Below are 115,343 nucleotides of genomic sequence, written 5' to 3' on the forward strand. Positions count from 1 at the left end.
GGGCGGGCTAAAAAAAAGACCGCCTCCCGGTACTGACAAACTGCTGGTGTTGCGTGGAGCGGAGCTGCTTGCCGGGGGGTGTTGCTGTTGCCGGGGCGATGCAGCGCTGTCCATGGCTCGAATATTATCTACTACTAGATAGATAAGCAAGGACGAATTTGCGAAGTGGCGCAAAAAGTTTCCAATCGGTCAGATAGCTATCCGCAATGACCGCCTCAAACCCTTGATTTCTCGCGGAAAATATCGCAACGACAAGCGCCAACTCCCTACCTTCCCGTGGCGATCCGTCGTGCTTCGCCCTGTCATTTGTTCGCGCAAGTGCTAGGGTTATCACATCCGCCCCCACCCCGATGACGCGCAATGCCGTCGACTCCTTCACCCGTCACTTCCCGCAGCGGCACCCGCTGGCTGGCCGGCGCCGCCGGGGTGGCCGGACTGGCGCTGGCGGCTGGCTTCGGGCGGATGCTGATCTTCCGCGCGATGGAGCGCGACGCCTTTGTCACCTGCCCGCTCGGCGAACTGACCGCCGAGGCCCTTGGCGTGCCGTCCCGCCAATACACCTTTACGAGCGGCGACCGCAAACTCCAGGCCTGCTTCGTGGCCGCCCCCGATCCCCACGCCCCCGCGCTGGCGGTCTTTCATGGCGACCAGGAATGCCTGTCCGACTGGGCCCCCGTCCAGGCCATGCTCCACGCCGCCGGCATCACATCCTTTGTGTTCGACTACAGCGGCTATGGCGCCAGCACCGGCCGTCCCACCGTGCGCAACCTGCGGCAGGATGCGCACGCGGCCTACACCCAGTTCGTCGCCGCCACGCCGGACGCTTGCCGGCACCACGTGATGGGCTTCTCGCTGGGCAGCGGCATCCTGCTGGATATCGCCGGCCGCCTGCAGCCCCCGCCTGACGGCGCGATCATTGGCGCCGGCTTTCGCTCGGCCCGCGCCGCCGCGGTGGCCACGGGGCGCGTACCGCGCTGGCTTGCATGGATGCTGCCGGACCCCTGGAACAACGCCGCACGCATCCGCAAGCTGAACCTGCCGGTGCTGCTGATTCATAGCCGGGCCGACGCCACCATTCCGTTCAGCCACGGCGAGCATCTCGCCCGCATGGCGCGGGGTCCAAGCCGGCTGGAGATATTCGAGGACCTGCCCCACAACGCCGCGATCGACCCGCCGCACATCCCCGCATTCTGGGCGCCGGTGATCGCCTACCTCCGCACGGATCGCCTGACCTGAGTCCTCGTCGATCGTCCAGGGCCAGCTCGTCCAATCATTTCGAACGTTTCCACCGCGGCCACGGCATGTCTTGCCGGGCCCGCCTCCGTACGCTTGTACGCGTAGTCCCTATCTCACTTTCCGCTCACTTGATTTCCGGATTCGAAGGAACCGACCATGCGTATCACTCTGATCTCCGCGATGGTGGCCACGGCGCTGGCGCTTGGCGGCGCGTCCTGGCAAAGCCAGGCCCACGCCGCGGACACAACCATTCCGGCCGCGCGGATCGCGGAAGCCACCGCGAAAATCCAGGACGGCAAGGCCGACGTCAACGGCGTGCGCTATCACTACCTGCTGGCACGCGGCGGCAGCCAGACCGTCGTCCTGCTGCACGGCTGGGCCTCCACGTCATACATGTGGCGCTTCGTGATGCCGCAGCTGGTGGCGCGCGGCTACACGGTGCTGGCGCCAGATCTGCGCGGGCTGGGCGATACGGCCAAGCCGGCCACGGGCTATGACAAGGCCAGCGTCGCAGAAGACATCCACGCGCTGGTGCAGACGCTGCAACTCGGCCCCGTGGTCAACGTCGTGGGCCACGACCTCGGCGGGATGGTGGCCTACGCCTATGCCGCGCAACATCCGGGCGCGGTGCGTACGCTGTCGATCATGGACGTACCGCTGCCTGGCGTTGCGCCGTGGGACCAGCTGGTGCAGAGCCCGCGCACGTGGCATTTCCGCTTCTATCAGGTGCAGGACGTGCCCGAGATGCTGATCGCAGGGCGGGAATTGCAATACCTGAAGTGGTTCCACAACTCGGAAGCCGTGAATGCGCGGGCGTTCACGCCGGAAGCGGAAGACACGTACGCGCGGGCGTACGCCATGCCTGGCGCATTGCGCGCCGGATTCGAGTACTACCGGGCCTTCCCGCAGGATGCGAAGCAGAACCAGCAGTTTGCCCAGCGCAAGCTGACCATGCCCGTGCTGGGCGTGGGCGGCGCCGGCAGCTTCGGCCCGATCATCGGCGACCACCTGCGCAACGTGGCCACCAACGTGCAGGCCGTCATCATCGACGGTGCCGGTCACTGGGTGGCCGAGGAACAGCCGGCCGCCGTGACCGACGCGCTCGTCAGGTTCTTGCCGGCTGCCCGCTGAACCCCAGGGCCGTGCGCGATGCCGGGCGGGCAGGCTCGTCCGGCTCGAGCTTGAATTCGCCCACCACCTTCTGCAGTTGCTGCGCCTGCTCGGCCAGCGCCGACGACGCCGCGGCCGCTTGCTCCACCAGCGCGGCGTTCTGCTGCGTCACGTCGTCCATCTGCATCACGGCCTCGTTGACCTGCGCGATGCCGCTGCTCTGGTGCTCGGATGCCAGCGCAATCTCGCCCAGGATCTGCGTCACGCGACGCACGGCCTGCACGATCTCTGCCATGGTCTGGCCCGCCTGCCCAACCAGCGTCGACCCGCTATCCACCTGTTTGGCCGAATCGCTGATCAGCACATTGATTTCCTTGGCGGCCGCCGCGCTGCGCTGGGCCAGCGTGCGGACCTCGCCGGCCACCACGGCAAAACCGCGCCCCTGCTCGCCCGCGCGCGCGGCTTCCACCGCAGCGTTCAGGGCCAGGATATTGGTCTGGAAGGCGATGCCCTCGATCACGGCGATGATGTCCGTCACCTTGCGCGAGCTCGCGCTGATCGCCTGCATGGTCTGCACCACATTGCCGACGATCGCGCCGCCACGCTCGGCAATGCCCGACGCGGACTCCGCCAGCCCGTTGGCCGTGCGGGCACGTTCGGTGTTCTGCTTCACCATCGACGTCAACTCGCCCATGCTCGACGCGGTTTCCTCCAGCGTCGCAGCCTGTTCTTCCGTCCGCTGCGACAGGTCGGTGTTACCGGCGGCGATCTGGTGCGAGGCCGACGAGATCGAATCGCTGGCCGACTTGATGCGCGTGACCAGGTCCGTCAGCATGTCTTCCATCTCGCCCAGCCCACCCAGCAGGCGGCCGAAGTCGCCACCGCGCTCGGTCTCGAACTCCTTGCTGAGGTCGCCCGCCGCCACCGTTTCGGCGATGAATTCGGCCTCCTTGAGCGGCTCCTCGATGGCGCGCACCAGCCGGAACCAGCAAACCACGCTGACGATCAGCACCGCGCCACCAAGGCCGAGGACCCAGGTGCGCGTATTGTCGTCGTCCGCCGCAACGGCTTGCGCGGTGACGGCCGGCTTGTCGGCCCCCGCGCCCGCGCGTTTTTCCAGGTCGCCGATCCGCCCCAGCGCAATCGTCATCATGACCGCCACCAACAGCACGACCACGCCAAGTGCGGCACCCAGCCGAGTCCGCATACTCAAGTTATCCCAAGCCATGATGCCTTTCCGCTCCTCGTTGTACCCCGACTCGTCGCTCTATGGGGCTATCGGTGGGCTAACGGCAGGACCCCCACGGGACTTTAGCCCCACCAAAGGATGGCGGGAAAGTGCGGATTGCGGCGACCCGCGAAAAAGTTCTTCGCCGGACAACCAGCGCGTCTACAATGGCCGTCGCCAGAAATGGCATCCGATTGAAGGTGCCCGAATCGGCCACAGGCCGCCAGGGTTAAACGGGAAACAGGTGCGCCGCCCCCAGGCATAACAGGGTGGCAAGGCCTGTGCTGCCCCCGCAACGGTCGGCAGGTTTCAAGGCTCCACGCCGGCATGGCCGGCAGCCACTGCGCCCTGGCGCGGGAAGGCGGATCCCTGGTACGCGGCATGCGCCGCGCACCGCCTGCAAGCCCGGATACCGGCCTCCGATCCCATCACCGATGTCGCGGACGGGCGGCGTGCGGGGACATGACCGCCAACGCGGCCGCTCTTCACCCACGCGTGCGCCCGGGCATCGGCCCCGAGATCGAACCAGGCGCATACATGTTGCTCGACACCCTTCGCTTCCTGCGCAGCGTCTTCAATGACGAGGACGCCGACGTCCGTCGCAAGACCATTGCCCTCTACGGCCTGCTGATCGCCGCCAATATCGGCGCATGGCTCTGGGCGCTGACCGCCTTCCGCGACTACCCGATGCTGCTGGCCTCCGCCGTGCTGGCCTACACGCTGGGCCTGCGCCATGCGGTGGACGCGGACCATATCGCCGCCATCGACAACGTCACGCGCAAGCTGATGCAGGAAGGCAAGCGCCCGGTGGCAGTGGGCTTCTTCTTTTCGCTCGGCCACTCCGCCGTGGTCACGCTGATGTCGATCGGGATCGCGCTGGCGGCCGCCGCCCTGCAATCGCGCTTTGCCGAGATGAAAAGCGTGGGCAGCATGATCAGCACCAGCATGTCCGCCCTCTTCCTGTTCCTGCTGGCGTTCTTCAACCTGCTGATCCTGCTGTCCGTGTGGCGCGCGTTCCGGGCGGTGAAGCGCGGCGAAACCCTGCGCGCGCAGGACCTGGACCTCCTGCTGTCCGAGCACGGCGTAATGGCCCGGCTGTTCCGCCCGCTGTTCCGGCTGGCCAGCCGCAGCTGGCACCTGTTCCCGATGGGCTTCCTGTTCGGGCTCGGCTTCGACACCGCGACGGAGGTGGCGCTGTTCGGCATCTCGGCGGCAGAGGCCGCCCGAGGCGTGCCGTTCTGGACCATCATGGTGTTTCCCGCGCTGTTCACGGCGGGCATGTCGCTGGTGGACACCACCGACGGCGTGCTGATGCTCGGCGCCTACGGCTGGGCGTTCACCAAGCCAATCCGCAAGCTCTACTACAACATGACGATCACGCTGGTCTCGGTGGTCGTCGCCGTGGTCATCGGCGGTATCGAGTCTCTGGGGCTGATCGCGGACAAGCTCGGGCTGGAAGGCGGCCTGTGGGACGTGATCGGCGCGCTCAACGACCACTTCGGCATGCTGGGCTACGTGATCATCGGCGTGTTCGTGGTGAGCTGGCTGGTGTCGCTGGCGGTCTACAGGCTGCGCGGCTACGACAAGATCGAGGTCCGGCTCGGCTAGCTCACCAGGTCGGCGACGTCGCTGGCGTCCCGGTATGCGGCGCCCCATGCCTCCGCGATCCGCCGGCAGCGGCCGAGCGGCATCGCATGCCGCTCCACATCGACGATGACCACGTGATCGGCCCAGGCTGGCCGGGGCGGCAGCTCGCTGCTGCGGCCATCGGTCAGCAGCCACAGCCAGCGTTGCTGCGCCGGGCGCCGCCGCGCACTGCGCGCCAGCAGCTGATCGGCACGCGCCACGCCCAGCGCCAGCGGCGTACCGCCGCCGCCGCTAATGGGACGGATCCAGTCTTCGTTCCACAACCGCGCGCGCGAGGGCGGCAGGCGCACCTCGGCGCGTCCTGCGGCAAAGCAGACCAGCGCGGCGTCCGCACGCGACTGATAGGCGCGTTCCAGCAATCGCAACAGCACGCCCTTGGCCAGCGCCAGCGGTGCGCCATGCGCCATCGAAGCCGAGCAGTCGAGCGCCACGCAATGCAGCACGCCGGCGCGCGCATCTACCCGGCGGTGGCGCACATGTTCGATGGAAAGCGGCGCCTGCCGCTTGGCCGTGAGCGTGCGCGGCCAGTGGATGCGCGTGCCCGTCGCATCGCCGCGTGGAGCGACGGATCGCGGAATTTGTCGCGGCGCCAGCCACCGGTGGCCGCCCCGCCCGATGGGCGCGGCCGCCTGCCGGTGGCTCAGGCTTTTTTTGCGTGAGGTCCCCGGAAGGGCTTCAGCGGCTTCACGTCGGCAATGCCAGCCGATGCCGGCGGCGGCATGGCGCCCCACGGATTGTCGCGATCCGCAGCGGATGACGCCGACGCCGAAGACGCCGAGTCCGAAGACGATGTAGAAGACGAAGCTGAAGACGAAGCCGAAGACGCTGACGACGGCTCCCCGGCATCCTGCCCCGCCGGTCGATCCGCGCCCGGCGTTTGCGGCGCGCCGGCATGGCGGCGATGGTGGAGAACGAATTCCGCCACGTGATCGACGTGGGCCGCCGCGATGGCATCGGCGCCCTCCCACGCGGCCAGCGCACGGGCGGCGCGCAGCATCACCAGGTCGGCACGCACTCCGTCGACGGCGGCCGCCAGGCACAGCGCGCTGACCTGCGCATGCACCGCATCGGAGAACGTCAAGCCGAGCAGCGCCGCACGCGCCCGCACGACACGATCCGCCAGTTCGCGCTGCGACGTGGCCACGGCCGCGCAGAAGCCTTCGGGGTCTGCATCGAACGCCAGCCGTGCGCGCACGATGGCCTGCCGCGTGGCGGGATCGTCGTAGTTGGCCAGCGCCAGCGCCAGGCCAAAGCGATCCAGCAATTGCGGGCGCAACTCGCCTTCCTCCGGATTCATGGTGCCCACCAGCACAAAGCGCGCGGCGTGCTGATGCGAGACCCCATCGCGCTCCACCACGTTCACGCCACTGGCGGCCACGTCGAGCAACTGGTCGACCAGCGGGTCGGGCAGCAGATTGACTTCATCCACATACAACACGCCATCGTGCGCCCGGGCCAGCAGGCCGGGGGCAAATCGCACCTGCCCTTCCTGCAGCACGTGACCCAGGTCCAGCGTGCCGGTCAGCTGTTCCTCGCTGGCGCCCAACGGCAGCGTCACGAAGTGGCCGTGCGGCAGCAGTTCGGCCAGCGCACGGGCGGCCGTGGACTTGGCCGTGCCGCGCGGGCCGGTCACCAGCACGCCGCCGATGCCGGGGTCGACAGCCGCCAGCAGCAGCGCCAGCTGCAACCGGTCCTGTCCGACCAGTGCGCCGAAGGGAAAAACAGGTCGTACCGCGGTGTTCATGATTGGGTTCCTTCCAGCCGCTGCTCGTTGTCGAGCAAATGCGCCTCGATCCGCTCGCGCTGATCGCCCGGCGCCTGCCACAGTCCGCGTGCCATCGCTTCCAGCAGCCGCTCGCAGATGCCCTGCAGCGCGCGCGGATTGTGGCGCGCGAGAAATTCGCGCGTGGCGGCGTCGTTGACGTAGGCATCCGCCACCAGCGCGTACTGGTGGTCGGCTACCACGCGCGCCGTGGCATCGTAACCGAACAGGTAGTCCACGGTGGCGGCCATTTCGAACGCGCCCTTGTAGCCATGGCGTTTCATGCCGTCGATCCACTTGGGATTCACCACCCGCGTGCGAATCACTCGCGCGATTTCCTCGCCCAGCGTGCGCACGCGCGGCACGGCCGGGTTGGCGTGGTCGCCGTGATAGATCGCGGGCTGGCTGCCGCCCAGATGGCGCACTGCGGCAACCATACCGCCCTGGAACTGGTAGTAGTCGTTGGCGTCCAGGATGTCGTGCTCGCGGTTGTCCTGGTTCTGCACTACGGCGTCGAGCGCGGCCAGCCGCGTCGCGAACGTCTCGCGCGCCTCGATGCCGTCCGCGCGCTGGCCATAGGCATAGCCGCCCGCGTGCAGGTAGGCGTGGGCCAGGTCCGCGTCGTCCTGCCAGCGGCGGCCATCGATCAATGCCTGCAGGCCGGTGCCGTAATCGCCGGGCCGCGCGCCGAAGATGCGCCAGCCGGCGCGCTCGCGGGCGGCGTCGGCCGGCACGCCCTCACCTTCCAGCCGGGCACGCTCCGCCAGCATGCGCGCGCGGATCGGGTTGACGTCCTCGGATTCGTCGAGTTCGGCCACCGCGCGCACGGCGGCGTCAAACAGCGCGACGAGGTTCGCAAACGCGTCCCGGAAGAAGCCCGAGACCCGCAACGTGACGTCGACGCGTGGACGGTCGAAGATCGTCATCGGCAGGATCTCGAAGTCCACCACGCGGTGGCTGCCCTGCGCCCATTTGGGCCGCACGCCCAGCAACGCCATGGCCTGGGCGATGTCGTCGCCACCGGTCCGCATCGTGGCCGTGCCCCACACCGACAGCCCCACTGCGCGCGGGTATTCGCCATGCTCCTGCAAATGCCGCTCGATCAGCTGCGACGCGGAACGCAGGCCCAGCGTCCATGCGGTGCGCGTGGGCACCGCGCGCGTATCGACCGAGTAGAAATTGCGCCCTGTCGGCAGCACATCCGGCCGGCCTCGCGACGGGGCGCCACTGGGCCCCGGCGGCACGAAGCGCCCTTCCAGGCCGCGCGCCAGTTGTGTGAGCTCCTGCGGTCCGCAAGCGTCGAGGCTCGGCAGGACGACGTCGCGCAATCGCGCCAGCACCGCCGCCGTGCGGGGCATCTGCAATGGCAACGACGGCGACAACGGCGATGACACGTCGCCCGCCATCTCCTCCAGGCATTGCAGGGCTACCGCTTCCAGCCGCTCGCGCGTATCGCCGTAGTGCCGCCACGGTCCGGCATCGACGGCCGCCAGCAGCGCGGGGCGCGGGCCCGTCCACGGTGCGGCCCAGTCGGCATCGAGCGGATCGAAGCCATCGCCAAGCGCAAGATCCGCGGCCAGCGCGGTGAGCAGCCCCGCGCTCGCGTCCTTGCCATTGCCGACGGGAAAACGCCCGAGCGCGGCCAGCGTGTCGCGCCGTTGCCGGCCCGTCGGCGACTGGCCGAACACGTGCAGGCCATCGCGGATCTGGGACTCCTTGAGCTCGCACAGCCAGGCATCGGTCCGGTTCAGCAACGCATCCTCTTCCTCGCCACCGCTCGGCGCCTCCAGCCCGAGTTCGCGATGCAGCTGCTGGCCGACGATCGACGCCAGGATTTCCTTGCGCAGCAGCCGCGCCCGGCGCGGATCGACGGTCAGGGCCTCGTAGTACTCGTCCACCTGACGTTCCAGGTCCTGCAAGGGCCCGTAATTCTCCGCACGGGTCAGCGGCGGCATCAGGTGATCGATGATCACGGCCTGGGCGCGGCGCTTGGCCTGTGCGCCCTCGCCGGGGTCGTTGACGATAAATGGGTAGAGGTGCGGCTGCGGCCCGAGGATCGCGTCGGGCCAGCAGGCCTCGGACAGCGCCACGCTCTTGCCCGGCAGCCACTCCAGGTTGCCGTGCTTGCCGACGTGCACGACGGCATCGATGCCAAAGACGTGCCGCAGCCAGAAGTAGAACGCCAGATAGCCATGCGGCGGGACCAGCTCGGCGTCGTGGTAGCTCGCGTAGTCATCCACGCCGTACGCGCGCGCCGGCTGGATGCCAACGAACACCTTGCCCGTGCGGATGCCAGCGATCATGAAGCGGCCGTCGCGCACCATCGGGTCCGCCTCCGGCGCCCCCCATCGCGCGGCAATCGCTTCCTGGCTGGCGACGGGCAGTTCGGCAAGCCAGCGACGATAGTCGGCCACCGCCACGCTCTGGAAAGCGGGCCGCAGCGCATGCTGCGCCAGGTCGTTGGTGACCCCGCGCGTCAGGCCCTGCATCAGCGCATCGCCGTCGGCGGGCAGCGGACCCACGGCATACCCCTGCGCCGCCAGCATCGACAGGATCTGCACAACCGATGCCGGCGTGTCGAGCCCCACGCCATTGCCGATGCGCCCTTCACTGGCCGGATAGTTGGCAAGGATCAGCGCCAGCGTCTTGTCCGCATTCGGCAACGTTCGCAACCGGCACCAGCGGCGCGCAAGCTCCGCCACAAAGCGCACGCGCTCCGCATCGGGCTGGTAGCGCACCACATCCACTTCCGTCAGCGCGCAGCGATAAGCCAGACCCTTGAAGCTGACAGCGCGCGTGATGATGCGGCCATCGACCTCGGGCATCGCAATATGCATCGCCACATCGCGTGTGCTGAGCCCCTGGCTGTCCTGCAGCCAGTCCTCGCGATTGCCGCCGCTCAGGATCACTTGCAGCACCGGTGCGTCGTTGGCCAGCGGGGCATCCCGGTCGCCCGCCTCGCCTGCCTTGTCCGCCTGGTCGAGCGATGCCACGGAAAATGCCGTGGTGTTGAGCACCAGCGCCACGCCGTGCGCGTCGCACAGACGCTGCAGCACTTCGCGGCACAACGGCTCCTTCAGCGAGCTGACGGCCAGCAGCAGCGGGCACAGGCCTGCCGCGTAGAGTGCGTCGATCATCGCGTCGAACACCAACGTATTACCGGCCTGCAGATGCGAACGATAGAACAGCAGCGCCACGACCGGGCCACCGGCCACGCCACGCGCGGCCCAGTCGCGCGTCCAGTCTTCCGCCGTGGCCACCCCGTGCGCGGGGTGGTAGATCGCGGCCTGCGGCAAGACTTGCGGCGGCAGCGCGGGCTCTCCCCAGCCAAACGCGTGCTGCCCGAGGCAATGGAAAAACTGCGCGGCGTTGCCGGCGCCACCTTCGCGCAAGTAGCGCCATAGCTGGTGGGACAGTTCGGCCGGCGCATTGCCGCGCCGCGCGAGGTTGTCGTCCTCGGCCAGGTCGCCGGAGAACATCACCAGCAACTGTCCGCGCGCACGCGCCAGTTCGGGCAGGCGTTCCAGTCCGTATGCCCAGTCGCTTTCGCCGCCGAGATGGTCCACCACCACCACGCGGGCATGCTGCAGGACGTCGTCGATGTAGAGATCGAGCGACGCCGGCTGGCGCAGGTACATCTGGTTGGCCAGCCGCACGCTCGGGTAGCCCGCGCCGAGTTTCGGCACGGCCTCGGCCAGCAGCGACAGCGTGGTATCCGCCGCGCTCAGGATGACGATGTCGCCCGGCGTCTGCGTGATGCGCAGGACGACGGCGCTGTCTTCGACAAAGCCACCGGGCCGGGTGGACAGCAGGTGCATGGATCAGCGCGCGGCAGCCAACGCGGTATCGAGCGCGGATTGCAGCGCCGCGCCGTCGAGATCCTGCCCGATCAGCACCACACGCGTACCCTGCGGCTCGCCGGCGCGCCAGGCGCGATCGAAATAGCTGTCGAACCGCTGGCCCACGCCATGCAGCACCAGCCGCATGGCCTTGCCCGGCAGCGCGGCGAAGCCCTTGATGCGATAGATCGTATGGCCGGCGACGAGCTGCTGCAGCGCGCCGAGCAGATGTTCGCGATCGACCGTGCCGGCCTCCACCACCACGGAGTCGAACTCGTCGTGATGATGGTCGGCGTGATCGGGATCGTCCGCGTTGCCGTGGTGATCCACGCGCAGATGGATCGTCTCTTCCGATGCGCGCTTCAGGCCCAGCAGCATCGCCACGTCCAGCTTGCCGGCCTGCGACGGCACGATCTTGACCTCGGCCGGAATCTCCGGGCGCACCAGCGCTTCCACGCCGGCGATCTGCGCGGCGTCCATCAGGTCGGTCTTGTTGAGGATCACGAGGTCGGCGCTGGCAAGCTGGTCTTCGAACAGCTCGTGCAGCGGCGATTCGTGATCGAGGTTGGGATCGGCGCGGCGTTGCGCATCCACCGCCACGGGATTGGCGGCGAATTGCCCGGCCGCGGCGGCGGGGCCATCGACCACCGTGACCACGGCGTCCACGGTGAACGCGTTGCGGATGCTGGGCCAGTGGAAGGCCTGCACCAGCGGCTTGGGCAGCGCCAGTCCGGAGGTTTCGATCAGCACGTGGTCGATCTGGTCGCGCCGCTCCAGCAATTGCTCCATGACCGGGAAGAACTCTTCCTGCACCGTGCAGCACAGGCAGCCGTTGGCCAGTTCATAGAGCTGGCCCGTGGGTTCGCCCGCATCGTCGCAACCGATGCCGCAGCCCTTCAGGATCTCGCCGTCGATGCCCAGTTCACCAAACTCGTTGACGATGACCGCGATGCGGCGGCCGTTGGCGTTGTCGAGGATATGACGCAGCAAGGTGGTCTTGCCGCTGCCGAGGAAACCGGTGACGATGGTGGCCGGGATCTTGGACGTTTGCATGCGAGGGTTCCGGTAGGGTTCTTGACGCGGCAGGGTCTGGCGCCGTGTGACGTGATGAGGTCGCGGAAAACTGGATGGATGCCGACAGCGTCGGACGCCATCAGGGCGGAGCGGAACGCGACGAGGCGCCCAGCATAATGAGATCGGCTGGCGCTGTCCATTGGCGGCGGAAAGCATATCCACGGCGGATCATCGCGACCTCGCCCGCGCGCGCCGCCATTCCACAAACGCCCCGGTGGCGACGGCCAGCAGCGCCAGTGCGAGTGCCGCCATCGCGTGGCTGGCGTGGGTCGCCGCCGGGGCGGCCGCCGCTGATGCGCGTACTTCCAGCCGCTGGCCGGTGACGGGCTGCGCCGCACCGTCGGCGGACCTCTGCGGCATCGGGACGAACATCGCCGATGCCGTCGGCGATGATGGCGTAGCGGGTGCCGGGGTGGGCGCGGATGCCTTGCCGGCGCGCGGTGGCTCGACGTCGGCCGGCTTCGCCAGCGGCCCGGGCGCCACCATGGCATCGGCCAGCTGGCGGCCCAGCGCACGTAGCGCGTCCAGGTTCACCTGCGCATCCCGACCCGCCCGCGCGATATGCGCCATCAGCACCGGATTGCCGCAGGTATTGGCGGTGCACGACAGCCCGTCGCGGCCGACCGAGGCGGCGTAGCGCCGCAGCAGTTCCGCGCGCTCCGCCTCGGAAAACCGGTAGCTGCCCTGCCGGTCCACTTCCAGCAGGCGCGCCAGGATGCCCTGCTGCGCATGCGGATTCGCCTTGCGGAAGAAGTCGTCCATGCCGAGGCCGAGCTTGTCCGCCACGTAGACGTCGTAGGTGCGCTGCCAGAACTCGCCGGACATCTGCTCTGGCACCGTGGCCTGGAAGCCATACAGGTGCTCGATTTCCTTGAACATCTCGCGCGCGCCGGCGTAGCCCGAACGCTGCATCGCGCCGATCCACTTCGGGTTCCACTGGCGCGCGTTCAGTTCCGTGGCCAGCCAGGTGCGGGCATCCACCGTTTCCGCATCCCCGACGCGGCGCAGGTTGTGCAGCCAGAAACGCGGAGCCTGGCCGCTGACGGCGCGCGTGGCCGCCGTCAGCCCGCCCGCGTACTGGTAGGTATCGTCGTTGTCCAGCGCGCCATACAAGGTGCTGGCGCGCGAGAACAGCACTGCCTGATTGGATTGGAGGTGGCTGGCCAGCGCCGCCGGCGCGCTCTCGCCCCAGCCTTCCGCCGAGTAGGCAAAGTTCATGTAGCGCAGATACTGTCGCGCCAGCGCGTCCGGCGCGCCCTGCGCATCGCGGCTCTGTTCGACCATCTGCTGCACGCCGATCGCATAGTTGCCAGGTTTCGCCGCAAACACGCGTGCGCGGGCCAGCCGCCCGGCCTGCGCGGGATCGACACCGCTGTCGGTCAGCGCTGCCGTCACCGCACGGTCGTGGCGGCTGACCGCGTTGTCGCCGGCGGCAGCGGCCAGTCGCGCGGCCTTGTCGAGCAGCGCCACCTTGTCGCCAAAGCCATCGCGATAGATGCCCGAGATCGTCAGCAGCACGTTCACGCGGGGCCGCCCGAGCGCGCTATCGGGAATCAGCCGGACATCCTCCACGCCGCCTCGCGCGTTCCAGACCGGCTCCACGCCCATCAGGTACAGCGCCTCGGCCTCCATCGCTCCCTGATGGCGCTCCGTTTCGCCATACCAGAGCACCATCGACACCGATTCCGGCACACGGCCCGTTTCCTCGCGGAAGCGCGCCAGCGTCTGGTCAGCCATCGCCTTGCCGAGCTGCCATGCCGCCTGCGTGGGGATCTTTGCGCCGTCGAAGGCGTGGAGGTTGCGCCCTGTGGGCAGGCTGTCCGGCGTGCGCACGGGATCGCCCAACGGACCCGACGGCAGATAGCGACCCGACAGCACGGTGACGAGCCCGTCGAGCTCCTGCCGTGGCGACGCGCGCAAGTCGGCCAGCCATTGCCGGCCAGCGGCGATGGCATCGCGCGCGGGGCCGCGCAGCGACTCGGGCAGGTCGTCCGTGGACGGATCGCGTGCGGCCGCCGCTTTGCCCAGCTGATCGTTCACCTGATCGCCCAACTGAGCGCCCACCAGCTCGCCGGCCCATCGGCGCAGGCGCGCGGTGCCCACGGCCTTCGCGGCGTCACCACGCAATTGCGCGGCCAGCATCGTCACCAGCGCGTCCACCTGATCCGATGCCGGCGGCATGTCGCCCAGCGCGTGGATGCCTAGCGGCATCGGCTCCGCCTCCACCTTGTGCAGGAAGGCGTGGATCGTGGGCTCGATCGACGCCCACGGCGCGTCGGCATCGAGCCCCAGTTGCTGATCGAGCTTGAGCGCGCGCACCTGCACGATGGCCTGTGCGCGGTATTGCGCCGCCAGCTCGGGCGATGCATCGCGCGTTGCCTCCTCCTGCTCGATCGCTTCGTCGAGCGCGGCCAGCGCGGGTGGCTGGCCAGCGTTGGCCAGCAATGGCGACAGATGGCTCACCAGCACCGCCGCGCTGCGCCGCTTGGCCTGGATCGCCTCGCCGCCACCATCCTGGATGTAGACGTAGGCGTTGGGCAGGTCGCCCAGCAGCACCTCCGAGCTATCATCGCCAGCCTGGCCAACCTGCTTGCCCGGCAGCCACTCCAGCGTGCCGTGACGGCCAACGTGCACGACGGCGTCCGCGCCAAACGTGTGGCGATACCAGAGATATGCGGCGATATACGAATGCGGAGGTGGCGTGATGGTGTCGTGCGAGGTGTCCATCGCGCGCGCGAATGTCGAGCGCAGTGGTTGCGGACCGACGAACACGTTGCCAAAGCGCAGGCCCGGAATCGCGAACGCCGGCGCGCCGTGTGCATCGCGCACCAGCATCAGCGGGTTGCGCTCGGGCGGCCCCCACGCTTGCGTGACGGCCGCGCGGAACGCGGCGGGCAGCGCGTCGAACCAGCGCCGGTACTGCGCCACCGGCAAGAGCGTGACGTGGCCGCCGCGCACCATGCGGTCCAGTTCGCCGGGAGACCAGGTTTCGATATTGCGGCCGTTGGCCTCGAGCAGCGCGGTCAGTGTGGCTGGATCGGGCAACTGAGCGGGTGACTGAGCGGGTGAATTGTTGCCCGATCGCGAATCGTCGGTGCGATAGCCCGCTTCGTTCAGGCGCTGCAGGATCCGCGTCAGCGAGGGCAGCGTGGCCAGGTAGCTTGCGCCGATATTGCCGCGGCCCGGCGGGTTGTTGTAATAGAGGATGGCCACGTGCTTGTCAGCCGCGGGCTTGTCCTGCAGCTCGATCCAGCGCCGCACGCGCGCCACCACGGCCTCCACGCGCTCGGGCACCGCGATGCTGGCCTTGGCGCCATCGGCATCTTCCTGCGTCGCAAACAGGATGGGCTCGGTCGCGCCGCTGCGCTCCGGCGCCGTCAGCAACAACGGCAGCCGTTCGCCGGCAATGCCGCGCACGTCGGCGCGCCACGCAGACTGGCTGTCGCGGGTGGCAAGCAGGTTGATCGTGTGCAGGCCATGGCGGGCCAGCCAGTCCTTGTCCTCGGCGCGGGGAATGGTCAGGTTCAGCGCCAGCAGCGCGCGCAGCGGCGTATCGGCGTGCAAGCCGCCCGACTCTGTCAGCATGGCATCGAGCCCTGACAGCGGCCAGCCGAACACCGGCACAGCGCCGATGCCCTGATGTTCGAGCGCGGCGATCAGCGCATCGACATGGGCCAGGTCCCGCTGGCGATAGCTGGTGGCATAGAAACTGATGCCGACCAGCGGCGCATCGGCGCGCAAGCCGCCCGCCTGCCGATACCAGCGCAAGTAATCCGCGAGCGATGCGAAAGGCTGCGGCGCGCGAGGATGGTAGATGCCTGCTGCAGGCGCGGGCCGAACCGGCGGCACGGCAATCGGCACAACGCCCTGCGCGCGCTGGCTTGCGGCCACGACAAAGGCCAGGAAACCCGCGAGATTGTCGGCGCCGCCTGCTTCCCAGTAGGGCTGCGCGATGGCGTTCTGCGCCGCGTCGGTCGCGAAGCCCCACGCCGCATCCACGCTCTGTGCGGGCGCGCCGAGTATCAGCGCCCCACGCGCACGGGCCCGACGCACGCCGGGCGCCATCTCGCGCAGCACGGCACTGGGCGCGAACCATGTGTAGATGACGTCCGCGCGCGCCAGGCTGGCGGCATCCGGCGCCTGTGTCGTGAACGCGAGTTCAGCCACGCCATCGCCATGCGCGGCACGAAACGCGGCCTGCGCGGCGGGCAAGAGATGGGGATTCGTGGTGACCACCAGCACGCGTACCGGTGCGGCCAATGCCGCCAGTGGCAACAACATCAGGCATAGCAGCCAGAGCCGGCGCAACAGGCGCGGAGACACGGTGGACGCGGGGGACACGGTGGACACTTCGGAGGACGCTTGGGAGGTTCGCGGATTTGCAGACGCACGATGCCGGCGCAGCCGGCCGTGCATTCTACCCGCGCGCCATCGGCGGTGGTCGTACAACCGCAGTTCATCCCTGCGTCATGAACTGTTGTGGCGCGCCGACGGATGGCGTCAGGCGTGTTGTTTTTTTACGCACCCGAACCATGCGGCGACAACGCGGACCCCCTGGCAAGTTTCACCAGAATTGGCAATGAACGTCGCGGGGTTGTCGGCAAAAAAGAAAAAATGGTCAACGCGCAGCGGCGCCGAGCGCACGTGCGAACCGGCCTGGCGATGCGCCAGGTCCGATGGACGGCCGATGGAAGGCTGACGGGAGGCCGATGGGCGGTCAATCTACTCCCGTCAAGTAGCGGCGGCAATCATTCTTGTGGGGGACCCCACATCAGCCATGGTGACCCATCGTGTACCTTGCGCCGAATCGTCTATATTGGTCGACATGGCGCGCACATCCGACTCACCCAGCCGTAACAGCCCTGGAGGTATCTGCCATGCGTTCGCTTGCAAACTTGTTCAGTCCGCCGACGCCCGAGAAGATCGCCGAAAAGGAACTGCAAGACATGAGGCTGACGCTTTTCCAGGCAGAACGCCGCCTGCTTGAAGCGCAGATGCAAGTCGACTACTACCGCAACATGATCGCGTTCCTGGAGGAAGTGGGCGCGACCGGTGTGGAAGGCGTCGCCGACAAGCGTCGTGCCGCCGCCGCCTCAGTCGACGCACCGACGCCGGCGCTGCCGCAGCCGACGCGCTCGGCCCCCGGCCTGACCACCGTACCGATCGTTCCGTCGGCAGCCTGAGGGCTGCCGAGCGCTCCACCGCATAGGCCAACTAGGCTAACGCACAGGCCGGCACACCGGCCTGTGCGATACTCGCCCGGGTCTACGCCATGCCGCCTCAGCCAGGGGCGGCATGCGCACGTCCCTTTCAGGAAACGGCCCATGAGCGAACTGCTGCCCGCGATCGAAATTGAAACCGCGCCGAACCCGGCATTTTCCGTCATCTGGATGCATGGCCTGGGTGCCGATGGCAGCGACTTCGTGCCCGTGGTACCCGAACTCGGCTTGCCCGATGCACCCGCGGTCCGCTTTATCTTTCCGCACGCGCCCGCGATTCCGGTCACCTGCAACAACGGCTACGTCATGCCGGCGTGGTACGACATCTACTCGCTCGACGAAGCGGGCCGCCGCGCCGATGAAGCCGGCATCCGCGCCTCGCGCGATGCCATCCGCGCGCTGATCGCCCGCGAAAACGCGCGCGGCGTGCCCACGGACCACATCGTGCTGGCGGGATTCTCGCAAGGCGGCGCCATCGCATACACCACGGCGCTGACCCATCCGGAAACGCTGGCCGGCGTGGCGGCGCTCTCCACGTATATGCCATCGACGGACCTGATCGCAGCCGAGGCCACGCAAGCCAACGCCGCAACGCCGGTGTTCGCCGCGCATGGCACCCAGGACGACGTGGTGCCGCTCGCCCTGGGCGCACGCGCCCGCGACTTCCTGATCGCCCGCGAGCAGCCGGTGACATGGCATACCTATCCGATGCCCCATTCCGTCTGCCTGGAAGAGATCGCCGAGATCGGCGCCTGGCTGCACGCGCGTCTTGCCGGCAAAACGCCCGGCTCCGCGCCGCAATAGGCGGATAAGATCGCGCCCTGCGCCCTTCAGCGCGCCCCTGATTCAGTACTTAATCGCATGATTCCCGCCACGCCCCTGCCCCGAATCGACTTCAACACCCGCAAGGCGCTGATGTTTGCGCTGACGGCCGAACGGCTGTCCGCGTTCTATGAGCACCGCACCTGGATGACGGACGCGCAAGGGGCCACGCTGGCCGGCTTGTGGCTATCGCGATCCAAACTTCAACTGGCGTTGTCGGAAAGGCGACTGCTCTCTGAACTGAGCGACCAGTTTGCGCGTCAGCTGGCGGCGTCGCTGTCCCGCGAGGCTGGCCTCTATGCCGCGCACGAGATGATGGAAGCGCTGGACCCGAACTACCAGTCGGCGTTCGCGCACGACATGCTCGACGAATGCGACCGGCTGCTGCGCGAAAGCGGCGTCACCGAGTCGGACTGAACCGGCGCCCGGATAGCACAGGATCGCGTGCCGGCCCGGGCTATCGCGCAGGCGGCGCCTCGGCCGGACGACGTACGGGATTCAGCACGTCGGCGTCGAGCCGCCGGAACACCAGCGCCGACAGCAGCGTGATGACACCCACGCTCAGGAAGGCCAGCCGATAGGCCGGCGCGGCCACTCCCAGCTTGACCGAGAACAGGCTGACCAGCCCGCCGCCGATGGTCACGCCCAGCCCGATCGCCAGCATCTGCACCATCGAAAACAGGCTGTTGCCGCTGCCCGCGTCCTCGCGCGACAGCCCCTTCAGCGTGACGCTGTTCATCGCCGCGAACTGCATCGAATTGGCGGCGCCGAAGACGGCAAGCTGCACGATCGACATCGCCAGCGGCCAGCCCGGCGACATCGCCGCGAACGAGGCAATCGACGCGCCCACGATCAGCGTGTTGATCAGCAGGAAGTTGTCGTACCCATAGCGGTTCACCAGCGGCACGATCCAGCGCTTGGAAATCGTGCCGGCGATGGCCACCGGCAGCAGCATCACGCCCGAATGGAATGGCGAATAGCCGAGCTGGAGCTGGAACAGCAGCGGCAGCAGGAACGGCACCGCGCCCGAGCCGATGCGGCACACCAGGTTGCCGATCAGGCCGACGCTGAAATTGGGCTCGCGGAACAGGGCCAGCCGGAACAGCGGCGTGCGATGCCGGCGCGCGTGGGGAATATAGAGCAGCGCGGCGGCAACGCTCGTGGCCGCCAGTGCGGCGCTCCAGCGGCCATTTTCCGCCCCGTTTTCCAGCGCCAGCGAAAACGCCACCATGCACAGCGAGAGGAGTCCGCAGCCAATCCAGTCGAAGGGCGGCGCCTCGCCGGCCTCGCCGGCAGGAAGGTAGCGGCGCACGGCCAGCAGGCCAACCAGTCCCACCGGCAGGTTGATCAGGAAGATCCAGTGCCACGATGCGCTTTGCACCAGCCAGCCACCCAGCACCGGGCCGAAGATCGGCCCCACCTGCCCCGCGATCGATACAAACGCCAGCGCGGCGATGTACTGCTCGCCCGGAATATTGCGCAGCACGGCCAACCGTCCGATCGGCAGCAGCATCGACCCGCCCACGCCCTGCAGCACGCGCGCGATGACCAGTTGTGTCAGCGTGTGCGCCGTGGCACAGAACATCGACCCCAGCACGAAGATCAGGATTGCGCTGAAGTAGACGCGCCGCGTGCCGAACTTGTCCGCGAGCCACCCCGAGGCCGGCGTCAGCATCGCCATGGTCAGCGTGTACGCCACCACCACGGGCTTGAGGTCGAGCGGTTTCTCACCCAGGCTGTGCGCCATCGACGGCAACGCGGTGTTGACGATGGTGGTGTCCAGGGTCTGCATGAAGAAGCCAGTGAAGACGATCCACAACATGGCCTTCTGGGAAAAGGCCTGGCTGGCGGCGGAGGATGAAGCGGTATGCATTGGGGCTCTTGGGGGCGATATCCCGGAATATCCGGGAATCAGTGCCAATGGTAATTAGCGCGCACCCCATCGGGAACCCCTCTGGTGTTGTTGACTGCAATCGGAAATGCCGATCACAATCCTGCCATGCTCAATCCCACCTGGATCCAGACCTTCGCCACGGTAGCCACGGCGCGCAGCTTCACGGACGCCGGACGGCAGCTCGGCCTGTCGCAGTCCTCGGTCAGCGATCATATTCGCCGGCTGGAGCAAAGCGTCGGCCGGCGGCTGTTCATCCGCGATACGCACTCGCTGTCGCTCACGCCGGACGGCGAGGCCTTGCTGGTCCACGCCCGGCTGATCCTGGAGTCGCTGGCGCGTGCCGAATCCCAGTTCAGCGCACCGCGGCTGCAGGGGCGCGTGCGGCTGGGCACGTCGGAGGACCTGGCCCAGGGCCCGCTACCCAACATGCTGGCGGCATTCCGGGCCACGCACCCCGATGTGGAGCTGGAAATCACGATCGGCATGACGGGCAAGCTCTACGAACTGATCGAGGCCAGCACGCTGGACCTGATGGTCGGCAAGCGCCGCGAGAGCGACCGGCGCGGCGTGCCGCTGTTCCGGGGCCAACTGGCATGGCTGGCGCGGCCCGGGACGGTCATCGATGTGCGCCAGCCGTTGCCCCTGATCCTGGTGAACGAGCCGAGCGTGACGCGCTCCATCGTGCTCGACACGCTGGCCAAGGGCGGTTGGCGCTGGCGCATGGTCTGCACCAGCAGCAGCCATTCCGGCTGCATTGCCGCCGCACGCGGCGGACTGGGCATTACGGTACGTGCGCAGAACCTGTCCGGCGGCGGCCTGGTGCCGCCCGTGAATGTCGACGCGTTGCCGGTGCTGCCCGAGGTGGATTTCATCACGCTGGCGGCGCGGCGACTGTCCAAACCCGCCGAGACGCTGCTGCGGCTGATCCAAAAAAGCGACCTGCGCGCCGCACGGGTCGACTAGGCGCAGCGGCGACTACCTGACCAGCGTAGCCAGCGCCTGGTAGGCCGTCAGCAGGTGATAGGGCGTGGTGGAAGGCATTTCCGCGCGTACGACCTCGCCATCGGGTGCCACGCATTCGTGCCAGCCATCGGCATGGAGAAAGCGGCCCCGGAAGCGCTCGATCCAGGTTTCCAGCTCGGCCAGCAACGCCGAGTCCTGGTCGGCGCGGCCCTTGATGGCCAGCGCGCGCGCAAACTCAGTCTGCGCCCAGATGCGCTGCGTGCCATCCTGCACGGCGCCCTCCCCGTCCAGCGCCGCGCAAACGCCCAGCGTTCCATCCGCCACACCGTGGCGACGCGCGAAGTCGAATGCCTGACCCAGACTTGCAGCGAGCGGCGCGGTGGCGAACAGCGCCGGCGCCATCATGACCAGCGAGTACCACTCGAACTGATGGCCCGGCTCGATCCGATTGCCGGGCGTCCCCTGCGGCAGTTCCGCCACGCAGCCATTGGCGGGGGCGACGAAACCGGCGTACACGGCACCGGCCAGCGCCTGCAGACGGCTGGCGAACCAGGGGTCGCCGGTGGCCTCCAGCGCGGCCAGATAGGCCTCCGTCAGGTGCATGACGGGGTTCTGGAGGACGCCGCTGCCATTGTTGGTGAAGTTGGCCGTTAATGCCGCCTGATACAGGCCATTGCCATCGGCAAAACGCTGCTCGATGACATCCACGGTACGCCGGAGCACTGCGAGCGCATCGGGATTGCCTCCTGCCCGGTGGTAGTGCGCGCAGGCGAACACGACAAAAGCGTGGGTATAAAGGTCGCGCGTGGTGTCTTGCGGCTTGCCGTCCGCATCCACGCTGTAGATCCAGCCGCCCATGCCATCGCCAAAATACTGCTGCAACGACGCAAACAACGTGTCCGCGTGGGCGAGGTGGCCGACCGCCGAAAACACGTAGAGCTGGCGCGCGCACGCCATCGCCCGATAGCGCTTGTCTGGCAAGGGCTGGCCCGTGGCACCGGCCAGCGCCTCATGCGCCAGGCGCATGGCGGGGTTCCAGCCGGCACCGGTCCAGGCCGGCAGAATGGCTGCGTCGAAGTGCGCGATCAGCGAGGAAATGCGTTCGGAGAGGGTCGGCGAAACGTGCATGGTGGGATCAGTTGCGGGCGCCGCACGGGTCGGTCCCCGGCGCCAAGCGACAGAAGATACTGTAAATGTCGGGGCCGCGAAAGGAGCCAAAGGGCGCCGGCGCCGCACCGCAGCACGCAGCCGTATATCGGGGTGGCAATGCCGCGCCGCGGTGTCTATGTTGAAAGTCTATCGGTCGCTGACCCTTGCCGCACGGGAGAGATGCCATGTCCACACATCCGATGACCCTGACTGATCATCGCCGCACGCTCGTGATGCATGTGCTGGAAGACCCTCCCGGGCGTTATACGTGGCGGATCGTCGTGGAAGAAAAATGCGGCGGTGCCGACTGCGACAGCATGATCGAGGCCGCGTCCGACTATCCATCCCATGCCGAAGCGGAAGCGGCGTGCTGGGCAGCCGGGAATGGCATGCTCGACGGCCCCCGTGCCGCAAGCGAATCCACCGGCACACAAATGCCGCATTAGGCACTGGCCACCGCTATCCGACACTTGATCCGTGCCATCCATCGCCTAGGCTGGAAATGTGGTGGCACGCGAGACGGGACCCATTTGGCCCTTTTTTTCCGTTTCCGCACGCGCCTGCCGGGGCCGCTCCCGGCCGCGCGACAGGAATGGCAGCCGCGGCCATCCACCTGACGATTCCGGGTCCCGCCCGCAGGCGCCGGACCAAGGGTGAACAAGAAGCCCGCCGGCCGGACCCAGGGAGAGAAGCGATGGACAAGCCGACCGTAAGCCCCCGCCGCTTTGTCGAACTAATGAATGAGCGGCTCTGTAAACACCCCCTTTATCGGGAAGGGATGCACGTCTATGCCATACCGCCCCATTCGGAACACCCGCGCAGCCTGGTTTGCGTAGGACCGCGCGGCACCGAAGGGATTTGCGCCACGATCGAGAACATCGTTCGCGGCGAATGCGATGTCTTCCCGGATATCCCACAGGAATGGCACCGGCATCCCGGCATGGAATCCCACTCGCAGACGGTGTCACGATCCCACCGCTAACCGGGCGTATCTGACCCCTCTTACCTTCTACTTACCCTCTTGCCGGCGGGCCCGGTCCCGCCGGGCTCTGTTCGGCCCTCACGCCACCGTCAGCCAAACCAGCCAGGCAGACTGGCGGCTGGCGCGCGCACCGGACAGCCGCGGGCACGTGTCGCGCCTGGCATCCTCCATGTGATTCCCGCTGGACGTCCGGCCATCCCCATCGCGCGGTGATTGCCCCGCCGGCCGCCTCACGCGCGGCAGTGCGATATCGTCACGCGCTCGATACAATGGCTCCGCAATCCCCTGCCCAGAGAGCCGATGAAAAAAGAATTCGACATGGATGGCGTCGTGGCTGACCTGCCAGCAGCCAGCGCCGAAGCACGGGCCGCCGCGGTGGCCGCCACGATTGCCCGTGCGGCCGTCGACCAGGCCGATCATGCGATGCGCAACTGGTCGGATCCCACCCCGGGGCCGCTCCGCATCGGGTCGGCCGAACACCTGCGCATGTTCTGCAACATGCTGCTGCAAACCCACAACCCCTATAAGCCCGCGGTCATCGACTGGCCGGCGCTGTCGCCTGACGCGCTGAAGCGTGTGACGTCGCTGCCAATCTGGGACATTGCCGTGCAGACCGAAGGCCGCGCTTCCGTGCGCGTGCGGAGCTACGCCAGCACTGTCCGCGATCCGTTGTTGCGCAGCGCCCTGGAAATGGACGGCGACGAGGAGGCGCGCCACAAGGTCGTGCTGTCGAAGCTGGTGGAAGCCTATGGCATCGCGCTGGCACCGGAGCCCGAATACCTGCCGCCCGCCGACCGGGAATGGGGCTGGCTGGTGACCGGCTACAGCGAATGCATCGACAGTTTCGCCGCGTTCGGGCTGTTTGCCGCGGCCAAGGATTCGGGCTACTTCCCGGCGGAGCTGGTGGAGACATTTGAGCCCGTGATCCAGGAGGAAGGCCGGCATATCCTGTTTTTTGCGAACTGGATCGCCTGGTACCGTGCCAGCCTGCCATGGTGGCGCCGCCCGGCATTCGCCTTCAAGGTCTGCCGGGTCTGGTTCTTCCTGATCCGGGAACGCATTGGCATCGCCCGGGGCATCGACGTGGATGTCGAAGGCGCGGCCCAGGATGCCAACTTCCCGATGAACGCGGCCGAGTCGCTGGGCCAGACGCTGTCCGCCGGCGCCATGGTCGATCTCTGCCTGGCCGAGAACGAACGGCGCATGGCGGGGTATGATGCGCGCCTTGTGCGTCCGACCACCGTGCCCTGGCTGGCCCGGCTGGCCCGACGCTTCATCCACTAATCAGGAACGACGCAGTCATGGCGTTTGGATTGTCTCTGCTGACCCTCGTGGTCTGGTGCGTGCTGGTGTTTGCCCGCGCCGGTTTCTGGCGTGTGCGCAAGCCGGCGCCGTCCCCCCGTCCCGCCGCGTGGCCGGCAGTAGTCACCGTGATCCCGGCGCGCAACGAGGCCGATGTTATCGGCCGCGCCGTCACCGGAGTGCTGGGCCAGCACTATGCGGGCCGCCTGCACCTGGTGGTGGTCGACGATCATAGTACCGACGGGACCGCCGATATCGCGCGCGCCGCCGCCCTGGCAATCGGCAAGGCCGATGCCCTGACCGTGGTGACCGCCCGCGAATTGCCGGCCGGCTGGAGCGGCAAGGTGTGGGCGCAGTCGGAAGGTCTGGCGGAAGCGGATATCCAAGTGCCGGACGCTGCATTCACGTGGCTGACCGACGCCGACATCTGGCACGGCCCGCAGACCCTGACCGAACTGGTGGCCCGCGCCGAGGACGAGCAGCGCGACCTGGTCTCCCTGATGGTGCGCCTGCGCTGCGACTCCGCCTGGGAGCGCATGATCGTGCCGGCTTTTGTGTTCTATTTCGCCAAACTCTATCCATTCTCCCGCGTGGCAGATCCGCGCAGCCGTGTCGCGGCCGCCGCGGGCGGGTGCATGCTGGCGCGCCGCTCCGCGCTGGCACGGATCGGCGGATTCGCCGCCATTCGGGGCGAGCTGATCGACGATTGCAGCCTGGCGGCGCAAATCAAGGCCGGGGGCTCGATCCGGCTGGATCTGGCGGACGACAGCATTTCGCTGCGCCCCTATGACGACTGGCAGAGCCTGTGGAACATGATCGCCCGCAGCGCCTATACCCAGTTGCACTACTCGCCGCTGATGCTGGCGGGGGCCACGCTGGGCATGATCCTCACCTACTTCGCGCCGCCCGTGCTGGCGCTGGCCGGTGGCGCGGCGCTGTGGCCGGCATGGCTGGCCTGGATCCTGATGGCGGCAAGTTACCGGCCGATGCTGCGCGAATACCGCCAGCCGGCGTGGATGGCGCCGCTACTGCCCGTAACGGCGCTGTTCTACCTCGGCGCGACCCTCGATTCCGCCCGCCGCTACTGGCTGCGGCGCGGCGGGCAGTGGAAGGGACGCTCCCAGGCGCCGGTGCGGTCCTGATCCGGACCGCCCGCATTCCCCTGCCCGCGCGGCCGTCGCCTTGGAGGCTCCTTTTTAAGCAACCTCTTATTTGAGATAGCCAGCCTGCCGGAACCAGTCGAGTGCGTCGCGCAGGCCTTGCTGATAGGGCCGGGGGGCGTAGCCGAGTTCGCGCTGGGCCTTGGCCGAGGTGAAGAACATCCGGTATTGCGACATCTTCAGGCCGTCCACGGTCACGAAGGGCTCCTTGCCAGTAAAGCGCGCCACGGTTTCGGCCGCGCGGGCCAGCGGATACAGCGGCCAGCGCGGCAGTTGAATGGTCGGCGCCTTGCGGCCTGTCATTTGCGCAATGTCATGCAGCATCTGCTGGAGCGTCACGTCCTGCCCGCCAAGGATGTAGCGCTCGCCTACCTTGCCGCGGTCCAGCGCCAGGAAGTGGCCGGTTGCCACGTCATCCACGTGCGCCAGGTTCAGTCCCGTATCCACGAAGGCCGGAATCTTGCCGGTGGCTGCCTCGACAATGATCCGGCCGGTCGGCGTGGGCCGCACGTCTCGCGGGCCGATCGGCGTCGACGGATTCACGATCACGGCCGGCAGCCCCTCGGCCACCATGCGCTCGACCTCCCGCTCCGCCAGCACCTTGCTGCGTTTGTAGGCGCCGATGGCCTCGTGGCCGGCCATCGCGGCCGTCTCGTCCACGGGCGCCGTGGCACCGGCCACGCGAAGGGTCGCGACGCTGCTGGTATAGACAATGCGCTCCACCCCGGCCTGGCGTGCCGCCGTCATCACGGTCACCGTGCCGTCGACGTTCGATCGCACGATTTCCTCGGGATCGGGCGCCCAGAGACGGTAATCGGCCGCCACGTGGAACAGGTAGCGCACGCCATCCATCGCGCGGGCCATGGACGCCCCGTCGCGCATATCGCCCTCGACCACCTCCACCGGCAGGCCCGTCAGGTTGGCGCGCGGGCTGGTGGCGCGCACCAGCACCCGGACCTGGAAGCCCCGGTCGAGTGCCTGTCGCATMACAGACGAACCCAGGAAGCCCGACGCACCGGTCACCAAAATGCAATTGTTAATTTCAAATCCCCTGTCTTCTATTAGCGGTTTCTGGCCGTTGATGTTGCCATAACGGCCCATTCGGGCCGAAAAAACGGTGTTGGCCGCGGCCAACGCGCCAGACAAGAAAATCGGCACCGGTATATAGTAACCACCGTGAGCCGAAAAAGTGATGCCGGAATACCAATTTCAGATGTTCAATATTTGTAAAAGGGTCGGGGGGCCGTCTCTATGCAGGTGATTCTTGCCCAGCCTCGGGGCTTCTGTGCAGGCGTGGTCCGCGCGATTGAAATCGTCGACCGCGCCCTCGTGAAGCACCATGCCCCCGTTTACGTGCGACACGAGATCGTACACAACAAGCACGTCGTCGAAGGCCTCAGGCAAAAGGGCGCCCGGTTCGTCGAAGAACTGGAAGAAGTCCCCAGTGGCGCAGTCACCATTTTCAGTGCCCACGGGGTATCGCGCGAAGTGGTGGCGGATGCCCAGCGCCGCGAGCTGCACGCCATCGACGCCACCTGCCCCCTCGTCATCAAGGTCCATACCCAGGGCCGCCAGTACGCCGCCGCCGGCCGCCACGTGATACTGATCGGTCACGCGGGGCACCCGGAAGTGGAAGGCACGATGGGCCAGATTCCTGGCAAGGTCATCCTGGTCCAGAACGAAGCCGACGTGGAAAAACTGGAGCTGCCGACCGATGCGCCGGCAGCCTATATCACGCAAACCACGTTGTCGGTTGACGACACCCGTAATATCATTGCGGCGCTTGGCCGGCGCTTTACCAACCTGGTAGGCCCGAATACGCGCGATATCTGCTACGCCACGCAGAACCGCCAGACCGCGGTGCGCGAATTGTCCGCCCATGTGGACGTCATTCTCGTGATTGGCGCCACGAACAGCTCCAATTCCAACCGGCTGCGTGAAATCGGCACGGAAAGCGGTGTGCCGAGTTACCTGATCGCCGACGGCAGCGAACTCGATCCCGCCTGGGTGCGGGACGCGAACGTCGTCGGTATTACCGCGGGAGCCTCGGCGCCCGAGGAAATGGTGGAAGACGTCATCGCGGCATTGCGCCGCCTCGGTCCGGTCGATGTGTCGACCATGGAAGGCATCGAGGAACATGCCGAATTCCGCCTGCCGGCCGAACTGGCCGACGCTAGCCTGGCCGCGCCGGCCAGAAAGACAACTGAAAAGAGCGATACGCGCCTTGCCGACCAGACGGCGGCAGGCTGAATCGCAACGCTGAACCCTCACAGGAAGCACCCCTTGGCCATTCCGTTTCTGCAGGTTGCCCGCGTAGGCACCTACATCGCACGCAAGCACCTGTCCGGGCAAAAGCGCTACCCGCTCGCCCTGATGCTTGAGCCCCTGTTCCGCTGCAACCTGGCCTGCTCGGGCTGCGGCAAGATCGATTATCCGGACCCCATCCTCAACCAGCGCCTGTCGGTGCAGGAGTGCCTGGAGGCCGTGGACGAATGCGGCGCCCCCGTGGTGTCGATTGCCGGCGGCGAGCCGCTGCTGCACAAGGACATGCCCGAGATCGTGCGCGGCATCATCGCGCGCAAGCGCTTTGTCTACCTGTGCACCAACGCGCTGCTGCTGGAAAAGAAGATCGACCAGTACAAGCCCAGCCCGTACTTCGTCTGGTCCATCCACCTGGATGGCGACCGTGAGATGCACGACCATTCCGTGAACCAGGAAGGCGTCTACGACCGTTGCGTCGAGGCGATCCGTCTGGCCAAGGAACGTGGCTTCCGCGTGAACATCAACTGCACGCTGTTCAACGACGCCAAGCCGGACCGCGTGGCGAAGTTCTTCGACTCCGTGAAGGCGATGGGCGTGGACGGCATCACCGTCTCCCCGGGCTACGCCTACGAGCGCGCCCCGGACCAGCAGCACTTCCTGAACCGCAACAAGACCAAGCAACTCTTCCGCGACATTCTGTCGCGCGGTCGCGCCGGCAAGAACTGGGCGTTCAGCCAGTCCACGATGTTCCTGGACTTCCTGGCCGGCAACCAGACCTACAAATGCACGCCGTGGGGCAACCCGGCCCGCACCGTGTTCGGCTGGCAGCGTCCGTGCTACTTGGTGGGCGAAGGTTATGTGAAGACCTTCAAGGAGCTGATGGAAGAGACCGACTGGGACGCGTACGGCGTCGGCCACTATGAAAAGTGCGCCGATTGCATGGTCCACAGCGGCTTCGAAGCCACGGCCGTGGCCGACACCTTCTCGCATCCGCTGAAGGCGCTCGGCGTGAGCCTGCGCGGCGTGCGGACCGAGGGCCCGATGGCGCCGGACATTTCGCTCGACAAGCAGCGCCCCGCGGACTACGTGTTCTCGCGCCACGTCGAGATCAAGCTGTCCGAGATCGGCAACCTGAAGAAAGCCCAGGGTAGCCGCGCGGAAGCAGCCCAAGCACAAGCCACTCATTAAGAACGGGTAGCGATTGCGGGCCGCACGAGACCACGTGTCTCGTGCGGCCCGTTTCCATTTCCGGGGTGCCCCAGCCCGAATCACGTGCAGCTCTCGGCACAAATAGCATGAAGCCGTCCCGACTACGTTTGTCGTCAGGACGGCTTCATGTTTTTCCGGCCGGCAATCTCAGCAACAGCCGGCGGATGTGCGGAACTTAGGGTCGCGCGTTGTGTTTGGTCAGATACGCCACCAGGCCGTCCACGCCGTCGCGTGCGACGATGTCCGCGAACTGCTTGCGATACACCTCGATCAGCCAGGCGCCCATCATGTTGATGTCGTAGATCTTCCAGCCGTTGGCGCCACGCTGCAGCCGGTAGTCGATCAGCATCTCGTCGCCGTTGTTAAGCACACGGGTGGCGACGACCGCGTCATTGGCATTGCTGCCCGCGGCGGCCGGTTTGTAGGTGAATTTGGGGCTCTGGTCGCGCAGTTGGGACAGCGACACCGCGTAGCTGCGGACCAGGAGTGCAGTGAATTGCTCCTGGAGCTTTTTTTGCTGCTCTGGGGTAGCCTGCTTCCAGGTGTTGCCCAGCGCCAGCCGCGTGGTGCGGCCAAAGTCGGTGTAGGGCAGGAACTCGCGCTGGACCACGGCGGTAATTTTTGCAAGGTCTCCGCTGCGCGTCTCCGGATCTGACTTGATCTTGGTGATCACGCCCTCCACGGCCGATTGCACGAGCTTGTCGGGTGATGCGCTGGTCTGTGCATGGGCGGTGGACACCACCATCACGGCGGCGATGGGAGCGATGACGGCAGCGGTAAGGAATCCGTGTCGGTTCATAACGATCTGATGCTATAGGTGTCGACCAATCGGCCAGTCGGCCCAGTATATAGCGGATCGCAACCGGGCCGACCGCATGACGCACGCGGCACCCTGCCCGCCAACCGCTATACTCCGGGCTGCTGCCCCCTGCGCCCGGCCCTTGCCGGGCGCCGATGACTCAACGCACATGATCAGATCGCTGCTGACCCGTACCGTCAAATTCGCCACCGTCCGCGCCTGGACCGTGATCGGTATTGCCTTGTTGCTGACCGTCGGCAGTGGCATCTACGTGGCCCGCAATTTCGCCATCAACACCGATATCAGCCGCCTGCTGGAATCGGACGCGCCGTGGGCCAGGAACGATGCCGCCATCAGCGAGGCCTTCCCCCAACGGGACAAGATGATCCTGGCCGTCGTGCAGGCGCCCGCCAAGGAACTGGCCGATGCCGCCGCCAATGAGCTGGCCGATGCGCTGCGCCAGCAGACCAAGCGGTTTCGTGCCGTGGGCCAGCCCGGCTCCGGCCCATTCTTCGAACGCAACGGCCTGCTGTTTGCCGACACCGCCACGGTCAACGACATGGCGGAGAAGCTGACGCAGGCTCGCCCGCTCATCAACAGCCTGGCCCATGACCCCACCCTGCGTGGCCTGGCCGACCTGCTAACGACCACGCTGACCCTGCCGCTGCAGCTCGGCCAGGTAAAGCTGGGCGACATGGAAAAGCTGCTCGCGGCCAGCGCCACCACCGTCGACGGCGTGCTGGCGAAGAAGCCCGTGGCGCTGTCCTGGCTCGGCCTGGTCGATGACGGCCTCAAACCCAATGCCGACGGACGCGCCTTCAGCTTTGTCACGCTCTCGCCGGTGCTCGACTTCAGCGACCTGCAGGCCGGCGCCGGCGCCAGCGACACCATCCGCGCCGCCGCCGCCAGCCTCAAGCTCGAGGAGCGCTACGGCGCCGTGGTGCGCCTGACCGGCCCGCAGCCGCTGGCCGACGACGAGTTCGCGTCCGTCAGCGATGGTGCGGTGCTCAACGGCGTGCTGACGCTGGTCGTGGTCATCGGCATCCTGTGGATGGCGCTGCGCTCGGGCCGCCTGATCCTGGCCGTGCTGGCCAGCCTGATTTCCGGCCTGCTGATGACGGCGGCGCTGGGCCTGATGATGGTCGGCGCTCTGAACATGATCTCGGTCGCGTTCGCGGTGCTGTTCGTCGGCCTGGGGGTGGACTTCGGCATCCAGTTTGGCGTGCGCTATCGGGCCGAGCGGCACGAGCACGACGACCTCGTCACCGCGCTCACGCTGACCGCGCGAGACGTGGGCACGCCGCTCACGCTGGCGGCGGCAGCCACGGCGGCGGCATTCTTCTGCTTCCTGCCCACCGACTACCGGGGCGTGGCCGAGCTTGGCAAGATCGCCGGCGTCGGCATGTTCATCGCATTTGGCACCACGTTCACGCTGCTGCCGGCCCTGATTCGCGTTCTCGCCCCGCCGGGCGAGAACGAGGCCCCCGGTTTTGCCTGGCTGGCGTCCGCCGACACGTTCTTCGAGCGCCACCGCAAGGGCGTGCTGGTAGGCGTGCTCGGCACGATCCTGGCGGGTGCCCCACTGCTGCCCCATCTGCGCTTCGACTTTGACCCGCTGCACCTGAAAGACCCGCACTCGGAGTCGATGTCGACGCTGCTCGCGCTGAAGGATGCGCCGCAGGCCGGCACCGATGACGTCAAGGTCCTCGCGCCGTCGCTGGCCGCAGCCGGGCAGATCGATGCCAGACTGCGCACCCTGCCCGAAGTCGAGCGCGTGGTCACGCTGCAAACGTTCACCCCGGACGATCAGCCGGCCAAGCTCGCCGCCATCGCGGGCATGGCCAAGACGTTGATGCCGTCCCTCACGCAGACGCCGTCCGAGCCGGCCGACGACGCGCGGCGTGTCGCCTCGCTGCGCAATGCATCGCGGCAGCTGGCCCTGGCCGCCGAGGACCACCCCGGTCCGGGCGCCGCCGCCGCCGAGCACCTGTCCCGGGGGCTCAAGAAGCTGGCCGACGCCGACGCCGCCACGCGCGACCGCGCGGAACGGGCCATTGCCCTGCCGCTGCGGCTGGCGCTGGCCAAGCTGCAACGCGCACTGCAGCCGGAGCCCATCACGCTGCAGACGCTGCCGCCCGATCTGGTGCGCGACTGGCTGGCCCCCGACGGGCGCGCGCTGGTCAGCGTAAGCCCCAGGCTGCCGCCGCCGGGCGTGAAGAATGACGATGCCCGGCAAACCGCGCTCAACCGCTTCCTGGAGGTGATCGCCCGCGTCCAGCCCGATGCCACCGGCGGCCCCATCGCCATCAAGGGCTCGGCAGACACCATCATGACCGCGTTCGGCCATGCCGGGCTGTGGGCCGTGCTGTCGATCGCGGTACTGCTCTGGATCACGCTGCGCCGCATCAGCGATGTACTGCGCACGCTGATCCCGCTGCTGGTCTCGGCCATCGTCACGCTGGAGCTCTGCGTGGTGTTCGGCATCGCCCTGAATTTCGCCAACGTGATTGCGCTGCCACTGCTGCTGGGGATTGGCGTCGCCTTCAAGATCTACTACGTGATTGCCTGGCGCCACGGCAAGACCAAGCTGCTGCAATCGAGCCTGACGCATGCTGTGCTCTACAGCGCGGCCACCACGGCCACGGCCTTCGGCAGCCTCTGGCTGTCCCACCACCCTGGCACGGCCAGCATGGGCAAGCTGCTGGCGCTGGCGCTGTTCTGCACGCTGGCGGGCGCGGTGTTCTTCCAGCCGATCCTGATGGGGCGTCCACGCAGACTCTCCACCGGGCGGGTCGATCCGCTCGGCCCGTCGCTGCCCCCCTTGACGGTGGCTACGACCATCGGAAATTCCGCCGATAACCATGGTGGACCAGACAACGGAAATACCAGGCGGTAAGTCCCGGCATTCCGGTATCGTTGCCGTCTGAATCTGACGCTTGAAGTCACGGCGGCTGGCCCCATAACAAGTCACCAAAAGTACAACCGTCTCACCATGCTCTCCCGTTTCTCACAGAAGCGCTCCGTGCCAGCGCGCCCCGCCCCGTTTGCCAATGCGCTGGCCGTTGCCGCGCTCGCCGTGATCTCCACCGGCTGCGCCACCGGCCCGCAAGCCAATCCGGACGATCCGCTGGAGCCGATGAACCGCGTGGTATTCACGGTCAACGACAAGGCGGATGAGTACGTGGCCGTGCCGCTCGCCAAGGGCTACAAGGCGGTCACGCCGGAGCCCGTACGCATCGCGGTGACAAACTTCTTCGCGAACCTGTCGGACGTGGGCAACTTCGCCAACAACGTGCTGCAAGGCAAGGGCACGGACGCGGCGGAAAGCCTGATGCGGGTGGCGATCAACTCGGTGCTCGGCATCGGCGGCCTGATCGACATCGCCACGCCGGCCGGCCTGCAACGCCACTCGCAGGATCTGGGGCTGACGCTGGGCACATGGGGTTTCCCGTCCGGTCCGTACCTGGTCCTGCCGCTGTTCGGCCCCAGCTCGATCCGTGATGGCATCGGGCTGGCAGGCCAGTTCTACCTCGACCCGGCACACTACCTCGACCCCGCGTGGCGCAATTCGCTGTTCGGCGTCAACGTGATCAACGTACGGACCAACCTGCTCGGCGCCACGGACCTGCTCTCGCAGGCCGCGCTGGACAAGTACGCCTTCGTGCGCGACGGCTACCTGCAGCGCCGTCGGTACCTGCTGGGCGAGGGCGGAAATCAGTTGCCGTCGTACGAGGAAGATGAAGACACGGGCGCGACTCCGGGCACGCCATCGCCGTCTACACCGTCTACCCCCTCTACGCCCTCCACACCGTCCGCACCCTCCAAGCCCTCAGCACCCGCCACGCCGGATGCACCGGGCAAGCCGGAAGCCTCCGGCACCGCAGCGGAACCGGCCGCACCTGCGCCGGCCGCCACGCCTGCACCGGAGCCGGCCAAGTAACGGAAGCACCGAGGGAAGCGCTGAGGGAAGCGCCGAGTCGCTGACACGGGGGATACAAGGCCGCCCCGCATGGGGGGTCTACCGAAGGGGATCTGCCGAGTGGGGTCTGCCGAGCGCGCCTTTGCCAGGATCGACAGAAAAAGCTGTGTCCGCGCCGTAGACCGACGCGGACACAAAATCGCGGATGCGGTGTCCGCGACCCGCAGATCGTAGGCAATTTTTGCAAAACCAACTGCCAACAATTGTGTCGGCAACCGGGTGTGCGAAACGATCCGCGCTCTAGCTGATACGGCTGCGACGCGGCAACAAAATGGTAAATGTCGCGCCGGCGCCCGCCTCGCTGGCCACGGTGACGCGGCCGCCATGACGCTCCGCCACCGTCTTCACGAACACCAGCCCCAATCCGCTGCCCCCGGGCGCATCAGCACGGGCATGGTGAACGCGGCTGAACGGCCGGAACAGCCGGGACTGCGCCTCGCGCGGAATCCCCGGCCCCTTGTCCTCCACGTCGATGGCCATGTACGGCCCCACGCGCCGCAACCGCACCACCACGGATTGGCCGGGCGGGCCGAACTTGATCGCATTGCTGACCAGGTTGGCGATGGCGCGCACCAGCAGCACTGGCGCCGCGCGCAGCGGCGCACAGTCGGCATCCATGTCCAGTTGCAATTCGATGCCGCGCGCCTTGGCCAGCGCCCAAAGCTCATCGGTAGCATCCATCACCAGCGTGGCCAGGTCCACTTCGGCAAACACCAGATTCTGGGATTCCGCCTGCGCCAGCCGGATGAAGTCGTCCGCCAGCGCCAGCGTGCGGTGCGCGTGCTCGCCGATCCGGCCGAGCAACTGGTCCTGCGGCAGGGCCCGCTCCGGACGCGACTGCAGGTCGATCAGCGCCAGGATGGAAGCCTGCGGCGAACGCATGTCGTGCGAGAGGAAGTGCAAGGTCTGCTCGCGCTGGCGCTCGGCGCGGCGCACCGCGGTGATATCGATCAGGCTGACGATCACGCCGGCCGGGCGGCCCGCCTCGCCGTGCAGCGGCGCACCGTGCAGCAGGTAGCGGCGATCGTCCTCCGTGGCCAGCTCCACGCCGTGTGAATCGGCGGAAGACATGACCGGCGCGTCGGACTCCATCACCGCGCACAGCGCATCCCAGTAGACGAGCCCCGGGCCCGGCACCGGGAACAATGACTCGATGATGTCCGGCAGGCCCGGCCGATCCAGTCCGCCGTAGGCATCGGCATGGGCACCGGGGCCGTCGCCCGCGCCGTCCTGCGGCAGTCCGTTGATACCGCTCAGCACCGCGGGCGCCAGCGCCACCGCGCGCCGGTTGGCCACCAGGATGCCGCCGTCCAGATTGCAGATCACCGTGGCCTCGGGCAGGCTTTCCAGCCCGTCCGACAGGAAGCGGCGCATATCCCGCAGGCGCGCGGTCATGCCATAGACGGCCAGCATGCGGCCATCGAGCGAATGGTCGGGACGCGTCCGCAACGGCAACAGCCCGGGTTCCAGCGCCAGCCGCCCCAGTTCCTCCGACAGGAAACGCAAGGCTGCCTCCTGCCGGCGCCAGCTCCAGAGCGGATAGACCAGCAGGCATCCGAGCACGCCGGCCGCCGGCGCGAACCACAGGTGCGCCTGCGCCACCAGCAACAGGCTGCCGCCCACCAGCGCCATCACCAGCAGGCCGGTCGCGAGCAGCGCATCGCGCGGGGTCAGCAGCAGCGCCGCCCACGCAGCCAGCAGCACGGGCAGCATCGTGCCGGTCCAGAACACGGCGGGCGGCACCGCGACGATGCCATCGCCGTCCACCAGCGCCTGCAGCGTGTTGGCCAGGATTTCCACGCCGCTCATGCCGCGCCCGTCGCGCGACACCGGCGTCGGGAACACGTCGCCCAGCCCCGTGGCCATCGCCCCGACGATCACGGACTTGCCACGGAAGTACCCTGCCCCGACCTGGCCCGTCAGGACGTCCAGTACCGGCACGCGTGTGAATGTTCCCGGCGGCCCGGCAAACGGAATCCGCAGGCGGTCGTGACTGATCCAGCCGGCGGCGTCCACGCGCCGGGCGGGTTCGTGACGCCAGGATTCCAGCGTTGCTGGCGAAGCGTGCCCGAACGCCGCCATGGCCGCGGCAAAGTGCCAGACCGGCCGCGCATCGTCGTCGCCTTCGCGCAGATAGACCTGCCGCGCCAGCCCGTCCGCATCGACCACCAGGTTGATATGCCCCATCCCCGCACCGAATCCGTCCATCGGCCCGCGCATGGCCGGGCCGTCCGGGCCGGATTCCGCCACCACGGGCAGGATCACGTTGCCGGCGCGCGCCAGGCTGCGCGCCAGTGCGGCATCGTCGGTCGGGTAGCGCGTATCGGCTTCGGACAGGATCACGTCCATGCCGATGACTTGCGGCTTGTCCGCGGCGATGCGGTCGATCAGCGCTGCCAGCACCGACCGTCGCCACGGCCAGCGGCCCAGCGCATTGATGCTGGCATCGTCCACGGCGACGATCACGATGTCGTCGCGCGCCGGATGCGCCTGGCTGGCCACGGCCAGGTCCAGTACCGCCAGGTCCGCCCGCGCGAACCACTCGTAGCGCGCGACCACGGCCGTCAACGCCATCACCGCGGCCAGGAGCAGCGCCCATTCGACCAGGGTACGGCGGCGGAATCGCACCGCCCCGGGTCTACTGGACACCGAGGCGAACACCATGGCCCTCGCCACCCATGACGATGGCGCTGCCCCGCGCATCGCGCAGGACCTGAAGGATGTCGATACGCTGCGCCGCCGAAAACGCCTCCGTGGGCGGCACGGGCCGGCCCGCATCGCGCGCCACGCGAACGTAGTAGGTGCCGGGCGCCGGACGCGGCAGCGTCACGTCATTGCTTGCCGTGTGCCGCGTGACGACGTCGGACGCGAAGCCTGCGTCGGCGGACATTTGCACCACGTATCCCGTGGCGCCGGTGCTGGTGGCCGGGCCATCCTGCGCCGCCGCGCCCGCCGCACCAGCGGGCCAGCGGACGCGCAACGTCCGGCCATCGTCCTCCGGAGCCGGCGCCGGGGGCGCGGGCTCCGGAGGACGATGGCCAGCGACTCGCCCCACGGACCCGGCTGGCCCTGCGCGTCGATCGACCGCACGCGCCACCACCACTGGCCGATGGGCAGCGTATGGCGGGCTTCCGCGACGTCCATGCGCGAAATGTCGGCGTGCTGCGTGAATGCCTTGTCTGCCGCCACCGCCAGTTCATAGCCGGCGGCGGTGTCCACCCCGGCCCAGCGGAAGGTCACCGGACCGCCATGCTGCGTGCCGTCCGGTTGCGGCGCCAGCGTGAACGGCGAAGGCGGACTGAGGCGAACCGTGATAGGTCTCACGCCGGGCAGCCCCGTCAGCTGGTCCTGCGCGATGGCGTTGACGACCAGGTACAGCGGGCCTTCCGGCAACCCGGAGAGCATGGCCTCGGGCGCGTCCACCTGGCCCGAGGAGATCCATTCCGTCAGCGCGGCGTCGCGCGTCACGCCCACGCGGTAGGCAACGGCGCCCTTCACCGGCGACCATCGCACCGTCACGCTGGCACCGAGCACCGGCATCGGCACGGGCGCCACCACCGGTGCGGGCAACAGCGCGGCCGGACTGGAAACCCGGCCGGCCGGCGACACGCCCACGCCATACCCAGCCGCCACGGCCACCGTATTGCCCGGCTGGCGGCCTGCGCCCACGCTCACCTTGCCTTCCAGGACCTCGCTGCGGCTACCCTCCGCGTCCGCCGTCACGCGATAGCGCGTGCCGCGCACGCCCGTCACCATCAGCGGGGTACGCATCTCGTAGCGGCCCACGCCACCACCGTTTGGCGCCACGCGCGATTCCGCCGCACCGTGCTCGACGCCGATCACGGTATCCGTGAGCCCGCTGCGCGAGAACTTGCGCAGACGCCGCACCTGCGCGGTGGTCGACGGCGGCAGGACCACGCGGCTGCCATCCGGCAACTCCAGCGTGGCGGTACCGTCGGCGCCGGTCTCGATCCGCGCCGATTCCGCCAGCGTGGCACCGGCCCGCAGCGGCGCACCATCGGCACGCACCTGTCCGCGCACGAACGACACGCGCGCGGTGGCCAGGGTGACGGGAATCTGTGACAGCGGAATGCGGATGCGGGACCCCGGCACCAGCCGGTACGGATCGGGCACGCGATTGACCGATTGCAGCAGGCGCCAGCCATCGGGGCCGGCCATGTAGCGCGCGGCCAGCCCGATCAGGGTGTCGCCGGGCTCCACCTCGTAGATGAAGTCGTCGCCTTGCGCGCCAGCGGGACCGGCGAGCACCCCACCCGGCAGGCTGGCGCCGGCCATCACCCCGCACAGCAGCGCGCGGGCGAACCACCGCCGCGCGCTACGCATTGGCGGCCCGCCCGGTCGCGACGGGCACGGCAGCGACCTCTTCAAAACGGTAGCCGTGCGAATACACCGACATCAGTCGCACGCCGTGGTCCGGCCGCAGCGCCAGCTTGATACGCAGCCGCGAGATATGGGTGTCGAGGGTGCGGGACCCGGCCTCCATGGCGCGGCCCCAGACGGCCTGCTCGATCACATCGCGCGACAGCAGGCGGCCGATATTGCGGAACAGGAACAGCGCGAGGTCGAATTCGCGAGGGGACAGGTCGATATTGAGTCCCGACAGCATGATGACGCGCCGGCGCACGTCGATGACGTAGTCGCCCTGGCGGATCAACTGGTCGTCATGCGCGGCGTCGGGATACGCGCGGCGCAGCAGCGCCCGGACGCGCGCAATGAATTCGCCCGGACGGATGGGCTTGGCCAGGTAGTCGTCGGCGCCGATGGCGAGGCCCGCGACGATATCGGCCTCCTCCATGCGGCTGGTCAGGAACAGGATGGGCGGCAGGCGGCCGGAATGCTGGCGGACCCAGCTGACCACCTCGTAGCCGCTCACATCCGGCAGTTGCCAGTCCATGATCAGCAGGTCGAACGCCTGGTCGCGCAACGCGCGCAGGAACGCGGACCCGGTGGCAAAGCTCGCACAGGTAAAACCGGCCTCATCGAGCAACTGGACAATCTGTTCGGCCTGGCTGACGTCGTCCTCCACGGAGGCAATTCTCATACTTCCCTCTGTTGACTGCGGCCTGGGTCGGGCTCGGCGGCGCCATGTTACCCAAACGCGGCACGCTGCGTCGAGGCTACATTAGAGGGGGTCGCCGCAGGTGTTGCAACCGTGCCGCGATGCCGTGCCCTTGCGGGCGTAAGCGATCCTTGACAGACGAAAAACGTGACGGAGCCGCCCCACCGCCACCCCACCGCCACGGCGCGGCGACCCGGCGATGATCCCCCCTATTGCAGCATGTAGGTTTCGTATTCCAGCCGGTCCAGCTTGCGGTCCAATAGGTACAGGGACAGCGCCACGACGATCAGCAGCGACACCGCGAAACCGTAGCCATACCACGCCGGCCCCAGCGCCAGTGTCAGCCGCGTCAGCACGAAGTTCAGCACGACGAACGTACCGGTCAGCAGCAGCACCTCGCGGCGGCGATCCAGGTAGAAATAGATGTTCAGCACGCCCAGCAGCACCACCTGCAGGCTGGCGCCGATCACGTCCACATAGAGCAGTGGCAGGTAGAGCTCGGAGATCCCCAGCAGGTCCAGGACCCAGCGCCCCACCACGAACAGCAGCAGCGCGGCGATGGCCTGCACCTTCACGATCTCGTACAGCCCCAGGCGGATGGTCTGGACCATCGTGTTGCGCATGTCCTCGATATGCTCCAGCGAGCTGCCGCCACGCACCGCGTTGTAGAACGCGTCGTAGTACTCGACGAAGTCCGTCTCGATCCGCACCAGGAACACGGCCATGCCGGGGATGATCGCCAGGTAGGCCAGGAAGACCGGGATGTCGTAGATGATGGACGCGTGCAGCGGGCCGATCACCTGCTGGCCCGTGGACGGCGCGTACCAGAACATGAACTTGTCCAGCCAGATCCCCAGGTTGTAGAACAGGCCGATCACCACCAGGCTCGGGTATGCATGGCGCTTCTGGAAGACCTCGAACGAGATGAAGCGCTGGCTGGTGTAGTTGCGGTAGATCAGCGTGATCATGCCCACCAGCAGGCAAAGCTGCCCCGCCACGAAGCCGGCCAGCAGCCCTTCCAGGCCGTGGCCGCGCAGCCCCAGCGCGGCCAGCACCGTGATGGTGTAGCCGACGAAGAACGTCCACACGATGGCCTTGTACTGCTTCATCCCGGACAGGAAGATCGCGGCGATCCAGATATTGCTCATGATCACGAAGCCCGCGATCATCAGCAGCCGGTACAGCACGGACTGCTCCGGGAAGGCCCACACCGCGCAGGCCAGGCCGATCGTCCCCGCCAGCGCCGTGGAAAGCAGCGCCACCGCGTGGTAGTTCGACAGCACCAGGTGATCGCGGCGCTCGAACAGGCGGTCCGACGTGAAGCGCGTGAACGAGAGCTGCATCGGCCCAGTCAGGATCAGGCTGCAGGCGATCAGGTAGGTCACGGAAACCTGGAACTGTGTGATCAGCAGGCCGGGCACCACGAACCCGATGGAAAGCAGGCCGATCAGCAGGATGCCGAGGATCGACAGCACCCACGGGCCCGAGCTGATCACGCCGGCGTAGGCATAGGCGCCCAGCATGCCCGACAGGCTGTCCCGCCGGAGCATCTTGCGCAATTCGAAACCGATGCCTGCCATGTCAGCGTCCTCCGTGGACCGGGCACCGTGCCGGATTGCCACCCGCGGCGCCGTCCTGCCGCGCGTGGTCAGGCAATGCCGTCAGGGACTCGTACAGCGTGCGATAGCTGCCCACCATCTGGTCCTGTGTGTAGTAGCGTTCCACGCGCGCGATGCCGCTGGCCTGCGCCGCCTGCCAGCGCGCGGGGGCCGTCAGCAGCGCCAGCGCCGCACCGGCCAGTGCGGCCGGGTCGGCAATGCGCACCACGCCACCCGCCGCGCCCAGGTCCGCATCCTCGCCGGGCAGGCCGAAGATCAGCTCGCGGCAGGACCCCACGTCCGTCGTCACGCACGGCACGCCGGCCGCAAAGCCTTCCAGCACCACCAGCGGCAGCGCCTCGGAAATCGAACTCAGCACCAGCACGCCCACCTTGGGCAGCAGTTCGTCGATCTTCTGGAAGCCCAGGAATTTCACCTTGTCGCCCAGGCCCAGGCTTTCCGCCAGGCTGCGGCATTCGCGCGCGTATTCCGGATCCTCGTCCTCCGGTCCGGCGATCCAGCCCTCAGCATCCGGGCACTCGCGCACCACGGTCAGCATGGCGCGGATAAATGTCTTGATGTCCTTGATGGGCACCACCCGGCCGATCAGGCACAACACCGGCGGCACACCCGGCGCGCGCTTTTCGCGCAGCGCGGCCAGCCGGGGCAGGTTGATGCCGTTCGGGATGTTGCGCGTGCGCCCGACCGGCGCGCCGTCCGCCACCTGGCGGCGGCGGTTGCCTTCGTACAGCGCCACGATCTCGTCGCCGGCGTCGTAGCAGACGCGGCCCAGCGTTTCGAAGAAGCGCACCCAGAGCTCGCGGAAGTAGCTGATCTGGGAGATGTCGCGCTCGAACACGTTGCGGTTGTCGCGGATCCACTGGCTCTGGAACAGGTCGATCTTGCGTTCCTTGGTATAGATGCCGTGCTCCGACACCAGCAGGGGGCGCGCGTTGCGATAGCGCAGCATCGCTCCCAGAAAGCCGGCATAGCCCGTGGACACGGTGTGGTAGACGCGGGCCGGGATCAGCCCTTCCGCAATCCGCACCAGTTGCCAGAGCGGCTTGTGCATGATGCGGACGGTCCAGAAATAGTCCGTGAACGACGGGTCCGTGCAGAACTGGCGGTATTGCTCCGTAATGGTCTGCCAGGCGCGCTTGCTGTAGAGGAAGGCATCCTCGGACAGCGCCCCGCCCTCGCGCAGCAGCGGCATCAGTTCGCGGATCAGCTCGCCGGCGCGCGCTTCGTGGCCCGGCTCGCGCAGGATCTCGTGCAGTTCGTCCGATTTCGCGAAGGCCTTCGCGTCGCCGGCGCTGCCGTGCACCATCGGCGGCGGTGGAAAGTCGTACAGGAAATGGGATTCCAGATGCACCACGTTCTCGGGCAGCGCGTACACCATCTCGCCATAGTCCTGGCGGCGGCTGCCGATGAAGACGATGCCGAAGCGGATCTCCGGGAATGCCCGGATCATCTGGTTGACCCAGCTCGACACGCCGCCGCTCACATAGGGGAACGTGCCCTCCAGCAGCAGCATGACGTCGGCGGACGTGCCCTTGACCAATATCTCGCTCATGATTGCCAGTACCGCAGGAGGGGCCGCACCAGCGGGAGCGGCGAAGGACTGTCGAAGGCCGCCATGAGCTTGCGCACGGCGGCATAGTCGCGTTCCAGGTAGGCGGCTTCCGCCAGCAGCGGCAACACGCGCTCGCGCGCGAAGCCGAGCGACTCGGCGCGCACGAGCCATTCGCGGGCCTCGCCCGGCGCGTTGCGCGCCAGCGCCAGGCGCCCGCGCATGTACCAGAGCGCGGCATTGCCGTCGTCGATCTCCAGTGCCGCGCTGGCGTAGCGTTCCACCTGGCTCGCGGTGTAGCGGTAGACGTCGCCCTGCACCAGGTTCTGATAGATCAGCTCCCAGTACAGGTCCGCCAGCCGCTTGTTAATCTCGCCGCGCGCCTGCGGCGTGTCCGCGGCCTCCAGCCGTGGCAACTCCGCCAGGATCTGCTGCGTCAGCTGCTTCTCGGCGCCGTCGAGCATGCCGTAGGCCAGCAGCCGGATGTCGTCCGTGCTGTCCGCCAGCAGTTCGCGAAGCACCGGGCTGGCCGTGCGCGTGGGCATCGACTGCATGGCCACCAGCGCCGTCATGCGCTCCGGCAGCGGGGCGCGCGTATTGCCGAGCTGGGCGCGCAACCGCGCGCCGCCGCCGTGCGTGACGCGCTGGATCAGGTGCGTCACGAACTCCGGCAGCGCCACCGAGGCGATGCCGGTGGCATCCCGCTTGGCCGGGAACAGCTTGGAGAACAGCAGGCTGCCCAGGCACACCAGCGTGCCACCCAGCGGCACGAAGAAACAGAACGCGGCCAGGTAGAGGTAGCTCCAGAAAAACGGCACGCGGAAGCGCCGTGGCAGCAGGCGCCATAGCGCCAGCCCGAGCAGCGCGGCCGCCGTGGCCTGCAGTCCGAGGAACGACAACAGCAGCGGCAGCCCCGTGCCGCCACTGCGCAGCAGCAGCGTGAGCGCGGCGATCTGGGCGGCGGTGCCACCGATGGTCAGCTTGCCCATGCGTCAGCTTGTCCTGGTCTGGCCGGCAACCGGCGCCGGGCCGGTGCCAGGCGCCGCGTCAGCCGTGGCGGCCGTGCCGTTGCCGCCATCGATCTGGCAGCGCTGCAGCAGCCGCACCAGGGCCTCTTCCGCCCCGGTGGCCGGCACCGCCAGCGTGTACACGCCGATATGCGCGGTGGCGAAATCGGTGCCGAACTGAGCGCGCAGCATGTCCTCGATCCGCACCAGATAGGCCGATACGGCCTGGCTGTCCGACAACGGCATCAGCGTCAGCATGGCACGCTGGCGCTGGCTGCGCGCGGGCCATGCCACATCCAGCGCGCGACGGCTGCGCACCACCTGCTCGAACAGCGCGTCGCGCGCCTCGTCCAGATCGAATACCAGTGCCACCACCGAGCTTTCGATACCGGTCTCGCGACGCAGCCGCGACAGCCGCGCATAGTCCAGCGCAAACGCATACGGAATGGCCGGCGCCAGCGACTGGATGCCATGCGTGGCGTGCGCGTGCTCCACGCCGTCGGCGTAGTAGCCCATCAGCACCATCAGCAGCTGCAGGTTTTCATAGGTCAGCGACAGGAACGGCATGCGCTCCACCACCAGCACCCCGATCAGGCGGTCCGATCCGGCCAGCACCGGCGCCACGGCCACATAGCGGGTCTGCGCATCCTGCTGCAGGCCCGTGGAGCGCAGATGGGCCAGCGTGCGTGTATCCAGGCAATGCCTCACCAGCGGATCGTTCACATCCAGCGAAAAGGATCGTCCGATGCTGGCCACGGCCTCGGTGGACAAGTGGTCGCCATCACACGGATACAACGCGGCCGCCTCGACCTGGCAGGCCTGCGCCACCACCTGGAGCATCGGTTGCGCGCCGGCCAGATGGCCGACTGCCGTGTTGCCTGCGGTCTGGCCGCGCGCCGCATCCTCCAGCGCCACGCCACGCAATTGCGACAGCGTGTCGCGCAGCGTGGTCGGACGGGCCAGCAAATCGTTTTCCAGCCGCGCGTGGGAAATGCGCAGCAGGTAGTGGTTCTTGGTCAGCGCGGCCAGCCGCTCGTCCAAGTAGCGGTTCACGGCGCGCGCGCGCGCCAGGCGCGTGCCCCAGACGTCGCCGAACTGGCCAGCCACCAGCACCAGCAGCAGTCCGCCCAGGAAGAACATGCGCGGGAACGCTCCGCTGTAGGCACCCAGGCTCTCGAAGAAGAACCAGCCACCCAGCAGCATCAGCACAGCGCCCACGCCGATCAGCGTGCCGTAGCGCAGCGCCAGGATGACCGGCAGCAGCCAGGCCCAGGGAAACCCCATGCCCAGCAGCAGCGGATTCTGGGGCAGCACCAGGTACGCGAGCCCCATCGCCACCACCATGGTGACGATCAGCTCCAGCACGGCCGCCGGCCCGCTCACCGCGGGCGCCAGCCAGCGCGCATAGCGCCCGCCAAGGCCGATACCCTGCCCCTGGCGCGTCTTTTCCACGGAATTGGCCACGCGTATCACCCGTCCTTTTGCGCTCAACCTTGCATCAGCGGCGCCAGCAGGCGGCGCAGCAGCTTCTGCGCCGTGCCGGACAGCGATTCACGGCTCCAGCCGCTGTTGCTGCCCGTGGCGGACCACACCACCTGGCCGCTGGCCACGTCGATCAGTTGCAGCGAAATGCCAACCGCCGGCTCGCCATCCACGCCGACCTTGTAACGCCATTCCTGCACGGCGCCGGTTAGCGCATAGCGGGCGCGTTCGCCACGGGCCCATTCCAGCGCGCGGCCCACGGACTCGCGCTCGGCCGGCTCGAACAGCGTTTCCGGGTTCAGGGCCGCCGGATAGCGTTTCAGGTTGGCCACGCCCCCGGTCTTGAGCAGGGATTCGGCGATGGCTTCCGCACGCAGGCCGGCCTGCGGCGTCTCCGTGTAGTTCACGATCGGCAGCACGGCCACCGTGTCGCCCGGCGACATCTGCGGTGCGCGGCCCACGTCCGTCACCGCGCAACCGGCCAGCCACAGCGCCGCGCACATCGCGCCGCACCATGCCACCACCCGTCCCATGCGTGTTGTCTTCCCGTTCATGTCGATCCCCCTCGTTACCTTGAAATCCAGTCGTCAGTACAGCCAGCGATAGCGCAGGCCCAGTTCGGTGAGCGGCGTGCCGCCATTGCGGGCCGCGGTTTCATGTAAGACATACAGCGACAGGTGGTCGTTGCCCAATACCGATCCGGCCACGCCCAGCTGGGCACGGAAGTTGTGGCCCGCCCGCGTGTCGCGCAACGCGCCCACTTCGGCAAACGGGCGCCACTTGCGCGTGTAGTCGTCAATCAGGTCGGTGCCGAAACCGAACAGCACGCCGGCCTGCGTAAAGCCCTGCGGCATGTAGAACCCCGGGGTGGCTTCGTCGTCATCGGCGGGCAGCAGGCGCTGCATGCGCGGCGTCAGCGTGCCGGCATTGGTGCTGTAGTTGGCATGCGTGCCCACGATGCGCACCGTGTAGTCCGGGTACGCCGTGCGAATACGATAGCCCGCCTCTACGTCATACACCATGCCGTGGCCCAGCGCGCTGCGGTCCTGCCCGTAGAAGTGGCTGTACTCCACCCGGCCGCTGACGAACTCGCGCAGGCCGATGCGCCACATCGCGCCCAGGCCCAGCACGTCCTTCATGCCGCCCACGCGCAGCTGCGATGACTCTTCCGCCGGCTGGTTGTAGCCGGCCAGCGTCGTGAACGACACCCGGCCTTCCCGGTTCCACTCGCCCTGCAGGCGCGCGGTGGTGAAGGACTCCAGGCCATCGCGGCGGCCCACGCCGAGCGCCCAGCGCTTCTGCGAATCGCGGTAGCTCAGCGCCAGTTCCGCGCGCCGGTCCGATGCCGGCACATTGTCCAGCTGCGCGCGGTCCGTGGTGCGCTGGTCGCGGAACACGCCGCGCAGATTGAGCGCGTAGCCGTCCCACAGTCGCGCGCCGCCGGCCAGGCTGTATTCGAAGTACTCCAGCGGCTTCTGGTGCTGCATCGTCACGCGCGGCTCGATGGCCTGCGCATCCGTCAGCAGCGCATCCTGCAGCGTCTCCTGCAGGGCGTCGTCGGTGCGGGCCATCTCCTGCGTCTCGAAGGCCTGCGTCTGCGCCGCGGCCAGCCGGTCAAGTTGCCGGTTGGCCTCGATCTGGCTCGTCACGGGCACGCGGCCCGCCTGGCGCTCCATGATGCGGTCCAGTGCCTCAAGATCATTGTTGTCGAGCGCGATCGAGATCTCGGCGTACGCCGGGCGCTGCAGCGTGCGCACATACTGGCGCGCCAGCCAAGCGCGCGCGAGTTCGTTCGATTCCGACGACATCGCCCAGGCCAGCGCGACCTCGCGGCTGGCCGCCGAAATCTGGCGCTGGCGGCGGCGTTCGCGCTCGCTCAGCTCGGCCTGCGGAGGCACCACCAGCGGCGGCAGGCCGGGCACTTCGCCCAGTTGCGAGGCCGCATTCGGGTCGGGCGGCGTCAGACGCCGCGCCGCCACTTCCGCGCGGTCGCGGCGCAGCATCTCGATCACCAGCTGGCGCGACACGTCGCCCGATGCGAACACCTGCCCCAGCGCCACCACCTGTCGGCGCAAGTCGGTGCGCGCAGGAGCGCCCTGCTCGCCTTCCTCGTCGTCAGGCTGGGCATCCTCCTCGTCTTCGCCGGTGTGGCGCGCTTCCGCGCCCCGCAGGCCCGACGTCGACCACGCGTGATGCAGGTCGATCCACGCCTGCTTGCGGATGCGCCACGCCATCGACGTCTCGCCAATCGCCTCATAGGCGTCCGCGATCAGGCCCAGCCACAGGGGGTCCGCGCTCTTGCCTTGCTGCATCTTGCGCAGGTAGTGCAGCGCGGTGCGACCGTCCTGGAAGCGCATGGCGCCCGCCGCGTAGGCGCCCCACAGGCCCGGATCGTCCTCGGCCTCGTTATGCAGGCGCCGCATGACCGCGCGCACTTCGCTGTCGGTGCCCATGTCGATCAGCGCCCACAGCAGCGCGGCATAGGTCTCGCTGTCGGCGTCCGGCAGGCTGGCGGCGTGGCGCAGGTCGGCCAGCGCACGTTCGCGATCGCCCGTCAGGCGCCAGAATTCGGCACGGCGCATCATGAACGCGGCCGACGACTCGGCCTCGCGCTTCTGCTCGGGCGTCAGGCTGGCGAGCAACCGTTCGATGCGCACATAGGCGTGGGCGCGCGTGTAGTAGTACACCGCCAGTTCCAGCTGTTCGCGCTTGCCGCGCTTCCGCCAGCCGGCTTCGGCGATGCGGCCCGCGTCAATTGGCGACCTGTTGTAGTAGTCGATCAGGTTCGAGAAATCGCGGTCTTCCGCATCGCGGAGCTCGGACAGGCAGTCGTTGCGTGCGGCGCCCGGCGGCATCGTCATGCAGTGCTCGTCCTGCGTCTGCGCCACGGCGATCATCATCTGCCGGTAGCCATCCTTGAGCAGGTCGTCGCGCTGCGTCAGGCGAGCCAGTTCCGTGTACGTGCGCCAGTACAGCAAGTCCTTCGGTCCCGCGCTGGCGCGCGCCGGAAGCATCGCGTCCATCGCGTCCGTCAGGCGACCGTCGACGTAGAGCATGTTGGCCCGCTTAAGCGCGTACTGCGGGCGCGGCCCATAGCGCTGCTGCAGCTGGCCATAGAGTTCGAAGGCGCGGGCGTCGCGGCCGGCGCGCTCGGCCAGTGCGGCGTTGCGCTCCATGATCTCGCGGCCATGCGGCCCGTGGGCGATGCCGTCGAGGAAGGCCATGCCAGCCTCTGGCTCACCCAGCCGCTCGTAGGCGGCCACCACTTCATCGACGGTTTTCAGGTCGCCGCCGGCGGCGCGATGGCGCAGCGCGGCCAGGTAGGCGCGCTCATCGTTCAGCCCGGGGGCCAGGCGCATGACGTTGTTCCACGCGCGCTCGTCGTTGGTCGCCTGCGCGTACTCCAGCCAGCTTTGCAGCGCGACCATCGGCTGGCGATTCCACTCGGAGACCTGCGCCAGGCGCTCGCGCCAGACGTGCTCGTTCGGCAGCTTCTGCACGGCCGTCTGGGCCACGCGCTGCGCCTGATCGAGCTTGCCCGCGGCCAGGAACACGCGATACGCCAGATCATAGTCGTCGGCGTTGAACGGGCGGCCCTCGGCGGCGGCCTGCGCAACCTCCGTTTTGGCGGCCGCCTGCGCCTCGGACTGCGTGACATTCCTGCTGTCGGCCTTCGAGGCGGCGGGCGCCCTGGCGGTGGCAGTGGCGACGGGTGATGTTGCGGGTGCGGGTGCGGGTGCGGGTGCGGGTGCGGATGCGGTAGTGGCTGCGACGTGGCGCACGCCGAACTCGCCGGCATCGGCCAGCTTCTGGCGCATGGCGACGCCACGCGGGCCATCGAGGAAGACATGGCCACGCGCCAGCCACGGCTCGGTATCGGAAACCCGCCGCAGTTGCGCCTGCGCCAGCCGCGTCGCGTCCATCGGCTTGATGGCCGACAGCTTCAGCAGCCGCTCGACGTACTTCGCCGCCACGTCCGGCTTGTTGGCGGCCAGCGCCAGCCTGGTGAGAAAACGCAGGACGTCGGGATCGTCCAGCAACTTGCCGCCACGCCGCTCCGCTTCCATGAGCGCCTCGTCGAGCAGGTTGCCGGCTTGCAGCGTCTGCAGCGCCTGCAGGAACAGCGTGCGCTGCTCATACAGGTTCTTGGAGCGCGCCTGCGCCTCGAACAACGCGCGGGCGGCATCGCGATAGTTGCCCCCGGACAGCGCGATCCCAGCCAGTTGCTGGTTGTAGAAATCGGCATGCGCCGGGTCCCGCACGGCCAGCTCGCGGTAGAGCTTGCCGGCGGCACTGGCGTCGCCGATCTGGCGCGACTGCGTGGCCAGCGCCTGCAAGTCGCCGAGCGACCACTTGCGCAGGGCGGCCGGTGCTGAGGCCTCCTTCAGCAGCGCCGACATCAGCGCCAGGCGCTGCGCCCGCTCGGGCGTGTCCGGCAACGCGGCGTAGGCGCGCTGCTGCGTGATCTCGATGCGCGTGCGCAGGATCGGGCCGGTCAGGTCCGCGCCCTGCACTGCCTGCATGCGGGCGAGCATCGCCTCGGCGTCGTCCAGCCGGCCGCTACGCGCGTATTGCTCCGCCAGCACGCCCATGAAGCTCGTGTCGTCGGGGGCCACCCGCGACCACGCCTCCAGGTACGCCACCGTCAGGCCGTCGACGGTGCGGCCCTGGCCAAGCAGGCGTTCGCGCAGGGTCTCGCGCGGGAACATCAGCGCCAGTCCGACTCCCACCATCGCGGTAAAGGTCAGTACCAGCGCCGGCGGCAACAGCCGCTCGCGCTCAGCCGGCGCAGCGGACTTCGACTTGTTGCTGGACATGGATCGGATCATTCACCGCGGGGGTATCGATGCGCAGCGTATTACGCTCGCGCACGCCGGCCACGGGCTTGCCGTCAACCGTCACGCTGCACTGGCCGGCGTTGGCCAGGCGGAAGAAGGGCTTGTAGTAGCCACTGAAGGCGAAACGCGTGGTATTGCCGTCGCGGCGCCAGTCGCGGACCAGGCCGTTGGCCTCGGGCAGTTCCGGCACGGCGCGGGAAGCGGCCGGCACGACCGAGAACCGCGCGTCACCGCCGTCCAGGTGCACGTACACGCCGCCGCCCGGCGCCGGGGAGGAACCCGTCACGCCGCGCGCGGTGGCCACATCAGGCACGCCGGCGCCGGTCCAGCGCAGGTTGCGCAGGTTACCGTCCCCGCGCACCACCCACGGACCGCTGGCCGGCGCGTCACTGATGCCATCGGCACCCACGGCACCACCGGCCGCCGGGGCGCCATCGCCCAGGTCGCGCGCCACGGCCATGCCTTGCCAGTCGAGGACCTTGAGCACGTAGTCCGTCGAATGCATCGGCAGCAGCGGCTGCGACACCACGTAGTCGTAGACCTTGCGCAGCGCCTTCAGCGAGGCCACCTTGGTGCCCGAATAGCTGTGGTAGTAGATGTTGACGGCCTTGAAACGGTACGGCTTTTCCGTCAGCTCGTAGGTCTCGATCACGCGCTCGAAGCCGTAGTACGGCCCGTGCCAGAGGTTGGTGTAGACGTTCTCGTTCTGGTTGGTCGCGAACACCTGGAAGGTGTTGTCGGCCTTGTGGATGCCCAGCGGCGCAATCGCCGTCCAGGTGGGATTGCTGCGCGTGATCAGCGTGTCCCCGCCGTTCATGTTCAGCACGCCGGCACGATCGGTCAGCTTGAGCGCTTCCGGCGGGGCCTGGCAGTCACCGGGCCACAGCAGCATTTTCACCGGCTTGTCCGCGGGCGCCAGCACCTTGTTGATGTAGTCGATGGAGCCGCCGATCTCGCGGTTCAGGTCCATCTTGTAGCCGGGAATCGCCAGGTGGAAGTCCTCGTCGCCCTCCTGGATCCTGGCGTCATGCTCGTGCCCGGGCACCGTGCGCGCCCATTGGAACGGATGCGAGTACGTGTGGCTGGCAACCTCCACATAGGGTTGCGCAAAGATCTTGCGGGCGATGGGCTCCAACTCCGGCGTGAGCTTCGGATACATGCCGGACTTGCCGACTTCGCCCTCGATCACCGACATGGTCATCGGCAGGCGGTATTTGTCGAAGATCTCGCGAAGCAGGACGTCACCCGAGTAGCCGCCACCGGGAATCTCGGCCCTGGACGCAAAGCCGTCGCCATCGATATGGATCGTCAGCAGGCGCCGGCCGCTTTCCGTGGTGGTGTCCGGCACGGGCATTTGCGGCAGGCGCAGCGCCTCGCGCAGGAAAGCCAGCGGCTGCACCACCCAGCGGTCCTGGGCGTTGGCGGTGTTCTGGCGCACCGCGTAGGGGCCCGTCACATAGCCGCCCCACGGGGTGATGGCGGCGGCATCGAACGTCAGCGTGCCCGATCTCATGCGCATCAGCGACCGCGTATCGGCGGCGCCGTCCTGCACCTGCACCGGCACGGCGTCGCTGCGATCCGGCGCCACGGGCATCTCGAAGCCCATCATCGGGTCCTTCGACAGGATCTGCACCGGCCCGGACGTCCGGCCCTTGACGGTCTTCAGGCCCAGCGTACGCGCAAGCGCGCCACTCACCGGCGCGCCAAACCCGTTCATGAAGACCACCGGCACGCCCTGCCCGATCAGCTTTTCGATCCATGCATAGAGGCGCCCCGGCTGCTGCGTGAAACTGCCGTTGGACCACACCACCACGCCGGCGTAGCGGTCGGGGCCGATGTCGGGCAGCGGGTCGCGGGTCTCGGCAAAATCGACGCGATAGCCCAGGTAGTTGATCGGCATCGACACGAATCGCACGCCTTCGGTGTTGTCGATGACCACGCCCGGCTCGGTCTCCTGCACGATCAGCACGCGGCGCGGCAGCACTTCGAGCGGCCCCACGCCCACGGTCTGCAGGCCGGAGTCGGTCACATAGGGCGTGATGCCCAGGGCCCGGATGCGTCGCGCGGTCTCGCGCGCGCAACGACGGTCCCTGGGCGGACAGTAGTCGATCGAGATCACCGGCAGCCGGTATTGGTCGCGAATGATCCGGGCCTGGTTCAGCAGCCAGTCGCGGTCTTGCTGGCTGACTTCCGTGTAGCGGCTCTGGCTCTGGTTCCAGCCACGAAACAGCGACTCGAACACCACGCCATGGGCCAGCGCATGGACCTGCGGAAGAATCTCGAAGCCACGGTTGAACAGCAGCTTCGCGTCCGGGTAGCGGCCCTTGATCGCCCGGATCACGCGAACCATGCCCGCTTCCTGGCGCGCACGGTCGGCATCGGTCTTGGCCACCAGCTGGTAGGAATCGAGCGTATCAAGGAAGAAGCCGCGATAGCCGCGCTCCCACAGCGGCGTGATGACCTTGTCCACATAGAATGCGGGCCAGCCGTCGGCGGCCTGGTCCACCACGCGGGCGTTCCAGGCGTCATTGCTGCCAGTGAGCCAGGCCTTGGGGATGTCCTTGAAGTAGGCGCGCGCGGGCAGCACCTCGCCCACGCTGACGTAGGCGAACCATGCGGTATGGGGGGTATTGGCGCGGCGCGGGTCGAAGCCGCTGTCGGGCTCCACCACGGCGATGTCGAAGGCCTGGAGCATGTCCACCGGCGGCGTGCTGCCATAGTGGAAGGCTACGCTGGGCGATGCGGGCGCGGTCACCTGGGCCACGACGGCGGTCGATGGTGTCAGCGTGGCCAGCACCACGCCGGCGATCGACGCGAACACGGCGGCAATGGTTGCCGCCCATCGGCATGCACGCGCCACAGATAATGACGGCACATGGCCGGCATCAAGGAAACGTCCCCGGATTGATCGTTGCACTTGCTTCACTGGCCTGTTTTCCGCTGCTCTTGTTATGCCACGGCGCGCAACCGCTTCGCGACTCGTCGCATCCGCCATGTGCCCGCTGCCCCGCATTATGCCGCCCTTGCCGCCGGTTATAGGATTTTTCCCAATTGGCAAGCAGGCAGGATGCTAGGCCATTCGTTTGAAACAGATTGTCAATAATTGTGCCGGCCGCGGCTTGACATATACCCGTCACCGCCATGCGCCACAATGCCGACGCCTGGAATGCACAGGCGCGCGTTCAGGCGGGTCGGGACGGGTCGGGAGAGGACGCGGGAATGGGAGTGCGGGTCGATTGTCCAGACAATGGAGAGAAACCCTTGGAGGCAGAAACGCTTGACGGAATGTCGCACTGGAATGTCGAGCCGGAATGTCGCGCGCCGGGTTCGCGCATCGCCGTCAGGCCTCCCGCGGCTGGCCGGCGCTCTCCCGGCATCGTCCGCCGAAAGCCATAGTCCATATGGAGTACAGGAGGATGAGTCGACCGGCTGCGCGCGGATTGGTATGCACGCGGCGCGTCGATTCATTTTTGTACCGGCTATCGATACTTTCGTTGCCATGCCTCGCCTCTTAACAGCCTGTAACCCGTTCTGATGTCAGACAAATCCGGATTCGATGTAGATTTCTCTAATATCTGCTGTTTGCATGCCGAAACACCGTTAGGGCATAGGCGGATTGACACACGAAAAAAAACCGGCAGAATGGGTCCTCGCATGTGCACCGGCCTGAAGCGTTTTTGCTCCGGTTCGTTGTGGGCAGCATGCTAGGTCGGGCAATTACGCCCATTTGATATTCAAGGTTGGAAAGAGATATGGAAACCGGTACCGTTAAGTGGTTCAACGACGCCAAGGGCTTCGGCTTCATCACCCCGGACGCAGGCGGCAATGACCTGTTCGCGCATTTCTCGGCGATTGAAGGCAATGGCTTCAAGTCGCTGAAGGAAGGCCAGAAGGTCCGCTACGTCAAGGCAATGGGCCAGAAGGGCGAACAAGCCACGAAGATCCAGGCAGTCTGATCGCCGCCTGAATCGCCCGGCAATATCTTGCCTGGGAAGCCCCGCTCCGGCGGGGCTTTCTGCTTTGTGCGAGGCCAATAATGTATGGCGTTGCTGACGTTTCACGGACCTGCCCGACTGCGCGCCGGGAGATTTTCCGGCCGGCTTGTCGGATGACTCGTCGGATGACTTCGCGGTTCCTGGCACCGGTCCTGTTTGCCGCCATGACGGGCGCGACGAATATCGTCCTGGCCCAGACCCTGCGCAACTTCGGCGACGATCCGTTCTTGCAGGTCTCGCAGGCCGTTCCCGATTGCCCGGAGCCGGCAGGCCCGCGCATTTCGGAAGATGAATGGAAGCGCGACGCCCATCACCGCATCGAGGAAGGCAACCATTGCTACGTGGAAGGCCGCTGTCGCCTGGCCAACGCGTATCGCTATGACAAGGATATTGCAGAGGCGGTACAGCGCCGGCTGGACACCTTGCGCCGGACGCTCCCGGGGTGGCAGAACAGTTCCTTGTGGATCATGGTGCGGGGGCGCTGGTTGACGGTCCAGGGATGCGTGGCACCCGGTTTTGACCGCGCGCCGTTCCTGGCCGCCTTGAAGGAAGTGGCCGACGTGGAACGCGTGATCGACCAGACCACGGCGACGCCCGCGCGTGGCGTTCCGTACACGCGGTATGCATTCCCCGCCACAAATGCCCCGTCGCGTTGAAGTTGTTATAATCGCCCGACTCTGAAAACCCCCAATCCACGCCGTTCTTGCGGCACTGTCCGCCCGGCCCGCCAAGCCATCCGGCGGGCGGCGTCCAGGACGACGAGACCCCAGCGTGCCGAGGAAACCCGTGGCCGGAACTGAAATCGCAACGCCAGGCAGCCCGCTTGCCGGACCTGCCGTGTCATCTGGAAGTTCGTTCCATGCGGCAATGCGGATCCTGCCTGCCTCACAACGGCAGGCCATGTTCGAGATCTACGCGTTCTGCCGCGCCGTGGACGACATCGCCGATGGCGACACCCAGCACGCCGACCGTCTGGCCGCGCTGGAGCAATGGCGCGCGGACATCGCAGCCTGCTATGCCGGCATGGCGCCGGCCGCGTTGCGATCGCTTGACGAACAGATCAAGGCGTTCGATCTCCGTCAGCAGGATTTTTCCGACGTCATCGACGGCATGATCATGGACGTCGTGGCGACCATCGTCGCGCCGGACGCGGCCACGCTGGATGTTTACTGCGACCGCGTGGCCAGCGCCGTCGGCCGGCTGGCCGTGCGCGTGTTTGGCCTGGAAGAGGCGCCCGGCATCGCGCTGGCCCACCATCTGGGCCGCGCGCTGCAGCTCACCAATATCGTGCGCGATATCGACGAGGACGCCGGCATCGGCCGGCTCTACCTGCCCGCGGAGGCCCTGGCCGCCGCCGGCATCCCGGTCGGTTCGCCGGACGAAGTCATTCGCCACCCCGCCATTGGCGAGGTGTGCAAAGCGCTGGCGCGCGAGGCCCAGGCGCACTACGACGCCTCGGCTGCCATCATGGCGCGTTGCCCGGCACGCGTCGTGCGCTCGCCGCGCATCATGTCGGATGTCTATCACGGCATCCTGACCCGTCTGCTGGCCCGTGGCTGGCAGGCCCCGCGCGCACGCGTGCGCGTGCCCAAGGCAAAGCTGGTGTGGATCCTGCTCCGGCACTCCATTGCCTGATATGTCATCGCCGATGCGAGGGGTCCCGGCCGCTCGCATCGCCAGAAAGAGAAGTGCCCCCGAATTGATGAACCAGGCCGCAACAATTACCCGCACTCAAGACGACGCGCTGGCTGCCAGCGTGAACCGCATCGCCCAGCCCGCCCTGCCCGATCCGCTCGACGCCGGCATCGCGCATGCCGTGGACGCCCTGCTGTCCCAACAGCAAGCCGATGGCCACTGGGTCTACGAGCTAGAAGCCGACGCCACCATCCCGGCCGAATACATCCTGATGGTGCACTACCTCGGTGAAACACCCGACCTGGTGCTCGAGGGCAAGATCGCCAATTACCTGCGCCGCATCCAGAACGCCGATGGCGGCTGGCCGCTGTTCCATGCGGGCGCATCCGATATCAGCGCCAGCGTGAAGGGCTACTTCGCGCTCAAGATGGCCGGGGACGATCCCGAGGCCGAACATATGCGCCGCGCCCGCACCGCCATTCATGCGATGGGCGGCGCCGAAGCCAGCAATGTCTTCACGCGCACGCTGCTGGCGCTGTACGGCGTGATGCCGTGGCAGGCCGTGCCGATGATGCCCGTGGAAATCATGCTGCTGCCGCAGTGGTTTCCGTTCCATCTGTCGAAGGTTTCGTACTGGGCACGCACGGTGATCGTGCCCCTGCTGGTGCTCAACAGCCTGCGTCCGCAGGCGCGCAATCCGCGCAAGATCGGCATCGACGAACTGTTCGTGCGTCCCTGCCAGGCCACGCGCCTGCCGCGCCGGGCACCGCACCAGAGCCCGCTGTGGGTCGGCGTGTTCCGCGCACTGGACGCCGTGGTCCGCGTGGCCGAGCCGCTGTTTCCGCGCGGCCTGCGCCGCCGCGCCATCGAGCGCGCGCGCGAATTCACCGTGGAGCGCCTGAATGGCGAAGACGGCCTGGGCGCGATCTTCCCAGCCATGGTCAATTCGGTGCTGATGTTCGATGTGCTCGGCGTGCCGGAATCGGACCCGGCGCGCGCCATCGCCCGCCGCTCGATCGACAAGCTCCTGGTCGTCCGGGACGACGAGGCCTATTGCCAGCCGTGCCTGTCGCCCGTGTGGGACACCTCGCTGGCCAGCCACGCACTGCTGGAAGTGGGCGAGCCGCGCGCCATTGCCGCCGCCGCCCGCGGCCTGGACTGGCTGGTGCCGCTGCAGGAACTGAACGTCCGCGGCGACTGGATCGTGCGCCGTCCCAATGTGCGTCCCGGCGGCTGGGCGTTCCAGTATGCCAACCCGCACTACCCTGACGTGGACGACACCGCCGTGGTGGTGGCGGCCATGGACCGCGCCGATCGCGGCGACCGCTCCCACCGCTACGACGAAGCCGTATCGCGCGCCTGCGAATGGGTCGTCGGCATGCAGAGCGGCAATGGCGGCTGGGGCGCGTTCGAGCCCGAGAACACCCACCTCTACCTGAACAATATTCCGTTTGCCGATCACGGCGCGCTGCTGGACCCGCCCACGTCGGATGTCTCCGCACGCTGCCTGGCGATGCTCTGCCAGATCGGCCAGATGCCCGCCAACAGCGAACCGGCCGCGCGCGCGCTGCGTTACCTGCTGGACGAGCAGGAAGCCGACGGCAGCTGGTTTGGCCGCTGGGGCACCAACTATATCTATGGGACGTGGAGCGCGCTCTGCGGCCTGAACGCCGCCGACATCGGCGCCGATGCGCCCGAGATGAAGCGTGCGGCCGCGTGGCTGCTTTCCATCCAGAACAAGGACGGCGGCTGGGGCGAATCGGGCGACAGCTACAAGCTGGAATACCGCGGCTACGAGCGCGCGCCGAGTACGGCGTCGCAAACCGCGTGGGCGATGCTGGGCCTGATGGCGGCCGGCGTGGGCGACCATCCGGCCGTGGCGCGCGGCGTCGAGTACCTGCTGCGCACCCAGGCCAGCCATGGCTTCTGGGACGAGCCCTATTTCACCGCCGTGGGCTTCCCGCGCGTGTTCTACCTGCGCTACCACGGTTATTCGCGCTTCTTCCCGCTGTGGGCGCTGGCGCGTTTCCGCAACCTGCGGCGTGACGGCAACCATGCCGTGACCTGGGCCCTGTGAGCCCCGGGAGTCCTGCGATGCGTACGGTATTGGCGGTCAGCGGCATGTCGTTCGAATCCCGCATTGCCGCCGGACCGGGGGTGGAGACACTGCACGGCTATCGCGACGCCGCGCTGGCCCGAGCGCTGGAAGCCCGCCTGGCGCAGGACTATGCGGGCGTGATCAGCTTCGGCGTGGCCGGCGGACTCGATCCGACGCTGCCGCCGGGCACCGTCATCGTGGCAACCGGCGTGCGTGCCGGCGCCGAATCGTTTTCCACCGATCCGTTCTGGACGGCCGCACTACGCCGCGCGATGCCCAATGCGATCTGCGGGCTGCTGGCAGGGTCCGATACCGCCGTCACCGCCGTGGCCGACAAGGCCGCGCTGCACGAAGCGCATGGCGCGTTGGCGGTGGACATGGAATCGCATATCGCCGCCCGCGTGGCGCGTGCGCACGGCGTGCCGTTCGTGGCACTGCGCGTGGTCGTGGACCCCGCGGACCGGCCCGTGCCGCCGCCAGCCGTGGCGGGCATGGCTGCCGACGGCAGCACCGATATCGGCGCGATCCTGATCGGCCTGGCGAAGGCGCCTCACCATCTGGGCGGCCTGCTGCGCCTGGGCCGCGACGCGTCGGCGGCAAAAGCCGCACTCGTATCCGCGCGCAAGGCGCTGGGCGAAGGACTCGCGCAGCCGGCGACCGCCCTCGCCTGAGCCCCCGGGCTCAATCTCATCTTCCCGGCCCGCGCTCATCTTCCCGGGCCGCGCTCATCTCCGCATCACTTCAGCCTGCCTGGTCTGACCTCTTACGTCTGACCTCTGGCGGCCGATTCCCTGCGCACTGACCCCGTCCCCGGGGCCGTGCCGGCTCAGCCGAACTTGCGCGCCGCGTCGCGCGCGAGTCCGGACCCGATCCCGCCGAACAGATCGCCTTCCACACGTCGCGCCGACGGCAGCAGCTCCGACAGCCGCTGACGCAGCATCGGCACGCTGCTCGATCCGCCCGTGAACAAGATGGTGTCGACCTTGTCAGCCGCCACGCCTGCGGTGGACAGCATGTGCCGCACCGTGTTTTCTGTCTTCGTCACCAGCTTGGCGATGGCCCCGTCGAAGTCATCGCGCGTAATCAGCAGCTGGGTGTCCGGCGCAATGCGATGCAGGTCCACCCACGTCTTGTCGTCGTCGGACAGCGCGATCTTGGCCCCTTCCACCTGAATCGCCAGCCAGTGGCCCGCGCGGTCCTTGATCAGGCGAATCAGCCGATCCAGCTTTTCGGTCTCGGCCGCATCGCGGTAGTTGTCCATCACTAGCGACCATGCCTTGCGCGTGTACAGCAGGTTGATCGTGTGCCAGCTGGCCAGGTCGAAGTACTGGCTCGACGGCATCTCCTTGCCATTGCGCAACTGGCTGCCCAGGCCGAGCAGCGGCATCGCGCTGGCCAGGCTCAGCGCGCGGTCGAAATCAGTCCCGCCGATATGCACGCCGCCATTGGCGAGGATGTCCGCCTTGCGGTCGAGGCGCTTCGCGCGCTCGGGCGACAGCCGCACCAGCGAAAAGTCCGACGTGCCGCCGCCGATATCGGCCACCATCACCAGCTCTTCGCCCGAGATTCCCGCCTCGTAGTCGAATGCGGCGGCAATCGGCTCGTACTGGAAGTCGATGTGCTCGAAGCCCGCGGCGCGCGCGATCTCGCCGAGCGTGTCTTCGGCCAGCTGGTCCGCCTTCGGGTCTTCGTCGATGAAGAACACCGGCCGTCCCAGCACGGCTTTCGTGAACGGGATGCCCGCCGCCTGTTCTCCCCGGCGCTTGAGCTCGCCGATGAAGTGCGCAAGCAACTGGCGGAACGGCATGGCCTGGCCCATGACTTCCGTGCTGTCGTCCATCATCGACGTGCCGAGCAGGCTCTTGAGCGACCGCATCAGACGGCCTTCGTAGCCGGCCAGGTAGTCGCCCAGCGCCGCGCGGCCGTAGCTGACCAGCGGGTCTTCCGCGTGGAAGAAGATGACCGAAGGCAGGGTCACCTTGTCGTCTTCCAGCGGCAACAGGACGGGATGGCCGGGGCGCAGCCAGCCCATGGTGGAGTTGGAGGTTCCGAAGTCGAGGCCGCACGCCTGGGACATGTTCTTGATCACTTTTCTGTCTGGGGGAACGGCCCTTGCGGCCATCCGGGGCCGCCATTGTAGTGGAGCCGCACGGCAGACCGATGCAACCGCCGTGCCCGCCGGCCGCCATGTTGTCGCCACGTCGCTCCCCTCCCATCGACTTGACATCCCCCGGCATCCGCTCCTATTCTTCTCGTGTTCTTTCTTTAAGACCGTTGTTCTTTCTTACGGAACATACCAAGAACGATCGGCAATCCCCTGGAGATCCCATGACCCGCCTGCTGTCCTCGCCCATCCGTCGCGCCGGCCTCAACGCCGCAAGCCCTGTCAATGCCGTCAGCGCCCGGAGCGTCCTGATCGCGCTGGCCGCCGTCCCGGCCCTGCTGGGCGCCGCGCCGGTGCTGGCCGCCGACGCCTACCCGAGCCAGCCCGTGCGGCTGGTGGTGCCGTTCCCGCCGGCGGGTGGCACGGACGTGCTGTCGCGGCTGGTCTTCAACAAGGTGGGCGCGGCCACGCACTGGACCATCGTCGTGGAAAACCGCGCCGGTGCCGGCGGCAACATCGGGCTGGACAGCGTGGCCAAGGCGCGTGCAGATGGCTACACGATCGGCATGGGCCAGACCGCCAACCTGGCGATCAACCCGTCGCTCTATCCCAAGATGCCCTATGACGCCGTGAAGGACTTCACGCCGGTCGTGCTGGTGTCCGCCCAGCCCGTGGTGGTGATCGTGCGCCAGGATTCGCCGTTCAAGACGCTGGCCGAGCTGGTGGCTGCCGGCAAGGCCAAGCAACTGTCGATGGCATCGGCCGGCACCGGCACCGTGGGCCACCTGACCGGCGAGATGTTCCAGCGCCGCGCAGGCATCAAGGCGCTCCACGTGCCTTACAAGGGCGCATCGCCCGCGCTCACCGACCTGATGGGCGGCCAGACCGACTTCTACTTCGCCACGCCGCCCATCGCCATGCCGATGCTCAAGGCCGGCAAGCTGCGCGCGCTGGCGGTGACGTCGGCCAAGCGCCTGGCGCTGCTGCCCAACGTGCCCACCGTGGCGGAACAGGGCTATGCTGGCTTCCAGGCCGAGGACTGGAAGGCGCTGGTGGCGCCGGCCGGCACCCCGGCTGATGTGATCAAGCGCCTCAACGCCGAGGTCAACAAGGCGCTGGCACAACCGGACACCGTGACCAAGCTGCGCGAGGAAGGCAGCGAGGCGCGCGGCGGCTCGCCGACGGACCTGGCGGCGTTCATCAAGAGCGAGAACACGCGCTGGGGTGCCATCGTGCGCGAATCCGGCGCCAAGGCCGAGTAATTGGCAGCGCAGCGCGAGACCGGCGCCACACCAGGTGCCGGGTCAGCCCCACATCCGCATCAAGGCAGGACCCTCATGCAAAAGCCGCTACGCAATATCCGCGTGCTCGACCTCACCAACGTGCTGGCCGGCCCCTTCTGCTGCCACCAGCTGGCGCATATGGGCGCCGAGGTCATCAAGGTGGAAACCCCCGGCACCGGCGATCTGGCCCGTCAGCTTGGCGCCGATGCCGACCTGAACCGGCGCCTGATGGGGGTCTCGTTCCTGGCCCAGAACCCGGGCAAGCGGTCGATCACGATCAACTTCAAGCACGCGCGCGGCAAGGAAGTCTTCCGCAAGCTCGTGCAGAGCGCCGACGTGGTGGTGGAAAACTTCCGCCCTGGCGTGATGACGCGACTCGGGCTGGGCTACGAAGAACTGAAGCAGGTCAATCCACGCCTGATCTACTGCGCGATCTCGGGTTTCGGGCAGGACGGCCCGCTCTCCGACCTGCCGGCGTATGACCAGATCATCCAGGGCATGTCCGGCGTGATGAGCATCACCGGCGACGCGGAAACCGCGCCGTATCGCGTGGGCTATCCGGTATCGGACACGATCGGCGGCATCACGGCGGCGTTCGCGATTGCCGCGTCGCTGGCCGACACCGAACGCACCGAAGGCTATTTCCTCGACGTCTCGATGCTGGAGGCCACGCTGGCCACGATGGGATGGGTAGTCTCCAACCACCTGATCGCGGGCAAGGCGCCGAGCCCCATGGGCAACGAGAACATGACCGCGAGCCCCTCCGGCACGTTCCGCACGGGCGATGGCCCGCTGAACATCGCGGCCAACAAGCAGGAGCAGTTCGAGGCCGTGTGCCGCGTGGTGGGCCGTCCAGAGCTGTCCACGGACCCGCGCTTCGCGGATCGCCAGGCACGACTGGCCAACCGGGCCGCGCTGACGGCGGCGCTGGAAGCCGAGTTGGCCGCGAAGTCCGCCACCGAATGGTGGCAGCTGCTGAACGAGGCCGGCGTGCCTGCGGGTCCGGTCCTGAACGTGCCGGATACGCTCGCGCATCCGCAGGTGCGCGACCGCGGCATGATCGGCCACTTCGCCAACGTGCCCGGCGTGGGCCGCGACATCCGGCTGGTGCGCACGGGCTTCAAGGTCAACCATGAGGCGCCATCGGTCGATACGCCGCCGCCCGAACTGGGCCAGCATACCAACGAGATCCTTGCCGAACTGGGTTACGGCGAGGCCGACATCGCGACCATGAAACAGGAGCGCGCACTATGAGCGAAGCCATTGACGCCGGCCAGCAGGCCTCCCAGGACTGGTGGCGCACCGAGATCATCGACATGAAGCCGGGCGAGATCCGGTATCGCGGCTATCCGATCGAGCAACTGATCGGCAACGTGTCCTTTGCGCAGATGATCTGGCTGATGCTGCGCGGCGAGCTGCCCGCGAAGCGCGAAGGCGAGCTGCTGGATGCGGCGCTGATGGCCGCGGTGGACCACGGCCCGCAAGCGCCGAGCATCGCCATCGCCCGCATGGCGGCGACGTGCGGTGTGGGCTTGAACAATGCGATGGCGTCTGCCGTCAACGTGCTGGGCGACGTGCACGGTGGCGCTGGCGAGCAGGCGGTGGAGCTGTATCAGGACATCGCACGCCGCATCGATGCGGGCGCAACGCAGGCCGATGCCGTGGACGCCGCGCTGCGCGACTATCGCGACCTGCACGGCAAGTTCGTCTCGGGCTTCGGGCATCGCTTCCATCCGCTCGATCCGCGTGCGCCGCGCCTGCTGGCGCTGGTAGACGAGGCGGCTGCCGATGGTGTGGTGTCGGGGCGCTACGCGACCATCGCCCGCGCCGTGGAGCAGGCGCTGGGCGCAGGCCGCGCCAAGCCGATTCCGATGAATATCGACGGCGCCACGGCCGTCATATATGCCGAGCTGGGTTTCCCGGCGCCGCTGGCGCGCGGCCTGTTCTGCCTGTCGCGCTCGGTCGGCATCCTGTCCCATGCCTGGGAGCAAACGCAGCAAGGCGGCCGCAACAAGGGGCCGATCCCGCGCCAGTACATCTGGACGTACGACGGCCAGCCGCAACGGGACGTGCCGCAGCAGGACTGATCAGCGGATTGCCGGATAGTGCCCTGCCCCCGCAGCCGCGGGCGGCAGGGTGTCATAGGCGCGCACATCCGGCACCGCAAAGCGGCTGACCAGCACGGCATCCAGCCACGGCGCGTAGCGCGGGTCCTCATGCAAGGCGCACAGCTTGTCGCGCAGCCGCGCAAGATCCGCCTCCGGCAAGCCATCCGATGCCACCAGCAACGGAATCGGTGTCCATGGCGTGGTAGCGATCGTCTCCAGCCCCGCCAGCATCACCGGCTCATGGCGCCGCACCAGATCGAGGAAATAGCTGTCGAGCGCCGTGACATCGATCTGCCGCTCCTGCAGCGCCGTCAGCACGCGCATCGGCGTATCGAGCGGCCCCACGGACGCCGAGAACAACGCCCGCCCATCCTTTGCATGATCGGCCAGCAGCAGCCGGGCGGATTGATAGCCCGATTGCGAATGCGGCACCATCCAGCCAAAGCGATGGCCGAAGGTCTCTTCCAGAGTGCGCCATCCGCATTCGCCGCGCACCAGCAGTTCGCTGCGATAGCGTGCGAGGCCCTCATACACCGCCGGCGCGGGCACCGGCGCGGCCAGCGGCACCACAGGCGCCACTCCCTGCGCGAACGGCAGTCCGCACATGAAGCCGCAGACCAGGTCGCGCCGCTGCCAGAGCACCGTCAGCGACGCCGGCCACGCGTGCGGCACCACCTGCACCGGCCAGTCCAGGTCGGCAAAGACCTGGACGAACAGCCGTCGCCACGCGGCGGCCGCCGCCGGCGTGGCGTTGTACATGCGGAACGAGGCGATGCCGGCGACCATGCGCAACCCCGCTCAGGCGAAGCGCAAGGTCTGGCCCAGGCCCATCGCGCGCGCCTTGGTCAGCATGGCATGGCCCAGGGCGATGTCGGTGGTCGACAAGCCGCGGTGCCAGAACAGGATCGTCTCGTCATCACGCTCGCGCCCCGGCTTGCTGCCCGCCACGATCTGGCCCAGTTCCGCATGCAGGTTCTCTTCGTTCAGCCGCCCGCTATCCACGTGCTGGCGCAGCGCGCCAAACGGCAGGCCCTTGCGGCACTGGCCCCAGTCATCCACTACCATCTTGCTCATGATGTCCGTGAGCGACAGTTCCACGGCGCTCATCGTCCCGTAGGGAATCACCAGCGCGCCCGGCTTGATCCACTCGGTCAGCAGCATCGGCGTGGGCTTGGGCAGGCGAGACGCCTCCACGACGATATCCGCGCCCCGTACGCACGATTCCCAGTCGTCGGTGACGATCACCGGCTTGCCCAGGTCACGTGTCAGCCGCGCGGCAAAGGCGTCGCGGCTCTCGGGCCGGCGCGAATGCACGCGGATCTCGTCGAAATCGAACAGCGAATCCAGCAGCCGCACATTCCAGTACGAGGTGCCGCGTGCGCCCACGTGCCCGAGGATCTTGCTGCCCTTGCGCGCCAGATGCTTCGCGCCGAGCGCGGTGACCGCGCCCGTGCGCATGTCGGTGATCGCGGTGGCGTCGATCACGGCCAGCGGCACGCCGTTGTCGGGATCGAACAGGTTCAGCAGCGCCATCTCGGAAGGCAGGCCCTGCTTGTAGTTGTCGACGTAATCGGAGACCACCTTCACGCCGGCCACGTGCAGCGGCTTGATGAACCCGCGCAGCACGTTGAAATGGCCCTTGTCCGACGATTCCGGCACCAGGTGCACGCGCGGCTCGATCACGGTCTCGCCGCGGCCCTGCGCGGCCAGCGCCTGCTCCACGGCCGCGAGAATCTCGGCATCGGTCAGCGCCAGCGCCGCGACATCGGGGCCATTCAGGTAGGTCAGGTACAACTCTTTCACGGGGGTCTCCTTTGGGGCTGCTTCAAAATGAAGCGAAGCGGTCCTGGCTAGGCGTGCGGCCGCAGGCAGTACAAGTGGTACAACCAGGCCGCGCAACGACGCCAGGATCTCTTTTAAGCGGTCCCTCTTACTGCAGCGGGGGGATGTTGGCGCGGTGCACGATGGCGCGCCATTTGGTGGTTTCGCTGGCGATCGTCGCGCCGAAGGCCTGCGCGCTGTTGCCCACGGGCTCGAGGCCCAGGCCGTCGAGCTTTTCGCGCACGTCCGGCTGCCGCAGCACCGTGGCCACGTCGGCCTGCCACTTCTGCACGATGGCGTCCGGCGTGCCCTTTGGCGCCACCAGCCCGTACCACGACGTCACGTCAAAGCCGGGATAGCCGGATTCCGCCACCGTCGGCACGTTGGGCAACTGCGGCAGCCGGCGCGGGCCCGCCACGGCCAGCGGCACCAGCTTGCCGGTGCGGATGTGCTGCAGCACCGTGGAAATGCCGCCGAACATCATCTGCACCTGTCCGGCCAGCACATCGTTCAACGCCGTGGCCATGCCGTTGTAAGGCACGTGCACGGTCTTGATGCCGGCCTCCAGATTCAGGAGCTCGCCCGCCAGATGGGCGCCGCTGCCATTGCCGGGCGACGCGAAATTCAGCTCGCCGGGATGCCCCTTGGCGTAGGCCACCAGTTCCTTCAGGGAATGCGCACGCACCGCAGGATTCACCACCAGCACATTCGGCGATGCGGCCAGCATCGTCACAGGCACGAAATCGCGCGTGTCGTAGTTGAGTTTGGGAAACAGGATCGGGTTGACGGTCAGGTTGCCGGCCGGCGCCAGGCCCAGCGTGTAGCCGTCCGGGGCCGAGCGGGCGACGGCCTCCATGCCGATGTTGCCGGCCGCGCCGGGCTTGTTGTCGACCACGACCGACCTGCCCCACTTCTCCGACAGCTTCTGGCCCACGAGTCGCGGCAACGCATCGGCCACGCCGCCGGCGGCAAACGGCACGATGATCCGCACCGGCTTGTTGGGATAGGCGTCCGACTGCGCGGCAACGCGCGCGGACCATGACAGGGCGGCTAGCGGCAACAGCAACGCCGACGCCAGCTTGCAGACGAGACGACTCACTTCGGGCTCCCCGGTTTGATACCTGGATCTGGATGCCAGCCACGCGACCGGCATTGCGCACTTGTCTTCACGGCTGGCTTGTATAGACTGATCTTAGCGACGCCGCCTGTTACTGTATAGACAACTTTTCGCAGATGGAAAAGCGATTTCCGCATAAGATGCGGAGCCGCACGCGGATGGTGCCGCGCAGCACCACACGGGTGCCCTGCCGTGCGAGGCGTGGATCGCATTGCACCGATGCGGCCCGCGTACGCCCTTCGCATTTTTCCCATCGACACTGACGATCCGCCTGCCAGGAGCCTGCATGCCCTCAGCCCAACCGTCGCCCGGTCCGACGCCTGCGTTCCAGCGCATCAAGAACTATGTGCAGGGACAGATCGAGGCCGGCACCTGGCAGGAAGGCGATGCGATTCCGCCGGAGCTCAGGCTGGCGGCCGAGTTCGGCGTGTCGCGCATGACAGTGAATCGCGCCCTGAATGAGCTGGAGGCCGAGCAGGTGCTCGTGCGGCGCAAGGGCGCGGGGACGTTCGTGGCGCAGCAACGCTACCAGGCCACGGTGGTGGAAATCCGCAGCATCGCGGAAGAGATTCGCGCGCGCGGCCATCGGCATCGCAGCGCGTTGTTCCGGCTGGAACGCCAGCGCGCCACGCGGCTGCTGGCCACGCAGTTCGACGTGACCGAGCGCAGCACCCTGTTCCATTCGCTGATCCTGCACTACGAGAACGACACGCCGATCCAGGTGGAAGACCGCTGGGTCAACCCGGCCCTGGCGCCGGGCTATATGGACCTGGATTTCGGCGCGGTCACGCCGAATGAACACCTGATGCGCGTGGCGCCGCTGCAGCGCGTCGAGTACCAGATCGAGGCACAACTGCCGACGGCCGAGGTGGCCGAGATGCTTGGCATCGGCGAGGAAGAGCCCGCGCTGGTGCTGCGCCGGCGCACGTTTTCCCGCGACGCGGTGGCTTCCCTCGTGGTGCTATGGCATCCGGGCAAGCGCTACAGGTTCGGGGGAGCCCTGGGTTAGGCGCGCGCGCCGCTTGGAGCCGGGCGTGTAGACATCGCCGCTATCAAGCCGGCGTCGCGCAGTCCAGGTCCGCCTGCGCCGGCGCCTCCGATGCGGCGTCCTCCGCCACCACCGGCAACATGCTAGATCCCAGCACGTATTGATCCCGGCCGCGCTGCTTGGCGGTGTAGAGCGCGCGATCGGCATCGGCAAACAGATTGCGCCACAGGCCTTCACGACTGGTGGGCGCGCCGCGTAGTTGCGCCACGCCGATGCTCACGCTGGCGTAGCCGCCGTTGCCCGGCAGTTCGATGGCGCGCACCTTGCGCAGGATCCGGTTGGCCAGCGCCGTGGCCTGATGCTCGTCCGTGTGGGGACACAGGATGCAGAATTCCTCGCCGCCGTAGCGTGCGGCGATATCCGAGGCACGGCGCGAATTGTCGAGCGCGGTGGCGATCTCCCGCAACACGTTGTCCCCCGCATGATGGCCGTGGGTATCGTTGACGAGCTTGAAGTGATCGACGTCGATGACCAGGCAGGACAGCGCTTCGCCGTCGCGTTGCCAGCGTGCGACCATGCCGACGGCGGTCATGTCCAGCGCCCCGCGGTTGAGCAGGCCGGTCAGCGCGTCCAGGCGCGCCCCGCTCTCGTTGCGGGCGATGATCTGCTCCATCGCCATCAGGCTGAAACCGAACAAACCCAGCAGCACGGCAATCAGCGGCGCCAGCGGCCAGACCGAGCCACTGGCCTGAACGAACACCGGCACGCCGGATATCCCTTTCGGCGTTGCCACATAGGTCAGCGTCACCACCTGCGAGGCCAGCAGCACGAGGTGCGAGGCCAGCACCAGCGGACCGCCGATGCTGGTACGCCCGCGCACGCCGCGCAGCATGGTGACGATGGTGCTGAGCGACGCCACGGCCAGCACGCCGTACGCCACGGCGGGAATGAGCTGACGACCATTGGACAGGCCGGTCATGAGCAAGAGCAGCGCCAGCACCAGCAGGCCGATGCCGCGCAGTGTCGCGGCGTACTCCGGCAAGCCGTAGTAGACCCGCACGCCACGGTAGATGACCAGGCGGCCGATGACATAGGCGCCGGCGCCCAGCGCGATCAGTGGCAGGGAGTCGGCACCCGCGCTGGCCGCCACCACCAGCCCCGCGCCGGAGGCGATGACGTGCCCCGATGCCCACAGCCGCCCGGCCTCGCTCTTGCGAAGCGCGAGCACAAGCCCCGCCGCCATGACCAGCGTGCTGGAGAACACCACCATCATGACGACCAGAATGGTCTGCGGGGCCAGGTGCAAGGGAATCAAAATCCTCTCAAGTGACCGGGGGCGGCTACCGTTATTGCGGTTAACCCTTAACGGGTCTGGATGCCGGGAATATGCGGCAAGAAAGCCGCATGATAGCCCGCGCCTTCTACGCCGGGGCACCCCCGACAAGCCGGGTTAGCGTGGGCGCAACGCTTTGAATTTGCGGCGGAAACTGGCTGGCCCGAATCGGGAGAACCGGGCCGGTTCAGTCCTCCTCAGGCTCCGCCATCTCACTGCCCGGGGACGACGTGCCCGCCGGCACCACGTCCGGGAATGTGCCGCCCAGCGCGCGCGTCAGCGCCCTAGCCGCATCGAGCACCTGATCGCGGAAGGCTTCCGAGAACCGCGGCGTGGGGCACGTCAGCGTCAAGGCGCCCTTCAATTCCCCGGCCGGGCCAAACACCGGCGAAGAGACCCCCGCGATATCGGGGCTGCGATCGCCGACCAGCGCGATCACGCCCTCGTCGCGAATGCGCTGGTAGATCTCGCCGCGCGCCCCCGAGAATGCCCGCAGCACGCGCCCGCCCGATCCGCGGTGACGCGGCAGCAGATCGCCCGCGCGGATGTGGTCGCGCACGGGCTGCGGAGAATCCACGCGATATAGGCAGAGCCGATGCTCGCCCTGCTCGACGTGGAACGCCGCGGATTCCCGCGTGACGCGCACCAGCTCGCGCAGTGCCGGCATCACCACCTGCTCCAGCGAGAACGACGCGGCATAGACCGCATTCAGGCGTGCCACCTCGGACCCCAGCCCGTAACGGCCATCGGCCAGCCGCTGCACCAGCCGCGCATGCTCGAGCGATGCCAGCAAACGCAGCAAGGTGCTCTTGTAGAGCCCGCTGCGTTGCGCCAGCTCGGCCAGGCTCAGCGTGGCGTCGCCCTCGCGGAACACCGACAGCACATACAGCGCCCGATCCACGGCCACGGCGCCGCCCTCGGCGGAATGCTTGTCGGCTTCGGAAAGTTGGGCGGCTTTGCGTGGCATAGGAAGAGGGGTGGCGTCCGCCCTGTGGCGGGCTGGTCGGAACGGGCGTCCACCGTATAGAACGCCACATGGCTTGTCAATCGGCCAAAAGCGGTCTCGCGGGCGCGTCCGGCGCATCGGCGGCGGGATCTCCGTAATCAGCGGCAGGCCGCACGCAATCCCGGTATCATCCTTGCTTCCGGGTTTTCCCTAGGTCACTGGCAACCGCGACCGTGCACCAGACCCGGGCCGACGCCCCAATCCCGAACCACCGCCCCGCATGACCGCCCCGACTTCCGCCCTGGATATGCCGCCGCATGGCGATTCCGCCCCCGGCACGCTGAACCGCCGCATCCTTTCCGTCGTCTTCTTCAACTTCATCGCCTATCTGGCCGTGGGCTTGCCGATCGCCGTCGTCCCGGGCTTCGTCCACGGCGACCTGGGCTACAGCGCCGTCGTCGCCGGGCTGGCGGTCAGCATCCAGTACCTGGCCACGCTGATGAGCCGCCCGTGGGCGGGCACGCTCTGCGACACGCAGGGGCCCAAGCGGTCCGTGCTGACCGGGCTGGCGCTGTGCACGGGTAGCGGCGTGCTGACGCTGGTGGCCGCGCTGTTCGCGGGCACCGACTGGCTGGGGCTGGGCTGGCTGCTGGCGGCGCGCCTGATGCTGGGCGCCGGCGAGAGCCTGGTCACCACCGGCACCATCGCGTGGGGCATCGGCAGCGCGGGTGCGCGCCACACGGCCAAGGTGATTTCGTGGAACGGCATCACCACCTATGGCGCGCTGGCGCTCGGCGCGCCGGTGGGCGTGGTGCTGGCCCGGCACGGCGGGCTGGCGTCGATCGGCGTGGTGACGATGGTGATGGCCTGCGTCGCGCTGCTGCTGGCGCGTCGCAAGGCGCCCGTGCCGATCCTCAAGGGCGAACGCCTGCCCTTCCGCCGCGTATTCCGCGCGGTAATGCCATTCGGACTGTGCCTGGCGCTGGGCTCGGTCGGCTTCGGCGTCATCACGGCATTCATCACGCTCTACTACGGGAGCCATGGCTGGGACCATGCGGCGCTGGCGCTGACGGCGCTCGGCACCTGCTTTGTGCTGGCGCGGCTGGTCATGGCCGACAGCATCGGCCGCTTTGGCGGCTATCCGGTGGCCCTGGTGTCATTCGCGGTGGAAGCGGCCGGCCTGGCCATCCTGTGGTTGGCGCAGGCACCGTGGCAGGCGCTGGTAGGCGCGGGCGTGGTGGGCTTTGGCTTCGCGCTGGTGTTCCCGGCGCTCGGCATGGAGGCCGTCAAGCGCGTGCCGCTGACCAATCGCGGTTCCGCACTCGGCGCCTACGCGCTGTTCCTCGACGTGGCGCTCGGCCTGACCGGTCCGCTGGCCGGCCTGGTGGCCAAGCAGGCCGGCTATGCCTCGGTATTCCTGTGCGCCGCCGTGGCGGCGCTGCTCGCGCTCGGCTTCAGCCAGTGGCTGGCCGCGCGCTACCGGCAGCAACTGGTACCGGCCGGCTAGGCTCCAGTCGCTCCATTCGCGTCGTTTGCGTCAGGCGCGCCGTTCGCAGCAGTACGCTTCGGTGCTGTACGGGAACGCCACCTCATCCCGCCCCTGCAGCGCCGGATCGGTGGCGATCACCTCGCGCAACTGCGCGCGCACGGCGTCCTGCTTCGCCGCCGGCAACGACGCGATAAAGCTCACCGACATCACGCGGTCCACCACCACCTGCTCCGGCGGGCCGCTGTGCGTGTAGGGCATGCGCGTCAGGCCAAGCGGACCAAAGCCTTCCGCGGGAAACACCCTCTTCCAGTCACCCCGGTAGAAACGCGGGGCATCGCCCTCGAACGGGGTCATGATCTGCGTGAGCTTCGCCACCCAGCCGACCGACTCGTCGCGGACATTCCACACCAGCCCGAGCTTGCCGCCGGGGCGCAGCACTCGACGGATCTCGCGCATCGCGGCAGTGTTGGCAAACCAGTGAAAGGCCTGTGCACACACCACGGCGTCGACGCTGCCATCGGGCAGCGGCATCGACTCCGCGCTGCCTTCCAGCGCCGTCACCGTGGGCAGTTTCGACGTAAGCTGCGCACGCATCTGCGCGACGGGCTCGACGGCGATGACGGTCGCGCCCGAAGGCAGCAGGAGCGGGGTGAACTTGCCCGTGCCGGCGCCCAGGTCGACAACGGTCTTGCCGGGCGCGAGCCCCAGCGTGTCGCGGAGCCAGTCGGCAAGTCCGGCGGGATAGTCGGGACGCCCGCGGGCGTAGGCATCGGCCTGGGCGGAGAAGCCCTGGGCGGCGGCGTGGTGGATGGCGGTCATGGGCGCGAGTCGGGAATGGTTGGGGACGCAAACGAAATGGCGGCAAGGCAGGCCGTGCCGTGTTTGTCCAGACGTTTCCCGGCCGTGCGCTGCGATGCCGGAGACGTACCTTACTCCGCCCCCCGTGCTCGGGCAAGGCGTGCCCAACAACCTGGTCGCAAGGGACAAGGTGCGGCAGGCAAGTCCCGATCTTAGTGCTGCATGCCCCAGCGCCGCACCGTCAAACGCTCCAGCGTGGAAAACACCAGCCCCTCCACCGCCAGCCCGATCAGGATGACGGTGGCCAGCCCGGCAAAGACGCGGTCGGTGTAGAGCTCATTGCGATTCTGGAAGATGTACCAGCCGAGCCCACCCTTGCCCGACGATGCGCCGAACACCAGCTCGGCCGCGATCAGCGTGCGCCACGCAAAGGCCCAGCCGATCTTGAGCCCGGACAGGATCGCGGGCAGCGCGGCGGGCACCAGGATCAGCACGACAAAACGCAGCCCACGTAGCCCGTAGTTGCGGCCCGCCATGCGCAGGGTCTCCGGCACGCCCCGGAAGCCGGCATAGGCGTTGAGGGCCAGCGGCCACAGCACCGAATGGATCAGCACGAAGATCAGGCTCTTGCTGCCCAGGCCGAACCACAGCAGCGCCAGCGGCAACAGCGCGATGGCTGGCAGCGGGTTGAACATGGCGGTGAGCGTATCCAGCACATCGCGCCCGATGCGCGTGGACACGGCCAGCGTGGTCAGCGCGAATGCCAGCGCAATGCCGGCCAGATAGCCCTGCAGCAGGATCGACAGCGACACCGCGGCCTTGCCCGGCAGCTCGCCACTGGCGACGCCCTCCGCGAATGCCCGCGCGGTGGCCAGAAACGTCGGCAGCAGCAGGTCGTTATCCTGGATGCGCGCAACGACTTCCCAGATCACCGCCAGCGCCAGCAGGATCACGGTCTTGCGCAACCAGCCCTGCTGCCATAGCCGGCGATGCCACGGCAGCGACCGGGACAACGGGACGGCGGTGAATGGTTCGAGCGCCAGCTCGTATTCGGGGCGGATGGGGGTGTCCAGCGTGGTCATGAATGGTCTCTGGTTGGCGCGCTAGGCATGGACCATCTTGCCGTGCGCCGCGGCTTGCGCCTCGGGTTCGTCGAACAGCATCTGGTGGATCCGCTGCGCGGCGGCCTGGAAATCGGCACTGCCCTGGCTCGCTAGGCTGAACTGATGGCTGTTGAGCTCCGCGCGCACGCGGCCCGGATGCGGCGACAACAGCAGGATGCGGCTGCCCACCACCAAAGCCTCTTCAATCGAATGCGTGACAAACAGCAGCGTGAACGCCGCGTCGTCCCACAGCGCCAGCAATTCCTCCTGCATGCGCCGGCGCGTCAGCGCATCCAGCGCGGCAAACGGTTCGTCCATCAGCAGTACCTTGGGCCGCATTGCCAGCGCGCGCGCAATCGCCACGCGCTGCTTCATGCCGCCCGACAGCGTATGCGGATACGCGTCTGCGAACGCCGACAGTCCCACTTTGGCGAGGCTATCCATCGCCGCATCGGACGCTTCCGCGCGCGACATGCCGCGCGATCGTTGCAGCGGGAACATGACGTTCTGCCTGACCGTCTTCCACGGCGGCAACTGGTCGAACTCCTGGAACACGACGATGCGGTCCGGCCCCGGTGCCTGCACGCGCTGGCCATCGAGCCGGATCTCCCCCTCGGCCGGCGGCACGAAGCCGGCCACCGCCTTGAGCAGCGTGGACTTGCCGCAACCGGAAGGTCCCAGCAGCACGAAACGGTCCCCCGCGTGCACGTCGAAACTCACGCGATGCGTGGCGCGCACCACGCGTGCGGGCGTGCGGTACTCCAGCGAGACGCCGTCCACCTGCAGCAGCGGCCCACGGCTGGCACCGCGATCGGATACGACGCGCAGGTGCGCGCTGTTGTGGAGGGCGTCGGCCATGTCAGCTCCCCTGCGCGGTGGCGGGGTCCTGGAAGAAGTAGTCCTGCCAGGACTTCGGCTGATTCTTGATGGCACCCACGCGATGCATGAACGTCGCCAGCGGGTAGGTGTTCTGCGGCGTCACCTTGAACTGCACCTGCGGATTTTTCAGCACCTTGACCAGCAGCGCGCGGTCGATCCGGGCCTTGTTCACGCGGATGTAGAGGTCCGCCGCCGCCTCCGGATTCGCCGTGGCGAACGCCGCGGCCTCCGCCAGCGCATCGACGAAGGCGCGATACGTCTTGGGGTTCTCGTTCCGGAATTTCTCGGTGGCGTAAAGCACCGTGGCGGAGCTGGGTCCGCCCAGCACGTCGTACGAATTCAGCACGACGCGCGCGTTGGCGTTGCCGGCCAGTTCCTGCTCCTGGAACGGCGGATTGCCGAAGTGGCCCGTGATTTCGGTGCCGCCGGCGATGATGGCGGCGGCAGCGTCCGGGTGCGGCACCGCCACGGTCCACTTGTCCAGGCGATTGAATTCCTTGTCGCCCCATTGCTTCGCGGCAGCCAGTTGCAGCACGCGCGACTGCACGGAAACGCCGACGGCAGGCAGCGCGATGCGATCCTTGTCGGTGAAGTCCGCAATGGTCTTCACATTGGGATTGTTGCTGACCAGGTAGTACGGGAAGTTGCCGAGCGACGCCACGCCCTTCACGTTCTGGCGGCCGTGGGTGCGATCCCACAGCGTCAGCAGCGGGCCCACGCCGGCACCGGCGATATCGATCGATCCCGACAGCAACGCATCGTTGACGGCGGAGCCGCCGGACAATTGCGTCCATTCCACCTTGATGTCGACGCCCTGCTGCTTGCCGTGTTTTTCGATCAACTGCTGGTCACGCGCCACGTTCAGCAGCAGATAGACCACGCCGAATTGCTCGGCGATGCGCAGCCGGCCTTCTGCGTGGGCCGTGCCGGTCAGTGCAAGGCCAGCGGTCAGCAGCGCCACGGCAGCGCGACGAGCGAAGGTCGATGAGGACGAAAACAAGGACATGCGGTGGCTCCGGAATTGGGGTGTCAGGTACGGCGATGCGGCTCAGAATGGCGCGTCGCCTTCGATAGTCGTGCGATACATCACGCGGCGCAGGTGGTCGGGCGTGCCGCCCGCCAGGTGCAACAGCGAGCGGTTATCCCAGAACACGAGGTCGTGCGGCTGCCACTGGTGACGGTAGACGTGCGCCGGCTTGACGCTGTGTGCAAAGAGTTCCGCCAGCAGGTCGCGGCTTTCGTCCTCGGGAATGCCGACGATGCGCGTCGTGAAATGCTCGCTCACGAACAGCGCCTTGCGGCCCGTCTCCGGGTGCGTGCGCACGACCGGTTGCAACACCGGCCGCACCTGCGCGATCTGCTCGGCCGTCAGATTGGGACGCCACGGGCTGCGGCGTTGCAGCTCGGCATACCTGGCCAGGTAGGTGTGCTCGGCCTGGAGGCCCTCCACCCGGTGTTGCAAGCCGGCAGGCAATGTGTCCCACGCGGTGTGCATGTTGGCGAACAGCGTGTCGCCACCTTCGGCCGGCAACTCGCGCGCATGGAGCAGCGAGCCGAGGCTCGGCTTCTCCTTGTACGAGAGGTCCGAATGCCAGAAATGGCCGGCGTCGCCAAGGCCAATCGGCTTGCCGTCCTCCAGCACGTTGGAGACGATCAGGATCTCGGGATGACCGGCCAGCTGGAACTGGTGCAGCACGTGGATCTGCAGCGGGCCAAAGCGGCGGCTGAATGCGACCTGCTGGTCTGGCGTGATGCGCTGGTCGCGGAATACCACCACGTGATAGTCGAGGTGCGCGCGATGGATGCGCTGGAAATCGTCGGCTGACAGCGGCTTGCCGAGGTCCAGGCCGATGACCTCCGCACCCAGCGCGGCATCAAGCGGACGGATATCGAAAGTCTGCGCGTCGGAAGGGTTGGAAGGGAATGCGGCGAGCGGAGGCGCGCTGGCGGCGCTGGCCGCCCGGGTGGCAATCGTCATGGCAAGGTCTCGGCTTGTGGGGGAGTCCCGCGGCGGCAAGGCAGTGCTCGCCGCGAGCACAAGCCTTGCACTGTAGAGAGGCCGCCCTGGCGCGACAACGAATGAAATCGTCGTCCGTTATACGTTCAGCGCATATCCGGCACCCGTGCGCATGGAACATGGCCGTGGACGTGGCACGGGCACCCGGAATTCCCGCCGGAATTCCGCATAAGCAAACGCGACTTCCTTCGTTCCCCCCGGCGGCGGCCTTCGCCTACGCTGGCGGACTGCTCCGAACGAAGGAAACGCCCATGTCGTCCCTGACTGATCCCAGCCGGCGCCGCGCCGTGGTGGCCGGCCTTGCCGGGCTCGCCAGCCTCGGTGCTGGCGCCTTGCCCACCCTCGCCCGCGCCGCCCAGGCTTCCGATACGCCCGAGACGCTGCGGATCGGCTATCAGAAGTCGTCGACGCTGATGATCTGGCTGAAGTCGCGCCAGACGCTGGAAAAGGCGCTGGCACCGCTCGCGGTCAACGTGCAATGGCACGAGTTCACCTCCGGGCTGCCGCTACTCGAATCGCTCAACGTGGGCAACCTCGACCTGACCGCCGATGTGGCTGACGCCGTGCCACCGTTCGCGCTGGCCGCCGGCGCCAACCTGACGTACTACGCCATCGAGACCCCCTCGCCGACCGCGCAGGCCATCGTGGTCCGGCAGGATTCATCGATCCGCAGCGTGGCCCAGCTCAAGGGGCAGCGCGTGGCGTTTGCCAAGGGCGCTGGCGCGCACTACCTGCTGCTGGAAGCGCTGGCCGAGGCCGGATTGTCGATGCGCGATATCGAGCCGGCCTACCTGACGCCGGCGGATGCGCGCGCCGCATTCGAGCGCGGCAGCGTGGCGGCATGGGTGATCTGGGACCCGTTCCTCGCGGCCGTGCAGCGCCAGGCCAATGCGCGCATCCTGCGCGATGGCACGAAGCTGGCCAGTTACCGGCGCTTCTATCTGGCCGCCACGCCGTATGCGAAGCGCCGGCCCGATGTGCTGGCGCTGGTCTACGAGGAACTGCGCCGCGCGGGTGACTGGATCAAGCAGAACCCGGGGCCGGCCGCGGCGTGGCATGCGCCGCTGATCGGGCTCGATGCGGCAACCGTCGAAGCCGCCAATACGCGCCGTACGTACCAGGTGCAGGCGGTGGATGCGGCGTCCATCGGCGAGCAGCAGCGCATTGCCGATGCATTCACCGGCCAGGGCATCTTGCCGAAAAAGGTGACGGTGGCGTCGTCACCGGTCTGGAAGCCAGCCTGAACACCCCCGGCCCTCCCCGCGAGCGGGAGGGCCACCCGTGCGCCAGCGCACGCCCATTCCCCTGATCCGTGCCCTACACTCGAACACAGCAGCGTCCACAAGATGCTGCGCCGCACAGGACACAGCGAACCACAAGGGGACATCCACATGGGCACTGTTGCGCGCTTTGAAATCGGCTTTACGCAATATCTCTCTCCGCAGGGTACGCCTGCCGGCCCCGACCTCCCCGCCTTTGCCCGCGACCCGGCCGCCCTGCTGCCCCTGTATCGCGCCATGGTGCTGACCCGTCAGTTCGATCTCAAGGCCATCGCGATGCAGCGCACGGGCCAGATCGGCACGTTCGCGTCCGCGCTCGGGCAGGAAGCGATCGGCGTGGGCGTGGCGAGTGCGATGCACGTCGATGACGTGCTCGTCCCCTCCTACCGGGACCACGCCGCGCAGTTTGTGCGCGGCGTCACGATGACGGAAAGCCTGCTGTACTGGGGCGGCGACGAACGCGGCAGCGGATTTGCCGCGGTGCCGCAAGACTTCGGCAATTGCGTGCCGATCGGCACCCAGGTGGGCCATGCGGCCGGCGTGGCCTACGCGTTCAAGCTGCGCGGGCAGCCTCGCGTGGCCGTCAGCATCCTGGGCGACGGCGGCACTTCCACGGGCGATTTCTACGAAGGCATGAACATGGCCGGCGCGTGGCACGTGCCGCTGGTCATCGTCATCAACAACAACCAGTGGGCCATCTCCATGCCGCGCGGCAAGCAGACCGCGGCGCAGACGCTGGCGCAAAAGGCCATTGCCGCCGGCATTCCCGGCGAGCAGGTCGACGGCAACGACATTGTGGCGGTGCGGCATCGCGTCGGCGAGGCCATCGAGCGCGCCCGCGCGGGCGAGGGCCCCGCGCTGATTGAAGCGGTGACCTATCGCCTGGGCGATCACACCACGGCCGACGATGCGTCGCGCTACCGCGACGAGGCCATCGTCAAGGAAGCGTGGCGGCATGAACCCATCGCGCGCCTGCGCGACTACCTGGCCAGCCTCGGCGCATGGGACGCGGCACACGAGGAAGCGCTGATCAAGGAATGCCATCAAGCCGTGTCGGCCGCCGTGGAAGCCTATCTTGCATTGCCGCCGCCAGATCCGTCCGCCATGTTCGACTGCCTGTTCGAGACCCTGCCCGCCGCGATGGCGGACCAGCTCGACACCGCGCGGCGCTACAACACGCCGAATGCCTGACATCGTCCCCACCTGAATCGCGGAGCGCATCATGGCTGAACTCCATCTGGTCGAAGCCGTCAACCAGGCGCTGGCCCACGCACTGGCCAACGATCCCGACGTGGTCCTGCTGGGCGAGGACATCGGCGTCAACGGCGGCGTGTTCCGCGCCACCGTCGGGCTGCAGGCGCGCTTTGGCGAGGCGCGCGTCATCGATACGCCGCTGGCCGAGGGCGGCATCGTCGGCGCGGCCATCGGCATGGCGGCGATGGGCCTGAAGCCCGTCGCGGAAATCCAGTTCGCCGGCTTTATCCATCCCGCCATCGACAACATCCTCAACCATGCCGGGCATATGCGGCATCGCACGCGCGGGCGGCTGGCCTGCCCGATGGTGGTGCGCGCGCCCAGCGGCGCCGGCATTCACGCGCCAGAGCATCATTCCGAGAGCCCGGAAGCGATGCTCGCGCACATCCCCGGCATCCGCGTGGTGATGCCGTCCTCCCCCGCGCGCGCCTACGGACTGCTGCTGGCCGCGATCCGCGATCCGGACCCGGTGATCTTCCTGGAGCCGACGCGGCTATACCGGCTGTTCCGGCAGGAGGTGCCCGACGACGGCGAGGCCCTGCCGCTCGATGCGTGCTTCATGCTGCGCGACGGCGCCGATATCACGCTGGTCAGCTGGGGCGCGATGCTGCAGGAAACGCTGGCCGCCGCCGACCAACTGGCGGAGGAAGGCGTGGCGGCCGCGGTGATCGACGTGGCCACGCTCAAGCCGCTGGACATGGAGACCATCATCGAATCCGTGGCGCAGACGGGCCGCTGCGTGATCGTGCATGAGGCGCCACGCACCGCCGGGCTGGGTGCGGAAATCGCTGCCAACCTGGCCGACGCGGGGCTCTATTCGCTCAGCGCCCCCGTGCAGCGCGTGACCGGCTTCGACACGGTGGTGCCGCTGGCACGGCTGGAGCACTGCTACCTGCCATCGGTGGCGCGCATCGTCGATGCCGCGCGGCGTGCGCTGGCCACGTAGCCGCACAACTCTCCGACACCCGCCGATACCACGAGGAGACGACGATGAGGATCTTCAAGCTGCCCGACCTGGGCGAAGGCCTGCAGGAAGCCGAAATCGTGACCTGGCACGTCAAGGCCGGAGACACCGTAGCGGCGGATCAGCCGCTGCTGTCGGTGGAAACCGCGAAGGCGATCGTCGAGATCCCCTCGCCGTTCGGCGGCCAGGTGGCAAAGCTGTTTGCCCAGCCGGGCGACATCGTCCACCTGGGGGCGCCGCTCGTCGGCTTCGAAGGCGCCGGCAGCACGTCCGACGATGCGGGCACCGTGGTCGGCGCGGTCAAGGTCGGCACGCAGGTGGTAGCGGAAGCCGCGGCACCGGTGGGTCCCGGCGGCGCCCACGGCATCAAGGCCACGCCGGCGGTACGGGCCCTTGCGCGCAAGCTGTCCGTCGACCTGGCGATGGTGACACCATCCGGCACGGATGGCCTCATCACCGCCACGGATGTGCAGCGCGTGGCCACCACGCTGGCCGAGATCGGGCCTGCCGAGGTGGTGCGCGGCGTACGGCGGGCGATGGCCCAGAACATGGCCCGCGCGCAGAGCGAAGTGGCCGCCGCCACGGTGATGGATGACGCGGACCTGCATGCGTGGCAATCGACGGGCGAATCCGGCATCGCCACGGACATCACGATCCGGCTTGTGCGCGCGCTGGTCGCTGGCGTTCATGCGGAACCGGGGCTCAACGCGTGGTACGAAGGACAGACCGGGCGGCGGCACGTACTGGAGCGGATCGATGTGGGCATTGCGGCGGACCTGCCCGAAGGGCTGTTCGTGCCGGTGCTGCGCAACGTGGGCAAGCGCGTCGCGGCCGATCTGCGCGCGGGCCTGGACCGCATGCGCGCCGACATCATTGCGCGCACCATCGCGCCGGAGGAAATGCGCGGCAACACGATCACGCTGTCCAACTTCGGCATGATCGCGGGCCGCTACGCCGCCCCCATCGTGGTGCCGCCCACGGTGGCGATCCTGGGCGCCGGACGCATCCGCGACGAAGTGGTGGCTGCGGGCGGCGTGCCGGCGGTGCATCGCGTCATGCCGCTGTCACTGACATTCGATCACCGGGTGGTGACGGGTGGCGAGGCCGCGCGATTCCTGCGCGCCGTCATCGCGGACCTGGAGCGCCCGGCCTGATGAGTGTCGAGTGACGCGCGCGACACTGGCGCGCCGTCGCAACGCGTGCGAGCGTACAGACGGGCGGCAAGGGAGACGGCAAAAATGGGAGGCTGGGGTGGCGCCTGGCGGTGGCGGCTGGGTGGCAATTGGGGTGGCAACTGAAAGGGGGGCGGCTTTTTTGTTCGCCGCTTCCTATACTGATCTCGCCCGGGCACGCCGGCAGTCAAACCACTCAGCCGTCGAAATCCATCCACGCGACGACCCGGAAATCCACTGACCACCACCACGAGAAAGGAGCCCGACCATGGCAATTCGACTCGGCGAAGAAGCACCGGACTTCACCGCTGATACCACCGAAGGGAAGATCCAGTTTCACGAATGGATCGGCAACAGCTGGGCGATTCTGTTCTCTCACCCGAAGGACTTCACGCCGGTCTGCACGACCGAACTTGGCTACATGGCCAAGCTGAAGCCCGAGTTCGACAAACGAAACACCAAGATCATCGGCCTGTCGATCGACCCCGTCGACGATCACAAGCGTTGGGCCAAGGACATCGAGGAAACCCAGGGCACCGCGGTCAACTATCCGATGATCGGCGACGCCGACCTGAAGGTGGCCAAGCTTTACGACATGATCCACCCCGAAGCCAGCGGCGGTCCGCGCACGGCGGTCGACAACGCCACGATCCGTTCCGTGTTCATGATCGGCCCAGACAAGAAGGTCAAGGCGATGCTGGTCTATCCGATGAGCGCCGGCCGGAATTTCGACGAGGTGCTGCGCCTGCTGGATTCCCTGCAGCTCAACGCGAAGCACACCGTGGCCACGCCCGTTAACTGGAAACCCGGCGACGACGTGATCATCCCGACGTCGGTGTCGGACGACGACGCGAAGAAAAAATATCCGCAAGGATTCAACACGCTGAAGCCCTACCTGCGCACGGTGGCGCAGCCGAAGTAGCACGCTCGTTTGCATTGGCCGACGTCGGCCGGGGTCCGCCACAGTCGGACCATCTTCACGAGGAATGAACCGGGGCCAATACGCGCCAGCCACACACCGGAAGCGAAGCGCGGGCAGACATCTCGATGCATGCCCGCGCTGCCGCATGAACTATCCACAGACTCAGTGGATAATCCCCCTCTTGACAACCCGCCATCCCGCGCCGGTATTGGCAGGAGCTGGACTGCCCGAATTTTGGGCAACCTGCGCGGACGGGGCTTTTCTTGCGTCGGTGAGCGATCTGTGCGTGCGGCGGGACCGCATCGGGCTACTGCATTTGAGGTAGCGGCGACACGCTGCCGCGCGCATCACGGTACAGCGGCGGCGCAGCGACGACACCCCGGCCGTCGGCCAGGGTAGTAGACACGCTTGCGTGAGGAGGATGCCGTCGCGAGCGCCTCGTGACGGCAGATGACGGCGGCTTGCGGCTGTTTACGGATGTCGCGCCAGCACGCCGCGGATCGTCTCCGCCAGGTCCTTGGCGAGGAACTTCGACACATACGCGTCGGCGCCGACCTTGCGCACGTGCTCCTCGCTCGCCTCGCCCGACAGCGACGAGTGAATGACCACGGGCAGCGACTTCAGCCGCGCATCCGCCTTGATCTTGCGCGTCAGCGTGAAGCCATCCATCTCGGGCATTTCCAGGTCGGTCAGCACCAGCGCGATTTCGTCGCGCACGGTCTTGCCGTGGCTGGCTGCCTGGTCGGCGATGCTGCCGAGCATTTCCCAGGCCTCCTGCCCGGTCTTGGTCATAACCACCTGCACGCCCATCGCCTTCAGGCCGTTTTCGATCAGGCCACGCGCCAGCGCGGAATCGTCGGCGGCCAGCACCTTGGTGCCGGGGCGCAGGTTCAGCGCCGGACCCACGGTAGCCGGGTCCACATCCGGCTGGCGCGTGGGCAGCACGTCGCGCAGGATCTGCTCCACGTCCAGCACCTGCACCAGGCGCGGATTGTCGCCGCCGACGTCAAGCTTGGCGATGCTGGTCACCAGCCCGCCCTTGACGCTGGTCTCGGCGGAAATCACCTGGCTCCAGTCCAGGCGCACGATCTCTTCCACCGCTTCCACCGCGAAGCCCTGCGTGGACCGCGCATACTCCGTGACCAGCATGATGTTCAGCCCGGACGTGGGCTTGCATTCCAGCAGGCGTGGCAGGTCGATGACGGGAATCACCTGGCCGCGAATATCGGCCATGCCCAGGATGGACGGGCCCGCGCCCACCACCGTCGTCACCGACGGCATGACCAGGATTTCCCGGACCTTGAATACGTTGATGCCGAACAGCTCGGACTGTCCGCTGTTTGCCGCGTCGCCAAGTCGGAACAACAACAGCTCGAACTGGTTGTTGTTGGTAAGGTTGGTGCGCTCGTCGATATCCCTCATCGCGCTGGTCATGCTGTGCTCCGCTGGCTGGCTGTGGTTGATGTGTACAGGTGTTGCCAAAGGTCTATCGGCGCCCCAGCCGCGACCTTTAGCCTGCCGGGCCCGGAGTGACCGATACCCGCCTTCGTACCCGATGCCATGCGACGCATCCGCCGCCCGCAGCGCCACCGAGGGAAATCCCTGAGCCTTGCGGCGCACCGCAAACCCGTGGTTATTCGGGCAACGGCATGTTCCGCATGCGGACGCCATGATGAAGTGCGTGCGCGAGTCCCCTACCTTTGAGCCTCGCCGGATCCCACCCGCCAGAGGTGGCCGACCGGCCCCGGCCACCGAGCCGGACACCGAGGAACGAGACACCCGCTGCCCAGACCCGATGCCCCCGGGACCTCTGCCCTCGCACCCAGAACCAAAGAGAGACAAGCTGACGCCCGATCCGTACGCGGACGTGCGCGGCGCCCCTGCATGGAGGCAGACCATCATGATCGAACAGCCGTATCCGTCCGTGACGGACGTCGAGACCGCAAGCGCCGGCAGCGACGGCAAAATCGACCAGTACTTTCAGATCAGCGCGCGCGGCAGCACGCAGCGTCGCGAAGTATTGGCCGGCATCACCACCTTCATGGCGATGGTCTACGCCGTGTTCGTCGTTCCGGGCATGCTCGGCAAGGCGGGCTTTGACACCAGCGCCGTCTTCGTGGCCGTCTGCCTGACCACGGCCTTCGGGTCGCTGCTCATGGGCCTGTGGGCCAAGCTGCCGATCGCCATCGGCTGCGCGATCTCGCTGACCGCGTTCATGGCCTTCGGCCTCGTGCTCGGCCAGCACCTGACCCCCGCGGTGGCACTTGGCGCCGTGTTCCTGATGGGCATTGTGTTTACGGCCATCTCGGTCACCGGCGTGCGCTCCTGGATCCTGCGCAACCTGCCGGCCGGCGTGGCGCACGGCGCCGGTATCGGTATCGGCCTGTTCCTGTTGCTCATCGCATCGAACGAAGTCGGCCTGGTGGTCAAGAACCCCGGCGCCGGACTGCCCGTTGCGCTGGGCAAGATCACCGCATTCCCGGTGCTGATGTCGATCCTGGGCCTGGCCGCGATCTTCGGCCTGGAGCGGCGCCGCGTGCCGGGCGGCATCCTGCTGGTGATCATCGCCATCTCCGCGCTGGGCCTGGCCTTCGACCCCGCCGTGAAATTCACTGGCGTGTTCGCGCTGCCGTCGCTGTCCGCACCGGGGCACGCCTCGCTGATCGGCGCCATGGATATCCGCGGCGCGCTCTCCGCCGCCGTGCTGCCCAGCGTGCTGGCGCTGGTGATGACCGCGGTGTTCGACGCCACCGGCACCATCCGCGCTGTCGCCGGGCAGGCCAACCAGCTCGACGCCACCGGCCGCATCCATAACGGCGGCCGTGCGCTGACGGCGGACTCGGTCAGTTCGATCTTCTCCGCCGTGTTCGGCGGTGCCCCGGCTGCGGCCTATATCGAATCGACGGTGGGCGTGGCCGCCGGCGCGCGTACCGGCCTCGCTGCCGTCACCGTTGGCCTGCTGTTCCTCGCCGTGATGTTCTTCTCGCCGCTGGCGGGCCTGGTGCCGTCGTACGCCACCGCCCCCGCGCTGATGTACGTGGGCCTGCTGATGTTGTCCAGCGTGAGCCGCCTGCACATGGACGACCTCGTCGATGCAATGGCCGGCCTGGTCTGCGCGGTGTTCATCGTGCTGACCTGCAATATCGTCACCGGGATCATGCTGGGCTTCTGCACGCTGGTCATCGGCCGCATCGTCTCCGGCGAATGGCGCAAGCTCAATGTCGGCACCGTGGCCATCGCCGTGTCACTGGCCGCCTTCTATGCAGGTGGCTGGGCCATCTGACGACGCTGTCTCCTCCACCTGGGACACCGGTGGATTTCTCAGCCCCCGGGGACTTTCCCCCCGGGGGCTTTTTTTATTTTCCGCCGGACGCCAGTCATGGCCGCGCAGCTAACCGCTGCATCCGTGGATGCGCTCCCGACAGGGCAATAAGGTCTTGAAATCCTTGCCCCGATATCGCGGCGAGTCCGGGGCCGTCTTATCGATATTGCCGCCGCCTGCCAGCGATTCGCGCGCCAGCTTATCCCCCAATTCCCGCGCCCGAATCCCCGCCCTCCGAATTCCCGCACCGCGAATCCCGGAATCCCCAATCCATGTATTGGCGGTTTTTCACTGCGGCTACACGCCGGTAAATTCTGCCCATTACCGATTTCACGCCGGTAAAGACCCCGGCTCCGGACCCGGACCCGGTCGGCAACATGACAAAAATATCATCGCTGACAAAATCTGCGCGCCGCATTCGCATTCGTGAATAGGCGGACGCAGGCGACTGCCAGCCGCGCGGAGATGCCATCGAGAAAATTCCAGGAATCCACCGATTGCGCGCTGGCGGATTTACAAAAAACTGAGTGGCTATATTGCCTCCTTTTGGATAGGATTCGGATCAGCGGTATCCCGATGGCCACCCGGGCAAAAGCGATCGCGTTTAGAACAAGGCTGTGTGCAACCCGATAGCCATCGAACGGAATGCATGCCGGTTCGCGTTTAAATCGTGCATTTCCGGTGATTTTTTGTAATATTTTTCTTATGCAGACGCGTTGCGTGGTCTTGTAACATGCTGCAAACAAACACTGAACGGGGATTCAAAATGCCGACTTACAAGCAACTGCTGGCTGAAAAAGAAGCACTGGAAGCCAAGCTCAGCGAAGTCCGCGCCAATGAAGTGGCCGGCGTGATCGATCAAATTCGCCAGTTGATGGCTGACTACGATCTAACTGTCGACGATATCGCACCGAAACGCCGTCGGGGCCGCCCCGCCGGCAGCAGCGTCGCCGCGGCGCGCAAGACTTCGTCGCTGCCCCCGAAATACATGGATCCGAAGTCCGGCAAGACGTGGTCTGGCCGTGGCCGCGCACCGGCCTGGCTCGGCAAGCGCCCCGAGCGCTTCCTGATCCAGCCCGAGTAATTCCCGCCGACCTGCCTGCCCGGGCCAGTCGTCCTGACTGGCCCAACACCTTCCGCCCCGATGCGCTGAACCCGCCGTTCAGAGCGCCTCGCAGACATATTCCTTGCGCAATGCCCGAAAGCCCTGCTGGCTGGGTTCCTGCACGACAGCGGCCCCGCCGTCCGGCTGCGGTTGCAGCCGCAGCACGCGCGCCGAGCACTGGCTGGCCGACTCATTGCGCGTATAGCGGATCTCGTACTGTCCGCCCGCCTGCGGGATGAACGACACGCCCGCCGCGCAACGCAACTCCTCCGCCGGGGGCGCGGCCGTCGAGGTCACCGCGACATAAAGCCGCTTGCCGATGGCGACCTTGCGCTCGCGCGTCCGCGATGCTGGCTCCGGCGAGCTGCCGGCCATGGCCAGTTGGGTGTCCCGTCCCATCGCCGCCAGGTGCTTGCCCATCCCGGCCAGGACGAGGGACCGCGGAGGCGTCGGGCACGCGGCGGGATCCACGACGCTGAACGTCGTGTTGTCGTCCGTCGTGGTCATCAGCCGCACGCTGGCATAGGGCGCGTCGCTGGGGACGCGGTACCGCGCCACGCAACCGGACAGGCCCGCGACACACATCAGGAAAAGCGGTACCGCGACAAGCCGGATCTTGCGCATAGGAAGCACGAAGCAGACCGTTGGACGAGGTTGATGACACAGCATACCGGTGCCGGTCACCTTCCGGGGTGGGGTGGACCACGTTGAGGATATCCACAGGTTCTGTGGATATCCTGCCGTGTCGAACCGCCAGGTCCCAGTCTGTGCGGTAACGCACCGGACTGCACAAAAATTAAGCAACCGGTCAGATCATTCCGACGGACCTTCGCCCGCCTGCCGCATGGAATAGCTACTGTAGGTCAGGATCGTGTGGCACCCAAGTCCGCATCCGGCCACGTGGCCCACGGCGGATCTTCGCCCCAGCGCTCCGCCAGGAAATCGACGAATGCGCGCACGCGCGGCGGCACCAGCCGCCGCTGTGGCATGACGGCGTAGATGCCGCTGTCGGCAATCGGATAGTCGGGCAACACCCGCACCAGCCGACCCGCGCGCAGATCCTCGCCAACGTGCCAGACCGAATGCATGGCAATGCCGAAGCCGGCGATGGCCGCATCCGTCAGCAGCTCGCCCGTGTTGGCCTCCACGCGCCCACGCACGCGCACGGCGATCTCCCCGCCCGCGCCATCGCCGAGGCGCCAGACATCGGCCCGCCCCTGGCTGCCGACCAGCACCAGGCATTCGTGGCGAGCCAGGTCGTGCGGGGTCTCCGGCCAGCCATGCTGCCGCAGGTATTCGGGCGAGGCGCACAACAATCGACGGTTGTCCGCGAGCTTGCGCGCGACCAGCGTGGAATCCGCCAGCGAGCCAATGCGGATGGCCAGGTCGAAGCCGCTGCTGACCAGGTCGAGGACATGGTCGTTCAGGTTGATGCTCAGATTGACCCCGGGGTGCGCACGCAGAAAGTCCGGCAGCAGCGGCGAGACATACTGCCGCCCGAACGACGCTGACGTCGTCACCCGCAGCGTCCCGGTGATGCCGGTGCCGGCCTGACGCAACGATCCCGACAAGGCTTCGAGATCCTCCACCAATACGCGGCCCTGCTCGGCCAGCACGGCCCCTTCGGGCGTGGCATGCAGGCGGCGCGTGGTCCGGTGCAGCAGCCGCACGCCCAGGTCGCGCTCCAGCCGTTGCAGGCGCTGGCTGGCCACCGCCACCGACAAGTCGAGGCTACGCGCGGCCGCGCTGATCGACCCCATGTCCAGCACCCGCAGGAACAGGCCGATATCGCCGATTCGATCCATGATTTTCAAGATCTTGTTGAAACTGATTCTGGATCTTGCCAGTTTTTGAAAAAGCCGGATAGGGCCAGACTGCGGACCTTCATTGCCATCCATTCATGGAGAGACGCCTCATGGCCGCGCCCCTGGCTCCCCCTTCCCCCGCTTCCACCGGCCCGCGCCAGCGGCTTCCAGTGGCGCTTTATGCACTCACAGCCGGCTCGTTCGGCATCGGCTGTGCGGAATTCGTCATCATGGGCCTGCTGCTGCAGGTCTCCGCCGACCTCGGCGTGACCATCGCGGCCGCCGGCATGCTGGTGTCGGGCTACGCGCTGGGTGTCTTTGCCGGCGCGCCGTTGCTGACCCTGGCGACGCGCCACATGCCGCGCAAGGCGGTGCTGATGGCGCTGATGGTGATCTACACCATCGGCAATGCCGCCTGCGCGCTGGCGCCCGACTACACCACGCTGATGATCGCCCGCGTGATCACGTCGCTCACGCACGGCACGTTCTTCGGTGTCGGCGCCGTGGTGGCGACCGGCCTGGTGCCCGCCAACCGTCGCGCATCGGCCATTTCGGTCATGTTCTCGGGCCTGACCCTGGCCACGCTGCTGGGCATGCCCGCCGGCGCCTGGCTGGGCCTGCACTTCGGCTGGCGCGCCACGTTCTGGGCGATGACCCTGATCGGACTAGTCTCGCTGGCGGTCATCGCGCTGCTGGTGCAGAAGAGCCGTGACGACAGCGCCCCGGCGCGGCTGGTCGACGAACTGAAGACCATCGTGCGCCCGCAAGTGCTGCTGGGCCTGCTGATGACGGTCTTGCAGTCCATCGGCATCTTCGCGGTGATCACCTATGTGCAGCCGCTGTTGACGAAGGTCACGGGCTACGGCGAAGCCGCGGTCTCCCCGATCCTGCTGCTGTTCGGCGGCGGCATGATCATCGGCAACATCCTCGGTGGCCGCATGGCGGACCGCAAGCCCACCGGCGCGCTGCTGGGCGCGCTCAGTGCATTGACGGTGGTGCTGGCCGCGATGACGTTCTCGCTCCACCACCACGTGGCGGTGGTGGTGTTCGTCGGCGTGCTGGGCGTTGCAGCGTTTTCCACCGTGTCGCCGCTGCAGTTGCGCGTGCTGCGCCACGCCAGGGGCGCGGGCCAGAACCTCGCCTCCAGCTTCAATATCGCCGCGTTCAATCTGGGCAACGGCATCGGTGCCTGGCTCGGCGGCGTGGTCGTCGATCACGGCCCGGGCCTGACCGCGTTGCCGTGGGTGGCGGCCCTGGCGCCGCTGGTGGCGCTGGTCGTCGCCCTGCTGGCCGTGCGTATGGAGCAGGCCCGAGACGCCGTCGGCCTGGCACCGGAGGCGTCGTGACCTGCCAACCGGACTAGCTCCATCGACGGGGGCCGCGCGCGCCCTCGCTGTGCGCACGGCGAATAGGCAGACCATGTGCGCGTGCCTACGCTGGGAAGCAATTCTTATTGTCGACCCAGGAGCATGGTCATGGCCTCACCCTCCGCACCCGGCACGATCGCCGCGGCTCCGGCGCACGCGGTCCCGCGTGGCGCCTACAGTGTTCTCACTTCCAGTACGTTCGCGTTCACCATCTGCTTTGCCGTATGGATGGTGTTCGCGGTGCTGGGCATTCCCCTCAAGAAGCAGCTGGGCCTGAACGACACCGAATTCGGCCTGCTGGCCGCCATGCCGGTGCTCAGCGGATCGCTGATCCGCGTGCCGCTCGGCATCTGGACCGACCGCTACGGCGGCCGCATCGTCTTCTTCCTGCTGATGCTGGCCACGGTCATTCCGATCTGGCTGATCGCATATGCCACGACGCTGTGGCAACTGCTGGCGCTGGGCCTGCTGCTGGGCCTGGCGGGCGGCTCGTTCTCGGTGGGCACGCCCTACGTGGCGCGCTGGTTCCCCCCCAGCCGCAAGGGCCTAGCGATGGGCATCTTCGGCGCCGGCAATTCGGGCGCCGCGCTGACCAAGTTCGTCGCGCCTGCGCTGATCGCCGCGGCCGGCACGTGGACCATCGTGCCGAAGGTCTATTCGGTCGCCATGCTGATCACGGCCGCCGTGTTCTGGCTGTTCTCGGCCAGCAACCCGGCGCACCGCGTGGCATCCACCGATGGCGGCTGGCGCGCCCAGCTCGCCATGCTGCGCGACCCGCGCGTATGGCGCTATTCGCAGTACTACTCCGTGGTGTTCGGCGGCTATGTGGGCCTGTCGCTGTGGATGACCAAGTACTACATCGGCGAATACGGCTTCGACATCAAGATCGCCGCGTTCCTGGCCGCCTGCTTCTCGCTGCCGGGCGGCGTGCTGCGCGCCATCGGGGGCTGGATCTCCGACAAGTACGGCGCGCATCGCACCACGTGGTGGGTGATGTGGATCAGCTGGGTCGGCTTCTTCCTGCTGAGCTACCCGCAGACCGACCTCACCATCCAGACCACCAGCGGCCCGCTGTCGCTGCACATCGGCCTGTCGCCGACGCTGTTCACGGTGCTGCTGTTCATCGTGGGCATCGCCTTCGCGATCGGCAAGGCCTCGGTGTTCAAGTTCATCGCCAATGACTTCTCGCACAACATCGGCGCCGTCTCCGGCGTGGTGGGCCTGGCCGGCGGCCTGGGCGGCTTCCTGCTGCCGATCCTGTTCGGCGCGCTGGCGGACCTGACCGGCGTGCGCAGCAGCTGCTTCATGCTGATGTACGCCACGGTCTGCGTGAGCCTGGTGTGGATGCACTACAGCCACCGCGACGATTCCCGCCACCTCGTCGCGCAGCCCGCCTGATCCCCTTTCCGCTGCCGCGTGCCCGCCGGGCCCGCGGGCGGCCCATTGCATCTCCATCGGGAGTTCCCGTCATGAGCACATCCGTACTGACCCGCTGGGAGCCTGAAGACAAGGCCTTCTGGCAATCCAAGGGCGAGCGCATCGCCTATCGCAATCTCTGGATCTCCATCCCCGCGCTGATGCTGGCGTTCGTGGTGTGGATGCTCTGGAGCGTGGTGGCCGTCAACCTCGACCGCGCCGGCTTCCAGTTCACCAAGAACCAACTGTTCTGGCTGACCGCGCTGCCCGCGCTGTCCGGCGCCACGCTGCGTATCTTCTATTCGTTCCTGGTGCCGATCTTCGGCGGCCGGCGTTTTACCGCCATCTCCACCGCGCTGCTGCTGATCCCGGCGCTGGGCATGGGCTTTGCGCTGCGCGACCCGTCCACCGGCTATCCGACGCTGCTGGTGCTGGCGCTGCTGTGCGGGCTGGGCGGGGCCAACTTCAGCTCGTCGATGGCCAACATCAGCTTCTTCTTTCCCAAGGCCAAGAAGGGCCTGGCCACAGGGCTGAACGCCGGCATCGGCAACCTTGGCGTGTCCGTGGTGCAGTTCGTCACGCCGCTGGTGGTGTCGCTGGCCGTGTTCGGCACGCTGGGCGGCGATCCGCAGAGCTACCAGGCTGCCAACGGCGCGACGCTGAACCTGTGGCTGCAGAACGCCGGCTTTCTCTGGGTGCCGTTCATCGCGGTGTCGGCGCTGGCCGCCTGGTTTGGCATGCACGACATTGCCGACGCGCGCGCATCGTTCGCCGAGCAGGCCGTGATCTTCCGGCGCGCCCACAACTGGCTGATGTGTTGGCTCTATGTGGGCACCTTCGGTTCCTTCATCGGCTTCTCGGCGGGCCTTGCGCTGCTGACCAAGTCGCAGTTCCCGGACGTGAACCCCACCGCGTACGCCTTCCTGGGCCCGCTGGTCGGCGCGCTGACGCGTCCGGTTGGCGGCTGGATGTCGGACAAGCTTGGCGGCGCACGCGTGACGCTGTGGACGTTCGTGGGCATGATCGCGGCCGTCTGGGCGGTGCTGATGGCGCTGCCCCACGGCGGCACCGGTGGCAACTTCACGGGCTTCCTGGCTGCGTTCATCGCGCTGTTCGCGCTGACGGGCATCGGCAACGGCTCCACCTTCCGCATGATTCCCGTGATCTTCCTGACCGAGCGCCAGCGCGCCGCCGCCGGCCAGGACGCCGCCGCGCAACGCCAGGCGTTGCAGGACGCCGGCAAGGAATCGGCCGCCGTGCTGGGCTTTTCCGGCGCCATCGGTGCCTATGGCGGCTTCTTCATCCCCAAGAGCTTCGGCACCGCGCTGGAGCTGACCGGATCGCCTGACGCCGCGCTCTACGCCTTCATCTTGTTCTATGTCAGCTGCGTGCTGGTGACGTGGTGGTTCTACGCGCGCCGCAACGCCGCCATGCCCTGCTGACCCCGCCTGTCAAGCTCCTCCGGCGGCATAGTTCCAACGAACTATGCCGCCGGCGCGTTTCTAGCCCGATCGCATCGCCGCGCCTCTTCCACTAGCGAATGGCCGCCGCGGCACTCGCTCCGTAAAGTGAAAGCGTCCCTGCAGCGGCCACCCGGCCGTCCCAGCAGACAGCATTCTGCGGAGCATAACAATGAGTCATTTTCTGGATCGACTGAAGTTCATGTCGCGCGTGAAGTCCACCTATGCGGACGGCCACGGCGCTGTCGTGGACGAGGACCGCCGGTGGGAAGACGGCTATCGCAGCCGCTGGCAGCACGACAAGATCGTGCGCTCCACCCACGGCGTCAACTGCACGGGTTCGTGCTCATGGAAGGTCTACGTCAAGAACGGCCTGATCACCTGGGAAACGCAGCAGACCGACTACCCGCGCACCCGGCCCGACCTGCCCAACCATGAGCCGCGCGGCTGCCCGCGCGGCGCGTCCTACAGCTGGTACGTGTATTCGGCGCAGCGGGTCAAGTATCCGATGATCCGTGGCCGCCTGATGGAGATGTGGCGCGAGGCCCGCAAGACCATGGACCCCATTGCCGCCTGGGCATCCATCAGCCAGGACCCCGAGAAAGCAAAGCGCTACAAGTCGGTACGCGGCCAGGGCGGCTTCGTGCGCGCGGACTGGGACACCACCACCGAGATCATCGCCGCGGCCAACGCCTACACGGTCAAGCAGTTCGGCCCGGACCGCGTGGTCGGCTTCTCGCCGATTCCCGCGATGTCGATGGTGTCCTACGCGGCCGGTGCGCGCTACCTGAGCCTGCTGGGCGGCGCCTGCCTGTCGTTCTACGACTGGTACTGCGACCTGCCACCGGCCAGCCCGCAAGTCTGGGGCGAACAGACCGACGTGCCGGAATCGGCCGACTGGTACAACTCCACCTACCTGATGGTGTGGGGCTCCAACGTGCCGCAGACGCGCACGCCGGACGCCCACTTCTACACCGAGGTCCGCTACAAGGGCACCAAGACCGTGGCGGTGTCGTCCGACTTCGGCGAAATGGTCAAGTTCGGCGACATCTGGCTGGCACCGAAGCAAGGCACCGACGCCGCGCTGGCAATGGCCATGGGCCACGTGGTGCTCAAGGAATTCCACGCCAACGCCAGGTCCGCCTACTTCCGCGACTACATCAAGCGCTACACCGACATGCCGATGCTGGTGATGCTGCGCGAACAGGACGGCACGCTGGTGCCCGATCACTTCCTGCGCGCCTCGCACCTGGCCGGCAATCACGGCGAAGCCAACCACCCGGACTGGAAGACCCTGCTGATCGACAGCAAGACCGGCGAGCTGGTGGTGCCCAATGGCACCATCGGCTTCCGCTGGGGCGAGGCCGCGCACGACGACGGCGCCAAGGTCGGCCGCTGGAACCTGGAAGCACGCGACGGCAACTCCGGCCGCGAGATCGACCCCGCGCTGTCGATGCTGGACCGCGAACACGAAGTCGTCGAAGTGGGCTTCAACTACTTCGGCGGCGAGCACGACGCGCTGCTCCGCCGCCGTGTACCGGCCCGCCGCATCACGCTGGCGGACGGCACCTCGGCGCTGGTCGCCACCGTGTACGACCTGCAGATGGCCAACTACGGCGTCGACCAGGGCCTGGGCGGCCCCAATGTGGCCGCGAGCTACGACGACGACGTGCCCTACACGCCCGCCTGGCAGGAAAAGCACACCACGGTGCCACGTCACCTGGTGATCCAGGTGGCACGCGAATTCGCCGAGAACGCCGACCGCACCGAAGGCAAGAGCATGGTGATCGTGGGTGCCGCGCTGAACCACTGGTACCACAACGACATGATCTACCGGGGCATCATCAACCTGCTGATGATGTGCGGCTGCGTGGGCAAGAGTGGTGGCGGCTGGGCGCACTATGTCGGCCAGGAAAAGCTGCGTCCGCAGTTCGGCTGGGCCCCGCTGGCCTTCGCGCTGGACTGGGCGCGCCCGCCGCGCCAGATGAACGGCACCTCGTTCTTCTACAGCCACACCAGCCAGTGGCGCCACGAAAAGCTGGCCGTGGACGAAATCCTGGCGCCAACCGCCGACCGCGCGCGCTATGACGGCCTCTCGCTGCTCGACCTGAATGCCCGCGCCGAACGCATGGGCTGGCTGCCGTCCGCGCCGCAACTGAACACCAACCCGCTCGACGTGGTGGATGCCGCCGAGCGTGCCGGCCAGGACCCGGTGGCCTACACGGTCGACCAGCTCAAGTCCGGCGCGCTGGAGTTTGCGTGCGACGATCCCGACAATCCCGCCAACTTCCCGCGCAACATGTTCGTGTGGCGGTCCAACATCCTGGGCAGCTCGGGCAAGGGCCACGAGTACTTCCTCAAGTACCTGCTGGGCACGCAGAACGCCGTGTTCGGCGATGAAGCCGACGCGATCACCCCCGGTGAAGTGAATGTGCGCCCGGCCGCGGAAGGCAAGCTGGACCTGCTGACCGTGCTGGATTTCCGCATGAGCACGACCTGCCTGTACTGCGACATCGTGCTGCCGACGGCCACGTGGTACGAGAAGGACGATCTCAACACGTCCGACATGCACCCGTTCATCCACCCGCTGTCGGAGGCCGTCCAGCCGCTGTGGGAAAGCAAGACCGACTGGGAAATCTACAAGGCCATCGCGAAGAAGTTCAGCGAGATTGGCGGCGCCTACCTTGGCACCCGCCGCGACCTGGTCTGCACGCCGCTGATGCATGACACCCCGGGGGAACTCGGCCAGCCCTTCGACCCGAAGGACTGGAAGCATGGCGAATGCGACCTGATCCCCGGCAAGACCGCGCCATCCATGACCGTCGTGGAACGCAACTACGCCGACATCTACAAGAAGTTCACGTCGATCGGCCCGTTGCTGGACAAGCTGGGCAATGGCGGCAAGGGCATCAACTGGAACACGCAGCATGAAGTCGCGGAAATCGGCCGGCTGAGCAACACCGTCACCGAACCCGGCGTCAGCCAGGGCCGCCCTCGCCTGGAATCGGCGATCGATGCCGCGGAGATGATCCTGACCTTCGCGCCCGAGACCAATGGCCACGTCGCCGTCAAGGCATGGGAAGCGCTGTCGAAGATCACCGGCCGCGAACATGCGCACCTGGCCGTTGGCCGCGAGCACGACAAGATCCGCTTCCGCGACGTACAGGTGCAGCCGCGCAAGATCATCTCGGCACCGACGTGGTCTGGCCTGGAATCGGAGGAAGTCAGCTACAACGCCGGCTACACCAACGTCCACGAGCTGATTCCATGGCGCACGCTGACCGGCCGCCAGCAGTTCTACCAGGATCACCGCTGGATGCTCGATTTCGGCGAAGGCGCATGCGTCTACAAGCCGGCCATCGACACCAAGACCGTGGCGCCGATGCTCAACCGCAAGCCGAACGGCAATCCGGAGCTGGTGCTGAACTGGATCACGCCGCACCAGAAGTGGGGCATCCACTCCACCTACTCGGACAACCTGCGCATGCTCACGCTGTCGCGTGGCGGGCCGCACGTATGGATCTCGGAGACCGAGGCCCAGGCCAACGGCATCCGCGACAACGACTGGGTCGAGGTGTTCAACGTCAACGGCACCCTCACCGCCCGCGTGGTGGTATCCCAGCGCGTTCCGAAGGGCATGTGCCTGATGTACCACGCCCAGGAGAAGATCGTGAACGTGCCCGGCGCGGAAACCAGCGGCATGCGCGGCGGCATCCATAACTCCGTGACACGCGCGGTGACCAAGCCCACGCACATGATCGGCGGCTATGCACAACTGGCCTACGGGTTCAACTACTACGGCACCGTGGGCAGCAACCGGGATGAATTCATCATCCTGCGCAAGATGAACAAGGTCGACTGGCTTGAAGGCCCGCTGGTCGAACAAACGGCAAAGGAAGGAGCCACGCAATGAAGATCCGTGCCCAGGTAGCCATGGTGCTGAACCTCGACAAATGCATCGGCTGCCATACCTGCTCCGTGACCTGCAAGAACGTATGGACCAGCCGCGACGGCGTGGAATACGCGTGGTTCAACAACGTCGAAACCAAGCCCGGCATTGGCTATCCCAAGGAATGGGAGAACCAGGAGAAGTGGCAAGGCGGCTGGCAGCGTCATCCGGACGGCACCCTGACGCCGCGCCAGGGCGGCCGGCTGCGCATCCTCGCCAACCTGTTCGCCAACCCCAACCTGCCGCAGATCGACGACTACTACGAGCCGTTCACCTACGACTACGAGCACCTGCAGAAGGCCCCGCTGGTGCAGACCCCGCCGACGGCACGTCCTGTTTCCGTGCTGACGGGCAAGAAGATGGAAAAGATCGAATGGGGCCCGAACTGGGAGGACGACCTGGGCGGCGAGTTTGCTTCCCGCAGCCGCGACAAGCTGTTTGACGACGTGCAGAAGGAGATGTACTCCACGTTCGAGAACACCTTCATGATGTACCTGCCCCGGCTGTGCGAGCACTGCCTGAACCCGGCGTGCGTGGCATCCTGCCCCAGCGGCTCGATCTACAAGCGCGAGGACGACGGCATCGTGCTGGTGGACCAGGACAAGTGCCGTGGCTGGCGGATGTGCATCTCCGGCTGCCCGTACAAGAAGATCTACTTCAACTGGCAGAGCGGCAAGGCCGAGAAGTGCCTGTTCTGCTATCCGCGTATCGAGGCCGGCCAGCCGACCGTCTGCGCCGAAACCTGCGTTGGCCGCATCCGCTATCTCGGCGTGATGTTGTATGACGCGGACCGCATTGAATCGGCGGCAGCCGTGGAAGACACGCGCGACCTGTACCAGTCGCAGCTCGACATCTTCCTGGACCCGAATGACCCGGCCGTGCAGGCCGAGGCGCTGCGCCAGGGCATTCCGCAAAGCTGGGTCGACGCCGCAAGCAAGTCGCCCGTCTACAAGATGGCCTGCGAGTGGAAGATCGCCTTCCCGTTGCATCCGGAATACCGCACGCTGCCGATGGTCTGGTATGTCCCGCCGCTCTCCCCGATCCAGACCGCGGCGCAGGCCGGCCACATGGGCATGAATGGCGTGATCCCGGACGTGAAGAGCCTGCGCATCCCGGTGAAGTACCTGGCCAACCTGCTGACCGCCGGCGATGTCATTCCCGTGCTGTCCGCGCTGGACCGCATGCTGGCCATGCGCGCGTTCAAGCGATCCGAGGTCGTCGACGGCATACAGGACCTGGGCGTGCTGGAACAGGTGGGCCTCACGCCCGCGCAGGTGGAAGACATGTACCAGACCATGGCCATCGCCAACTACGAGGATCGCTTCGTGATTCCGTCCTCGCACAAGGAAATGGTCGAGGACAGCTTCAACGACAAGGCGAGCTGCGGCTTCAGCTTTGGCAACGGCTGCTCGGGCGGCACCACGTCCGGATCGCTGTTCGGCAAGAAGCCGCAGGGCAGCGTGGTCTTCGCGGACATGCCCAAGTCCCGCAAGCAGAAGCCCGAGACCACCGTCTGAGCCGCGTCACCCAAGGATTCATCATGACCCTCTACCCCGTGCTCAGCGCCCTGCTGGGCTACCCCGAATCGGCGCTCGTCGATGCCATGCCGGAAATCGAGCGCGAACTGGCCGTCTGGCCGCAGGCGCGCGAGATACTGGCGCCGCTGACAGCGTTGCTACGCGACACGCCGCTTATCGCGCTGCAGGAGAACTACGTCGCCACGTTCGACCGCAACCCCGCGCATTCGCTTCACCTGTTCGAGCATGTCCACGGAGAGTCCCGCGACCGGGGCCAGGCCATGGTCGACCTGATCGACGAATACCGGCGCGAAGGCTTCGAGCCGATCGGCTCGGAGCTGCCCGACTACGTGCCCCTGTTCCTGGAATTCCTGGGGGCACTGGCCGCCGAGGGCAAGGACGCGCACGCCGAGCAATTGCTGGGCGACGCGATCCACGTCCTGGCCGCCATCGGCGACCGCCTGGCCCGGCACGACAGCCCGTATGCCGGCGTGTTCCGGGTACTGCAAACGCTGACCGACGTCCAGCCCGAGGCGCGCCAGGACCCGCCCGTCCGCGACATGGACGAAGCGATGGAAGTGTTCGGCCCCGGCGCCGATGGCGTCGAACCGCTGCTGGCGATCCGGCCGGCCGCCGAACAGGTGGTCCGCTTCCACACGCGCCAGCCCCAACCCGCTCACTGACCGCGGAGCCATCATGGATCTACTGAACCAATTCCTCTACGGCATCTATCCGTACATCGCCGCCGCGCTGTTCCTGTTCGGCAGCCTGGCACGCTTTGAACGCGAACAGTACAGCTGGAAGACCGACAGCTCCCAGTTGCTCTATCGCGGCAATCTGCGGCTGGGCAATATCCTGTTCCACGTCGGCATCCTCGGGCTGTTCTTCGGCCACCTGGCCGGGCTACTGACGCCCGTGGCCGTCTGGGATGCGCTTGGCGTCTCGCACGGTTTCAAGCAGGGCGTGGCCATGGCGGCCGGCGGCGTGATGGGCACGATGTGCCTGGCCGGCCTGCTGATCCTGCTGCACCGCCGCCTAACCAACCCGCGCGTATCCGCTGTGACGCGCACCGGCGACAAGGTCTTGCTCGTCTGGCTGCTGGTGACGCTGCTCCTTGGCCTGTCCACGATCGGCGTATCCGCCGGCCACATGGACGGCCACATGATGGTGCAGCTGATGACGTGGGCCCAGCATATCGTCACGCTGCGCGGCGACGCCGCCGGCTACGTTGCCGATGCGCCGATCCTGTTCCGCGCGCACCTGTTCATGGGCATCACGCTGTTTGCCATCTTCCCGTTCACGCGGCTGGTGCATGTGTGGAGCGGCTTCGGATCGGTCACCTATCTGGGCCGCGCCTGGCAGCTCGTACGCGGCCGCTGACCGCATCGGAGACCAACATGCCTGTCATTGTCAACGGCGCCGAACTGCAGGATGCCGACATCGAACGCGAGCTGCCGCTGTATGAGGGCACACGCAACCCAGCACGCGAGGCCACCGTGGCGGCCATCCTGCGCCGTCTGGTACGGGAGGAAGCCGCACGTCTGGGGCTGGCCGCGCCGGACGGCCACGCCGACCCCGACGAAGCGCTGACCACCGCGCTGCTGGACCATGAAGCCACGGTACCCACGCCCGACGAGGCCAGCTGCCGGCGCCACTACGAAGGCCACCCCGAGCATTTCCACGTGGGAGCCTGGGTGGAGGCCGAACATATCCTGTTCCAGGTCACGCCCTATGCACGGCTCGACGCATTGCGCGCGCTGGCGGAGCGGACCCTGGACGAGGTACGTGCCCGGCCGTCGCGCTTCGCCGAGCTGGCCCGCACCCGCTCCAACTGCCCGAGCGGTGGCGGAGGCGGACGCCTTGGGCGGCTGTTTCGCGGCGAAACCACGCCGGAGTTCGAACGCGCGCTGTTCGAGATGCGCGGCACCGGCGTCCTGCCCGCTATCGTCGAAAGCCGCCACGGCCTGCACGTGGTCAAGGTCCTGGACCGCCATGCGGGCGAGCGGCTGCCCTTCGAGACCGTGCACGCCGATATCGCCCGGGCGCTTGCCGCCGCCGCACGCGATCGCGCGTGGAAGCAGTACGCCACGGTACTGATCGGCAAGTCGCGCATCGAGGGCATCGAACTCGACGGCGCCGACAGCCCGCTAGTCCAGTAGCCGAATTTGTGAGTCAGCCATGCACGAGATCGAACGGCTGCTGAAGGGATTCGAACGCTTCCAGCAACGCTACTTCGAAGCCGAGCCGGCCTTGTTCGACACCCTGCGGCGAGGCCAGCATCCGCCCACGCTGCTGATCGGCTGCAGCGACTCGCGCGTGGACCCCGGCATGCTGCTCGGCTGCGATCCTGGCGATCTCTTTACCGTACGCAATATCGCCAACCTGGTCCCGCCCTGCCGTCACGACGCGGAGGACACCCTCCACGGCGTGTCCGCGGCCATCCAGTTCGCCGTCACGCAGTTGCAAGTCGCCCGCATCATCGTCATGGGACACGCCGGCTGCGGTGGCATCCGCGCACTGATGGCAATGGACCCCGACGAGCCTCCCGCGCCCGGCGATTTCATCGCCCCATGGGTGCGCATCGCGGCATCGGCGCGCCATCAGGTCGACGAAGCGCTGCGGCATGCCAGCGCCGCACAACGCCAGCATGCATGCGAACAAGCGGCGATCCTCGTCTCCCTGCGCAACCTGGAAACCTTTCCGGCCGTGCGGGAAGCCATGTCGCAGGGTCGGTTGTCGCTGCACGGCTGGTATTTCGACCTCCAGGCCGGCGCGCTGCTTGCGTACTCCGAGCGCGCCGACGGTTTTCTCCCCCTCGTATGTCCGCTGGAAACCACGCTCTGAAATTTTTCCCCATGTCCGCCCTTGTCCTCGGCATCACCGGCACCTCCGGTAGCGGCAAGACCACGCTGATTGCCGCGCTGCTGCGGTGGTATCGACAACGCGAGTACACCGTCAACGTCGTCAAGCATTCGCACAAGGCCATCACGCTGGAACCCGATAACAAGGACAGCGCGCGCTTCCGCCGGGCGGAAGCCGGCGAGGTGCTGGTCGCTTCCCCGTATCGCTACGCCATCATGCGCGAGATCGGCAACGCGCCGGAGCCCTGCCTGCACGATCATCTAGCGCGCCTGTCGCCGGCACACCTGACGCTGGTCGAAGGCTTTCGCCAGGAGCACCTGCCACGCATCGAGGTCTACCGGCCGTCGCGCGGCGAGCTGCCGTACTTCCCCGCTGACGACTCCGTGGTCGCCGTGGCCACGGACGAACCGCTCGACATCGCACTGCCCTGCCTGCCGCTGAACCAGCCGGACCAGATTGCGCGATTCATTCTCAACCTGCTGCGGATCGATTCCCCAACCGGAGCCTTCTCATGAACGATGTGTCCCGCGCCGCCTCCCATCTGCCCCTTGTCTACGCCTGCTCAGGGTGTTCGAGCGTCGCGCAGCTGGCCAACAGCTTCGCCGTGCGGCTGGACCGCGCCGGCCGCGCGGAGATGTCCTGCATCAGCGGCGTCGGTGGGGGCGTGCCGGCGCTGACGCGCGTGGCACGCTCGGGCCGGCCGATCCTCGCGCTCGATGGGTGCCCCCTCGCGTGCGTAAAAGCGTGCCTGGAAAACACCGGCGTGCAGCCTTCGCGCCATCTCGTGCTGAACCGCCTGGGCGCCACCAAGCGCCAGCACGGCGAATGCACGACCGCCGAAGCCACTGTCGCGTGGGCCGCTGTATCGGCGGCACTCGACGAGCTCTCGGAGCCCTCGGAGGGAAGATGATTTTCGCAGCCGCGCGACATCGGCATGCGATGTCGTGCGCGCTTGATGGCAGTCAACGATATGCGAGGGGAACTTCTCGATGATGCTTGCATGACACATGCGCGACCACAGGTTCATCGCACTTCCGTCGGGCATCCAACAAAGGCTTTTTCCCCACCTCGCTGAAAGAGAGCCATGAAAGCGAAACGTCGGTTGTCTCCCGTGCTGGCGGCCCTGCCGCTCCTGTCCATACTGATCCACGCCGGCCCGTCCGCGGCTGCAACACAGGACGGCACAGCACCTCCCGCGCAGGCAGCCCCGGCGCCCACCCTCACCTCGGCCGAATTCGACCGCGCCCGCGAGATCTACTTCCAGCGCTGCGCCGGCTGCCACGGCGTACTGCGCAAAGGCGCGACGGGCAAGCCGCTGACACCTGACATCACGCGCAGCCGCGGCACCGAATACCTGAAGACCTTCATCACATACGGCAGCCCGGCCGGCATGCCGAACTTCGGCACATCCAACGAACTGCCCGCCGACGACATCGACCTGATGGCGCGATACGTCCAGCTGGACCCTCCCACGCCGCCTGAGTTCTCGCTGGCCGACATCGAGGCCACGCGCAAGGACATCGTGCCGGTGGCCCAGCGCCCCACGCGCAAGATGAATGCGTACAACCTCGACAACCTGTTCTCGGTCACGTTGCGGGATGCGGGCGAAGTCGCGCTGATCGACGGCGACAGCAAGAAGATCATCAACATCGTCAAGACCGGCTACGCGGTGCATATTTCGCGCATGTCCGCGTCCGGCCGCTACCTGTATGTGATCGGACGTGACGCGCGCCTGGACCTGATCGACCTCTGGCTACCCACGCCGGCCATCGTCGCGGAAGTCCGCATCGGGCTGGAAGCACGCTCGGTGGAAACCTCCAAGTACAAGGGCTACGAGGACAAGTACGCCGTTGCCGGGTCCTACTGGCCGCCACAGTACGTGGTCATGGAAGGCGACACGCTCAAGCCGCTGAAGGTGGTCTCCACGCGCGGCATGACCGTTGACAACGCCTATCACCCCGAGCCGCGCGTCGCATCGATCGTGGCCAGCCACTTCCATCCCGAGTTCGTCATCACGGCCAAGGAGACGGGCAAGGTTCTGATGGTCAACTACGCGGACCTGAACAACCTCAAGACCACCACGATCGACACCGCCAAGTTCCTGCATGACGGCGGCTTCGACGCGACGGGCCGCTACTTCATGGTCGCTGCCAACGCGTCCGACAAGATCGCCGTGGTGGACACCAAGGAAGACAAGCTCGCCGCGCTGGTCAACGTGGGCAAGACCCCGCACCCGGGGCGCGGCGCCAACCTCGTCCATCCGAAATTCGGTCCGGTCTGGGCGACCAGTCACCTTGGCGACGAGACCATCAGCCTCATCGGCACCGATCCGGTCGGCCACAAGGCCCAGGCCTGGAAGGTGGTGCAGACCGTCAAGGGCCAGGGCGGCGGGTCGCTGTTCATCAAGACCCATCCGAAATCGAGCAACCTGTGGGTCGATACGCCGCTGAACCCGGACCCGAAGCTCAATCAGTCCGTGGCGGTGTTCGACACCCGCAATCTCGGCGCCGGCTTCAAGGTACTGCCGATCGCCGACTGGGCGGAGCTGAAAGGCACCGGTGCCAAGCGCGTGGTGCAGGCGGAATACAACAAAGCGGGCGACGAGGTGTGGTTCTCCGTCTGGGGCACGAAGGATGGCGAGTCCGCCATCGTCGTCGTCGATGACAAGACCCGCGCGCTCAAGACCGTGATTCGCGACCCCCGGCTGGTCACGCCCACCGGCAAGTTCAACGCCTACAACACCCAGCACGACGTCTACTAAGGAGCATCGAGATGAGTATCCGACACAAGCTGTGGATGGCTGGCATCACGCTGGCCGCCATCGGTGCACTGACGCTGGCTGGCCGTCCCGCCCACGCCAGCCCCGCGCTGGCGCAGTCGAAGAACTGCCTGGCCTGCCATAGCACGGACAAGAAGGTTCTCGGACCGGCCTTCAAGGATGTCGCCGCGAAATACAAGGCTGACAAGAAGGCGGCAGTTGCAATTGCCACATCGATCCAGAAAGGCAGCAGCGGCAAATGGGGCGCCATTCCGATGCCGCCCAACGCGGTATCGGATGCGGAGGCGAACCAGCTGGCGACGTGGATCCTGAGCCTCTGAGTGTCGCGCCGGGCGCCCGTGTGAGGGGCGAAGCGTGGCGCCGCCGGCCCCGGCCGGCGGCTGTCTGGGCTGCGATGGCGTGGCTGCTGGTGTTTGTAGCCGCGCCCGGTGCCGCTGCGCCGGACACGACCCAACCTGGCACCTCGGCGCCCCACCCCGCCCGGCAGGCGCAACTGGCGCACTGGCTGCGCGACGACTGCGGTGCCTGCCACGGCATGACGCTGCGTGGCGGGCTGGGATCGCCGCTCACCGCTGACGCACTGGCCGGCAAGCCACGCGACAGTCTGGTGGCCACCGTGCTCCACGGCCGCCCGGGTACGGCCATGCCGCCCTGGCAGCCCTTCATGACGCAGGACGAAGCCCAATGGCTGATCGAACAACTGCAACGCGGGACGCCTCCCACCGTGACATCGGCAGGCGGCGTTCCCTGATCCTCGCTCCCCGGACATTCGCGCTCCCGAAGACCATGGCCGGCGCACGCGCCCTGAAGCGTGCGGCCGCCTGGCTGTGTGCGGCGGCGCTGCTTGGCTGCGCGACACCGAACGAGCATGCACTGCGGGGCACCGGTGATCTTGGTGTCGTCGTCGAGCGTGCGGCCGGCAGGATCCAGATCGTGGAAACCACCGGCATGACGCGGCTGGCCACCGTCTCCGGCCTGGGGGACCTCTCCCATGCCAGTGTGGTGTTCTCCCGCGACGGCCGCTACGCCTTCGTGTTCGGTCGCGATGGGGCACTCTCGCGGGTCGACCTGCTCACCGCGCAAATCACGCACAGGACCATGCAGGCCGGCAACAGCATCGGCGGCGCCATCCTGCAGGACGGCAGTGTGGTCGCCGCGCAGAACTACGCACCGGGCGGCATCCGGTTGTTCGACGCCAGGACGCTGGCGCCACTCGCCGATATTCCGGCGATAGGTGCCGACGGGCGGCGCAGCAAGGTCGTTGGCCTGGCGGACCTGCCCGGACGGCGCCTGGCCGCCAGCCTGTTCGAGGCCGGCGAAGTCTGGATCCTCGATGTCGCCGACCCGCGTCAGCCGGTCATCACCAAGCTCAAGGCGGGCCGCGAACCCTATGACGGGCTGGTCACGCCTGATGGCCGCTGGTATATCGCCGGGCTGTTCGGCGAGGACGGACTGGCACTGGTCGACCTCTGGCAAACACCGGTCGTGACACGCAAGGTGCTGGACGGTTACGGCCGCGGCGAAACACGGTTGCCCGTCTACAAGATGCCGCACCTGCGCGGCTGGGCGATGGCACAAGGCAAGGCCTGGCTGCCGGCCGTCGGCCGGCACGAGGTGCTTGTGGCCGATCCCGCGGCGGACTGGCACGAGGCCGGTCGCGTCGCCATGGCGGGGCAGCCCGTGTTCGTCATGGCCCGGCCAGACGGCCGCCAGGTCTGGGTCAACTTCGCCTTTCCCGACAACGGCATCGTGCAGGTGATCGACACCGCCACGCGGCAGGTAGTGCACACGCTTCGCCCATGCCGGGGCGTGCTACACATGGAGTTTGCGCCCAAGGGGGAATCGGTCTGGCTGTCCTGCCGCGACGACAACCGCGTAGAGGTCTATGACACCCAGACCTTTGCCCGGCTGGCCACGCTGCCGGTCGATCAGCCCAGCGGCATTTTCTTCACCGCACGGGCCCATCGCTTCGGAATGTAGCCACATGTTCGACGAACTCCAGTTCTACAACCACATCCAGCGAGACTTCCCGCTGGAGCTACGACCTTACTTCTGTGCGGCCGAAGCGTTGGGTATGTCGGAGCGGATGGTGCTGAGTTTGCTGGCCCGCGACCTTGGCGCCGGCCGGATCAGCCGCATCGGCGCCGTCTTTGCGCCCAACACCATTGGTGTCAGCACGCTGGCCGCGCTGGCCGTGCCGTCCGCGCGGATGGACCGCGTGGCGGGACGGGTCAGCGCCGATCCCGCCGTCAGCCACAACTACGCGCGCGATGGCCATCACTACAACCTCTGGTTTGTCGCGGGGGCCCGGGATCGCCCGCAACTCGACGCCGTCCTGGAAGACATCGCTTACGACGTCGGGCAGGCTCCGCTGGATCTTCCGCTGGAGCGCGAATACCACATCGACCTGGGCTTTCCCCTGTCCAGGGGAAAGCATGGTGCAACGGAGACGCGGGGGCCGCGCGAGACCTGTACGCAGCCTGCCCAGGCACTGAGCCACGCGGACTGGCGGCTGATTGCAGCGCTGGAAGCCGGGCTGCCCCTGACGCCGTTTCCCTACCACGCCCTGGGGCGCCGTTGCGGCGTCTCGCCGACGGAGATTCTTTGTCGCCTGGCGCAGTGGCACAACACAGGCATCATCCGACGCTTCGGCGCGATCCTGCATCACCGCAAGTTTGGCTATGCCCACAATGCGATGTGTGTCTGGAACGTACCGGACGCACGGGTGGACGCCATCGGCATGCGGCTGGCGCACGTGCCACATGTCACGCTGTGCTACCGGCGGCCCCGTCGCCTGCCGGACTGGCCGTACAACCTGTTCGCGATGGTGCACGCGCGCAGCCAGACCGAACTGCAGGCGACGCTCGCGCGCTTCAATGCGGTCGGCAGCCTGGCCGCCATGCCGCGCGCCGTCCTGCCGGCCAGCCGCTGCTTCAAGCAGCGCGGCACGCGTTACGGCTGCACACCGGCCGCCGCATGAACGCGCCCGCTTGCCATCGCCCCGCGGTCGTCGGCGCCGACGTCACCACCACCGCCGCCTTGACTGACATCGACCGGCGGATCGTCAACGCGCTACAGCACGGCTTTCCGCTGACGCCCCGGCCGTACGCCGATGCCGCCGCTGCGCTTGGCCTCGATGAAGCCACGTTGCTGGCCCGTCTGCGCTCGCTGCTCCATCAGGGCGTGCTGACGCGTTTCGGCCCGCTGTTCGAGGCGGAGCGCGCCGGTGGTCGTTTCGTCCTTTGCGCCTGCCATGCACCGGAGGCACGGCTGGAGGAGATCATCGCAGCCATCAACGCCCGGCCGGAGGTCGCCCATCACTACGCGCGGACCCACCATCTGAACCTCTGGTTCGTGCTCGCAGTATCTGACCCAGGCGCCGTGACGCCCACCCTTGCGGCGATCGAGGCGGCCGCCGGCGTCAATGTGCTCGCCTTCCCCAAGGAACGAGAGTACTTCGTCCGCCTTTACCTGCCCGCATGATCATGCCCGCCCCTTTCCCTCTCGACCTCACGGACCGTGCGCTGATGCTTGCCACGCAATCCGGCCTGCCGCTTGTGCCGGCACCCTATGCAACCCTGGGCGCCACGCTGGGAATCGGCGAGCAGGAAGTCATCGACCGGCTGCAGGCCCTGCAGGAGCGTGGCGTCATCCGCCGCATCGGCGCGGTGCCGAATCACTACGCATTGGGATGGCGTGCCAACGGGATGACGGTCTGGGACGTCGACGACGACGTCGTCGATGCGCTTGGTCTGCAGATCGGAGCGCTGCCGTTCGTCAGCCACTGTTATCGCCGGCCGCGTCACCTGCCGTCGTGGCGATACAACCTGTTCGCCATGGTCCATGCACGCACGCGTGAAGACGCCCGGCCATTGATCGATACGATCCGTGCGCAGCTGGGCGACGCCTGCCGTGGCCACGACGTGCTCTGGTCCACGCGGATCCTAAAGAAGACCGGGCTGCGTTGGCCCGGCACGACGCTTTCCGACAAGACCCCCTGAGCCATGTTTCGTCTCTCCCGCTTTCTCGAAGCCTTGCGTGACGGCGGCCCGGTGCCTTCCGCGCGCAAGCCCGCCGGCCCGGTCGTCATCTGGAACCTGGTGCGCCGCTGCAACCTGAACTGCCGCCACTGCTACGCCACGTCGGCGGACGTCGACTTTCGAGGCGAGCTGGAAACCGACGAGGCACTTGCCGTGCTCGATCAGCTCAAGGCGGCGGGCGTACCGGCGCTGATCCTGTCCGGCGGCGAGCCGCTGATGCGGCAGGACCTCTACGTGATCGCCGCCCGGGCGCGGGAACTTGGCTTTCACCTTTCACTATCGTCCAACGGCACACTGCTGGATGCGGGCCACGCCGCTCGGCTGGCTGCGACCGGCTTCGACTACGTCGGCGTGAGTCTGGACGGGCTGGCGCCAACCCACGACCGCTTCCGGCGTAGCGAGGGCGCGTTCGACCGGGCCCTCGCCGGCCTGCGGACGGCACGTGCCGCCGGCCTTCGCGTCGGGGTCCGGATGACGCTGACCGAGGCCAACGCGACACAGCTGGCGGATGTGGTGGCCCTGACCGAGGCCGAGGGTATCGACAAGTTCTACCTGTCCCATTTCAACTACGCGGGGCGCGGCAAGGGCTATCGCGCCGACGATGCCCGGCATGCAAGGACCCGCGCGGCGCTGGACTGGCTGATCGACCACGTCTGGTCCCGCGCGCAGGCAGGACCCGCCGGCGATTTCGTTACCGGCAATAACGACGCCGATGGCGTTTACCTGCTCCAGTGGATTGCGCAGCGCTATCCGGATCGCGTGCCCGATATACGCGCCCGCCTGACGGCCTGGGGCGGCAACGCCACCGGCGTCGGCGTGGCCAACATCGACAATCTCGGCAACGTGCATCCGGACACAATGTGGTGGCACGTGACGATCGGCAACGTACGCGAGCGCCCGTTCGGCGAGATCTGGGCCGACCGCACGGATCCGCTCATGGCAGGACTGAAGGCAAGTCCGCGTCCGCTGGAGGGCCGCTGCGCGGCCTGCCTGCATCGTGACATCTGCAACGGCAATACCCGCGTACGCGCCTGGGCGGTCAGCGGCAATCCGTGGGCCGAGGATCCGGGCTGCTATTTGACGGACACCGAGCTCAGGGCGCCGGGCGGCATCGGCCAAACGGAGACCTTCGCATGCGTGCAATAACCGCGACACTGCGCATGGCGCGCATCGCCATGGTGGGCCTCGGCGTGCTGGCTGTCTGCCTGTCCGCGCGGGCGCAGCCTGACAGCACGGCGCTGGCGCCGGGCGCCCTGTACCAGCAGCACTGCGCGGTCTGTCATGGCACTGACCGCCTGGGCGGCATGGGGCCGGCCTTGCTGCCGCAAAGCCTGGAAAGACTCAAGGCAAAGGAACTGGACGAGGTCCTGCGTCAGGGCCGCGAGGCGACGCAGATGCCTGGATTCGCCACGCAGATCCCCGCTGTGGCGCTCGAGCAGTTGGCCCGCTGGCTGCGGACCGAGCCCACGGAGTCGCCCCACTGGACCGCCGACGAGATCCGCGCCTCCCGCGTGGTTCTCCACGCCGATGGCACGCTGCCGGCGAAGCCGGTTTTCCGCGCCGATCCCGCCAACCTGTTCCTGGTGGTGGAGGCCGGCAGCCACCACCTGAGCGTGCTGGACGGCGATCGACTGGAGCCGATTCATCGCTTTGCCACGCGCTTTGCGCTGCACGGCGGCCCCAAGTTCAGCCGCGACGGCCGCTATGTGTTCGTTGCCAGCCGGGACGGGTGGATCAGCAAGTTCGACCTCTGGAACCTCAGCCTCGTCGCCGAGATCCGGGTCGGACTGAACACGCGCAATGTGGCCGTCAGCGACGACGGCAAGTGGGTGCTGGCCGGAAACACGCTGCCGGCCAACATGGTGTTACTCGATGCGCGGGACCTGGCGCTCGCGCGCGTCTATCCCGTACAGGATGCGGACGGCATGCCTTCGCGTGTCTCGGCCGTCTACGATGCGGCGCCTCGCGGCAGTTTCATCGCGGCGCTGCGGGACATTCCGGAAGTCTGGGAGATCCCCTATGGCAATGTGCCGGACGCGCTCGTGCCAAGAAAGATCCGGCTCGATGCGGTGCTCGACGACTTCTTCTTCGACCCGCCCTATCGCCATATTCTTGGCGCCTCGCGCACGGGCGGCGGGCAGGTCATCGACCTCGATGCCGGCCACAAGGTGGCCACACTGGCGCTGCAGGGCATGCCGCACCTGGGTAGCGGCATCACCTGGGAACGCAATGGCCAGTCGGTCATGGTCTCACCGAACCTGAAACAGGCGGCCATCAGCGTGATCGACATGGGCGACTGGCACACAGTGGCCACGATTCCGACTGCCGGACCCGGCTTCTTCCTGCGCAGTCATGAGCAAACCCCTTACGCCTGGACCGACGCGATGATGAGCCCGCACCGGGACACGCTGCAGGTCATCGACAAGCAAAGCCTGCGTGTGGTGGGCAGCGTCACCCCGGCCCCGGGGCATACGGCCGCTCATGTGGAGTTCACGCGCGACGGGCGCTATGCACTGGTGAGCCTGATGGAGCGCGATGGCGCGATCGTCGTCTATGACGCCACCACACTGCGCGAAGTCAAGCGCATCCCAATGGACAAACCCATCGGCAAATACAACGTGTTCAACAAGACGACTCGTTCGTCCGGCACCAGCCATTGACCAACAGGATCACAACATGAACCGGCATCCCAAGGCAGGCAAGGTCTGGCTGGTGGGCGCGGGCCCCGGCGACCCCGAACTGCTGACCGTCAAGGCAGCCCGCATACTCGGCGCGACGGACGTCTGGCTCGTGGACGACCTTGTCTCTCCGGACATCGCGCAGTACGCCAGTACCGGCACGCACATCGCTTCAGTGGGCAAGCGGGGTGGCCGCTGCTCGGTCAGCCAGGCGCAGATCGATGCACTGACACTGGCCCATGCGCTGGCGGGGCGTAGCGTTGCCCGCGTCAAGGGCGGCGATCCGTTGCTGTTCGGACGTGGCGGCGAAGAGGCGGCGTTCCTGCGCGCGCATGGCGTCGAGGTGGAGGTGATCAACGGCATCAGCAGCGCAGCAGCGGCCGCGCAGGCGCTGGGCATCGCCCTGACGCATCGCGCTCATTGTCATGGCGTGACCTTCGTGACCGCGCATACACGCGGCGATGGCGGACCCGACTGGCGGGCGCTGGCATCGAGCGAGACAACGCTGGCCATCTACATGGGAATGGGCAGGATCGGCGAGATCCAGGCCGCACTGCTGGCCGCAGGCATGGCACCCGACATGCCCGCGGGAGTGGTCATGCACGCAAGTGGTCCCGCGCAACGCTGCTGGACCGGCACACTGCAGACACTGGACGCGGCGCTGGCAGCCGGACTGGCCAGCCCAGCGGTCATTCTGATCGGCCACGTGGTCTCGGAGATCACGAGCGACGTCTGCGAGCGGTAGTCTCGCCAGCGCATGCGCGCCCTGCAAGGGTGAGGCCGCAGGCAGTACAAGTCGTACGGCAAGCAAGTGTGGCAAACCCGGCCACGACGCCAGGATCTTTTTGAAGCAACCTCTAAAACGCCAACGGCCCCTTGCGGGGCCGTCTTCATTCAATCACCTGTCACGAACGCGATCGGCTGGCTTGCAACTCCCTTTCGGGTGCGGGTTGCACCGGTCGACCGCTTAGCAGGCCAATCACCACCTGTAACGCAAAGGTCAGTGCGGCTACGAGGAACACCACGTCGCCGAACGTCCGTACCCACCGCAGTGTCTGCAGCAGCGGCTGCTGCAGGAAGGCTTCGCTGCGTGCATACCACAATCCTTCGCTCGCGCTGGCAAGGAACTGGATGATGCCGATCGGCAACAGGCTGGTGGCGATCATGAGGACCAGGCCGCCATTCAGCCCCCAGAAGGCGATCTTCATCAGCGACGGGCTCAATTCGAAGTGCGGGCGGATGTAGCGCAGCACCAGCAGCGTGAAGCCCAGCGCCAGGAAGCCATAGACCCCGAACAATGCCGCGTGGGCGTGCACCGGCGTGGTATTCAGCCCCTGCGAGTAGTACAGCGAAATCGGCGGGTTGATCATGAAGCCGAACACACCTGCGCCGAGCATGTTCCAGAATGCCACGGCCACAAAGCACATCAGCGGCCACTTCACATGTGCCATCCACGGCGCCCGGTCCTTCAGGCTCCAGTTCTCCCAGGCCTCGTGACCCAGCACGATCAGCGGCACCACTTCCAGCGCGCTGAAACTGGCCCCCATGGCCATCACCGGCGTGGTGGTGCCGGCAAAGTACAGGTGGTGGAAAGTGCCAGGCAAGCCGCCAAGCATGAACAGCGACGCCGACGCCAGGCTGGCCGTGGTGGCCATGCGGCGCGACACGAGCCCCAGCGTCGAGAAGATGAACGCCAGTGCCGTGGTGGCGAAAACTTCGAAGAAGCCTTCCACCCAAAGGTGCACGACCCACCAGCGCCAGTACTCCATGATGGTCAGGCTGGTGCGCTCGCCGTAGAACAGGCCGGCGCCATAGAACAGGCCAATGGCTACCACCGACGCGGTCAGCAGTGCCAGCAGGTTCTTGTCGGTGTTGCGCGCGCGGAGCGCGGGCACCATCCCGCGCAGCATCAGGACCAGCCAGAGCAGGATGCCGACAAACTTGCCGATCTGCCAGAGACGGCCCAGGTCCACGTACTCGTAGCCCTGATGGCCGAGCCAGAAATTCAATTCGGCCGGCATGATCTGGGCGATCGCCAGGTAGTTGCCCGTGAAAGACCCCACCACCACTGCCACCAGCGCCCAGAACAGGATGTCAACGCCAAGCTTCTGATACTTCGGGTCCTTGCCGCCATGGATCAGCGGCGCCAGGAACAAACCCGCCGCCAGGAAACCGGTGGCAATCCAGAACAGTGCACTCTGGATATGCCAGGTTCGCGTGAGCGAGTACGGGAACCACTGCGACACGTCGAACCCGTAGAACTTCTGCCCTTCCACGGTGTAGTGCGCCGTAAAGCCGCCCAGCAACACCTGGAACGCCAACAGCGCCACGACCAGGAACAGGTACTTGCCCAAGGCGCGCTGCGACGGCGTAAGCGCGAAGGTCGTCAGCGGATCGCGCGGCGCCGGGGCCGGCGGCGACTCCTCTTGACCGCGCAGGAACGACCAGGCCCAGATCAGGAAGCCGACACCCGCCAGCAGGAACACCACGCTGGCGATCGACCAGGCGATGTTCTCGCTGGTGGGCTTGTTGCCGATCAGCGGCTCGTGCGGCCAGTTGTTGGTATAGGTCGCCACCTTGCCGGGCCGCTCGGTGGCGGCAGCCCAGGCGGTCCAGAAGAAGAAGTGCGTCAACTGCGCACGACGTTCCGCGCTGGGTAGCGTGTTTTCCTTCATCGCGAAAGACTCGCGCGATTTTTGCAGCGCGGGTGCGTCCGAAAACAGCTTGGCGTAGTAGGCGGCCGTCTGCGCCACGGCTTGCGCCCGGCGCTGGGTCACGGTCAGCACGCCAGTGGCGGGATCGGTGCGGTTGCCACGGTATTCCAGGCGCAGCGCCTCACGCAGCGCCGCCTGCCGGGGTCCGTCGAGATCCGCGTAGGCAAGCCGGTACTCGTCATGCGCGGCGATATCGAGCCACGCCGTCAGTTCCCGGTGCAGCCAGTCGGCCGTCCAGTCCGGCGCCTGGTACGCGCCGTGGCCCCAGATGGAGCCGAGCTGCATGCCGCCAACGGATTGCCAGGCGGTCTGGCCGTCGAGGATGTCGTCACCCGTGAAAAGCTTGTGGCCATCGGTCGTGACCACCTGCGTTGGCATCGGTGGCGCCTGGCGGTAAACCTCCGCGCCGTAGTATCCGAGCAGCGAGAATGTGACCGCCAGTACGGCGATCAACAGAAACCATAGTTTGCGATATTGGCCCATGATGGGTTCGGATTTTGTTTTACGAGGGGATTGGCGACGCGCTCAGGCACGCGCCGGGTGATCGAACAACACGTTGTTCTCAAGTTCGATGTGATCGCGCAGGTCGTCGCGGAATTCGCGCAACGCGGCGTAGAGCGTGCGCCACGTATTGCAGGCCGACGCCGGCGGCGTCTGATCGTGCGTCAGCGCGTCGAGTTGGCGAAGCGCCTCATCGTGCGTGGCGTGCTCCATGCGCATGACGGAAATCGGCCCGCCTGCCATGGCTGCCATGCCGCGCGACAGCATCGGAAACAGGATTTGCTCCTCCTTCTGCATGTGGCTGACCAGTTCCTGCTCCATGGCCAGCAGATGGGCCGCCAGCCCGTGCGGGCAGTCGCCGCTGGTGGCATGAACCTCCTCCACCCGCCGCGCCATCCGGATCAGTTCCGGCAATTGCTCCCGGTGGCGGGCGTGGTACCGCACCAGGATGTGGTCGATAAGCGCCCCCGGCGATTGTTCGCGCCAGTCCTGCGTTGCTGTTGTCTGCATGCTCATGGATTGCTCCTTCTCAAATTGCACCGATAAGACTTGTGCGAATCTCATGCCTGCCTCAAGACTTCAGAAAATCAAGGGGTTACGATGCATCCCGGTAAATGCGACCCTAAAATGTGCGGTACATCCAACCCAGTCGGGTGGAAAACACCATGATGGAAAATCTGCTGCTGGCGGACCTGACCGCCGATCTCACCCAACCGATACGCATGCAACGGCTGGTCGGCGCACTGAGGGCGCACTTTCGATGCGGCGCGGTGGCCTTGCTACAACTGGAAGGCGATCATCTGCGGCCCGTGGCGGTGGACGGGGTGGTCCCGGACGCGTTGGGCCGCAGCTTTGCCGTGGCCTTGCATCCGCGCCTGGCGGCGATCCTGGCCCATTCCGGGCCGATTGTTTTTCCCCATGACAGCACGCTGCCTGACCCGTATGACGGCCTGATCGACTCCCATGTGGGGGAACCGCTGCCCGTGCACGACTGCATGGGAACGCGGCTGGAGGTGGAAGGCCGCACATGGGGCGTGCTGACTCTCGACGCACTTGCGGTCGGCACGTTTGATGCCGCCGCGCAGCTGGAGCTGCAGCGGCTGAAGTCAGCAGTGGAAGCCACTGTGCGCGTGACTCGCCTGGAAGCGGCCTTGCGCGCGCTGCGCCGTATCCGCAGCGATATGCCCGGCAGCGAGTCCTTGCCCGTGTCGGGCGCAGGAGACATTCTTGGCGAAAGCGAGCCCATCACACGGTTGCTGCATGAACTGGCCGTCGTGGCGGATTCGGAACTGCCGGTGCTGTTGCTTGGGGAAACGGGCGTCGGCAAGGAGCTGTTCGCCCACCGGCTGCACCAGCAATCGCGCCGCAGCCAGAAGCCACTTGTCCACGTCAACTGTGCCGCACTGCCCGACTCCCTCGCGGAAAGCGAACTGTTCGGCCACGCACGGGGCGCCTTTTCCGGTGCAACGGGCGAGCGACCGGGGCGGTTTGAAGCCGCGGACGGCGGCACCGTATTCCTGGACGAAGTGGGGGAATTGCCACTATCGACCCAGGCCAAGCTCCTCCGGACATTGCAAAACGGCGAGATCCAGCGGCTCGGATCGGACCGCCCCCGGCGTGTGGACGTGCGCGTGATCGCCGCGACCAACCGCAACCTGCAGCAACTTGTACGCGACGGCACGTTCCGGGCCGACCTGTACCACCGCCTGTCGGTCTATCCCATCCCGATCCCTCCGTTGCGCGAACGCGGGGATGACGTGCTGGTGCTGGCCGGCAATTTCCTGGAACTCAATCGTGCACGGCTAGGCCTTCGCAGCCTGCGGCTGTCGCCGGGCGCACAGGACGCGCTGCGGCGCTACCGATGGCCGGGTAATGTGCGGGAACTAGAACATGTGATCAGCCGTGCAGCGCTCCGCGCAGTCAGCCACGGCGTCGGCCGACACGAGATCGTTACACTTGATACGGCATGGCTGGATCTCGATGGCATCGAGCCCGCCGCGGATTGCAAGGGTACCGCCACGGCAGGTCGCACCGAGCAAGGGCCGGCCACGATGTTCAACGGCACGCTGCGCGACGCCATGGATGCCTGCCAGCGGCAGTGCATCGAACAAGCGCTTGCCATGCAGGACGGCAACTGGGCGCGCGCCGCACGCCAGCTTGGCGTGGACAGCAGCAATCTCCACAAACTGGCCAGGCGGCTCGGCATCAAGCCAACGCGTGCCCGCTAGCCAACCTCACCCCTCGCCCCTCCGCTCTTCTGTCTTTCGGTCTTGGGGATCCCCGTCAAGCCGTGCGTGGTGACGGCGGGAATAGGACCGACAGCCTCGCCACCATGGGCTCTACCCAACCGGGGCGCGGTGCGGCGTCGAGCCAATATTTGACCTCCAACCCCAGTGCCGTATCGCCACTTATCGACAGCCGCCGCTGAAAAAACAACGTGTCGGTATCGGCCTCGCCGCCCAACAGCTGCAGGTAATCCGCAGCGCGGGCGCGCAGCGTCAGCGCAGGTGCCTGACCATCGAACGGGCCGCCAAGGAAGCGCCCACCCGCGCAGCGAAAACGGATATCAAGCCCAAGATCCTCGACGGTCAGCAGGAACGCATGCCCGTTGAGCGCTGCGGGCGGCTGCAGCCAGCCCGCACGGCGCGCGCCTTCCAGTGCCAGCACCAACGGCAGCGCCCGGGCGCGCGCCGGCATGCGGCGATGCACGCCAGCCATCAGTTGTGTCAGCGCCATCATGCCGTCACTCCCGCATCGTCTTCGACCTGCTGCCAGCGAATTCCGGCCTGCCCCGTCCAGTAGCCGTTACTTGGCAGCGCACCGGCGGGCATGATGCCGCGTCGCATCGCATTCCTATCGCCTTTGCGCCACGCGTCAAGCATGGCCACCACCTCCAGCGTGCCACTGGCGTGAGGGCTGACACGAACCGAATCGACGCCCATTTCCGCCATGGCTGGCACTTCCGCACACAGGTCAAGGCAGGTGGCCGACTGCACCTGGATGCCGTTCAGCGTGAAGAACGCCTGGCCCTCGCCAGTGTCCGCGACCAGGCCGTCCGGGTAGTCGAGGCAACGGAACTCGCAGGCGTCCTTGCGCAACCGGTGGTGGCGGGCGGTAAAGCAACGCGCCGAAAACGCCAGTGGCATGCGGCCCCACACCATTACCTCGATCGACGTACCGCCGGGCCGGGCCGCCGCCAGGGCGGCCAGCGTCGTCCGGTCCATTTCCACCGGCATCGCGCAACCGCGCGCGCCCAGTTCGACCAGCCAGGCGAACATCTCGGCGTGATAGACGTTCAGGTGGGGGCCACC

The 115,343-nt window shown here is 67.3% G+C and carries 92 protein-coding genes, 1 pseudogene and 1 riboswitch (1 of these 94 running past the window's edge); of the genes and pseudogenes, 54 read left to right on the forward strand and 39 right to left on the reverse strand.

From position 1 onward, the window contains the following. The first annotated feature begins 360 nt into the window (after nt 1-360). Both AC1DOX_RS07790 and AC1DOX_RS07795 read left to right on the forward strand, forming a co-directional pair. On the forward strand, nt 361-1,236 hold the full coding sequence (locus AC1DOX_RS07790) for an alpha/beta hydrolase (RefSeq protein ID WP_441616875.1): 876 nt from the start codon (nt 361-363) through the stop codon (nt 1,234-1,236). A 156-nt stretch (nt 1,237-1,392) separates the two neighbouring features. Further along, the gene (locus AC1DOX_RS07795; RefSeq protein WP_441616873.1) at nt 1,393-2,367 is read left to right on the forward strand and encodes an alpha/beta fold hydrolase; all 975 of its coding nucleotides are present in this window, start codon (nt 1,393-1,395) and stop codon (nt 2,365-2,367) included. Here the strand turns inward: AC1DOX_RS07795 and AC1DOX_RS07800 are convergent. Then, a complete protein-coding gene (locus AC1DOX_RS07800) occupies nt 2,342-3,553 on the reverse strand; it encodes a methyl-accepting chemotaxis protein (protein ID WP_441616922.1) in 1,212 nt (403 codons plus the stop codon). The genes AC1DOX_RS07795 and AC1DOX_RS07800 overlap by 26 nt on opposite strands. Before the next feature lie 202 nt (nt 3,554-3,755). Then, nucleotides 3,756-4,009: riboswitch (cobalamin riboswitch) on the forward strand. A gap of 102 nt (nt 4,010-4,111) precedes the next feature. Here AC1DOX_RS07800 and AC1DOX_RS07805 point away from each other — a divergent pair. Next, nucleotides 4,112-5,182: a HoxN/HupN/NixA family nickel/cobalt transporter gene (locus AC1DOX_RS07805; protein ID WP_092137345.1), complete on the forward strand. Its 1,071-nt coding sequence runs from the start codon at nt 4,112-4,114 to the stop codon at nt 5,180-5,182. Here AC1DOX_RS07805 and AC1DOX_RS07810 read toward each other — a convergent pair. From AC1DOX_RS07810 to AC1DOX_RS07830, 5 genes are all read right to left on the reverse strand, one after another. Further along, the gene (locus tag AC1DOX_RS07810; protein WP_441616871.1) at nt 5,179-5,697 is read right to left on the reverse strand and encodes a vWA domain-containing protein; all 519 of its coding nucleotides are present in this window, start codon (nt 5,695-5,697) and stop codon (nt 5,179-5,181) included. The genes AC1DOX_RS07805 and AC1DOX_RS07810 overlap by 4 nt on opposite strands. 164 nt (nt 5,698-5,861) lie before the next feature. Further along, on the reverse strand, nt 5,862-6,965 hold the full coding sequence (locus AC1DOX_RS07815) for a magnesium chelatase ATPase subunit I (protein ID WP_441616869.1): 1,104 nt from the start codon (nt 6,963-6,965) through the stop codon (nt 5,862-5,864). After that, entirely contained in the window at nt 6,962-10,801 is a 3,840-nt protein-coding gene (cobN, locus tag AC1DOX_RS07820) for a cobaltochelatase subunit CobN (protein WP_477112336.1), read from the reverse strand. Before cobN ends, AC1DOX_RS07815 begins: the two co-directional genes overlap by 4 nt. A gap of 3 nt (nt 10,802-10,804) precedes the next feature. Continuing rightward, nucleotides 10,805-11,875, reverse strand: a complete 1,071-nt coding sequence (cobW, locus tag AC1DOX_RS07825) for a cobalamin biosynthesis protein CobW (RefSeq protein ID WP_441616865.1) — start codon at nt 11,873-11,875, stop codon at nt 10,805-10,807. A gap of 189 nt (nt 11,876-12,064) precedes the next feature. Continuing rightward, nucleotides 12,065-16,237, reverse strand: coding sequence for a cobaltochelatase subunit CobN (locus tag AC1DOX_RS07830; RefSeq protein WP_477114001.1), 4,173 nt, complete (start codon nt 16,235-16,237; stop codon nt 12,065-12,067). A gap of 536 nt (nt 16,238-16,773) precedes the next feature. Here AC1DOX_RS07830 and AC1DOX_RS07835 point away from each other — a divergent pair. From AC1DOX_RS07835 to AC1DOX_RS07845, 3 genes are all read left to right on the forward strand, one after another. Then, nucleotides 16,774-17,079 carry a hypothetical protein gene (locus tag AC1DOX_RS07835; RefSeq protein WP_441616861.1) on the forward strand — a complete coding sequence of 102 codons (306 nt, stop codon included), beginning with the start codon at nt 16,774-16,776 and terminating at the stop codon, nt 17,077-17,079. A gap of 141 nt (nt 17,080-17,220) precedes the next feature. Then, nucleotides 17,221-17,919 carry an alpha/beta hydrolase gene (locus tag AC1DOX_RS07840; protein ID WP_441616859.1) on the forward strand — a complete coding sequence of 233 codons (699 nt, stop codon included), beginning with the start codon at nt 17,221-17,223 and terminating at the stop codon, nt 17,917-17,919. Nucleotides 17,920-17,976: 57 nt separating this feature from the next. Continuing rightward, the gene (locus AC1DOX_RS07845; protein ID WP_441616857.1) at nt 17,977-18,354 is read left to right on the forward strand and encodes a hypothetical protein; all 378 of its coding nucleotides are present in this window, start codon (nt 17,977-17,979) and stop codon (nt 18,352-18,354) included. Between the two features lie 40 nt (nt 18,355-18,394). On the opposite strand, the gene mdtD is transcribed toward AC1DOX_RS07845, so the two are convergent. Then, nucleotides 18,395-19,810 carry a multidrug transporter subunit MdtD gene (gene mdtD, locus AC1DOX_RS07850; protein WP_441616855.1) on the reverse strand — a complete coding sequence of 472 codons (1,416 nt, stop codon included), beginning with the start codon at nt 19,808-19,810 and terminating at the stop codon, nt 18,395-18,397. 126 nt (nt 19,811-19,936) lie between these two features. On the opposite strand from mdtD, the gene AC1DOX_RS07855 reads away from it, so the two are divergent. Beyond that, nucleotides 19,937-20,794 (forward strand): LysR family transcriptional regulator, encoded by an 858-nt coding sequence (locus AC1DOX_RS07855; RefSeq protein WP_441616853.1) that lies wholly within the window; start codon nt 19,937-19,939, stop codon nt 20,792-20,794. Nucleotides 20,795-20,806: 12 nt separating this feature from the next. Here the strand turns inward: AC1DOX_RS07855 and AC1DOX_RS07860 are convergent, their stop codons facing one another. Next, nucleotides 20,807-21,922, reverse strand: a complete 1,116-nt coding sequence (locus tag AC1DOX_RS07860; protein ID WP_441616851.1) for an AGE family epimerase/isomerase — start codon at nt 21,920-21,922, stop codon at nt 20,807-20,809. A 206-nt stretch (nt 21,923-22,128) separates the two neighbouring features. Here AC1DOX_RS07860 and AC1DOX_RS07865 point away from each other — a divergent pair, with 206 nt between their 5' ends. The 4 genes from AC1DOX_RS07865 (at nt 22,129) to AC1DOX_RS07880 (ending at nt 25,369) form a co-directional block, all read left to right on the forward strand. Next, a complete protein-coding gene (locus AC1DOX_RS07865; RefSeq protein ID WP_441616849.1) occupies nt 22,129-22,389 on the forward strand; it encodes a hypothetical protein in 261 nt (86 codons plus the stop codon). A gap of 248 nt (nt 22,390-22,637) precedes the next feature. Further along, nucleotides 22,638-22,925: a hypothetical protein gene (locus tag AC1DOX_RS07870; RefSeq protein ID WP_441616847.1), complete on the forward strand. Its 288-nt coding sequence runs from the start codon at nt 22,638-22,640 to the stop codon at nt 22,923-22,925. Between the two features lie 423 nt (nt 22,926-23,348). Next, entirely contained in the window at nt 23,349-24,209 is an 861-nt protein-coding gene (locus AC1DOX_RS07875) for a ferritin-like domain-containing protein (protein ID WP_441616920.1), read from the forward strand. A 17-nt stretch (nt 24,210-24,226) separates the two neighbouring features. Continuing rightward, the gene (locus tag AC1DOX_RS07880) at nt 24,227-25,369 is read left to right on the forward strand and encodes a glycosyltransferase (protein ID WP_441616845.1); all 1,143 of its coding nucleotides are present in this window, start codon (nt 24,227-24,229) and stop codon (nt 25,367-25,369) included. 66 nt (nt 25,370-25,435) lie between these two features. On the opposite strand, the gene hpnA is transcribed toward AC1DOX_RS07880, so the two are convergent. Then, a complete protein-coding gene (gene hpnA, locus AC1DOX_RS07885) occupies nt 25,436-26,488 on the reverse strand; it encodes a hopanoid-associated sugar epimerase (RefSeq protein ID WP_441616918.1) in 1,053 nt (350 codons plus the stop codon). Nucleotides 26,489-26,638: 150 nt separating this feature from the next. On the opposite strand from hpnA, the gene ispH reads away from it, so the two are divergent. Continuing rightward, nucleotides 26,639-27,637, forward strand: coding sequence for a 4-hydroxy-3-methylbut-2-enyl diphosphate reductase (gene ispH / locus AC1DOX_RS07890; RefSeq protein WP_441616843.1), 999 nt, complete (start codon nt 26,639-26,641; stop codon nt 27,635-27,637). 33 nt (nt 27,638-27,670) lie between these two features. Beyond that, entirely contained in the window at nt 27,671-28,837 is a 1,167-nt protein-coding gene (gene hpnH / locus AC1DOX_RS07895) for an adenosyl-hopene transferase HpnH (protein WP_092137270.1), read from the forward strand. A 196-nt stretch (nt 28,838-29,033) separates the two neighbouring features. Here the strand turns inward: hpnH and AC1DOX_RS07900 are convergent, their stop codons facing one another. Then, the gene (locus AC1DOX_RS07900; RefSeq protein WP_092137269.1) at nt 29,034-29,657 is read right to left on the reverse strand and encodes an MlaC/ttg2D family ABC transporter substrate-binding protein; all 624 of its coding nucleotides are present in this window, start codon (nt 29,655-29,657) and stop codon (nt 29,034-29,036) included. A 169-nt stretch (nt 29,658-29,826) separates the two neighbouring features. On the opposite strand from AC1DOX_RS07900, the gene hpnN reads away from it, so the two are divergent. Together hpnN and AC1DOX_RS07910 are read left to right on the forward strand one after the other, a co-directional pair. Next, entirely contained in the window at nt 29,827-32,553 is a 2,727-nt protein-coding gene (hpnN, locus tag AC1DOX_RS07905) for a hopanoid transporter HpnN (protein WP_477101268.1), read from the forward strand. 96 nt (nt 32,554-32,649) lie between these two features. Continuing rightward, the gene (locus tag AC1DOX_RS07910; RefSeq protein ID WP_441616838.1) at nt 32,650-33,597 is read left to right on the forward strand and encodes an MlaA family lipoprotein; all 948 of its coding nucleotides are present in this window, start codon (nt 32,650-32,652) and stop codon (nt 33,595-33,597) included. Nucleotides 33,598-33,876: 279 nt separating this feature from the next. Here AC1DOX_RS07910 and AC1DOX_RS07915 read toward each other — a convergent pair whose 3' ends face one another. The 11 genes from AC1DOX_RS07915 to AC1DOX_RS07965 form a co-directional block, all read right to left on the reverse strand. Then, nucleotides 33,877-36,300, reverse strand: coding sequence for a CHASE2 domain-containing protein (locus AC1DOX_RS07915; protein ID WP_441616836.1), 2,424 nt, complete (start codon nt 36,298-36,300; stop codon nt 33,877-33,879). Then, a complete protein-coding gene (locus AC1DOX_RS07920) occupies nt 36,275-36,526 on the reverse strand; it encodes a hypothetical protein (RefSeq protein WP_441616835.1) in 252 nt (83 codons plus the stop codon). The genes AC1DOX_RS07915 and AC1DOX_RS07920 overlap by 26 nt, the downstream gene beginning before the upstream one ends. Beyond that, nucleotides 36,463-37,980 carry a FecR domain-containing protein gene (locus tag AC1DOX_RS07925; RefSeq protein WP_441616833.1) on the reverse strand — a complete coding sequence of 506 codons (1,518 nt, stop codon included), beginning with the start codon at nt 37,978-37,980 and terminating at the stop codon, nt 36,463-36,465. The genes AC1DOX_RS07920 and AC1DOX_RS07925 overlap by 64 nt, the downstream gene beginning before the upstream one ends. Next, a complete protein-coding gene (locus AC1DOX_RS07930) occupies nt 37,973-38,698 on the reverse strand; it encodes a response regulator transcription factor (protein ID WP_441616831.1) in 726 nt (241 codons plus the stop codon). Before AC1DOX_RS07930 ends, AC1DOX_RS07925 begins: the two co-directional genes overlap by 8 nt. A gap of 227 nt (nt 38,699-38,925) precedes the next feature. After that, the gene (gene pelG / locus AC1DOX_RS07935; protein WP_441616829.1) at nt 38,926-40,296 is read right to left on the reverse strand and encodes an exopolysaccharide Pel transporter PelG; all 1,371 of its coding nucleotides are present in this window, start codon (nt 40,294-40,296) and stop codon (nt 38,926-38,928) included. Between the two features lies 1 nt (nt 40,297). Next, nucleotides 40,298-41,887 carry a GT4 family glycosyltransferase PelF gene (gene pelF, locus AC1DOX_RS07940; protein ID WP_441616827.1) on the reverse strand — a complete coding sequence of 530 codons (1,590 nt, stop codon included), beginning with the start codon at nt 41,885-41,887 and terminating at the stop codon, nt 40,298-40,300. Beyond that, nucleotides 41,884-42,873 (reverse strand): tetratricopeptide repeat protein, encoded by a 990-nt coding sequence (locus AC1DOX_RS07945; RefSeq protein WP_441616825.1) that lies wholly within the window; start codon nt 42,871-42,873, stop codon nt 41,884-41,886. Before AC1DOX_RS07945 ends, pelF begins: the two co-directional genes overlap by 4 nt. A 3-nt stretch (nt 42,874-42,876) precedes the next feature. Further along, the gene (locus tag AC1DOX_RS07950) at nt 42,877-44,355 is read right to left on the reverse strand and encodes a PelD GGDEF domain-containing protein (protein ID WP_441616823.1); all 1,479 of its coding nucleotides are present in this window, start codon (nt 44,353-44,355) and stop codon (nt 42,877-42,879) included. Nucleotides 44,356-44,378: 23 nt separating this feature from the next. Continuing rightward, nucleotides 44,379-44,927: a penicillin-binding protein activator LpoB gene (locus tag AC1DOX_RS07955; protein ID WP_441616821.1), complete on the reverse strand. Its 549-nt coding sequence runs from the start codon at nt 44,925-44,927 to the stop codon at nt 44,379-44,381. 33 nt (nt 44,928-44,960) lie between these two features. Further along, nucleotides 44,961-49,190: a tetratricopeptide repeat protein gene (locus AC1DOX_RS07960; RefSeq protein ID WP_441616819.1), complete on the reverse strand. Its 4,230-nt coding sequence runs from the start codon at nt 49,188-49,190 to the stop codon at nt 44,961-44,963. Continuing rightward, a complete protein-coding gene (locus tag AC1DOX_RS07965) occupies nt 49,153-52,008 on the reverse strand; it encodes a bifunctional glycoside hydrolase/polysaccharide deacetylase family protein (protein ID WP_441616916.1) in 2,856 nt (951 codons plus the stop codon). The genes AC1DOX_RS07960 and AC1DOX_RS07965 overlap by 38 nt, the downstream gene beginning before the upstream one ends. 955 nt (nt 52,009-52,963) lie before the next feature. On the opposite strand from AC1DOX_RS07965, the gene AC1DOX_RS07970 reads away from it, so the two are divergent. The 5 genes from AC1DOX_RS07970 (at nt 52,964) to AC1DOX_RS07990 (ending at nt 57,610) form a co-directional block, all read left to right on the forward strand. Further along, entirely contained in the window at nt 52,964-53,167 is a 204-nt protein-coding gene (locus AC1DOX_RS07970) for a cold-shock protein (protein WP_039009350.1), read from the forward strand. 164 nt (nt 53,168-53,331) lie between these two features. After that, nucleotides 53,332-53,862 (forward strand): BON domain-containing protein, encoded by a 531-nt coding sequence (locus tag AC1DOX_RS07975; protein ID WP_441616817.1) that lies wholly within the window; start codon nt 53,332-53,334, stop codon nt 53,860-53,862. 130 nt (nt 53,863-53,992) lie between these two features. Beyond that, nucleotides 53,993-54,841, forward strand: coding sequence for a presqualene diphosphate synthase HpnD (gene hpnD, locus AC1DOX_RS07980; RefSeq protein ID WP_441616815.1), 849 nt, complete (start codon nt 53,993-53,995; stop codon nt 54,839-54,841). Between the two features lie 67 nt (nt 54,842-54,908). Beyond that, on the forward strand, nt 54,909-56,918 hold the full coding sequence (gene shc / locus AC1DOX_RS07985) for a squalene--hopene cyclase (RefSeq protein WP_441616813.1): 2,010 nt from the start codon (nt 54,909-54,911) through the stop codon (nt 56,916-56,918). Nucleotides 56,919-56,935: 17 nt separating this feature from the next. Continuing rightward, a complete protein-coding gene (locus AC1DOX_RS07990; RefSeq protein WP_441616811.1) occupies nt 56,936-57,610 on the forward strand; it encodes a phosphorylase in 675 nt (224 codons plus the stop codon). Nucleotides 57,611-57,765: 155 nt separating this feature from the next. Here the strand turns inward: AC1DOX_RS07990 and AC1DOX_RS07995 are convergent, their stop codons facing one another. Further along, nucleotides 57,766-59,016 carry an Hsp70 family protein gene (locus AC1DOX_RS07995; RefSeq protein WP_092137339.1) on the reverse strand — a complete coding sequence of 417 codons (1,251 nt, stop codon included), beginning with the start codon at nt 59,014-59,016 and terminating at the stop codon, nt 57,766-57,768. Nucleotides 59,017-59,267: 251 nt separating this feature from the next. Between AC1DOX_RS07995 and AC1DOX_RS08000 the strand changes: the two genes are divergently transcribed. The 3 genes from AC1DOX_RS08000 (at nt 59,268) to AC1DOX_RS08010 (ending at nt 62,413) form a co-directional block, all read left to right on the forward strand. Continuing rightward, complete coding sequence (locus tag AC1DOX_RS08000; protein WP_441616808.1) at nt 59,268-60,305, forward strand: Bug family tripartite tricarboxylate transporter substrate binding protein; 1,038 nt, start codon at nt 59,268-59,270, stop codon at nt 60,303-60,305. 75 nt (nt 60,306-60,380) lie between these two features. Next, nucleotides 60,381-61,580 carry a CaiB/BaiF CoA transferase family protein gene (locus tag AC1DOX_RS08005; RefSeq protein WP_441616806.1) on the forward strand — a complete coding sequence of 400 codons (1,200 nt, stop codon included), beginning with the start codon at nt 60,381-60,383 and terminating at the stop codon, nt 61,578-61,580. After that, nucleotides 61,577-62,413, forward strand: a complete 837-nt coding sequence (locus AC1DOX_RS08010; RefSeq protein WP_441616804.1) for a citryl-CoA lyase — start codon at nt 61,577-61,579, stop codon at nt 62,411-62,413. Before AC1DOX_RS08005 ends, AC1DOX_RS08010 begins: the two co-directional genes overlap by 4 nt. Here the strand turns inward: AC1DOX_RS08010 and AC1DOX_RS08015 are convergent, their stop codons facing one another. From AC1DOX_RS08015 to AC1DOX_RS08025, 3 genes are all read right to left on the reverse strand, one after another. Continuing rightward, entirely contained in the window at nt 62,414-63,220 is an 807-nt protein-coding gene (locus AC1DOX_RS08015) for a phosphate/phosphite/phosphonate ABC transporter substrate-binding protein (protein ID WP_441616802.1), read from the reverse strand. Between the two features lie 12 nt (nt 63,221-63,232). Next, complete coding sequence (locus tag AC1DOX_RS08020) at nt 63,233-64,237, reverse strand: ornithine cyclodeaminase family protein (RefSeq protein ID WP_441616800.1); 1,005 nt, start codon at nt 64,235-64,237, stop codon at nt 63,233-63,235. Nucleotides 64,238-64,364: 127 nt separating this feature from the next. Continuing rightward, nucleotides 64,365-65,354, reverse strand: a complete 990-nt coding sequence (locus tag AC1DOX_RS08025) for a Bug family tripartite tricarboxylate transporter substrate binding protein (RefSeq protein ID WP_255371206.1) — start codon at nt 65,352-65,354, stop codon at nt 64,365-64,367. Between the two features lie 304 nt (nt 65,355-65,658). Here AC1DOX_RS08025 and hutC point away from each other — a divergent pair, with 304 nt between their 5' ends. Continuing rightward, nucleotides 65,659-66,381, forward strand: coding sequence for a histidine utilization repressor (gene hutC / locus AC1DOX_RS08030; RefSeq protein ID WP_441616798.1), 723 nt, complete (start codon nt 65,659-65,661; stop codon nt 66,379-66,381). Between the two features lie 43 nt (nt 66,382-66,424). Here the strand turns inward: hutC and AC1DOX_RS08035 are convergent, their stop codons facing one another. Both AC1DOX_RS08035 and AC1DOX_RS08040 read right to left on the reverse strand, forming a co-directional pair. Beyond that, nucleotides 66,425-67,666, reverse strand: coding sequence for a GGDEF domain-containing protein (locus tag AC1DOX_RS08035; protein ID WP_441616796.1), 1,242 nt, complete (start codon nt 67,664-67,666; stop codon nt 66,425-66,427). A gap of 214 nt (nt 67,667-67,880) precedes the next feature. Further along, nucleotides 67,881-68,660, reverse strand: a complete 780-nt coding sequence (locus tag AC1DOX_RS08040) for an IclR family transcriptional regulator (protein ID WP_477101267.1) — start codon at nt 68,658-68,660, stop codon at nt 67,881-67,883. A 259-nt stretch (nt 68,661-68,919) separates the two neighbouring features. Here AC1DOX_RS08040 and AC1DOX_RS08045 point away from each other — a divergent pair, with 259 nt between their 5' ends. Next, complete coding sequence (locus AC1DOX_RS08045) at nt 68,920-70,146, forward strand: MFS transporter (RefSeq protein ID WP_441616792.1); 1,227 nt, start codon at nt 68,920-68,922, stop codon at nt 70,144-70,146. 30 nt (nt 70,147-70,176) lie between these two features. Here the strand turns inward: AC1DOX_RS08045 and AC1DOX_RS08050 are convergent, their stop codons facing one another. From AC1DOX_RS08050 to AC1DOX_RS08070, 5 genes are all read right to left on the reverse strand, one after another. Continuing rightward, entirely contained in the window at nt 70,177-70,947 is a 771-nt protein-coding gene (locus AC1DOX_RS08050; protein ID WP_441616790.1) for a class I SAM-dependent methyltransferase, read from the reverse strand. Nucleotides 70,948-71,138: 191 nt separating this feature from the next. Further along, nucleotides 71,139-72,008, reverse strand: a complete 870-nt coding sequence (locus AC1DOX_RS08055; protein ID WP_441616788.1) for an ABC transporter permease — start codon at nt 72,006-72,008, stop codon at nt 71,139-71,141. Nucleotides 72,009-72,029: 21 nt separating this feature from the next. Continuing rightward, complete coding sequence (locus AC1DOX_RS08060; RefSeq protein ID WP_441616786.1) at nt 72,030-72,887, reverse strand: ABC transporter ATP-binding protein; 858 nt, start codon at nt 72,885-72,887, stop codon at nt 72,030-72,032. Nucleotide 72,888: 1 nt separating this feature from the next. Next, nucleotides 72,889-73,914 carry an ABC transporter substrate-binding protein gene (locus AC1DOX_RS08065; protein ID WP_441616784.1) on the reverse strand — a complete coding sequence of 342 codons (1,026 nt, stop codon included), beginning with the start codon at nt 73,912-73,914 and terminating at the stop codon, nt 72,889-72,891. A 42-nt stretch (nt 73,915-73,956) separates the two neighbouring features. Next, nucleotides 73,957-74,886, reverse strand: coding sequence for a TauD/TfdA dioxygenase family protein (locus AC1DOX_RS08070; protein WP_441616782.1), 930 nt, complete (start codon nt 74,884-74,886; stop codon nt 73,957-73,959). A gap of 290 nt (nt 74,887-75,176) precedes the next feature. Here AC1DOX_RS08070 and AC1DOX_RS08075 point away from each other — a divergent pair, with 290 nt between their 5' ends. The 5 genes from AC1DOX_RS08075 to AC1DOX_RS08095 all read left to right on the forward strand — a co-directional run bounded on the left by AC1DOX_RS08075 (nt 75,177) and on the right by AC1DOX_RS08095 (nt 80,517). Then, nucleotides 75,177-76,169, forward strand: a complete 993-nt coding sequence (locus AC1DOX_RS08075) for an aliphatic sulfonate ABC transporter substrate-binding protein (RefSeq protein WP_441616780.1) — start codon at nt 75,177-75,179, stop codon at nt 76,167-76,169. A gap of 147 nt (nt 76,170-76,316) precedes the next feature. After that, on the forward strand, nt 76,317-77,396 hold the full coding sequence (gene pdhA, locus AC1DOX_RS08080) for a pyruvate dehydrogenase (acetyl-transferring) E1 component subunit alpha (RefSeq protein WP_441616778.1): 1,080 nt from the start codon (nt 76,317-76,319) through the stop codon (nt 77,394-77,396). A 31-nt stretch (nt 77,397-77,427) separates the two neighbouring features. Beyond that, nucleotides 77,428-78,405: an alpha-ketoacid dehydrogenase subunit beta gene (locus AC1DOX_RS08085; protein ID WP_441616776.1), complete on the forward strand. Its 978-nt coding sequence runs from the start codon at nt 77,428-77,430 to the stop codon at nt 78,403-78,405. Nucleotides 78,406-78,449: 44 nt separating this feature from the next. Beyond that, complete coding sequence (locus AC1DOX_RS08090; RefSeq protein ID WP_092137236.1) at nt 78,450-79,577, forward strand: dihydrolipoamide acetyltransferase family protein; 1,128 nt, start codon at nt 78,450-78,452, stop codon at nt 79,575-79,577. Nucleotides 79,578-79,863: 286 nt separating this feature from the next. Beyond that, nucleotides 79,864-80,517, forward strand: coding sequence for a peroxiredoxin (locus AC1DOX_RS08095; RefSeq protein WP_092137235.1), 654 nt, complete (start codon nt 79,864-79,866; stop codon nt 80,515-80,517). A 471-nt stretch (nt 80,518-80,988) separates the two neighbouring features. Here the strand turns inward: AC1DOX_RS08095 and AC1DOX_RS08100 are convergent, their stop codons facing one another. Continuing rightward, nucleotides 80,989-81,951: a chemotaxis protein gene (locus AC1DOX_RS08100; protein ID WP_441616773.1), complete on the reverse strand. Its 963-nt coding sequence runs from the start codon at nt 81,949-81,951 to the stop codon at nt 80,989-80,991. A 466-nt stretch (nt 81,952-82,417) separates the two neighbouring features. Between AC1DOX_RS08100 and AC1DOX_RS08105 the strand changes: the two genes are divergently transcribed. Then, nucleotides 82,418-83,800, forward strand: a complete 1,383-nt coding sequence (locus tag AC1DOX_RS08105) for an NCS2 family permease (RefSeq protein ID WP_441616771.1) — start codon at nt 82,418-82,420, stop codon at nt 83,798-83,800. A gap of 805 nt (nt 83,801-84,605) precedes the next feature. Next, nucleotides 84,606-84,923: an H-NS histone family protein gene (locus AC1DOX_RS08110; RefSeq protein WP_092137232.1), complete on the forward strand. Its 318-nt coding sequence runs from the start codon at nt 84,606-84,608 to the stop codon at nt 84,921-84,923. Between the two features lie 78 nt (nt 84,924-85,001). Here the strand turns inward: AC1DOX_RS08110 and AC1DOX_RS08115 are convergent, their stop codons facing one another. Then, entirely contained in the window at nt 85,002-85,568 is a 567-nt protein-coding gene (locus tag AC1DOX_RS08115; protein WP_441616769.1) for a hypothetical protein, read from the reverse strand. Nucleotides 85,569-85,807: 239 nt separating this feature from the next. Further along, a complete protein-coding gene (locus tag AC1DOX_RS08120) occupies nt 85,808-86,749 on the reverse strand; it encodes a LysR family transcriptional regulator (RefSeq protein WP_441616767.1) in 942 nt (313 codons plus the stop codon). Between the two features lie 110 nt (nt 86,750-86,859). On the opposite strand from AC1DOX_RS08120, the gene AC1DOX_RS08125 reads away from it, so the two are divergent. From AC1DOX_RS08125 to cobA, 21 genes are all read left to right on the forward strand, one after another. Further along, nucleotides 86,860-88,095 carry an MFS transporter gene (locus AC1DOX_RS08125; protein WP_441616765.1) on the forward strand — a complete coding sequence of 412 codons (1,236 nt, stop codon included), beginning with the start codon at nt 86,860-86,862 and terminating at the stop codon, nt 88,093-88,095. Between the two features lie 129 nt (nt 88,096-88,224). Beyond that, nucleotides 88,225-89,514: an MFS transporter gene (locus AC1DOX_RS08130; protein WP_441616763.1), complete on the forward strand. Its 1,290-nt coding sequence runs from the start codon at nt 88,225-88,227 to the stop codon at nt 89,512-89,514. 71 nt (nt 89,515-89,585) lie between these two features. After that, entirely contained in the window at nt 89,586-90,974 is a 1,389-nt protein-coding gene (locus AC1DOX_RS08135) for a NarK family nitrate/nitrite MFS transporter (RefSeq protein ID WP_441616761.1), read from the forward strand. Nucleotides 90,975-91,164: 190 nt separating this feature from the next. Next, nucleotides 91,165-94,905, forward strand: coding sequence for a nitrate reductase subunit alpha (locus AC1DOX_RS08140; protein ID WP_441616759.1), 3,741 nt, complete (start codon nt 91,165-91,167; stop codon nt 94,903-94,905). Continuing rightward, nucleotides 94,902-96,458, forward strand: coding sequence for a nitrate reductase subunit beta (narH, locus tag AC1DOX_RS08145; RefSeq protein WP_441616757.1), 1,557 nt, complete (start codon nt 94,902-94,904; stop codon nt 96,456-96,458). The genes AC1DOX_RS08140 and narH overlap by 4 nt, the downstream gene beginning before the upstream one ends. Before the next feature lie 23 nt (nt 96,459-96,481). After that, complete coding sequence (gene narJ / locus AC1DOX_RS08150) at nt 96,482-97,141, forward strand: nitrate reductase molybdenum cofactor assembly chaperone (RefSeq protein ID WP_441616755.1); 660 nt, start codon at nt 96,482-96,484, stop codon at nt 97,139-97,141. Between the two features lie 13 nt (nt 97,142-97,154). Further along, nucleotides 97,155-97,838 (forward strand): respiratory nitrate reductase subunit gamma, encoded by a 684-nt coding sequence (gene narI / locus AC1DOX_RS08155; protein ID WP_441616753.1) that lies wholly within the window; start codon nt 97,155-97,157, stop codon nt 97,836-97,838. A gap of 17 nt (nt 97,839-97,855) precedes the next feature. Then, complete coding sequence (locus AC1DOX_RS08160) at nt 97,856-98,617, forward strand: peptidylprolyl isomerase (RefSeq protein WP_441616751.1); 762 nt, start codon at nt 97,856-97,858, stop codon at nt 98,615-98,617. A 19-nt stretch (nt 98,618-98,636) separates the two neighbouring features. Next, nucleotides 98,637-99,302 carry a carbonic anhydrase gene (locus AC1DOX_RS08165; protein WP_441616749.1) on the forward strand — a complete coding sequence of 222 codons (666 nt, stop codon included), beginning with the start codon at nt 98,637-98,639 and terminating at the stop codon, nt 99,300-99,302. Between the two features lie 11 nt (nt 99,303-99,313). Then, entirely contained in the window at nt 99,314-99,835 is a 522-nt protein-coding gene (gene mobB / locus AC1DOX_RS08170; protein ID WP_441616747.1) for a molybdopterin-guanine dinucleotide biosynthesis protein B, read from the forward strand. Further along, a complete protein-coding gene (locus AC1DOX_RS08175; RefSeq protein ID WP_441616745.1) occupies nt 99,832-100,230 on the forward strand; it encodes a putative zinc-binding protein in 399 nt (132 codons plus the stop codon). Before mobB ends, AC1DOX_RS08175 begins: the two co-directional genes overlap by 4 nt. 174 nt (nt 100,231-100,404) lie before the next feature. Then, nucleotides 100,405-102,081, forward strand: coding sequence for a cytochrome D1 domain-containing protein (locus AC1DOX_RS08180; protein ID WP_441616743.1), 1,677 nt, complete (start codon nt 100,405-100,407; stop codon nt 102,079-102,081). Nucleotides 102,082-102,092: 11 nt separating this feature from the next. Further along, nucleotides 102,093-102,419 carry a c-type cytochrome gene (locus AC1DOX_RS08185; RefSeq protein WP_441616741.1) on the forward strand — a complete coding sequence of 109 codons (327 nt, stop codon included), beginning with the start codon at nt 102,093-102,095 and terminating at the stop codon, nt 102,417-102,419. 74 nt (nt 102,420-102,493) lie between these two features. Then, nucleotides 102,494-102,850, forward strand: coding sequence for a c-type cytochrome (locus AC1DOX_RS08190; RefSeq protein WP_441616913.1), 357 nt, complete (start codon nt 102,494-102,496; stop codon nt 102,848-102,850). Between the two features lie 35 nt (nt 102,851-102,885). Further along, nucleotides 102,886-104,079, forward strand: a complete 1,194-nt coding sequence (locus tag AC1DOX_RS08195; protein ID WP_441616739.1) for a cytochrome D1 domain-containing protein — start codon at nt 102,886-102,888, stop codon at nt 104,077-104,079. A 4-nt stretch (nt 104,080-104,083) separates the two neighbouring features. Further along, complete coding sequence (gene ahbB / locus AC1DOX_RS08200) at nt 104,084-105,079, forward strand: siroheme decarboxylase subunit beta (RefSeq protein ID WP_441616737.1); 996 nt, start codon at nt 104,084-104,086, stop codon at nt 105,077-105,079. Further along, nucleotides 105,076-105,582 carry an Lrp/AsnC family transcriptional regulator gene (locus AC1DOX_RS08205; RefSeq protein ID WP_477101266.1) on the forward strand — a complete coding sequence of 169 codons (507 nt, stop codon included), beginning with the start codon at nt 105,076-105,078 and terminating at the stop codon, nt 105,580-105,582. The genes ahbB (AC1DOX_RS08200) and AC1DOX_RS08205 overlap by 4 nt, the downstream gene beginning before the upstream one ends. Nucleotides 105,583-105,584: 2 nt before the next feature. After that, a complete protein-coding gene (gene ahbB, locus AC1DOX_RS08210; RefSeq protein ID WP_441616733.1) occupies nt 105,585-106,100 on the forward strand; it encodes a siroheme decarboxylase subunit beta in 516 nt (171 codons plus the stop codon). A 3-nt stretch (nt 106,101-106,103) separates the two neighbouring features. Further along, the gene (gene nirJ / locus AC1DOX_RS08215; RefSeq protein ID WP_441616731.1) at nt 106,104-107,285 is read left to right on the forward strand and encodes a heme d1 biosynthesis radical SAM protein NirJ; all 1,182 of its coding nucleotides are present in this window, start codon (nt 106,104-106,106) and stop codon (nt 107,283-107,285) included. Then, nucleotides 107,273-108,799, forward strand: a complete 1,527-nt coding sequence (locus tag AC1DOX_RS08220) for a cytochrome D1 domain-containing protein (RefSeq protein WP_441616729.1) — start codon at nt 107,273-107,275, stop codon at nt 108,797-108,799. The genes nirJ and AC1DOX_RS08220 overlap by 13 nt, the downstream gene beginning before the upstream one ends. Before the next feature lie 16 nt (nt 108,800-108,815). Continuing rightward, nucleotides 108,816-109,562, forward strand: coding sequence for a uroporphyrinogen-III C-methyltransferase (gene cobA / locus AC1DOX_RS08225; protein ID WP_441616727.1), 747 nt, complete (start codon nt 108,816-108,818; stop codon nt 109,560-109,562). A 160-nt stretch (nt 109,563-109,722) separates the two neighbouring features. On the opposite strand, the gene AC1DOX_RS08230 is transcribed toward cobA, so the two are convergent. Both AC1DOX_RS08230 and AC1DOX_RS08235 read right to left on the reverse strand, forming a co-directional pair. Continuing rightward, complete coding sequence (locus AC1DOX_RS08230) at nt 109,723-112,014, reverse strand: nitric-oxide reductase large subunit (protein ID WP_477114002.1); 2,292 nt, start codon at nt 112,012-112,014, stop codon at nt 109,723-109,725. Nucleotides 112,015-112,056: 42 nt separating this feature from the next. After that, nucleotides 112,057-112,521, reverse strand: a pseudogene (locus AC1DOX_RS08235) (hemerythrin domain-containing protein); the annotation flags it as partial. A 176-nt stretch (nt 112,522-112,697) separates the two neighbouring features. Between AC1DOX_RS08235 and norR the strand changes: the two are divergent. Continuing rightward, nucleotides 112,698-114,260, forward strand: coding sequence for a nitric oxide reductase transcriptional regulator NorR (gene norR / locus AC1DOX_RS08240; RefSeq protein WP_441616723.1), 1,563 nt, complete (start codon nt 112,698-112,700; stop codon nt 114,258-114,260). 55 nt (nt 114,261-114,315) lie between these two features. On the opposite strand, the gene ubiT is transcribed toward norR, so the two are convergent. Both ubiT and AC1DOX_RS08250 read right to left on the reverse strand, forming a co-directional pair. Beyond that, nucleotides 114,316-114,771 carry a ubiquinone anaerobic biosynthesis accessory factor UbiT gene (gene ubiT, locus AC1DOX_RS08245; protein WP_441616721.1) on the reverse strand — a complete coding sequence of 152 codons (456 nt, stop codon included), beginning with the start codon at nt 114,769-114,771 and terminating at the stop codon, nt 114,316-114,318. Beyond that, a protein-coding gene (locus tag AC1DOX_RS08250) for a U32 family peptidase (protein WP_441616719.1) crosses the window boundary here: on the reverse strand, nt 114,768-115,343 show its 3' portion. 369 nt of this gene lie beyond the right edge of the window; the window shows 576 of its 945 coding nt (coding positions 370-945); its start codon lies beyond the right edge, outside the window — the gene reads right to left on this strand; its stop codon occupies nt 114,768-114,770. Before AC1DOX_RS08250 ends, ubiT begins: the two co-directional genes overlap by 4 nt.

Source organism: Cupriavidus sp. 01L415, from assembly GCF_056400065.1.

Bases quoted from the DNA above. Each gene is read 5' to 3' on its own strand.
- narH (WP_441616757.1), top strand. From the start codon at position 94,902: ATGAAGATCCGTGCCCAGGTAGCCATGGTGCTGAACCTCGACAAATGC.
- AC1DOX_RS07795 (WP_441616873.1), top strand. From the start codon at position 1,393: ATGCGTATCACTCTGATCTCCGCGATGGTGGCCACGGCGCTGGCGCTT.
- AC1DOX_RS07855 (WP_441616853.1), top strand. From the start codon at position 19,937: ATGCTCAATCCCACCTGGATCCAGACCTTCGCCACGGTAGCCACGGCG.
- AC1DOX_RS08220 (WP_441616729.1), top strand. From the start codon at position 107,273: ATGCGTGCAATAACCGCGACACTGCGCATGGCGCGCATCGCCATGGTG.
- AC1DOX_RS08055 (WP_441616788.1), bottom strand. From the start codon at position 72,008: ATGACCACGCTGGACACCCCCATCCGCCCCGAATACGAGCTGGCGCTC.
- AC1DOX_RS08205 (WP_477101266.1), top strand. From the start codon at position 105,076: ATGAACGCGCCCGCTTGCCATCGCCCCGCGGTCGTCGGCGCCGACGTC.
- AC1DOX_RS07845 (WP_441616857.1), top strand. From the start codon at position 17,977: ATGATTCCCGCCACGCCCCTGCCCCGAATCGACTTCAACACCCGCAAG.
- AC1DOX_RS07860 (WP_441616851.1), bottom strand. From the start codon at position 21,922: ATGCACGTTTCGCCGACCCTCTCCGAACGCATTTCCTCGCTGATCGCG.
- AC1DOX_RS07970 (WP_039009350.1), top strand. From the start codon at position 52,964: ATGGAAACCGGTACCGTTAAGTGGTTCAACGACGCCAAGGGCTTCGGC.
- AC1DOX_RS08230 (WP_477114002.1), bottom strand. From the start codon at position 112,014: ATGGGCCAATATCGCAAACTATGGTTTCTGTTGATCGCCGTACTGGCG.
- AC1DOX_RS07875 (WP_441616920.1), top strand. From the start codon at position 23,349: ATGCGCAACTGGTCGGATCCCACCCCGGGGCCGCTCCGCATCGGGTCG.
- AC1DOX_RS08110 (WP_092137232.1), top strand. From the start codon at position 84,606: ATGCCGACTTACAAGCAACTGCTGGCTGAAAAAGAAGCACTGGAAGCC.
- AC1DOX_RS07835 (WP_441616861.1), top strand. From the start codon at position 16,774: ATGCGTTCGCTTGCAAACTTGTTCAGTCCGCCGACGCCCGAGAAGATC.
- AC1DOX_RS07975 (WP_441616817.1), top strand. From the start codon at position 53,332: ATGACTTCGCGGTTCCTGGCACCGGTCCTGTTTGCCGCCATGACGGGC.
- mobB (WP_441616747.1), top strand. From the start codon at position 99,314: ATGTCCGCCCTTGTCCTCGGCATCACCGGCACCTCCGGTAGCGGCAAG.
- AC1DOX_RS07815 (WP_441616869.1), bottom strand. From the start codon at position 6,965: ATGAACACCGCGGTACGACCTGTTTTTCCCTTCGGCGCACTGGTCGGA.
- AC1DOX_RS08180 (WP_441616743.1), top strand. From the start codon at position 100,405: ATGAAAGCGAAACGTCGGTTGTCTCCCGTGCTGGCGGCCCTGCCGCTC.
- AC1DOX_RS08160 (WP_441616751.1), top strand. From the start codon at position 97,856: ATGCCTGTCATTGTCAACGGCGCCGAACTGCAGGATGCCGACATCGAA.
- AC1DOX_RS08085 (WP_441616776.1), top strand. From the start codon at position 77,428: ATGGCTGAACTCCATCTGGTCGAAGCCGTCAACCAGGCGCTGGCCCAC.
- AC1DOX_RS08040 (WP_477101267.1), bottom strand. From the start codon at position 68,660: ATGCCACGCAAAGCCGCCCAACTTTCCGAAGCCGACAAGCATTCCGCC.
- AC1DOX_RS08060 (WP_441616786.1), bottom strand. From the start codon at position 72,887: ATGGCCGACGCCCTCCACAACAGCGCGCACCTGCGCGTCGTATCCGAT.
- hpnN (WP_477101268.1), top strand. From the start codon at position 29,827: ATGATCAGATCGCTGCTGACCCGTACCGTCAAATTCGCCACCGTCCGC.
- AC1DOX_RS08175 (WP_441616745.1), top strand. From the start codon at position 99,832: ATGAACGATGTGTCCCGCGCCGCCTCCCATCTGCCCCTTGTCTACGCC.
- AC1DOX_RS08115 (WP_441616769.1), bottom strand. From the start codon at position 85,568: ATGCGCAAGATCCGGCTTGTCGCGGTACCGCTTTTCCTGATGTGTGTC.
- AC1DOX_RS08130 (WP_441616763.1), top strand. From the start codon at position 88,225: ATGGCCTCACCCTCCGCACCCGGCACGATCGCCGCGGCTCCGGCGCAC.
- AC1DOX_RS07865 (WP_441616849.1), top strand. From the start codon at position 22,129: ATGTCCACACATCCGATGACCCTGACTGATCATCGCCGCACGCTCGTG.
- AC1DOX_RS08100 (WP_441616773.1), bottom strand. From the start codon at position 81,951: ATGACCAGCGCGATGAGGGATATCGACGAGCGCACCAACCTTACCAAC.
- AC1DOX_RS08070 (WP_441616782.1), bottom strand. From the start codon at position 74,886: ATGACGATTGCCACCCGGGCGGCCAGCGCCGCCAGCGCGCCTCCGCTC.
- cobN (WP_477112336.1), bottom strand. From the start codon at position 10,801: ATGCACCTGCTGTCCACCCGGCCCGGTGGCTTTGTCGAAGACAGCGCC.
- pelF (WP_441616827.1), bottom strand. From the start codon at position 41,887: ATGAGCGAGATATTGGTCAAGGGCACGTCCGCCGACGTCATGCTGCTG.
- narI (WP_441616753.1), top strand. From the start codon at position 97,155: ATGGATCTACTGAACCAATTCCTCTACGGCATCTATCCGTACATCGCC.
- narJ (WP_441616755.1), top strand. From the start codon at position 96,482: ATGACCCTCTACCCCGTGCTCAGCGCCCTGCTGGGCTACCCCGAATCG.
- AC1DOX_RS07945 (WP_441616825.1), bottom strand. From the start codon at position 42,873: ATGGGCAAGCTGACCATCGGTGGCACCGCCGCCCAGATCGCCGCGCTC.
- AC1DOX_RS08010 (WP_441616804.1), top strand. From the start codon at position 61,577: ATGAGCGAAGCCATTGACGCCGGCCAGCAGGCCTCCCAGGACTGGTGG.
- AC1DOX_RS07995 (WP_092137339.1), bottom strand. From the start codon at position 59,016: ATGTCCCAGGCGTGCGGCCTCGACTTCGGAACCTCCAACTCCACCATG.
- norR (WP_441616723.1), top strand. From the start codon at position 112,698: ATGATGGAAAATCTGCTGCTGGCGGACCTGACCGCCGATCTCACCCAA.
- AC1DOX_RS07840 (WP_441616859.1), top strand. From the start codon at position 17,221: ATGAGCGAACTGCTGCCCGCGATCGAAATTGAAACCGCGCCGAACCCG.
- AC1DOX_RS08095 (WP_092137235.1), top strand. From the start codon at position 79,864: ATGGCAATTCGACTCGGCGAAGAAGCACCGGACTTCACCGCTGATACC.
- pdhA (WP_441616778.1), top strand. From the start codon at position 76,317: ATGGGCACTGTTGCGCGCTTTGAAATCGGCTTTACGCAATATCTCTCT.
- nirJ (WP_441616731.1), top strand. From the start codon at position 106,104: ATGTTTCGTCTCTCCCGCTTTCTCGAAGCCTTGCGTGACGGCGGCCCG.
- AC1DOX_RS08125 (WP_441616765.1), top strand. From the start codon at position 86,860: ATGGCCGCGCCCCTGGCTCCCCCTTCCCCCGCTTCCACCGGCCCGCGC.
- ubiT (WP_441616721.1), bottom strand. From the start codon at position 114,771: ATGATGGCGCTGACACAACTGATGGCTGGCGTGCATCGCCGCATGCCG.
- hutC (WP_441616798.1), top strand. From the start codon at position 65,659: ATGCCCTCAGCCCAACCGTCGCCCGGTCCGACGCCTGCGTTCCAGCGC.
- AC1DOX_RS08050 (WP_441616790.1), bottom strand. From the start codon at position 70,947: ATGACCGCCATCCACCACGCCGCCGCCCAGGGCTTCTCCGCCCAGGCC.
- AC1DOX_RS08005 (WP_441616806.1), top strand. From the start codon at position 60,381: ATGCAAAAGCCGCTACGCAATATCCGCGTGCTCGACCTCACCAACGTG.
- AC1DOX_RS07955 (WP_441616821.1), bottom strand. From the start codon at position 44,927: ATGAACGGGAAGACAACACGCATGGGACGGGTGGTGGCATGGTGCGGC.
- AC1DOX_RS07915 (WP_441616836.1), bottom strand. From the start codon at position 36,300: ATGGTGTTCGCCTCGGTGTCCAGTAGACCCGGGGCGGTGCGATTCCGC.
- AC1DOX_RS08135 (WP_441616761.1), top strand. From the start codon at position 89,586: ATGAGCACATCCGTACTGACCCGCTGGGAGCCTGAAGACAAGGCCTTC.
- AC1DOX_RS08065 (WP_441616784.1), bottom strand. From the start codon at position 73,914: ATGTCCTTGTTTTCGTCCTCATCGACCTTCGCTCGTCGCGCTGCCGTG.
- ahbB (WP_441616733.1), top strand. From the start codon at position 105,585: ATGCCCGCCCCTTTCCCTCTCGACCTCACGGACCGTGCGCTGATGCTT.
- AC1DOX_RS08090 (WP_092137236.1), top strand. From the start codon at position 78,450: ATGAGGATCTTCAAGCTGCCCGACCTGGGCGAAGGCCTGCAGGAAGCC.
- AC1DOX_RS08140 (WP_441616759.1), top strand. From the start codon at position 91,165: ATGAGTCATTTTCTGGATCGACTGAAGTTCATGTCGCGCGTGAAGTCC.
- AC1DOX_RS08015 (WP_441616802.1), bottom strand. From the start codon at position 63,220: ATGGTCGCCGGCATCGCCTCGTTCCGCATGTACAACGCCACGCCGGCG.
- AC1DOX_RS07925 (WP_441616833.1), bottom strand. From the start codon at position 37,980: ATGCGTAGCGCGCGGCGGTGGTTCGCCCGCGCGCTGCTGTGCGGGGTG.
- pelG (WP_441616829.1), bottom strand. From the start codon at position 40,296: ATGGCAGGCATCGGTTTCGAATTGCGCAAGATGCTCCGGCGGGACAGC.
- cobA (WP_441616727.1), top strand. From the start codon at position 108,816: ATGAACCGGCATCCCAAGGCAGGCAAGGTCTGGCTGGTGGGCGCGGGC.
- AC1DOX_RS07800 (WP_441616922.1), bottom strand. From the start codon at position 3,553: ATGCGGACTCGGCTGGGTGCCGCACTTGGCGTGGTCGTGCTGTTGGTG.
- ahbB (WP_441616737.1), top strand. From the start codon at position 104,084: ATGTTCGACGAACTCCAGTTCTACAACCACATCCAGCGAGACTTCCCG.
- ispH (WP_441616843.1), top strand. From the start codon at position 26,639: ATGCAGGTGATTCTTGCCCAGCCTCGGGGCTTCTGTGCAGGCGTGGTC.
- AC1DOX_RS07870 (WP_441616847.1), top strand. From the start codon at position 22,638: ATGGACAAGCCGACCGTAAGCCCCCGCCGCTTTGTCGAACTAATGAAT.
- AC1DOX_RS08120 (WP_441616767.1), bottom strand. From the start codon at position 86,749: ATGGATCGAATCGGCGATATCGGCCTGTTCCTGCGGGTGCTGGACATG.
- cobW (WP_441616865.1), bottom strand. From the start codon at position 11,875: ATGCAAACGTCCAAGATCCCGGCCACCATCGTCACCGGTTTCCTCGGC.
- AC1DOX_RS08190 (WP_441616913.1), top strand. From the start codon at position 102,494: ATGGCGTGGCTGCTGGTGTTTGTAGCCGCGCCCGGTGCCGCTGCGCCG.
- AC1DOX_RS08165 (WP_441616749.1), top strand. From the start codon at position 98,637: ATGCACGAGATCGAACGGCTGCTGAAGGGATTCGAACGCTTCCAGCAA.
- AC1DOX_RS07960 (WP_441616819.1), bottom strand. From the start codon at position 49,190: ATGTCCAGCAACAAGTCGAAGTCCGCTGCGCCGGCTGAGCGCGAGCGG.
- AC1DOX_RS07805 (WP_092137345.1), top strand. From the start codon at position 4,112: ATGTTGCTCGACACCCTTCGCTTCCTGCGCAGCGTCTTCAATGACGAG.
- AC1DOX_RS07930 (WP_441616831.1), bottom strand. From the start codon at position 38,698: ATGAGAATTGCCTCCGTGGAGGACGACGTCAGCCAGGCCGAACAGATT.
- shc (WP_441616813.1), top strand. From the start codon at position 54,909: ATGAACCAGGCCGCAACAATTACCCGCACTCAAGACGACGCGCTGGCT.
- AC1DOX_RS08185 (WP_441616741.1), top strand. From the start codon at position 102,093: ATGAGTATCCGACACAAGCTGTGGATGGCTGGCATCACGCTGGCCGCC.
- AC1DOX_RS08075 (WP_441616780.1), top strand. From the start codon at position 75,177: ATGTCGTCCCTGACTGATCCCAGCCGGCGCCGCGCCGTGGTGGCCGGC.
- AC1DOX_RS07790 (WP_441616875.1), top strand. From the start codon at position 361: ATGCCGTCGACTCCTTCACCCGTCACTTCCCGCAGCGGCACCCGCTGG.
- mdtD (WP_441616855.1), bottom strand. From the start codon at position 19,810: ATGCATACCGCTTCATCCTCCGCCGCCAGCCAGGCCTTTTCCCAGAAG.
- AC1DOX_RS08195 (WP_441616739.1), top strand. From the start codon at position 102,886: ATGGCCGGCGCACGCGCCCTGAAGCGTGCGGCCGCCTGGCTGTGTGCG.
- AC1DOX_RS07990 (WP_441616811.1), top strand. From the start codon at position 56,936: ATGCGTACGGTATTGGCGGTCAGCGGCATGTCGTTCGAATCCCGCATT.
- AC1DOX_RS08045 (WP_441616792.1), top strand. From the start codon at position 68,920: ATGACCGCCCCGACTTCCGCCCTGGATATGCCGCCGCATGGCGATTCC.
- AC1DOX_RS07900 (WP_092137269.1), bottom strand. From the start codon at position 29,657: ATGAACCGACACGGATTCCTTACCGCTGCCGTCATCGCTCCCATCGCC.
- AC1DOX_RS08105 (WP_441616771.1), top strand. From the start codon at position 82,418: ATGATCGAACAGCCGTATCCGTCCGTGACGGACGTCGAGACCGCAAGC.
- AC1DOX_RS08000 (WP_441616808.1), top strand. From the start codon at position 59,268: ATGACCCGCCTGCTGTCCTCGCCCATCCGTCGCGCCGGCCTCAACGCC.
- AC1DOX_RS07920 (WP_441616835.1), bottom strand. From the start codon at position 36,526: ATGTCCGCCGACGCAGGCTTCGCGTCCGACGTCGTCACGCGGCACACG.
- AC1DOX_RS07910 (WP_441616838.1), top strand. From the start codon at position 32,650: ATGCTCTCCCGTTTCTCACAGAAGCGCTCCGTGCCAGCGCGCCCCGCC.
- AC1DOX_RS07880 (WP_441616845.1), top strand. From the start codon at position 24,227: ATGGCGTTTGGATTGTCTCTGCTGACCCTCGTGGTCTGGTGCGTGCTG.